Origin of the sequence: Nocardioides sp. NPDC127503, from assembly GCF_040302165.1 — a bacterium.
GTDB lineage: Bacteria > Actinomycetota > Actinomycetes > Propionibacteriales > Nocardioidaceae > Nocardioides.
Genome location: NZ_JBEORH010000005.1, coordinates 221,818 through 333,087, shown reverse-complemented (window position 1 = coordinate 333,087; position 111,270 = coordinate 221,818). Strand labels below are relative to the sequence as shown.

113 protein-coding genes, 2 tRNA genes and 1 riboswitch (2 of these 116 cut by a window edge) are annotated in these 111,270 nt (G+C 68.8%); of the genes, 59 read left to right on the top strand and 56 right to left on the bottom strand.

All coding sequences use genetic code 11. The features are described 5' to 3' along the window. The 3 genes from ABTW65_RS14265 to ABTW65_RS14255 all read left to right on the top strand — a co-directional run. A protein-coding gene (locus ABTW65_RS14265; protein ID WP_350661055.1) for a serine hydrolase domain-containing protein crosses the window boundary here: on the top strand, positions 1–1,591 show its 3' portion. 233 nt of this gene lie to the left of the window's left edge; only the last 1,591 of its 1,824 coding nucleotides appear in the window; its start codon lies beyond the left edge, outside the window; the stop codon is at positions 1,589–1,591. Positions 1,592–1,616: 25 nt separating this feature from the next. Continuing rightward, positions 1,617–2,936 (top strand): M20 family metallopeptidase, encoded by a 1,320-nt coding sequence (locus ABTW65_RS14260; protein WP_350661053.1) that lies wholly within the window; start codon positions 1,617–1,619, stop codon positions 2,934–2,936. 107 nt (positions 2,937–3,043) lie between these two features. Next, a complete protein-coding gene (locus ABTW65_RS14255; protein ID WP_350661051.1) occupies positions 3,044–4,888 on the top strand; it encodes a bifunctional metallophosphatase/5'-nucleotidase in 1,845 nt (614 codons plus the stop codon). 58 nt (positions 4,889–4,946) lie between these two features. Here ABTW65_RS14255 and ABTW65_RS14250 read toward each other — a convergent pair whose 3' ends face one another. Then, a complete protein-coding gene (locus ABTW65_RS14250) occupies positions 4,947–5,645 on the bottom strand; it encodes a TetR/AcrR family transcriptional regulator (RefSeq protein WP_350661050.1) in 699 nt (232 codons plus the stop codon). 148 nt (positions 5,646–5,793) lie between these two features. Here ABTW65_RS14250 and ABTW65_RS14245 point away from each other — a divergent pair, with 148 nt between their 5' ends. Together ABTW65_RS14245 and ABTW65_RS14240 are read left to right on the top strand one after the other, a co-directional pair. After that, positions 5,794–6,669: a helix-turn-helix domain-containing protein gene (locus ABTW65_RS14245; RefSeq protein ID WP_350661048.1), complete on the top strand. Its 876-nt coding sequence runs from the start codon at positions 5,794–5,796 to the stop codon at positions 6,667–6,669. Positions 6,670–6,700: 31 nt separating this feature from the next. Further along, positions 6,701–6,773 (top strand) — tRNA-Lys (locus tag ABTW65_RS14240). A 61-nt stretch (positions 6,774–6,834) separates the two neighbouring features. Here the strand turns inward: ABTW65_RS14240 and ABTW65_RS14235 are convergent. The 3 genes from ABTW65_RS14235 to ABTW65_RS14225 form a co-directional block, all read right to left on the bottom strand. Next, positions 6,835–7,302 carry a MarR family winged helix-turn-helix transcriptional regulator gene (locus tag ABTW65_RS14235; RefSeq protein ID WP_350661046.1) on the bottom strand — a complete coding sequence of 156 codons (468 nt, stop codon included), beginning with the start codon at positions 7,300–7,302 and terminating at the stop codon, positions 6,835–6,837. 13 nt (positions 7,303–7,315) lie between these two features. Then, positions 7,316–8,377, bottom strand: a complete 1,062-nt coding sequence (locus ABTW65_RS14230; protein ID WP_350661044.1) for an alkene reductase — start codon at positions 8,375–8,377, stop codon at positions 7,316–7,318. A gap of 66 nt (positions 8,378–8,443) precedes the next feature. After that, entirely contained in the window at positions 8,444–9,349 is a 906-nt protein-coding gene (locus tag ABTW65_RS14225; RefSeq protein ID WP_350661043.1) for an NADP-dependent oxidoreductase, read from the bottom strand. 451 nt (positions 9,350–9,800) lie between these two features. Between ABTW65_RS14225 and ABTW65_RS14220 the strand changes: the two genes are divergently transcribed. Then, positions 9,801–10,004, top strand: coding sequence for a cold-shock protein (locus tag ABTW65_RS14220; protein WP_045548871.1), 204 nt, complete (start codon positions 9,801–9,803; stop codon positions 10,002–10,004). Between the two features lie 244 nt (positions 10,005–10,248). Beyond that, positions 10,249–10,395 carry a hypothetical protein gene (locus tag ABTW65_RS14215; RefSeq protein WP_008360628.1) on the top strand — a complete coding sequence of 49 codons (147 nt, stop codon included), beginning with the start codon at positions 10,249–10,251 and terminating at the stop codon, positions 10,393–10,395. Between the two features lie 5 nt (positions 10,396–10,400). Here the strand turns inward: ABTW65_RS14215 and ABTW65_RS14210 are convergent, their stop codons facing one another. Beyond that, positions 10,401–11,534: a cupin domain-containing protein gene (locus tag ABTW65_RS14210; protein ID WP_350661039.1), complete on the bottom strand. Its 1,134-nt coding sequence runs from the start codon at positions 11,532–11,534 to the stop codon at positions 10,401–10,403. A 50-nt stretch (positions 11,535–11,584) separates the two neighbouring features. Between ABTW65_RS14210 and ABTW65_RS14205 the strand changes: the two genes are divergently transcribed. From ABTW65_RS14205 to pstB, 5 genes are all read left to right on the top strand, one after another. Next, positions 11,585–12,451 carry an NUDIX hydrolase gene (locus tag ABTW65_RS14205; RefSeq protein WP_350661037.1) on the top strand — a complete coding sequence of 289 codons (867 nt, stop codon included), beginning with the start codon at positions 11,585–11,587 and terminating at the stop codon, positions 12,449–12,451. A 177-nt stretch (positions 12,452–12,628) separates the two neighbouring features. Then, a complete protein-coding gene (gene pstS / locus ABTW65_RS14200; protein ID WP_350661035.1) occupies positions 12,629–13,726 on the top strand; it encodes a phosphate ABC transporter substrate-binding protein PstS in 1,098 nt (365 codons plus the stop codon). A 100-nt stretch (positions 13,727–13,826) separates the two neighbouring features. Then, positions 13,827–14,786: a phosphate ABC transporter permease subunit PstC gene (gene pstC, locus ABTW65_RS14195; RefSeq protein WP_350661033.1), complete on the top strand. Its 960-nt coding sequence runs from the start codon at positions 13,827–13,829 to the stop codon at positions 14,784–14,786. After that, a complete protein-coding gene (gene pstA / locus ABTW65_RS14190; protein WP_350661031.1) occupies positions 14,783–15,838 on the top strand; it encodes a phosphate ABC transporter permease PstA in 1,056 nt (351 codons plus the stop codon). Before pstC ends, pstA begins: the two co-directional genes overlap by 4 nt. A 9-nt stretch (positions 15,839–15,847) precedes the next feature. After that, the gene (gene pstB / locus ABTW65_RS14185; RefSeq protein ID WP_350661029.1) at positions 15,848–16,621 is read left to right on the top strand and encodes a phosphate ABC transporter ATP-binding protein PstB; all 774 of its coding nucleotides are present in this window, start codon (positions 15,848–15,850) and stop codon (positions 16,619–16,621) included. 71 nt (positions 16,622–16,692) lie between these two features. Here the strand turns inward: pstB and ABTW65_RS14180 are convergent, their stop codons facing one another. From ABTW65_RS14180 to ABTW65_RS14170, 3 genes are all read right to left on the bottom strand, one after another. Next, a complete protein-coding gene (locus ABTW65_RS14180; protein WP_350661026.1) occupies positions 16,693–17,694 on the bottom strand; it encodes an inorganic phosphate transporter in 1,002 nt (333 codons plus the stop codon). Between the two features lie 4 nt (positions 17,695–17,698). Continuing rightward, positions 17,699–18,316 (bottom strand): DUF47 domain-containing protein, encoded by a 618-nt coding sequence (locus tag ABTW65_RS14175; RefSeq protein ID WP_350661024.1) that lies wholly within the window; start codon positions 18,314–18,316, stop codon positions 17,699–17,701. A gap of 81 nt (positions 18,317–18,397) precedes the next feature. After that, positions 18,398–20,593: an RNA degradosome polyphosphate kinase gene (locus ABTW65_RS14170; RefSeq protein WP_350661023.1), complete on the bottom strand. Its 2,196-nt coding sequence runs from the start codon at positions 20,591–20,593 to the stop codon at positions 18,398–18,400. Positions 20,594–20,715: 122 nt separating this feature from the next. On the opposite strand from ABTW65_RS14170, the gene ABTW65_RS14165 reads away from it, so the two are divergent. Next, positions 20,716–21,762: an alpha/beta hydrolase gene (locus tag ABTW65_RS14165; RefSeq protein WP_350661021.1), complete on the top strand. Its 1,047-nt coding sequence runs from the start codon at positions 20,716–20,718 to the stop codon at positions 21,760–21,762. An 89-nt stretch (positions 21,763–21,851) separates the two neighbouring features. On the opposite strand, the gene ABTW65_RS14160 is transcribed toward ABTW65_RS14165, so the two are convergent. Then, positions 21,852–24,464 (bottom strand): coiled-coil domain-containing protein, encoded by a 2,613-nt coding sequence (locus tag ABTW65_RS14160; protein ID WP_350661019.1) that lies wholly within the window; start codon positions 24,462–24,464, stop codon positions 21,852–21,854. A gap of 103 nt (positions 24,465–24,567) precedes the next feature. After that, on the bottom strand, positions 24,568–24,927 hold the full coding sequence (locus tag ABTW65_RS14155) for a DsrE family protein (RefSeq protein ID WP_350661017.1): 360 nt from the start codon (positions 24,925–24,927) through the stop codon (positions 24,568–24,570). A gap of 60 nt (positions 24,928–24,987) precedes the next feature. Here ABTW65_RS14155 and ABTW65_RS14150 point away from each other — a divergent pair, with 60 nt between their 5' ends. The 3 genes from ABTW65_RS14150 to ygfZ are packed head-to-tail and all read left to right on the top strand — an operon-like array spanning position 24,988 to position 26,915. Then, positions 24,988–25,491, top strand: coding sequence for a heme-binding beta-barrel domain-containing protein (locus tag ABTW65_RS14150; protein WP_350661015.1), 504 nt, complete (start codon positions 24,988–24,990; stop codon positions 25,489–25,491). An 18-nt stretch (positions 25,492–25,509) separates the two neighbouring features. After that, entirely contained in the window at positions 25,510–25,941 is a 432-nt protein-coding gene (locus tag ABTW65_RS14145) for a Fur family transcriptional regulator (RefSeq protein WP_160026760.1), read from the top strand. Next, entirely contained in the window at positions 25,938–26,915 is a 978-nt protein-coding gene (gene ygfZ, locus ABTW65_RS14140) for a CAF17-like 4Fe-4S cluster assembly/insertion protein YgfZ (protein WP_350661014.1), read from the top strand. Before ABTW65_RS14145 ends, ygfZ begins: the two co-directional genes overlap by 4 nt. A gap of 23 nt (positions 26,916–26,938) precedes the next feature. Here the strand turns inward: ygfZ and ABTW65_RS14135 are convergent, their stop codons facing one another. The 4 genes from ABTW65_RS14135 to ABTW65_RS14120 form a co-directional block, all read right to left on the bottom strand. Further along, on the bottom strand, positions 26,939–27,595 hold the full coding sequence (locus ABTW65_RS14135; RefSeq protein WP_350661012.1) for a hypothetical protein: 657 nt from the start codon (positions 27,593–27,595) through the stop codon (positions 26,939–26,941). Between the two features lie 138 nt (positions 27,596–27,733). Next, on the bottom strand, positions 27,734–28,705 hold the full coding sequence (locus tag ABTW65_RS14130; protein ID WP_350661011.1) for an ADP-ribosylglycohydrolase family protein: 972 nt from the start codon (positions 28,703–28,705) through the stop codon (positions 27,734–27,736). 11 nt (positions 28,706–28,716) lie between these two features. Then, positions 28,717–29,535 carry a mycothiol synthase gene (mshD, locus tag ABTW65_RS14125; RefSeq protein WP_350661009.1) on the bottom strand — a complete coding sequence of 273 codons (819 nt, stop codon included), beginning with the start codon at positions 29,533–29,535 and terminating at the stop codon, positions 28,717–28,719. Positions 29,536–29,544: 9 nt separating this feature from the next. Continuing rightward, positions 29,545–30,291, bottom strand: a complete 747-nt coding sequence (locus tag ABTW65_RS14120; RefSeq protein WP_350661007.1) for a response regulator transcription factor — start codon at positions 30,289–30,291, stop codon at positions 29,545–29,547. Positions 30,292–30,413: 122 nt separating this feature from the next. Here ABTW65_RS14120 and ABTW65_RS14115 point away from each other — a divergent pair, with 122 nt between their 5' ends. After that, positions 30,414–30,683: a MoaD/ThiS family protein gene (locus tag ABTW65_RS14115; protein WP_350661005.1), complete on the top strand. Its 270-nt coding sequence runs from the start codon at positions 30,414–30,416 to the stop codon at positions 30,681–30,683. A 76-nt stretch (positions 30,684–30,759) separates the two neighbouring features. Here the strand turns inward: ABTW65_RS14115 and ABTW65_RS14110 are convergent, their stop codons facing one another. Then, complete coding sequence (locus ABTW65_RS14110; RefSeq protein WP_350661003.1) at positions 30,760–31,194, bottom strand: Hsp20/alpha crystallin family protein; 435 nt, start codon at positions 31,192–31,194, stop codon at positions 30,760–30,762. Positions 31,195–31,288: 94 nt separating this feature from the next. Between ABTW65_RS14110 and ABTW65_RS14105 the strand changes: the two genes are divergently transcribed. The 6 genes from ABTW65_RS14105 to ABTW65_RS14080 all read left to right on the top strand — a co-directional run bounded on the left by ABTW65_RS14105 (position 31,289) and on the right by ABTW65_RS14080 (position 34,905). Then, on the top strand, positions 31,289–31,579 hold the full coding sequence (locus ABTW65_RS14105; protein WP_350661001.1) for a MerR family transcriptional regulator: 291 nt from the start codon (positions 31,289–31,291) through the stop codon (positions 31,577–31,579). Positions 31,580–31,608: 29 nt separating this feature from the next. Beyond that, complete coding sequence (locus ABTW65_RS14100; protein ID WP_350660998.1) at positions 31,609–32,070, top strand: thioredoxin family protein; 462 nt, start codon at positions 31,609–31,611, stop codon at positions 32,068–32,070. Between the two features lie 242 nt (positions 32,071–32,312). Further along, the gene (locus ABTW65_RS14095; RefSeq protein WP_350660996.1) at positions 32,313–32,774 is read left to right on the top strand and encodes a DUF4395 domain-containing protein; all 462 of its coding nucleotides are present in this window, start codon (positions 32,313–32,315) and stop codon (positions 32,772–32,774) included. Between the two features lie 37 nt (positions 32,775–32,811). Beyond that, positions 32,812–33,660 (top strand): sulfurtransferase, encoded by an 849-nt coding sequence (locus ABTW65_RS14090; RefSeq protein ID WP_350660994.1) that lies wholly within the window; start codon positions 32,812–32,814, stop codon positions 33,658–33,660. A gap of 2 nt (positions 33,661–33,662) precedes the next feature. Continuing rightward, entirely contained in the window at positions 33,663–33,962 is a 300-nt protein-coding gene (locus ABTW65_RS14085; RefSeq protein ID WP_045549621.1) for a DUF1416 domain-containing protein, read from the top strand. A gap of 118 nt (positions 33,963–34,080) precedes the next feature. After that, positions 34,081–34,905, top strand: coding sequence for a beta-keto acid cleavage family enzyme (locus ABTW65_RS14080; RefSeq protein WP_350660992.1), 825 nt, complete (start codon positions 34,081–34,083; stop codon positions 34,903–34,905). Positions 34,906–34,930: 25 nt separating this feature from the next. Here ABTW65_RS14080 and ABTW65_RS14075 read toward each other — a convergent pair whose 3' ends face one another. Next, positions 34,931–35,530: a TetR/AcrR family transcriptional regulator gene (locus ABTW65_RS14075; RefSeq protein WP_350660990.1), complete on the bottom strand. Its 600-nt coding sequence runs from the start codon at positions 35,528–35,530 to the stop codon at positions 34,931–34,933. Positions 35,531–35,642: 112 nt separating this feature from the next. On the opposite strand from ABTW65_RS14075, the gene ABTW65_RS14070 reads away from it, so the two are divergent. After that, on the top strand, positions 35,643–36,806 hold the full coding sequence (locus ABTW65_RS14070) for an FAD-dependent oxidoreductase (protein ID WP_350660988.1): 1,164 nt from the start codon (positions 35,643–35,645) through the stop codon (positions 36,804–36,806). A 9-nt stretch (positions 36,807–36,815) separates the two neighbouring features. On the opposite strand, the gene cysC is transcribed toward ABTW65_RS14070, so the two are convergent. The 5 genes from cysC to ABTW65_RS14045 all read right to left on the bottom strand — a co-directional run bounded on the left by cysC (position 36,816) and on the right by ABTW65_RS14045 (position 41,579). Then, entirely contained in the window at positions 36,816–38,015 is a 1,200-nt protein-coding gene (gene cysC, locus ABTW65_RS14065; protein ID WP_350660986.1) for an adenylyl-sulfate kinase, read from the bottom strand. A 91-nt stretch (positions 38,016–38,106) separates the two neighbouring features. Beyond that, complete coding sequence (locus ABTW65_RS14060; RefSeq protein WP_350660984.1) at positions 38,107–39,357, bottom strand: sulfate adenylyltransferase subunit 1; 1,251 nt, start codon at positions 39,355–39,357, stop codon at positions 38,107–38,109. Continuing rightward, entirely contained in the window at positions 39,357–40,271 is a 915-nt protein-coding gene (cysD, locus tag ABTW65_RS14055; protein ID WP_350660983.1) for a sulfate adenylyltransferase subunit CysD, read from the bottom strand. Before cysD ends, ABTW65_RS14060 begins: the two co-directional genes overlap by 1 nt. Before the next feature lie 169 nt (positions 40,272–40,440). Beyond that, positions 40,441–41,292, bottom strand: coding sequence for a HipA N-terminal domain-containing protein (locus tag ABTW65_RS14050; RefSeq protein ID WP_350660980.1), 852 nt, complete (start codon positions 41,290–41,292; stop codon positions 40,441–40,443). Beyond that, the gene (locus ABTW65_RS14045) at positions 41,292–41,579 is read right to left on the bottom strand and encodes a helix-turn-helix transcriptional regulator (protein WP_350660978.1); all 288 of its coding nucleotides are present in this window, start codon (positions 41,577–41,579) and stop codon (positions 41,292–41,294) included. The genes ABTW65_RS14050 and ABTW65_RS14045 overlap by 1 nt, the downstream gene beginning before the upstream one ends. Positions 41,580–41,668: 89 nt before the next feature. Between ABTW65_RS14045 and ABTW65_RS14040 the strand changes: the two genes are divergently transcribed. Together ABTW65_RS14040 and ABTW65_RS14035 are read left to right on the top strand one after the other, a co-directional pair. Next, positions 41,669–42,835, top strand: coding sequence for a nucleotide sugar dehydrogenase (locus tag ABTW65_RS14040; protein WP_350660976.1), 1,167 nt, complete (start codon positions 41,669–41,671; stop codon positions 42,833–42,835). A 140-nt stretch (positions 42,836–42,975) separates the two neighbouring features. Further along, complete coding sequence (locus tag ABTW65_RS14035; RefSeq protein ID WP_091045897.1) at positions 42,976–43,347, top strand: phosphomannose isomerase type II C-terminal cupin domain; 372 nt, start codon at positions 42,976–42,978, stop codon at positions 43,345–43,347. Between the two features lies 1 nt (position 43,348). On the opposite strand, the gene rfbA is transcribed toward ABTW65_RS14035, so the two are convergent. Continuing rightward, a complete protein-coding gene (rfbA, locus tag ABTW65_RS14030) occupies positions 43,349–44,221 on the bottom strand; it encodes a glucose-1-phosphate thymidylyltransferase RfbA (RefSeq protein ID WP_141801304.1) in 873 nt (290 codons plus the stop codon). 94 nt (positions 44,222–44,315) lie between these two features. Here rfbA and rfbB point away from each other — a divergent pair, with 94 nt between their 5' ends. Then, positions 44,316–45,314 carry a dTDP-glucose 4,6-dehydratase gene (gene rfbB, locus ABTW65_RS14025; RefSeq protein WP_350660973.1) on the top strand — a complete coding sequence of 333 codons (999 nt, stop codon included), beginning with the start codon at positions 44,316–44,318 and terminating at the stop codon, positions 45,312–45,314. 4 nt (positions 45,315–45,318) lie between these two features. After that, complete coding sequence (locus ABTW65_RS14020; RefSeq protein WP_350660971.1) at positions 45,319–46,701, top strand: sugar nucleotide-binding protein; 1,383 nt, start codon at positions 45,319–45,321, stop codon at positions 46,699–46,701. Between the two features lie 32 nt (positions 46,702–46,733). Here the strand turns inward: ABTW65_RS14020 and ABTW65_RS14015 are convergent, their stop codons facing one another. Then, the gene (locus ABTW65_RS14015) at positions 46,734–47,669 is read right to left on the bottom strand and encodes a sulfite exporter TauE/SafE family protein (RefSeq protein WP_350660969.1); all 936 of its coding nucleotides are present in this window, start codon (positions 47,667–47,669) and stop codon (positions 46,734–46,736) included. 28 nt (positions 47,670–47,697) lie between these two features. Here ABTW65_RS14015 and ABTW65_RS14010 point away from each other — a divergent pair, with 28 nt between their 5' ends. The 3 genes from ABTW65_RS14010 (at position 47,698) to ABTW65_RS14000 (ending at position 49,765) form a co-directional block, all read left to right on the top strand. Continuing rightward, a complete protein-coding gene (locus ABTW65_RS14010) occupies positions 47,698–48,654 on the top strand; it encodes an asparaginase (protein ID WP_350660967.1) in 957 nt (318 codons plus the stop codon). A 141-nt stretch (positions 48,655–48,795) separates the two neighbouring features. Then, positions 48,796–49,236 carry a helix-turn-helix domain-containing protein gene (locus tag ABTW65_RS14005; RefSeq protein WP_350660964.1) on the top strand — a complete coding sequence of 147 codons (441 nt, stop codon included), beginning with the start codon at positions 48,796–48,798 and terminating at the stop codon, positions 49,234–49,236. Then, a complete protein-coding gene (locus tag ABTW65_RS14000) occupies positions 49,214–49,765 on the top strand; it encodes a hypothetical protein (protein WP_350660962.1) in 552 nt (183 codons plus the stop codon). The genes ABTW65_RS14005 and ABTW65_RS14000 overlap by 23 nt, the downstream gene beginning before the upstream one ends. Positions 49,766–49,829: 64 nt before the next feature. Here the strand turns inward: ABTW65_RS14000 and galE are convergent, their stop codons facing one another. Beyond that, positions 49,830–50,807, bottom strand: a complete 978-nt coding sequence (gene galE, locus ABTW65_RS13995; RefSeq protein ID WP_350660960.1) for a UDP-glucose 4-epimerase GalE — start codon at positions 50,805–50,807, stop codon at positions 49,830–49,832. 43 nt (positions 50,808–50,850) lie between these two features. On the opposite strand from galE, the gene ABTW65_RS13990 reads away from it, so the two are divergent. The 6 genes from ABTW65_RS13990 to ABTW65_RS13965 all read left to right on the top strand — a co-directional run bounded on the left by ABTW65_RS13990 (position 50,851) and on the right by ABTW65_RS13965 (position 55,996). Then, positions 50,851–51,525 (top strand): dihydrofolate reductase family protein, encoded by a 675-nt coding sequence (locus ABTW65_RS13990; protein ID WP_350660958.1) that lies wholly within the window; start codon positions 50,851–50,853, stop codon positions 51,523–51,525. A gap of 22 nt (positions 51,526–51,547) precedes the next feature. Then, complete coding sequence (locus ABTW65_RS13985; protein ID WP_350660956.1) at positions 51,548–52,306, top strand: enoyl-CoA hydratase-related protein; 759 nt, start codon at positions 51,548–51,550, stop codon at positions 52,304–52,306. A gap of 47 nt (positions 52,307–52,353) precedes the next feature. Continuing rightward, positions 52,354–53,112 carry a DinB family protein gene (locus tag ABTW65_RS13980; protein ID WP_350660954.1) on the top strand — a complete coding sequence of 253 codons (759 nt, stop codon included), beginning with the start codon at positions 52,354–52,356 and terminating at the stop codon, positions 53,110–53,112. Between the two features lie 76 nt (positions 53,113–53,188). Further along, positions 53,189–54,574: a cytochrome ubiquinol oxidase subunit I gene (locus tag ABTW65_RS13975; RefSeq protein WP_350660952.1), complete on the top strand. Its 1,386-nt coding sequence runs from the start codon at positions 53,189–53,191 to the stop codon at positions 54,572–54,574. Beyond that, positions 54,571–55,569 carry a cytochrome d ubiquinol oxidase subunit II gene (locus tag ABTW65_RS13970; RefSeq protein ID WP_350660950.1) on the top strand — a complete coding sequence of 333 codons (999 nt, stop codon included), beginning with the start codon at positions 54,571–54,573 and terminating at the stop codon, positions 55,567–55,569. Before ABTW65_RS13975 ends, ABTW65_RS13970 begins: the two co-directional genes overlap by 4 nt. A gap of 55 nt (positions 55,570–55,624) precedes the next feature. Then, positions 55,625–55,996 carry a YrdB family protein gene (locus tag ABTW65_RS13965; RefSeq protein ID WP_350660948.1) on the top strand — a complete coding sequence of 124 codons (372 nt, stop codon included), beginning with the start codon at positions 55,625–55,627 and terminating at the stop codon, positions 55,994–55,996. Here ABTW65_RS13965 and ABTW65_RS13960 read toward each other — a convergent pair. From ABTW65_RS13960 to typA, 15 genes are all read right to left on the bottom strand, one after another. Continuing rightward, the gene (locus ABTW65_RS13960) at positions 55,944–56,708 is read right to left on the bottom strand and encodes a helical backbone metal receptor (RefSeq protein WP_350660946.1); all 765 of its coding nucleotides are present in this window, start codon (positions 56,706–56,708) and stop codon (positions 55,944–55,946) included. The two genes, ABTW65_RS13965 and ABTW65_RS13960, sit on opposite strands and share 53 nt — an antisense overlap. Positions 56,709–56,786: 78 nt before the next feature. Beyond that, a complete protein-coding gene (icmF, locus tag ABTW65_RS13955; protein WP_350660944.1) occupies positions 56,787–59,903 on the bottom strand; it encodes a fused isobutyryl-CoA mutase/GTPase IcmF in 3,117 nt (1,038 codons plus the stop codon). An 89-nt stretch (positions 59,904–59,992) separates the two neighbouring features. Continuing rightward, on the bottom strand, positions 59,993–60,475 hold the full coding sequence (locus tag ABTW65_RS13950) for a MarR family winged helix-turn-helix transcriptional regulator (RefSeq protein ID WP_350660942.1): 483 nt from the start codon (positions 60,473–60,475) through the stop codon (positions 59,993–59,995). A gap of 35 nt (positions 60,476–60,510) precedes the next feature. Next, entirely contained in the window at positions 60,511–61,062 is a 552-nt protein-coding gene (locus tag ABTW65_RS13945) for a hypothetical protein (RefSeq protein WP_350660940.1), read from the bottom strand. 37 nt (positions 61,063–61,099) lie between these two features. Beyond that, a complete protein-coding gene (locus tag ABTW65_RS13940) occupies positions 61,100–61,447 on the bottom strand; it encodes a DUF4333 domain-containing protein (protein ID WP_350660937.1) in 348 nt (115 codons plus the stop codon). 114 nt (positions 61,448–61,561) lie between these two features. Next, complete coding sequence (thpD, locus tag ABTW65_RS13935) at positions 61,562–62,461, bottom strand: ectoine hydroxylase (protein WP_350660935.1); 900 nt, start codon at positions 62,459–62,461, stop codon at positions 61,562–61,564. After that, on the bottom strand, positions 62,458–62,868 hold the full coding sequence (locus ABTW65_RS13930; protein ID WP_350660933.1) for an ectoine synthase: 411 nt from the start codon (positions 62,866–62,868) through the stop codon (positions 62,458–62,460). The genes thpD and ABTW65_RS13930 overlap by 4 nt, the downstream gene beginning before the upstream one ends. 28 nt (positions 62,869–62,896) lie before the next feature. Beyond that, positions 62,897–64,744: a diaminobutyrate--2-oxoglutarate transaminase gene (ectB, locus tag ABTW65_RS13925; RefSeq protein ID WP_350660931.1), complete on the bottom strand. Its 1,848-nt coding sequence runs from the start codon at positions 64,742–64,744 to the stop codon at positions 62,897–62,899. A gap of 117 nt (positions 64,745–64,861) precedes the next feature. Then, positions 64,862–65,866, bottom strand: a complete 1,005-nt coding sequence (locus ABTW65_RS13920) for a LacI family DNA-binding transcriptional regulator (protein ID WP_350660929.1) — start codon at positions 65,864–65,866, stop codon at positions 64,862–64,864. Between the two features lie 13 nt (positions 65,867–65,879). Next, a complete protein-coding gene (locus ABTW65_RS13915) occupies positions 65,880–67,343 on the bottom strand; it encodes a glycoside hydrolase family 1 protein (protein WP_350660927.1) in 1,464 nt (487 codons plus the stop codon). Beyond that, positions 67,340–68,170, bottom strand: a complete 831-nt coding sequence (locus ABTW65_RS13910) for a carbohydrate ABC transporter permease (RefSeq protein ID WP_350660925.1) — start codon at positions 68,168–68,170, stop codon at positions 67,340–67,342. The genes ABTW65_RS13915 and ABTW65_RS13910 overlap by 4 nt, the downstream gene beginning before the upstream one ends. Then, entirely contained in the window at positions 68,167–69,159 is a 993-nt protein-coding gene (locus ABTW65_RS13905; RefSeq protein WP_350660923.1) for a carbohydrate ABC transporter permease, read from the bottom strand. Before ABTW65_RS13905 ends, ABTW65_RS13910 begins: the two co-directional genes overlap by 4 nt. A gap of 3 nt (positions 69,160–69,162) precedes the next feature. Next, positions 69,163–70,455 (bottom strand): ABC transporter substrate-binding protein, encoded by a 1,293-nt coding sequence (locus tag ABTW65_RS13900; RefSeq protein ID WP_350660921.1) that lies wholly within the window; start codon positions 70,453–70,455, stop codon positions 69,163–69,165. 159 nt (positions 70,456–70,614) lie between these two features. Then, complete coding sequence (locus ABTW65_RS13895; protein WP_350660919.1) at positions 70,615–71,448, bottom strand: class II fructose-bisphosphate aldolase; 834 nt, start codon at positions 71,446–71,448, stop codon at positions 70,615–70,617. A gap of 76 nt (positions 71,449–71,524) precedes the next feature. Then, complete coding sequence (gene typA, locus ABTW65_RS13890; RefSeq protein ID WP_350660917.1) at positions 71,525–73,417, bottom strand: translational GTPase TypA; 1,893 nt, start codon at positions 73,415–73,417, stop codon at positions 71,525–71,527. 99 nt (positions 73,418–73,516) lie between these two features. Here typA and ABTW65_RS13885 point away from each other — a divergent pair, with 99 nt between their 5' ends. Next, the gene (locus ABTW65_RS13885) at positions 73,517–74,818 is read left to right on the top strand and encodes a M4 family metallopeptidase (RefSeq protein ID WP_350660915.1); all 1,302 of its coding nucleotides are present in this window, start codon (positions 73,517–73,519) and stop codon (positions 74,816–74,818) included. 10 nt (positions 74,819–74,828) lie between these two features. On the opposite strand, the gene ABTW65_RS13880 is transcribed toward ABTW65_RS13885, so the two are convergent. Both ABTW65_RS13880 and ABTW65_RS13875 read right to left on the bottom strand, forming a co-directional pair. After that, on the bottom strand, positions 74,829–75,518 hold the full coding sequence (locus ABTW65_RS13880) for an aspartate/glutamate racemase family protein (protein ID WP_350660912.1): 690 nt from the start codon (positions 75,516–75,518) through the stop codon (positions 74,829–74,831). A 93-nt stretch (positions 75,519–75,611) separates the two neighbouring features. Beyond that, positions 75,612–76,355, bottom strand: a complete 744-nt coding sequence (locus ABTW65_RS13875; RefSeq protein ID WP_350660910.1) for an SDR family NAD(P)-dependent oxidoreductase — start codon at positions 76,353–76,355, stop codon at positions 75,612–75,614. A gap of 146 nt (positions 76,356–76,501) precedes the next feature. Between ABTW65_RS13875 and mshA the strand changes: the two genes are divergently transcribed. Then, positions 76,502–77,758 carry a D-inositol-3-phosphate glycosyltransferase gene (mshA, locus tag ABTW65_RS13870; RefSeq protein ID WP_350660908.1) on the top strand — a complete coding sequence of 419 codons (1,257 nt, stop codon included), beginning with the start codon at positions 76,502–76,504 and terminating at the stop codon, positions 77,756–77,758. Then, complete coding sequence (locus ABTW65_RS13865) at positions 77,755–78,279, top strand: type III secretion system chaperone family protein (RefSeq protein ID WP_350660906.1); 525 nt, start codon at positions 77,755–77,757, stop codon at positions 78,277–78,279. Before mshA ends, ABTW65_RS13865 begins: the two co-directional genes overlap by 4 nt. Here ABTW65_RS13865 and ABTW65_RS13860 read toward each other — a convergent pair. Beyond that, a complete protein-coding gene (locus tag ABTW65_RS13860) occupies positions 78,276–79,178 on the bottom strand; it encodes a DMT family transporter (RefSeq protein ID WP_350660904.1) in 903 nt (300 codons plus the stop codon). The genes ABTW65_RS13865 and ABTW65_RS13860 overlap by 4 nt on opposite strands. A gap of 199 nt (positions 79,179–79,377) precedes the next feature. Further along, positions 79,378–80,361 (bottom strand): GlxA family transcriptional regulator, encoded by a 984-nt coding sequence (locus tag ABTW65_RS13855; RefSeq protein WP_350660902.1) that lies wholly within the window; start codon positions 80,359–80,361, stop codon positions 79,378–79,380. 71 nt (positions 80,362–80,432) lie between these two features. Between ABTW65_RS13855 and ABTW65_RS13850 the strand changes: the two genes are divergently transcribed. After that, positions 80,433–81,746: an MFS transporter gene (locus ABTW65_RS13850; protein WP_350660900.1), complete on the top strand. Its 1,314-nt coding sequence runs from the start codon at positions 80,433–80,435 to the stop codon at positions 81,744–81,746. Between the two features lie 95 nt (positions 81,747–81,841). Here the strand turns inward: ABTW65_RS13850 and ABTW65_RS13845 are convergent, their stop codons facing one another. Both ABTW65_RS13845 and ABTW65_RS13840 read right to left on the bottom strand, forming a co-directional pair. Further along, on the bottom strand, positions 81,842–82,519 hold the full coding sequence (locus ABTW65_RS13845) for a response regulator (protein WP_008360778.1): 678 nt from the start codon (positions 82,517–82,519) through the stop codon (positions 81,842–81,844). Next, positions 82,516–83,673, bottom strand: coding sequence for a sensor histidine kinase (locus ABTW65_RS13840; protein ID WP_350660898.1), 1,158 nt, complete (start codon positions 83,671–83,673; stop codon positions 82,516–82,518). Before ABTW65_RS13840 ends, ABTW65_RS13845 begins: the two co-directional genes overlap by 4 nt. A gap of 120 nt (positions 83,674–83,793) precedes the next feature. On the opposite strand from ABTW65_RS13840, the gene phoU reads away from it, so the two are divergent. Then, on the top strand, positions 83,794–84,444 hold the full coding sequence (gene phoU, locus ABTW65_RS13835) for a phosphate signaling complex protein PhoU (RefSeq protein WP_350660896.1): 651 nt from the start codon (positions 83,794–83,796) through the stop codon (positions 84,442–84,444). 81 nt (positions 84,445–84,525) lie between these two features. Here the strand turns inward: phoU and ABTW65_RS13830 are convergent, their stop codons facing one another. The 3 genes from ABTW65_RS13830 to ABTW65_RS13820 are packed head-to-tail and all read right to left on the bottom strand — an operon-like array spanning position 84,526 to position 86,958. Beyond that, complete coding sequence (locus ABTW65_RS13830) at positions 84,526–85,266, bottom strand: phosphoglyceromutase (protein ID WP_350660894.1); 741 nt, start codon at positions 85,264–85,266, stop codon at positions 84,526–84,528. After that, on the bottom strand, positions 85,266–86,069 hold the full coding sequence (locus ABTW65_RS13825; protein WP_350660892.1) for a hypothetical protein: 804 nt from the start codon (positions 86,067–86,069) through the stop codon (positions 85,266–85,268). Before ABTW65_RS13825 ends, ABTW65_RS13830 begins: the two co-directional genes overlap by 1 nt. 43 nt (positions 86,070–86,112) lie before the next feature. Beyond that, the gene (locus tag ABTW65_RS13820) at positions 86,113–86,958 is read right to left on the bottom strand and encodes a UbiA family prenyltransferase (protein WP_350660890.1); all 846 of its coding nucleotides are present in this window, start codon (positions 86,956–86,958) and stop codon (positions 86,113–86,115) included. A 235-nt stretch (positions 86,959–87,193) separates the two neighbouring features. Between ABTW65_RS13820 and ABTW65_RS13815 the strand changes: the two genes are divergently transcribed. Then, the gene (locus ABTW65_RS13815; RefSeq protein ID WP_008360791.1) at positions 87,194–87,679 is read left to right on the top strand and encodes a CarD family transcriptional regulator; all 486 of its coding nucleotides are present in this window, start codon (positions 87,194–87,196) and stop codon (positions 87,677–87,679) included. A 103-nt stretch (positions 87,680–87,782) separates the two neighbouring features. Further along, positions 87,783–88,391, top strand: coding sequence for a hypothetical protein (locus ABTW65_RS13810; protein ID WP_350660888.1), 609 nt, complete (start codon positions 87,783–87,785; stop codon positions 88,389–88,391). Here the strand turns inward: ABTW65_RS13810 and ABTW65_RS13805 are convergent. Beyond that, positions 88,384–89,082 (bottom strand): IspD/TarI family cytidylyltransferase, encoded by a 699-nt coding sequence (locus ABTW65_RS13805; protein WP_350660886.1) that lies wholly within the window; start codon positions 89,080–89,082, stop codon positions 88,384–88,386. The genes ABTW65_RS13810 and ABTW65_RS13805 overlap by 8 nt on opposite strands. A 168-nt stretch (positions 89,083–89,250) precedes the next feature. On the opposite strand from ABTW65_RS13805, the gene nirD reads away from it, so the two are divergent. From nirD to ABTW65_RS13780, 5 genes are read left to right on the top strand one after another with little or no spacing between them, the layout of a single operon-like run. Continuing rightward, positions 89,251–89,613: a nitrite reductase small subunit NirD gene (gene nirD, locus ABTW65_RS13800; protein WP_350660884.1), complete on the top strand. Its 363-nt coding sequence runs from the start codon at positions 89,251–89,253 to the stop codon at positions 89,611–89,613. 24 nt (positions 89,614–89,637) lie between these two features. Continuing rightward, on the top strand, positions 89,638–90,120 hold the full coding sequence (ispF, locus tag ABTW65_RS13795) for a 2-C-methyl-D-erythritol 2,4-cyclodiphosphate synthase (RefSeq protein ID WP_350660881.1): 483 nt from the start codon (positions 89,638–89,640) through the stop codon (positions 90,118–90,120). A 30-nt stretch (positions 90,121–90,150) separates the two neighbouring features. Then, positions 90,151–91,560, top strand: coding sequence for a cysteine--tRNA ligase (gene cysS / locus ABTW65_RS13790; RefSeq protein ID WP_350660879.1), 1,410 nt, complete (start codon positions 90,151–90,153; stop codon positions 91,558–91,560). Further along, on the top strand, positions 91,560–92,513 hold the full coding sequence (gene rlmB / locus ABTW65_RS13785; RefSeq protein ID WP_350660877.1) for a 23S rRNA (guanosine(2251)-2'-O)-methyltransferase RlmB: 954 nt from the start codon (positions 91,560–91,562) through the stop codon (positions 92,511–92,513). Before cysS ends, rlmB begins: the two co-directional genes overlap by 1 nt. Positions 92,514–92,563: 50 nt before the next feature. After that, positions 92,564–94,090, top strand: coding sequence for a metallophosphoesterase (locus tag ABTW65_RS13780; RefSeq protein WP_350660875.1), 1,527 nt, complete (start codon positions 92,564–92,566; stop codon positions 94,088–94,090). A gap of 4 nt (positions 94,091–94,094) precedes the next feature. Here ABTW65_RS13780 and ABTW65_RS13775 read toward each other — a convergent pair whose 3' ends face one another. Next, positions 94,095–95,624, bottom strand: a complete 1,530-nt coding sequence (locus ABTW65_RS13775; protein WP_350660873.1) for an alanine/glycine:cation symporter family protein — start codon at positions 95,622–95,624, stop codon at positions 94,095–94,097. Between the two features lie 176 nt (positions 95,625–95,800). Here ABTW65_RS13775 and ABTW65_RS13770 point away from each other — a divergent pair. Then, positions 95,801–95,876: transfer RNA gene (locus ABTW65_RS13770), tRNA-Thr, on the top strand. 9 nt (positions 95,877–95,885) lie between these two features. On the opposite strand, the gene pdxY is transcribed toward ABTW65_RS13770, so the two are convergent. Genes pdxY through ABTW65_RS13750 form a run of 4 tightly spaced genes read right to left on the bottom strand, consistent with a single transcriptional unit; the run spans position 95,886 to position 98,681 of the window. Next, complete coding sequence (gene pdxY, locus ABTW65_RS13765) at positions 95,886–96,734, bottom strand: pyridoxal kinase PdxY (RefSeq protein ID WP_350660871.1); 849 nt, start codon at positions 96,732–96,734, stop codon at positions 95,886–95,888. A gap of 23 nt (positions 96,735–96,757) precedes the next feature. Next, positions 96,758–97,375 (bottom strand): rhomboid family intramembrane serine protease, encoded by a 618-nt coding sequence (locus ABTW65_RS13760; RefSeq protein ID WP_350660869.1) that lies wholly within the window; start codon positions 97,373–97,375, stop codon positions 96,758–96,760. A 14-nt stretch (positions 97,376–97,389) separates the two neighbouring features. After that, positions 97,390–97,950 carry a hypothetical protein gene (locus ABTW65_RS13755; protein WP_350660865.1) on the bottom strand — a complete coding sequence of 187 codons (561 nt, stop codon included), beginning with the start codon at positions 97,948–97,950 and terminating at the stop codon, positions 97,390–97,392. A 41-nt stretch (positions 97,951–97,991) separates the two neighbouring features. Beyond that, positions 97,992–98,681 (bottom strand): uracil-DNA glycosylase, encoded by a 690-nt coding sequence (locus ABTW65_RS13750; protein ID WP_350660863.1) that lies wholly within the window; start codon positions 98,679–98,681, stop codon positions 97,992–97,994. Positions 98,682–98,758: 77 nt separating this feature from the next. Here ABTW65_RS13750 and ABTW65_RS13745 point away from each other — a divergent pair, with 77 nt between their 5' ends. Both ABTW65_RS13745 and ABTW65_RS13740 read left to right on the top strand, forming a co-directional pair. After that, complete coding sequence (locus ABTW65_RS13745; protein WP_350660861.1) at positions 98,759–99,760, top strand: LLM class F420-dependent oxidoreductase; 1,002 nt, start codon at positions 98,759–98,761, stop codon at positions 99,758–99,760. A gap of 64 nt (positions 99,761–99,824) precedes the next feature. After that, positions 99,825–101,375, top strand: a complete 1,551-nt coding sequence (locus tag ABTW65_RS13740; RefSeq protein ID WP_350660859.1) for an FMN-binding glutamate synthase family protein — start codon at positions 99,825–99,827, stop codon at positions 101,373–101,375. Positions 101,376–101,482: 107 nt separating this feature from the next. Here the strand turns inward: ABTW65_RS13740 and ABTW65_RS13735 are convergent, their stop codons facing one another. Then, positions 101,483–102,505: a Gfo/Idh/MocA family protein gene (locus ABTW65_RS13735; protein WP_350660857.1), complete on the bottom strand. Its 1,023-nt coding sequence runs from the start codon at positions 102,503–102,505 to the stop codon at positions 101,483–101,485. A gap of 27 nt (positions 102,506–102,532) precedes the next feature. Continuing rightward, positions 102,533–103,975 (bottom strand): alpha,alpha-trehalose-phosphate synthase (UDP-forming), encoded by a 1,443-nt coding sequence (locus ABTW65_RS13730; RefSeq protein WP_350661253.1) that lies wholly within the window; start codon positions 103,973–103,975, stop codon positions 102,533–102,535. Positions 103,976–104,132: 157 nt separating this feature from the next. Here ABTW65_RS13730 and ABTW65_RS13725 point away from each other — a divergent pair, with 157 nt between their 5' ends. From ABTW65_RS13725 to thrC, 7 genes are all read left to right on the top strand, one after another. Further along, on the top strand, positions 104,133–104,429 hold the full coding sequence (locus ABTW65_RS13725) for a DUF3263 domain-containing protein (protein WP_091046051.1): 297 nt from the start codon (positions 104,133–104,135) through the stop codon (positions 104,427–104,429). Continuing rightward, a complete protein-coding gene (locus ABTW65_RS13720) occupies positions 104,430–104,948 on the top strand; it encodes a LytR C-terminal domain-containing protein (protein ID WP_350660855.1) in 519 nt (172 codons plus the stop codon). 92 nt (positions 104,949–105,040) lie between these two features. Beyond that, positions 105,041–105,892 carry a trehalose-phosphatase gene (gene otsB / locus ABTW65_RS13715; protein WP_350660853.1) on the top strand — a complete coding sequence of 284 codons (852 nt, stop codon included), beginning with the start codon at positions 105,041–105,043 and terminating at the stop codon, positions 105,890–105,892. 84 nt (positions 105,893–105,976) lie between these two features. Next, on the top strand, positions 105,977–108,301 hold the full coding sequence (gene lon, locus ABTW65_RS13710) for an endopeptidase La (RefSeq protein ID WP_350660851.1): 2,325 nt from the start codon (positions 105,977–105,979) through the stop codon (positions 108,299–108,301). Between the two features lie 68 nt (positions 108,302–108,369). Then, the gene (locus ABTW65_RS13705) at positions 108,370–108,921 is read left to right on the top strand and encodes an isochorismatase family protein (RefSeq protein WP_350660849.1); all 552 of its coding nucleotides are present in this window, start codon (positions 108,370–108,372) and stop codon (positions 108,919–108,921) included. After that, entirely contained in the window at positions 108,918–109,829 is a 912-nt protein-coding gene (locus tag ABTW65_RS13700) for a GlxA family transcriptional regulator (protein ID WP_350660847.1), read from the top strand. Before ABTW65_RS13705 ends, ABTW65_RS13700 begins: the two co-directional genes overlap by 4 nt. Before the next feature lie 95 nt (positions 109,830–109,924). Continuing rightward, a riboswitch (SAM riboswitch) is annotated at positions 109,925–110,064 on the top strand. Between the two features lie 11 nt (positions 110,065–110,075). Next, positions 110,076–111,270 carry the 5' portion of a threonine synthase gene (thrC, locus tag ABTW65_RS13695; protein ID WP_350660845.1) on the top strand. 77 nt of this gene lie beyond the right edge of the window, so 1,195 of the gene's 1,272 nt are visible here — the first part of the coding sequence; the start codon lies at positions 110,076–110,078; its stop codon lies off the right edge, out of view.

Genomic DNA, 111,270 nt, shown 5'->3' with positions numbered 1-111,270 from the left:
CGGCCTCGACCCGGCCCAGATCGCGAGGATCCGCACCGAGCTGACCCGGTTCCTCGAGCCGACGACGGAGAACCCCGCCCACCCCCTGTACGCAGGGGCCACCGCGATCGCGGTCAAGGACGGCGTCATCGTGGCCCACGAGAGCGTCGGCAAGGCGCTCCGATACGGCCTCGACGGCACCACCGTCGTCGAGCTCCCGGCCGAGCAGCAGGTCGCGGCCGGGCTGGACACGATGTGGGACATCGCCTCGATGTCGAAGCTCTTCACCACGACCGCGATCCTCCAGCTGATGGAGCAGGGCAGCCTCGACCTCGAGGCCCCGGTGGTCACCTACCTGCCCGAGTTCGCGCCGCACGGCAAGGACGCGATCCTCGTACGCCACCTCCTCACTCACGTCTCCGGTCTGCTGGCCGGCCCGTCACCGTCGCTGTGGGCGGGCTACGACACCTACGATGAGCGGGTCGCGGCGATCATGGACACGACGCCGACGCACGCGCCCGAGCAGATCTACCGCTACTCCGACATCAACCTGATCACCCTCGGGCTGCTGGTCGAACGGCTCTCGGGGAAGAAGCTCGACGCCTACGTCCGCGACCACATCACCGAGCCGCTCGGGATGCGCGACACCATGTACAACCCGCCGGTCGACCGCCTCGACCGCGTCGCCGCCACCGAGTACCAGCCCTGGGCCGGCCGTCCGATGATCCGTGGTGAGGTGCACGACGAGAACGCCTGGGCGCTCGGTGGCGTCGCCGGTCACGCGGGCGTGTTCTCGACCGCGGCCGACATGGCCAGGTTCGGCCAGATGTACCTCAACGGCGGCGTCTACAACGGCACCAGGATCCTGGAGGAAGACACGGTCAGGCTCTCGCTGCGCGACTACACCGGCGCCCGGTTCACCAGCTCCCGCGGCCTCGGCTGGGAGCTCGCCACGACCTGGTACCACGGCCCTATCTGGTCTCCGGTCTCCTTCGGCCACACCGGCTACACCGGCACCAGCTTCGTGATGGACCCGATCGGCCACCAGCTCGTCGTGCTCATGACCAACCGCGTCCACCCCAGCCGCGACTGGGGCAGCAACAACCCCTCCCGTCGTGCCGTCTCCGACGCGCTGGGCATGGCCTCGGCCGTCAGGCCGGCGACGGGACGTACGTCGTGGTTCTCAGGTCGCACGAACGCGAAGAAGGCGACGCTCGACGTGCCGCTGCCGGCCACCGACGATGCACGACTCCGCTTCGACTACTACTTCGACACCGAGCCTCGCTTCGACTTCGGCCGGCTGCAGTACTCCACCGACGGCACCACCTTCAGCCCGCTGCCCTGGACGCTCGAGGGTGGCGACTGGAGCTGGGAGACCAGCGAGGCGGTCAACGGCTACGGCGGCCGCCGATGGCTGTGCGGGAGCGCCGAGCTCCCGGACGGCACGACCACGGTGCGGTGGACCTACGAGACCGACTCGTCCTCCCAGGGTCGCGGGATCTATGTCGACGGCATCGTGGTCGGCCAGGGGCGGCGTACGTTGTTCGACTCCTCCCGACCCGCCGACGAGGCACGCATCATCGCCGACGGCTGGGCCCTCAGCGATCGATGACACATCACCGATAGCCTCTGGCGGCATGAGTCAGCCGCAGCAGCCGAACCCGTTCCTGGTCAACCAGCTCCGCGACGAAACAGACGCCAAGGCGCTCATCACGAAGGCCGCCGAGTCGACCTCGGCGGGTGCGCCGAGAGGGATCCTGGACGCGATCCGCGACAAGCTCATCGACTTGGGTCCCGAGCTCGTCGCGGTCTCCCACGACCTCGCCGAGCACCCGGAGACCGGCTTCGAGGAGCACCGGAGCTCGGCCGGGCTGGCCGAGTTCGTCGAGGCTCACGGCATCGAGGTCGCCCGTGGCGCCTACGGCCTCCCGACCGCGCTCTACGCCTCGGCGGGCGGCACCAAGGACGGTCCGACGATCGCCGTGCTCTCCGAGTACGACGCGCTCCCCGGCATCGGTCACGGCTGCGGGCACAACCTGATCGCCACGGTCGGGGTCGGCGCGTTCCTGGCCATCGCGAGCGTGATCGACCGCCTCGGCGGCCGCGTGATCTGGCTCGGCACCCCCGCCGAGGAGGGCGGTGGCGGCAAGGAGCTGATGGCGCAGAAGGGCGCCTTCGAGGGCGTCGACGCGGCGATCATGGTCCACCCGTTCACCTACGACAGCTCCGAGCCGGTCTTCCTGGGCCGGAGGCAGCTGAAGGTGACGTACGTCGGGGTGCCTGCGCACGCCTCGATCCAGCCGTTCATGGGGCGCAACGCCCTGGACGCGGCCAACCTGCTCTACACCGGCGTCGCGCTCAACCGGCAGCAGATGCCGCCGACCGACCGGGTGCACGCGATCATCACAGACGGTGGCCTGCGCCCCAACGTGATCCCGGAGCACGCCTCGATCGAGTTCTACGTACGCTCCGCCTACCCCGAGACGCTCAAGATCCTCTCTCAGCGGCTGGAGGAGATGGCGATGGGCGCGGCGCTGATGACGGGCTGCGGTGTCGAGTTCAGCTGGGACGGGTCGCCGGTCTACCTGCCGATCCGCAACAACAGCGGGCTGGCGCAGGCCTGGAACCGCCGCTACCAGGAGCGCAACCACACCGTCCTCGCGCCCGGCGTCGTGCCGGACCTGCTCGCCGGTTCCACCGACTTCGGCAACGTCTCCTTCCGCGTCCCCGGCCTGCACGCGATGGTCAAGATCGCCGAGCCCGACGTATCGCTGCACAGCCGCGAGTTCGCCGCTGCCGCGGTCACGCCGTACGCCGACGAGGTGCTCGTCGACGCTGCCTACGGTCTCGCCGGGGTGGCTGCCGACTACCTCTCCGACGCGAAGCTGCGCGAGACGGTCCGCGACGAGTTCGAGGAGGCCGGCGGGGCGGTGGACGTTACCGAATTTTTCGGGTGATTAACGGTTGATGACGATTAGGCAGCGGTAATCCTGTTACCTCTTCACAATGAGAACCCGAAGGGGCATTGTTCCCTTCGTCGATCACTGAGATGGGGAGCCCCGTAATGCCTCGTAACACCCGAAAGCTTCGCCCCGTTGTGGCCGTTGCCGCCGTCGCTCTCGCGGCCGCCGCAGTCGCCACTCCGGTCGCGACATCCGCCTCGGCGCAGCCCAGTTCGGCCGGGAAGAACCTGGTCGATGTCCAGCTGCTGTCGTTCAACGACTTCCACGGCAATCTCGAGGCGCCGTCGGGTTCGAGCGGGCGGCTGGTCACCGGCCACCACATCGACCCGGCCACCGGCAAGCCGGTCGATGACACCGTCAACGTGGGTGGCGTGGAATACCTCGCCTCCCACCTGGCCGAGGCGCGCAAGGGCCACGACCGTTCCCTGACCGTCGCCGCGGGTGACCTGATCGGCGCCTCGCCGCTGCTCTCGGCCGCCTTCCACGACGAGCCGTCCATCGAGGCGCTCAACAAGCTCGGCCTGGACGTGACCGCGGTCGGCAACCACGAGTTCGACGAGGGCTACCAGGAGCTGCAGCGCATCGCCGACGGCGGCTGCATCGACGACGGCGACGGCGAGGACAACCAGAACTCCTGCGCCGCCCACGAGTACGCGGGCGCCGACTTCGACATCCTCGCCTCCAACGTGATCGAGGACGCGAGCGGCGAGACGATCCTGCCGTCCTACGCCATCAAGGAGATCGACGGCGTCAAGATCGGCTTCATCGGCATGACCCTGGAGGGCACTCCCGACATCGTCACCGCCGAGGGGGTCAAGGGCCTCACCTTCAAGGACGAGGTCGAGACCGCCAACGCGCTCGTGCCCAAGCTGAAGAAGAAGGGCGTCAAGGCGATCGTCACCCTGATCCACGAGGGTGCCAACCTGCCGAAGGAGAAGTGGACCGACCCCGCCACCGGCACCGTCTACGACGTCAACGCCAGGTACGACTACACCTGCGAGGGTGGCGGCGAGCTCGTCGCCGGGTCCCCGATCGTGCCGATTGCCCAGAACCTCGACCCCGAGATCGACATGGTGGTCACCGGGCACACCCACAACCCCTACGTCTGCGACGTACCGGACCCCGAGGGCAAGTCCCGCCTGATCACTTCGGCCTCGTCCTTTGGTCGGCTCTACACCGAGACCAACCTGAAGTACAACCTCAAGTCGCGCGACATCGTCCGCTCGTCGGTCAAGGGCTCGAACCTGCTCGTCACCCGTGACGTGGCCAAGGCCCCCGAGCAGACCACGCTGATCAACACCTACAAGCAGCTGGTCACCCCGATCGCCTCCCGTGTGCTCGGCTCGATCTCGTCCGACATCAAGCGTGACCAGAGCGCCGCCGGTGAGTCCGCGCTCGGTGACCTCATCGCCGACGCCCAGCTCGCGGACCAGTCGACGGTCATCAACGGGCAGACGCCGGTGATCGCGTTCATGAACCCGGGCGGCATCCGTGCCGACCTGACCGCGACCAGCTCGCCCTACGGGGAGGCCGTCGGTGAGGTCACCTACGACGAGGCGTTCACGGTCCAGCCGTTCAACAACTACCTCGTCTCGCTGACCATGACCGGCCAGGACATCTACGACCTGCTCACCCAGCAGGTCACCGGTGCCAACGCCGCGTCCCACAAGATCCTGCAGGTCTCCGAGGGCTTCTCGTACCAGATCAGCCCCTCTGGTCCCGTCGACGGCTCGGTCATGCTCAACGGCCAGCCGATCGACAAGGCCGCGTCCTACCGGGTCGTGACCAACAACTTCCTGCAGGGCGGCGGCGACGCCTTCGCGGCCTTCACCAAGGGCACCGACCCCTACTACGGCGGCCTCGACATCGACGCCTTCGCCGCCTACCTGGAGGCCAACTCGCCCTACACCCCGGGCCCGCTCGACCGCATCACCGGGACCCACTGAGCGAAAGTTCGTTCGTACGCAGCAGGCCCGACCAGCTCTGAGCTGGTCGGGCCCGCTGTCATGTCGGCGCGCTCATCGTCAGTTCGCCCACGAGGGTCGTCGCGGATGCGGCTGCAGGGGCGATGCGGCTGTCGGGAATCCCGCAGGCGCGAAGGCAGGTGGAGGCGATGACGGCGGCGGTCGCGTCGTCGATGGGCACGCCGCTGCTGCGGAGGGTGGTGGTGACCTCGACCAGATGCATGAGCATCTCGCCGAGGTGGCCCGGCTCGGCCGCCGTGGCGGTGCCGGGCGCTGCGGCCCGGATGGCGATCCGCCCGTAGGCGTCGGCGAGCTCGGCGCGAATGCTGCGAAAGGCGTCGAACGCCTCGCTGCTGGTCACGTCGGGATGGGTGGCCAGCATGCCGATGTTGTCCGGCGCCTCGGCGAGCGTGTGGATGTCGACGAGGGCCAGCAGGTAGAGCGCGGTCTCGGGGCCCGCGGACGCGGTCAGCTGCTCGATCTGGTCGATTCGATCGACGGTGGGTCGGACGGACCGCTCCAGGAGCTCGGCGAGGATCTCGTCCTTGCCGGTGAAGTGGTAGTAGAGCGACGCCTGTCTGATCCCGACCTTGTCGGCGATCTCCCGGGTCGAGGTGGCTGCGAAGCCCTTGGTCACGAACAGCTGCGCCGCGGCGTGGAGCACTTGCTCGCGCGGTGGAGCTGCCGTGTTCGAGGGGACGAGGCGCGGTCGTCCGGGGTGGGTTCGTCGGATGCTCATCGAGTCACTGCCTTCCTGTCGGCGTCGACCCCGGACTTCAGTAGAGCATAATATTTCGATCTTGCCAATCATGATGTGCATCTGGACGTACGGTATGCCCATCGGGCACGATGGTGGTTCGCCGAATCCGTCGAAGGAGGCTCTCGCCGTGCCCCGCCCCAACCGTCGAGCCCGTGAAGCACTGACCGAGGCACTCCGAGACGCCCGTCGCGCCGCCGGCCTGACCGGAGCCGGCCTGGCGGACGCCCTCGGCTCGGGCTGGTCCCAACCGAAGGTGTCGAAGATCGAGTCGGGCCGGCAGTCCGTCTCCGAGGCCGAGGTCCGTGCCTGGGCGGCCGCGGTGGATGCCGATCGGGAGATGCTGCTCGCGCTGCGTGCCCGCGCCGACCAGGAGCATGCGGCGTTCCGCGACGCTCATCCGACAGGCGGCGGTGCGGAGCAGCACCAGGACGCGTACGCAGCGACCGAGGTGGCCACCAAGGTCCTGACCAGCTATCAGCCCCACAGTGTCCCCGAGCTGCTGCAGACCCCCGACTACGCGCGTGCCCTGCTGGCGCTGGCGGGCGGCTCGCGTGACCAGGACGCCGCTGCCGGGGAGGTCTCCCATGTCATCGCGGCGAGGCTGCGTCGCTCGGCGATTCTCTACGAGGCCGGCCGGTCGATCACCATCCTGGTCGGCGAGGCGGCCCTCCATCACCTGGTCGGCTCGCCCGACATCATGCGTGCCCAGATCGATCACATCGCCAACCTGGCGACCACCACCCAGGCGACCATCGGGATCGTCCCCTTCGAGAGCTTCCCCGTTCTGGTCCAGCACGGCTGGGACCAGCGCGACCGCATCGTCACCCTCAAGACCAGCGCCGGTGACCTCGAGATCGCCGATCCGGTCGAAGTCGCCCGCTACGAGCGCTGGACGCAGCTCCTGCTCGAGCACGCGCTGACGGGCGATGCGGCCGCCGAGCGATGCGCCCGGATCATCAGCGAGCGCGGAAGGTCCTCGACGCGGCCGGGCGACCACGAATAGGACACGGCAGCTGCTCCGGTAGACTCCCGGCGGGCCGTTAGCTCAGTTGGTAGAGCAGTGGACTTTTAATCCATGGGTCGTCGGTTCGAGACCGACACGGCCTACGACGGAATCGAGCCCCGGGTCGCAACATGCGACTCGGGGCTCGACCCGTCTAGTGACGGGTCAGTCGGATTCATCTTGCAGCAGCGGACGGCTGCTGATCGAGTCGGTGATCGCGCCGGCAGTCTCGACGAACGCCGCTGCCTGCTCCTCGGTCAGAGTGCCCGCCGAGGCTCCCTCCAGGCTCTGCCACAGGGCGGCGATGGGTTCGCGCATGGCACGGCCCTTGTCCGTGAGGTGGACGACCATCACTCGCCGGTCGTGCTCAGCCGGTTCGCGGACCAGCAGGCCCGCTTCCTGCATGCGTCGCAGGGACTTGGAGACGGTGGAGTGGTCGAGGCCGACGCTCTCGAGAAGCTCGGACTGGGTCTGGCCCTCGCGGTCCAGCAGCTGCATCAGGAGCAGCTCCTGGCCGGGGTGCAGGTCCATCTTGCGCAGCAGGGCGCCGGCGTAGGCACGGTGGGCGCGGGCGAGCTGGAAGATCGCGTAGCTCATCGGCCCGCCTGCGGCAGTGGTGGGAATCTCGGGCATGGGCTCCGCTTCTTCAGCCGGTGTGAGTGGGGTAGTCGGTGTATCCGACCGCTCCACCACCGTAGAAGGTCGCCGGGTCGGGAGTGTTCAACTCTGCCCCGACGCGCAGCCGCTCGACCAGGTCGGGGTTGGCAAGCGCCAGCGCGCCGACGGAGACCAGATCGGCTGTGCCGTTGTCGACGTCCTTGGCGCGGGTGGGGATGTCGGCGCCGGGTCGGTTGAGGATCAGGGTGCCCGGCCACTGCGCGCGGAGCGTGTCGAGCAGCGCCTCGTCGCCGACGTGCATCAGGTGCAGGTAGGCCAGACCCAGCGGACGCAGCTCCTCGACCAGCGCCGGGTACACCTCGTGGGTGTCGGACTCGGCGATGTCGTTGTACGGATTTCCGGGCGAGATACGGATGCCGGTGCGCTCGGGTCCGATCTCGTCGGCCACCGCGGCGACAACCTCCACGGCGAAGCGGATGCGGGCCGCGATCGAGCCGCCGTAGCGGTCTGTGCGCTGGTTGGCGTTGCCGGAGAGGAACTGATGGACCAGGTAGCCGTTGGCGCCGTGGATCTCCACCCCGTCCGCGCCCGCCGCAACAGCCGCAGCAGCCGCCCGCCGGAAGTCCTCGACGGTCTCGGCGACCTCCTGCGTCGAGAGTGCACGGGGCTCGGGCATCTCCTGAGGGCCGGACGCGGTGAACATCACCCCGGCCGGACGGACCGCCGAGGGGGCGACCGGCTGGCGGTGGTGCGGAGTGTTGTCGGGATGGGAGATCCGGCCGACGTGCATCAGCTGGATGTAGACACGGCTGCCTGCTGCATGCACCGCGTCGGTGACCTTGCGCCATCCGGCGATCTGCGCCTCGTTGTAGATACCGGGGGTGAGCAGGTAGCCCTGGCCGTCGGCGGAGGGCTGGGTGCCCTCGGTGATGATCAGCGCCTTGGAGGCGCGCTGTGCGTAGTACTCGGCGTTCAGCTCCGTCGGCACGCCCTCCGGGGTGGAGCGGTCACGGGTCATGGGTGCCATGACCAGACGGTGTGGCAGGGAGGTGCCGCCGAGGGTGATCGGGGCCCACAGGGATTCCAACATGAACATCTCTTTCGGTGAACGCGGTGGCCCGAATGGTCACCGCACAGGTGGGTTGGGGACGGGTGCTCAGTCGACGGCGAGGACGAGCTTGCCGCGTACGTGTCCGGCATCGCTGGCCTGCTGGGCGTCGGCCGCCTTGGCCAGCGGGTATGACGTGACGGTGACGGTCAGCTCTCCGGCCGCGGCGTCCTGAGCCACGGCGGCCAGGCGCTCGGTGGGGTGGTCGCCGCCGCCGGGGGAGAAGGAGACGCCCAGCTGGCCCGCACTGAAGTCGGCGATGGTGACGATGCGCTCGGTGCCGCCGCGCAAGGTGATGGAGTCGGGCAGGGCGCCCTTGCCGGCCAGGTCGAAGACCGCGTCCACACCGTTGGGAGCCAGGGCCCGCACCCGCTCGACCAGGCCCTCGCCGTAGGTGGTCGGGGTCGCGCCGAGCGAGGTGAGGTAGTCCTGGTTCGAGGGACCGGCGGTGGCGATCACGCGGGCGCCGCGCGCGGTGGCGAGCTGAACGGCCACGGTGCCGACCGCTCCGGAAGCGCCGTGCATCAGCACGGTCTCCCCGGCGGTCACCCCGAGCTCGTCCAGGACCCGTTCGGCGGTCTCGCTGGCGACCGGCAGCGCGGCCGCGTCCGGCCAGGAGAGGTCTGCGGGCTTGAGGGCCACGGCGGTGGCCAGGGCGTACTCGGCGTACGAGCCGGTGTCCGCCCAGCCGAGCACCTCGTCGCCGACCTGTACGTCGCTCACGCCCTCACCGAGGGCGTCGACCACGCCCGCCAGCTCGCCGCCGGGGATGGCGGGAAACGTGGTCGGGAAGACGGCCTCGAGCATCCCGCTGCGCTTCTTGCCGTCCAGCGCGTTCAGGCCGGCGGCCTTGACGCGCACTCGGACCTGGCCGGGGCCGGGCTGCGGGACTTCGACGTCCGCCTCGTGCAGCACGTCCGGTCCGCCGAACTCATCGAAAATGATCGCTTTCATGAACACTCCACTTCGGGTCGCGTGGCTCTGGCGAATAATGTGGCCAGCCACGTAATCACCATAACAGCAATAATGTGGCTAGCCAAGTATTTCGTCGGTGAGCAGAGTTGGCCGGCGTCTCGCTGCCCGGAAACTGCCTCGGAACCGGTGGCCGTACGTCCCGCTGAGCGGTCGTTTCAGGGCTCTGTTGCGCAACCTTCACCGCTTCGCGCGTAAAACGATCGGTCAAGGGGGGTTCGCACAGGCGCGTGAGTTGCTAGTGTCACTCCCGCAACAGGTGCAAGTTCCAGAAGGTCTGACGCCTGCGGAGTTTGTGATCCAACGGCGTTTCTGCTCTGTGCCCGCCCGGACCCCGGTTCGGGAACACAGGTCGGAGCGACGTGTCACCCGCCCCTGATGCGGGGCTACCGAACCTGGTGGCCTCTCGCCCCGACTAAGGAGTAACGAGCAGATGGCTCAGGGCACCGTTAAGTGGTTCAACGCCGAGAAGGGTTTCGGCTTCATTGCGCAGGAGGACGGCGGCGACGACGTCTTCGTTCACTACTCTGCGATCCAGACCAACGGCTACAAGTCGCTGGACGAGAACCAGAAGGTCGAGTTCGACGTCACGCAGGGTCCGAAGGGCCCGCAGGCGGAGAACGTTCGCCCTCTCTGAAATAAGGCTCTATGAGTAGCTAAGGCGATCTCGGGTTCGGCATCTGCCGACAATGATCATCTGCAACGAGGCCCCAGCCGTTCGGCTGGGGCCTCGTGGTCTGATTGGAGCCCTCTCAGGCTTCTGTGTCACGCTTGATGTGACAACTTTTGATGGTTCTTGGTGGATCAGCGCGCAGATCCCCCGAGACTGGGCGATGATGTGAAGACGAGCTTTTTGAGCGTGACGTGAGGAGGCGGCGGGCGTGGCTGATCAGTTCGATGTGACGCTGGAAGATCCCGAGCTGCTCCTCGAGGTCGAGCTCACGACCAATCTCATCGTCGCAGCCAGCGAGTCCGAGGATCACCTCTCCCAGGATGAGATCGACCGCATCCTCGGGATCATCCCCTAAGGACGTCAGCAGGTCGCGAAGAGCAGCGGCCCGTTCGCCAGGTCGGAGAGCACGGCCGTGCCGTCCTTCGGCTGCAGCTGCATGGTGGTGACCTCGTCCTCGGCTGCGACCTTCCCGAGTTCGAACCGCTCGTCGAACGTGCCGCCCTGGCCGGGAGCCGGGCCGACGGCGAGCTTGGCCCGGGTGTCGGCGTTCGTACGCGCCTGGTCGTCGTTCTCGAACGACATCGCGACACGTACGTCCCCGTTCGACTCGGCCGCCATGGCGAAGCCCTCGATCGGGTTGATGTCGCCGGCGGCGTCGACGAGGCCGTCGGCCTGGTCCTGGTCGGCGGCCGAGGCGCCGCCCAGCCCGATCTCGGTGCAGGTGAAGTCGCCGTCGTAGACGAACGCCGAGAGAGGGTCGCCGAGCCGGTCGGCGGCGTCCGTCATCGGCTCGTGCAGGTCGCCGTCGCCGAGGCTCGCGACCTGGTCGCCCAGGTAGCGCCGGCCGTCCGAGGCCAGGATGAGGTCCTGCTCGGGCAGGAAGGCGATGTAGGTGAGCTGCGGGCTGATCGTCGAGTCGATCCCGGAGTCGGTGAAGCTGGAGAAGGGGACCAGGGTGCCGTCCCAGACGCCGCCGTCCGCGGGGTCGTCCTTGGGGGCGGTGAACCCCATCGAGGTGAGCTGCTCGACGAGGTGGTCGGCGTCCATGTCCTCGAGGTGCCCGACCATGAGCGCTCCCTCGGTCGACTGGGTGTAGAGCTCCCAGTCGAGGGTCGCTGGTGACCAGCCGAAGTGCTGCTGCAGCAGCCCGGAGGCATCGGGCAGCACCGAGGTCGAGGTGAGGTCCTTCGTGTAGGCCTCGTCGATCATCTCGTGGACCTCCTCCGGCGTGGAGTCGGCATCGAGGTCGGCACCGACGCTCTCGCGGATACCCGTCCAGTCGGTGAAGGAGACCCGCGTCGCCTCGGCGGGAGCCAGCCGCAGCGCCTCGTCGAGATCTCCGCCTCGGGCAGCCCATGCCCGGGCCAGGAAGATGACGAGCGCAAGGACGACGACGCCCACCGCGATGGTCAACAAGGGGTGGGCGCGTACGACTCGGGATGATCGGCCGGCCCACGTTCTGGGGCGGTCGAGAAGCTGGGGGGTGCGGAGCATTGCGAGGAACCTTAGACGAATCAGCCGCCTTCACGACATACCCTGTGCGCATGCCCGAGATCCCGGCCGCCGGCGTAGTGGTTTTTCGCGAGCACGACGACCGGTCGGAGGTGGCGCTGGTCCACAGACCCAAGTACGACGACTGGTCCTTTCCCAAGGGAAAGGTCGACCCCGGTGAGACGGTGCCGGTGACGGCGATCCGGGAGGTGCGGGAGGAGACCGGCCTGAGGGTCGCGCTCGGTCGCCCGCTCCAGCAGCAGCGCTATCCCGTTGAGGCGGGACAGAAGGTGGTCCACTATTGGGTCGGCCGCACTGCTGCCGGCGCCGATGACGATGTCGACAGCTACCTGATCAACGACGAGATCGACGACGTCGAGTGGCTGTCGGTGGAGAAGGCGCGCACGCGGCTCACCTACCCGCACGATCGGGCGACGTTGCAGCAGGCCGAGGACGTACGCCACCCCACCACGCCTCTCGTGGTCCTCCGTCACGCCTCGGCCGTCGGCCGTTCGGCCTGGTCCGGTGCAGACCAGGAGCGGCCGCTCGACGACACAGGACGGGCCCAGGCGGTCACCCTGGCCGGCCTGCTGATGGCCTACGACATCCGCCGGGTGGTCACCTCGCCGAGCGTTCGCTGTACGCAGTCCGTCGCGCCGTACGCCGGGCTCGCCGGCATCGCGTCTGAGCAGATGAGACTGCTGAGCGAGGAGGGCGCGGAGGAAGGTAGCGTGTCGGCCCTGGCCGCGGGCACCCTGCGTGACCTGGCCGTTCCGACGGTGATCTGCACGCACCGACCGGTGCTGCCGTGGGTCTTCGAAGGGCTGAGGATGCGTGACCCGAAGCTGGCGAAGGGCGAGCTGATGGTGCTGCACGTGCGCGCAGGTGAAGTGCGTGCTGTTGAGGCATTTCAGGTCTAACAGAGGCTTGAGGCCTGCCTGTTCATCTCCTGTGCCCGGAACTGACACTGATTTGCCACCGACTTTGAATTCCTCGTTCAGCCTGTGTTCACCTTCACCGAGTTTCCCGTCCACCTCGGCTCCTTACGGTCATCGCGACAACTCCGAATCGACTGCATCATCAATCAGGAGACTTGCGTGAACACCACCTCGCTGCGCCGGGCACTCGTCCCGAGCATCACTGCTGCGACCCTTGCCCTTGCGATCAGCGCCTGCGGCGCCGCCAACGAGCAGAACAGCGGTAGCGACGGGGAAGGCACCCTCTCGGGCACCATCAAGGGTGGCGGAGCCTCCTCACAGGAGAAGGGCCAGGCGGCATGGGTCGCCGGCATCCAGGACGCGAACCCCGACCTCAGCGTCGTCTACGAGCCCGTTGGCTCCGGCTCGGGTCGTGAGGGCTTCATCACCGGCGGCTACCTCTTCGCCGGCACCGACTCCGCTCTCAACGACGACGAGGGCGAGCTGACCAAGGCCAAGGAGCAGTGCGGCGCGGACCCGATCCAGGTCCCGGGCTACGTCTCGCCGATCGCGGTCGTCTTCAACGTCGAGGGCGTCGACGAGCTCAACCTCGACGCCAAGACGATCGCCGACATCTTCGCGGGCAAGATCACCAAGTGGAACGACCCGGCGATCGCCGCGACCAACCCGGACGCCAAGCTTCCGGACACCGCGATCACCCCGGTCCACCGCTCTGACGACTCCGGCACCCAGGAGAACTTCACCGAGTACCTCGCGGCTGCCGGTGGCTGGGCCGAGGAGCCCTCCGGTGAGTGGCCCGCCTCCATCAAGGGCGGCGAGGGCGGCGACGGCACCTCCGGTGTCGTGACCGCCATGCAGGGTGCCGGCTACATCGGCTTCATGGACGAGTCGGCGGCGCGCGAGAACGACCTCGCCACCGTCAAGGTCAAGGTCGGCGAGGACTTCGTCGAGCCGACCGCCGAGGCCGCTGCGAAGATCCTGGCCGCCTCGAAGCCGGTCGGCACCAGCGACAACGACATGGCCGTCGAGGTCGCCCGGACCACCACCGAGGCCGGCGTCTACCCGGTCGTGCTGGTGTCCTACCTGCTGGCCTGCCCGACCTACGAGAACGCCGAGGACGCGGCCAACGTGAAGGGCTACCTGGAGTACATCCTCTCCGAGGAGGGCCAGAAGGTCGCCGCCGAGGAGGCCGGCTCCGCGCCGCTCGACCGTGAGACTGCCGACAAGGCTCTCGACCTGGTCGGCGGCATCAAGTAAGTGCCGGTACGTCTGATCTGATCGCCGTTCGGGCGGTGGCTGCGGCCGCCGCCCGTACGGCTGTCTTAAGAACCCAAACAAGAAAGTCGAGGAATGCCTTGTGACTGTCGCCGCTGACCCCGGCGCCGACCCTGGCGTTGACCCGAAGTCGGAGCTCTCCTCCGGCCGTGGCTCGGTGGGTGATGTCGTCTTCCGAGGACTCGCCGTCACTGCCGCCACTCTCATTCTGGTGGCGCTGGCAGCCGTCTTCATCTTCCTGGGCATCGAGGGCATCCCGGGCTTCAACGTGGACGAGCAGCACTACGCCGGCCAGGGCTCGTTCCTGGGCCTGGTCGTGCCGCTGCTGTACGCCACCATGTACGTCGCCGTACTGGCACTGATCGTCGCGGTCCCCTTCAGCGTGGCGATCGCGCTCTTCATCAGCCACTACGCCCCGCGCCGGATCGCCACCCCGGTGGCGTACGTCATCGACCTGCTCGCCGCGGTCCCGTCGGTCGTCTTCGGCCTGTGGGGTGCGGTGGTGCTCGGTCCGTACCTGGTGCCGGCCCATGCCTGGCTCTCCGAGAACATGGCCTGGCTGCCGTTCTTCGACGGCCAGCCCTCCGGCAACGGCCGTACGCTGTTCACCGCCGCGATCGTGCTGGCCGTGATGATCCTGCCGATCATCACCTCGATCTGCCGCGAGGTCTTCGCGCAGACGCCGCGACTGCACGAGGAGGCGGCGCTGGCGCTCGGCGCGACGCGCTGGGAGATGATCCGCTACGCGGTCTTCCCCTACGCCCGCTCCGGCATGGTCTCCGCAGTCATGCTCGGCCTCGGCCGGGCGCTCGGTGAGACCATGGCGATCGCGATGATCGTCTCGCCGAAGGTCCTCATCTCGTTGTTCATCATCGGCACCAACAACCCGCAGACCATCGCGGCGCACATCGCCCAGGGCTACAAGGAGAGCACGCCCGACCGACTCTCCGTGCTGATCGCGACCGGCCTCGTGCTGTTCGCCTTCACCTTCCTGGTCAACGCACTCGCCCGCTGGATCGTCGCCCGAGGGAGGGCCAAGTGAGCAATACCGACCTCTCCAACGAGGAGACGAAGCTCTCCCACGCCACGCTCCCGCGAGGCGCCCAGTGGCTGGTCGGCGTCGCAGCCGTCGCTCTCGGCGGCCTGGCGCTCGTCCTCGGCGTGAGCATTGTCGGGGCTGCCGTCATCGGCCTGCTCGGGTTCCTGATCGGCTACCCGCTGTGGGCGCTCCTGGTGGAGAACCGGCGCTCGGCGACCGACAAGCTCGTCACTGGGCTGGTGTGGACGGCCTTCGCCGTCGCGGTCATCCCGTTGATCTGGCTGGTCTACACGGTGGTCTCCAAGGGCGCCGCGACCCTCAGCCCGGAGTTCCTCACCTACTCGATGCGTTCGGTCACCGGCGACGAGCAGGGCGGTCTCTACCACGCACTGATGGGCACCCTGATCGTGACCGGCATCGCCGCGGTGATCTCGATCCCGATCGGCATCATGACCGCGATCTACCTGATCGAGTACGGCAAGGGCAACCGCCTCGCCAAGACGATCACCTTCCTGGTCGACGTCATGACCGGCATCCCGTCCATCGTCGCGGGCCTGTTCGCGTTCGCGCTCTTCACCCTGCTCATGGGGCCGGGCACGCGCTTCGGCTTCGGCGGCGGTGTCGCGCTCTCGCTGCTGATGATCCCGACCGTCGTCCGATCGACCGAGGAGATGCTCAAGCTCGTCCCCGACGACCTGCGCGAGGCTGCGTACGCTCTCGGGGTGCCGAAGTGGCGCACCATCACCAAGATGGTGCTCCCGACCGCGATCGGCGGCATCATCACCGGTGTCGTGCTCTCGATCTCGCGCGTGATCGGCGAGACCGCGCCGCTGCTGGTCGCCTCCGGGTTCAACCCGAACCTGAACACCAACGCCTTCGAGGACAGCCCGATGATGACCGTGCCGGTCTTCATCTACACCCAGCTGTCCGAGGCCACGGCGAAGGGCGTCGAGTACGCCTGGGGTGGAGCACTGGTGCTCTTCATCCTCGTCATGGTCCTCAACCTCATCGCCCGTATCGTCGGCACGATCTTCGCCCCCAAGACCGGGCGCTAGGAGTAACTCATGTCCATTCAAGTCAAGGACGCCAGCATCTTCTACGGCGACTTCAAGGCCGTCGAGGACGTCACCATGTCCATCAAGCCGAAGTCGGTGACCGCCTTCATCGGGCCCTCCGGCTGCGGCAAGTCGACCTTCCTTCGCACCCTCAACCGGATGCACGAGGTCATCCCCGGCGCCTACGTCGAGGGGAAGATCTCGATCCACGGCCAGGACATCTACGGGGCGAACGTCGACCCGGTGGCAGTACGCCGCAAGGTCGGCATGGTCTTCCAGCGGCCCAACCCGTTCCCGACGATGTCGATCTACGACAACGTGCTCGCCGGCAACAGGCTCAACGCCAAGCGGATCAAGAAGTCCGAGGCGGACTCGATCGTGGAGAGCGCGCTGCGCGGAGCCAACCTGTGGACCGAGGTCAAGGACCGTCTCGGCAAGCCGGGCATGGGCCTCTCTGGCGGTCAGCAGCAGCGGCTCTGCATCGCCCGCGCGATCGCGGTCCAGCCGGAGGTGCTGCTCATGGACGAGCCGTGCTCGGCTCTCGACCCGATCTCGACCGCCGCGATCGAGGACCTCATCCACGAGCTGAAGTCCGACTACACGATCGTGATCGTCACCCACAACATGCAGCAGGCCGCCCGCGTCTCCGACGACACCGGCTTCTTCAACCTGAAGGCCGCCGGCCAGCCGGGCCGCCTGGTGGAGTTCAACCCCACCAAGCAGATGTTCACCAAGCCGGACAACCCGGACACCGAGGCGTACATCTCGGGTCGGTTCGGCTGAGCCGGCGCACGCGCCACATGCGAAACCGCCCTGCACCGACACGGTGCAGGGCGGTTTCTCGTCGGCCAGGATCAGGGGAGCTGGAAGACGAAGTGGCAGAGCAGGTAGGTCAGGGCCGCGACGCCACCGGCAGCGGGGAAGGTGAAGATCCACGCCATGACGATGGACTTCGCGATACCCCAGCGGACCGCGGAGAACCGCTTGGTCGCGCCGACACCCATGATCGCCGAGGTGATCGTGTGGGTCGTCGAGATCGGGGCCTCCCAGATGTACGCCGTGGAGTAGAGCACCGAGGCGGCGACCGACTCGGCGGCGAAGCCGCGGGACGGGTCCAGGTGGATGATCCGACGGCCGAGGGTGCGCATGATGCGCCAGCCGCCGGACATGGTGCCGAGGGAGATGGCGGTCGCGGCCGCGGCGATCACCCAGAACGGGAGGTCGTCGTCGGCCGTGAGGAATCCACCGGTGACCAGGGCGAGGAAGATGACGCCCATCGTCTTCTGGGCGTCCTGCAGGCCGTGACCGAGGGCCATCGCGGCAGCCGAGATCGTCTGTGCGATCCGGAACCCCTTCTGCGTCTTGTGCGGGTTGGCGCGCCGGAAGATCCACATGATCGCGAGCATCACGCCGAAGCCGAGGCTGAAGGCCACGAACGGCGACACGAACATCGGGATGACGACCTTCTCCAGCACTGTCATCCAGTTGACGAACGCGCCGGCGGCGATCGCCGAACCGGCCAGACCGCCGATGAGCGCATGTGACGAGGACGAGGGAAGACCGAAGTACCAGGTGATCATGTTCCAGGCGATCGCGCCGAGGAGGCCGGCCATCACGACGGTCAGACCATGTGCCCCGGATGGTGGCGTAATGGTGTCGGAGACGGTGTGGGCGACCTTCTGGCCCAGGAATGCGCCGACGAAGTTCATCACCGCCGCGAGCAGGAGGGCGATGCGCGGCGTGAGCGCGCGCGTGGACACGGAGGTCGCGATGGCGTTGGCGGCGTCGTGGAAGCCGTTGGTGTAGTCGAAGACCAGGGCGACGACGACCACCGCGATGACGATGGCAAGTTCCACGGTGTCAGGATTCCTTGACGGCGATCTGCTCGACGATGTTGGCGACCTTCTCGAAGCCGTCGATCGCGTCCTCGAGGGACTCGACGACGTCCTTCAGCTTGAGGACCTCCATCGCGTCGTACTCACCGGAGAAGAGCTTGGCGAGGATGCGACGGTGGTTCTTGTCGCCCTGGTTCTCGAGACGGTTGATCTCGATCCAGTACTCGGAGAGCTCCTTCATCGACCGCAGCCTGGGCATCGCTGCCGCGGTCAGCTCGGCGCAGCGCTGGAGCACGGTGACCTGGTCGGAGAGCTCAGGGGGGAGGACGTTGATGCCGTAGACGAAGATCTGGTCGACGACCTCGTCCATCGAGTCCATCACGTCGTCTAGACCGGAGCCGAGGGCGTAGATGTCCTCGCGGTCGAACGGTGTGACGAAGGTCGAGTTGACCTTCTTGACGATCTCATGGGTGGACTCGTCAGCAGCGTGCTCCGCGTCGCGCATCCGTCGCGCGACATCTTCGCGATCGGCTGTGTCGCTGAGCATCTCGGCGAGCAGTGAGACACCGCCGACGAGGTGGTTGGCGGACTCGGTGAACAGGTCGTAGAACGACGTGTCGACCGGGCGGATTCGGAAACGCACGGGGGGCTCCTGGCTGGATGAGGCAGACCTGCGGGCTCATGTTAGGCGAGTCCGCTTGACACGACGAAAGCCAGGGCGTGTTCAGCCCGCCGCGGCGCGCCTGCGCTGGCGCTGTCGAGTGATCAACATCGCGTGGAGATGGTTGGGAGCGTGGTTGCGGGTCCAGGTGCCGTCGGGCCCGAGGAGCCAGGCATCAGTGGTCGGTTCGAATGCCAGGTCGAACAGTGCGCCGACCTCGGCCACGAGCTCCGGAGTGGGGAGACGTACGAGGGCCTCGACCCGGCGGTCGAGGTTGCGGTGCATCATGTCGGCCGAGCCGATCCAGGCGCTCGGTCCGTCCCCGTCGTCGGGAGTGCCGTTCTCGAACCAGAAGATCCGCGAGTGCTCCAGGAACCGGCCCAGGATCGAGCGCACCTCGATGGTCTCGCTCAGCCCCTCCACGCCCGGACGGAGCGCGCAGATGCCGCGTACCAGCAGCTGCACGGGCACGCCCGCCTGGGAGGCCAGGTAGAGGGCGTCGATGATGGCCTCGTCGACCACCGAGTTGGCCTTGAGCCGGATCCTCGCCGGCCGCCCCGCCAGGTGGTGGGCGATCTCGGCGTGGATCTGCTCGATCAGGCCGTTGCGCACGTTGCCCGGGGCCACCAGAAGCTGCTCGTACGTCGCCTCCCGGCTCCAGCCGGAGAGGTTGTTGAACAGGTGGGCGACGTCTTCGCCGATCCCCTCGTCGGTGGTGATCAGCCCCATGTCCTCGTAGAGCCTGGAGGTCTTTGGGTTGTAGTTGCCGGTGCCGATGTGGGTGTAGCGACGGATGGTGCCGTCGGGCTCCTCGCGGACCACCATCGCCAGCTTGCAGTGGGTCTTCAAGCCGACCAGGCCGTAGACCACGTGGCAGCCGGCCTGCTCGAGCTTGCGCGCCCACCGGATGTTGGCCACCTCGTCGAAGCGCGCCTTGATCTCGACCAGCACCAGCACCTGCTTGCCCGCCTCGGCGGCGTCGATCAGGGCGTCGATGATGGGGGAGTCGCCGGAGGTGCGGTAGAGGGTCTGCTTGATCGCCAGCACCCGCGGGTCGGCCGCGGCCTGCTCGATGAAGCGCTGCACGCTGGTCGCGAACGAGTCGTAGGGATGCTGGAGGAGTACGTCACCCCGGCGGGCCGCCTTGAAGACGTCGACCGGCGCGGCGCTCTCGACCGGCGCGAGCGCCGGGTGGGTGCTCGGCACGAAGGCCGGATACTTCAGCTGCTCGCGGTCGATGTCGGCGATGCCGTGCAGCCCGCGCAGGTCGAGCGGGCCGGGGAGCCGGAAGACCTCCTTGTCGGAGATGCCGAGCTCGGAGACCAGCAGGTCGAGCGTCGAGTCGGTCATCGACTCCTGCACCTCAAGGCGTACGGGAGGGCCGAAGCGCCGCCTGAGCAGCTCCTTCTCCAGGGCGGTGAGGAGGTTCTCGGTGTCGTCCTCCTCGACCTCGAGGTCCTCGTTGCGGGTGACCCGGAAGGTGTGCACCTCGAGGATCTCCATGCCCGGGAAGAGCTTGTGCAGCCGCTCCCGCATGACCTCCTCGAGGGGCACGAAGCGGTCGTTGCCCAGCGGCACGAAGCGGCTGAAGATCGGCGGGACCTTCACCCGGGCGAAGTGCTTCTTCTTGGTCTTCGGGTCTCTCAGCCGGACGGCGAGGTTGAGCGAGAGGCCGGAGATGTAGGGGAACGGGTGGGCCGGGTCGACCGCGAGCGGCGTCAGGACCGGGTAGACCCGCTCCTTGAACAGCTTCTTGCAGGCCTTCACCTCCTCCGGGGTGAGGTCCTCCCAGTGCAGCAGCTGGATGCCCTGCTCGAGCAGCGCCGGCTTGATCTTGCCGCGGAACACCGCGGCATGCCGCTCGGAGAGCTCCCGGGTCGTACGCCAGATCACCTCGAGGACCTCACGCGGCATCAGGCCGGAAGCGGCCTTGACCGCCACCCCCGCCGCGATCCGCCGCTTCAAACCGGCCACCCGGACCATGAAGAACTCGTCCAGGTTGGAGGTGAAGATCGCCAGAAAACGTACGCGCTCCAAGAGCGGCAGCGTCTCGTCCTCCGCCATCTCCAGCACCCGCTCGTTGAACCGTAGCCAGGACAGCTCCCGGTCGAGGAACCGGTCCTCGTACTTCTCGACCTCGGCCAGCGCCTCGTGGTCCGGGATGTATTCGGGTTCGACGTCGAAGGGCTGGTCGGGAACCGCGGTCAGGCTCACGGTGTCCTCGGCCGAGCGGGTGGGGGCCTGCGGGTCGAGACTCATGAGGCCAGTGTGACTCACCTGCGTGTCTTTGGGGGAGACGTGATCCGAACTCTGACCTTTGGCCCGGTCGCCAGGTGAACTACCTGTTACACGATGTCCCTGGTAACGGGTAGTTTGAGCGCATGTCGATTCTCGCGCGCGTCTCGTCCCTGATCGATCCGTTGCTGGTGCCGGTGAAGCGGCCCGCGTTCACGGCGGCGTTGAACCTTCCGGCTCCGGTGCAGCGGCGGCTGGTCGGGAAGCCGGTGACGTACGACGGGCAGACGCTCGCCGTGGACACGCAGATCATGCTGGCGCTGATGAAGGTGTCGGGTGAGCCGGACCCGTCGACGCTGCCGATCCCGAAGGGGCGGGTGGCGCTGCTGCGGCAGTCGCAGCTCGGGGGTGGTCGGCAGGAGATCGGGTCGGTGCGCGAGCTCTGGGCCGCGGGGCTCAAGGCGCGGCTCTACGTCCCGGAGGGCGCTTCGGGCAACGCGCCGCTGCTGGTCTTCCTGCACGGCGGCGGCTTCATCTTCGGTGACCTCGACAGCCACGACGCTCCCTGCCGGCTGCTGGCCAGCGAGTCGGGCGTCAAGGTGCTCTCGGTCGACTACCGGCTGGCGCCGGAGTCCCCGTTCCCCGCGGCGTACGACGACTCAGTCGCGGCGTTCCGCTGGGCGGTCGAGCACGCGGCCGAGCTCGGTGCGGACCCGGCCCGGATCGGGGTCGGCGGCGACTCCGCCGGCGGCAACCTTGCCGCCGGGGTCGCGCTCGCGGTCGGTGAGGACTGTGCGTTCCAGCTGCTCATCTACCCGGTGACGCAGTCGGAGGCGAACACCCGCAGCCGCGAGGATCTCAGCGAGGGCTTCTACCTGACCGCCGACTTCATCGGCGCCGCCACCAGCAACTACCTGCCCGAGGACATCGACCGCCGCGACCCCCGCCACGCGCCGCTGTACGCGGAGATCCCGGCGACCGGGGTCGCCCCGGCGTACGTCGCGACCGCAGGCTTCGACCCGCTACGCGATGAGGGCGAGGCGTACGCCGCCAAGCTCGACGAGGCCGGGGTCAAGGTCGTGCACCGGCGCTTCGACGACCAGATCCACGGGTTCCTGAACGTGGTCGGCGCCGGGCGTACGTCACGCGCCGCTGTGCTCGAGATCGCGCAGGTCCTGCGCGACAACCTCTGACTTCTCAGGTGTTTCCGGCACTTCTCAGGTGTTGCAACGCCTGAGAAGTGCTGGGATACCCGGTTAACCGGGTATCCCTGCAAGCCCGCTCAGCCAGCCATGTCGGGGCGCCAGCGGAGTACCTCCCGCTGGAACGCCTCGGGGTCGACCATCGACTTGTCGACCTTGACCGCACCCGCTTCGTCGGTGTTGAACTCGACGACCCACTCGTCAGCGGCCGGCTCACCCTTGATGGTGATGTCGGTGTGGGTGTCGTAGAGGTCGTAGGTGTGGGTCTGCTCGTCCTTGCGTACGTCGAGCACACCCTCCTCGGTGACCGTGACGGTGCTCTCGGTCATGAGCGAGCCGTCCTCGGGCCGGAAGGTGCGGACGGTGAGCCTCTTGGTGCCGACCGGGTCGCTCCCCGACTCGTCGGCAGCCGTGGCCGCCTCGGGGGCGGCAGTGCCGGCGCCGGGGATCTTGGCGCCGGGGAACTTGCCGGACTCGGCGAGCTTGACCGCCGCCAGCCAGCCGCTCGAGCGCTGGGGGAGGGAGTCGCTCGGGGTGTCAGGCAGGTCTGCCGGCTCCGCGGGCGAGTCCTCGGACTGCTTCTTGCCGGGCTGCTTCTTGCCGGTCGGCCGCTCGGGCAGCGTCACAGGCGCGGTCGGAGGACCGGCCGGCGGCGCAGCCGGTGAGTCGACCGGTGCCGGAGCGGTGGCCTTCGGGGCCTCGACGGGTGCGAGGGGCTCGACCACGAGCGGCTCTTCAGGAGCGTCCGGGATGGGGAACTGTGCCTCGGGCGGCGACGGGGTCGCCGCGAGGGTGAGCTCGAGGGCCTGCATCGCACGCTTGTTGGTGCTGCCGCCCTTGACCGCGAGCATGACGGCCTCGCGCAGGTCGGCGAGCTGCTTGGCGAGCTGGGCGCTGCGGCGCTCGGCGATCTGCCGGTCCACGATGGCCTGCTCGACCAGCTGGGTGTTGTGCAGGATCGAGGCCTCGACGGCCTGGCGGTCGATCGCCTTCTGACCGGCGACCTCCTCGGCCTCGGCCCGAAGGCGTACGGCGTCGGCGGCCTGCTGCTGGACGTCGGCGAGACGGTTCATCATCTCCGTCATCCGGCGCTCGGCCTCTTCACGCTCGCGCGCCTGCGCGGTGATGACCTCGGTCATCGACTCGTGGGCGGTACGCAGCGCGGACTCCGCCGCGCGACGACCCTCGTTGGCCTCGGTCGCGGCACGCTCGGCAGCGCGGCGGCCCTCCAGGGCCTGGACCGCGAGATCGGCGTGCTCGGAGGCGCGCTGGTCGGCCGCCATCCGGGCGAGGTTGGCGGACTCGGCCGCCTGCTCGGCCTGGGAGGCGAGCTCGGTGAGCTGCCGGTAGCGCTCCTCGTTCTCGTTGGCCTCGTGCGCAGCGGCAGCGGCGAACTCGGCGTATTGCTTCGCGCTCTTCTCGGCCTCGAGACGGGCGTCGTTGGCGGCGTCGGCGGCCTTGAAGGCCCGCAGCGCGGCCTCCTCCGCCTCGGTGCGCGCGGCGAGCGCTTCGGCTGCCACGGCGTACTGGTCGGCAGCCGTGGCCTCGGCCGCGGCCCGGGTCATCGCGTGGTCCTCGGCGTTGGCGTCGGCGGCCTTGCGCTCCTCGAAGGCCTCCTTCGCCGCTTCCTCGGCCTCGGCGCGGGCGGTCGCGGCGGCCTCGGCAGCGGCGTAGGCAGCCTCGGCCGCAGCCTCGGCCTCCTTGCGCGCCTGCTCGGCCTGCTCGGCCTGCGTCGCCATCGCGACCGCGGACTCCTCGGCCGTGATGCGGGCAGCGGCTGCCTTCTCGGCCTCGGTCGCCCGGTCGTTGGCGGCCTGCTCGGCGGCCTGACGCGCGGTGAACGCGGCCAGTGCCTCGTCGGCCCGGCCGGCTGCGGCCGCGTCGGCCTCCTCGCGCATCCGCGCGAGCTCCTCGGAACGGGTGTCGGCTGCGGCGCGTGCGGTGTAGGCGGCCTCGGCGGCTGCCTCCGCCTCGCTGCGTGCGTCGTAGGCGGCGCGGGCCTCGTCGGCGGCCTTGCGGGCGGCCTTCTCGGCTGCCGCCAGCGCGTCGCGGAGCTCGTCCATCTCCTCGAGGCGGTCCTCGGCGGCTGCCTCCGCGACGCTGCGCGCGGCGTAGGCGGCCTGGGCCAGCTCGGCGTGCTCGGCTGCCTTGGTGTGAGCCTCAGCGGCGGAAGCGGCCGCGGCGGCGGCCTCCTCGGCCCTGGCGCGGGCGGACTCCTCGGCCTCGGTGCGTGCGCTGGCCTGCTCCTCGGCGACACGGGCCGCCTCGAGCAGGCGGCGCTCGGCCGCCTCCAGCTCCTTGCCTCTCGCGACCGCGGCCTCCTCGGCCTCGGCGCGCTCCTTGGCCCGGGTGTCGGCGACCTTCTCGGCCTCGACCCTGGCGAGGGCATACTTCTCGGCTGCCTTCTCCGCGACCTCACGCGCCTGGTGGGCGTCGGCGGCCAGCTGGGCGTGGAGCTTGGCGGTCTCGTCGGCCTTCCCGCGGGCGGTGGCGTGCTCGGCGGCAGCCTCCTCGGCAACCAGCCGCTCGGCCGCCTGCTCGGCTGCCGCCTGCTCGGCTGCGATGCGAAGTGACTCGGCTGCGGCAGCGGCGCGGGCCAACTCCGCAGCACGCGCCGTCAGGTCCTCGTCGTCACCCGGCTGGGCGGCCGAATCACGGCTCCACCACTTGCCACTGGGGGTCTGCGTGCTCACGAGGGTGAATGCTAACGGCGAAGTAGGCGGTGTGTGGAGTCTCCGAGAGGATTAACACGCCTGCTACCTGGAACTACATTCGTGTAGTTCTGGTAATGGGGTCTCAGTAGACGAGCGCCTGCACGCCGTCGCGCAGGATCTCCTCGGCGAACACGACCGCGCCCTTGATGGTGACGCCGTCGATGAGGTCGTCCTCGGAGAGGTCGCGGCGCGAGGCGCACTGGCTGCACACGGTCACCTGACCGGCCTCGATGACCAGCCCGATCAGCTCCTGCAGCGGTGCCGCGTTCTCCAGCGTGAACTCCTCCGCGCGCCCGGGCACTGCGAACCACGTCGCCTCACCGGTGAGCCAGAGGGACACCTTCGCGCCGGCGGTCGCGGCCGCAGAGGCGACCGTGAAGGCCTGGTTCGTACGCTCGGGCGCCTCGGCACCCACGGTCACCTTCACCACGAGTTCTTGCATGCCGAGCACACTAGCGCTTGCGTTTCGGGTCGTAGCCGACGTACGGCCTAAACTCGGCGTGTGGCTTTCGAACTTCCGGAGAACCTTCACCCCGATGCCGGTCCCTGTGCGTGGATGCTCGGCACCTGGCAGGGCAACGGACACGGTGACTATCCGACGATCGACAAGTTCGAGTTCGGGCAGGAGCTGATCTTCACCCACGACGGGCGGCCGTTCTTCCACTACTTCGCGCGTTCGTGGATCATCGACCCGGAGACGGGGGAGAAGGTGCGCGACGCGGCGCTGGAGACCGGCTTCGTACGCTTCCGCCCCGAGGGCGAGGTCGAGTGGGTGATGACGCACAACACCGGCATCGTCGAGGTCTGGTACGGCAAGGCCGAGGGCGGCAAGCTCGATCTCACCACCGACGCGGTCGCCCGTACCGAGACCGCGAAGGAATACACCGCCGGCAAGCGCCTCTACGGCAACGTCGAGGGCGATCTTCTGTACGCCTTCGACATGGCCGCGATGGGTCAGGCGCTGCAGCCGCACCTGTGGGCGCGGCTCAAGCGGGCCAAGAAATAGGCTGAGGAAGTAGTCGCGATGACCGAGGCGGCTGAGGACTGGCGCGAGGCCCTTCGGGCGAAGGGCTATCGACTCACGCCCCAGCGCGAGCTGGTCCTCGGCGCCATCGAGCGACTGCGGCACGCCACCCCCGAGGAGGTGCTCGCGGTCGTACGCGAGTCGTCCTCGGCGATCAACCTCTCCACCGTCTACCGCAACCTCGAGGTGCTCGAGGAGCTGGGACTGGTGCGCCACGCCCACCTGGGCGAGCGGGCCTCGACCTACCACTCGGTCTCCGGGCGGCCACATTTTCATGCGGTTTGCAGGAAGTGTCAGAAGGTCACCAGTGTTGACCCCTCAGTGGCCGACGGAATCAGCGAACGGCTGCGTGAGGAGTACGCCTTCGAGGTAGATGTCGCTCATCTGACCGTCTTCGGGGCGTGCGTCGACTGTTCTTCCGAGGAGCCATGATGACTGCCAGCCCGCTTCTGTCCCTGCCCGGTGCCGTCGCCGGCGATGGTGCCGACGCACCCGTCGCCGCGCACTACGGATCGTTCAACCTGGAGCAGCGGACGTTGGCCTCCGGCGAGGGATTCGTCGATCTCTCCCACCGTGACGTCCTACGGATCGCCGGTCCCGACCGGCTGACCTGGCTGCACTCGTTGACCTCGCAGGCCTTCGAGGGACTGGCCCCCGGGGTCTGGACCTCGTCCCTGATCCTGTCGCCGCAGGGACATGTCGAGCACTTCTTCTCCGGCGTCGATGACGGCTCCTCCTTCTTGGCCTGGACCGAGCCCGGGGCCGGCGAGGCTCTGGTGGCCTACCTGGAGCGGATGAAGTTCTGGTCCGACGTGACGGTCACGTTGGACCCGTCGCAGGTTTCCGTCTGGCGGGTCTCGACAAGCTCGACCACCGGTGGCGGGTACTCGTTCGTCCCGCGCGAGTCCTTGGAGACGTACGCCGCTGCCGCGGGCCCCGCCTGCGGGTTCTGGGCGTTCGAGGCTCTGCGGATCGAGCGCGGTGAGCCGCGTTTCGGCGTGGACACCGACGCGCGCACGATCCCCAACGAGGTCGGCTGGGTGCCGGGTTCGGAAGAGACCGTCGGCCCGGAGTACGCGGTCCATCTCGACAAGGGCTGCTACCGCGGCCAGGAGACGGTCGCCCGCGTCCACACTCTCGGCCGTCCACCGCGTCGCCTGGTGCTGCTTCACCTCGACGGCTCCGAGAACCGGCTGCCCGCCGCTGGGTCGGAGCTGGTCTTCGGTGAGAAGACGGTCGGTTTCGTCGGCTCGTCGGCCCGTCACCACGAGCTCGGCCCGATCGCGTTGGGGCTGGTCAAGCGCAACGTACCTGTGGACGCGCAGCTCGTCGTGGACGGGATGCCGGTCGCTCAGGAGGTCCTCGTCGACCCCGAGATCGGCCTCCACATCCGTCCTTTGCGCTGAGCGGGTTCAACCACCCGGTCCGGTCAGAGCCGTCCGTTCGAGCGGACGGGTGCGTCGTCGCTCAGCCAATCTCGCGAGGTTCTGAAGGCGGCCTGAGACGCCGTGCGTTCGGGCCGCCCCGCGGTCTGGATCTGGCTCGCCGGTGCACCCCAAAGGATCGAGCTCCGCCGCTGTGGGAGGGGCAGCCAAGTGTCCTGGAAGGACTCGAACCAGGGCCCCGGCGGTTCGAGGCGGAAGCGACCCTCGTCGTATCCGGTGATCTCGGCGCCAACTGCGACCCAGTCGGCAACGACACCGATCAAGGGGTGTCGCATGCCGGCCGGTGCCCCGCTGATCGACGAACGTAGGCTGCTGAGGCGGGCGAGGTAGATCGACGTCGGTAGGGGAAGCCGCCAAGGCCCGGCGACGCCACGAGCACGCTCGCTCCACGAGGCGCCGACGTCGAAGGCCTGCTTGCGGCCGACTCGGACGACCAACGGCCGCCACCTGTCGAGCTCTGAGACCGGGCATTCAGGGCGGTCGAGGAGCCTGTCGAGCCCCTGCTCGTCATAGAGGAGCGCGCTCCCTTGCTTGATCGCTGGTCCCGCGAGCCCGGCGGTCAGCACTCGGGCCGCATCTCGCAGTCCGATGTTGTGAGCAGCCGAGATCGTCTCGGCGGCAGCTCGTGCGGTGAGCTTCATACGACGACGGTAGGTGCGAGCACCGACATCTCTGACTGCCTGTCGCCGCCTACATCAGTGGGCGGCACCTTGTGAATCGTTCACAAAGTGCCGCCCACTGGCGTAGGCGAGCCGACAGCTGTTTGTCAGCGTCACCGATCAGCGCAGACCGGCAGCCACGGTGTCGAGGGTGAGAGTGGCGAGGAAGTCGCCCGGGATGCCGGGGTAACCGTGGCTGAGCTTGCGCCACTCGGCGGGGATGGCGGTGGCGCCCCAGCGGGCGCCGAGGAGGCCGCCGGCGATGGCGGCGATGGTGTCGGTGTCGTTGCCGATCCGGATGGTGGTGTTGAGCGCTTCGACGTAGTGGCTCGACGGGTCGGCCTCGGGCACGGGGGTCTGGGCGATCGAGGACCAGGCGGCCTGCAGCGCGGTGACCACCCAGCCGTTGGGGTTGAACTTCGCCGGCGGCTCAGACTCGGCCTCGTCGAGCTTCTCGGCCCAGAAGGCTGCCTCGGCGGGGGAGAGGAGGGACAGGCCGGAGCGTACGTCGAGCTCGCCGTGCATCACCGCGTGCTCGATCGCGAGGGACCACAGCACGCAGCCGGACCGGGCATGCTCGTCCCAGTGGGTCAGGGCGCTCACCGCGGCGGCCGCTTCGGCGACGGCCGGACGGTCGCCGAGATAGCGGAGCGGGACCGCAGCGGTACGCATCAGGGAGCCATTGCCTCCCGTGCGGCCGGTCATCTCGTGCAGCTTCTCCGAGACGTGCCGCAGCTGCGCATCGGTCGGCGCGGGACCAGCGGTGTTGAGGACCCGGGCGGTCTGGTTGCCGATGTCCTTCGGCTCCGACTCCGCCCACGTCCGGAAGTTGCGTGCGACCGCGGTCAGCCCCTCCTCGGTACGCAGGTCGAGACCGCTCGCGGCGACGTCGAGGATGCACCACGTCATCGTCGTGTCGTCGGTCCACTCCCCGGGCGCGAACGGGCCGAGCCCGCCGCCGAGCATCTGCGCCTTCTCGTCCGCGCCTAGCCGAGGCCGGTCGAACTCGTAATGAGCTCCGAGCGCATCCGCCACCGCGGTTCCGACGATGGCCCCGATGGCCCGGTCACTCTGAGAGTCGGTCAGCTTCACGCGACCAGAGACTAGCCGCGGGTGTACTGGACGTGCGTGTCCGCCGCGGCCCGCGTGAAACCGAGGCCTTCGTAGAGACGTACGGCCGGGGTGTTGTCGCCCTCGACATAGAGATGGATCCGCTCGACGCCGACAGCAGCCAGGTGGTTCAACCCGAGGAGGGTGACCAGCTTGCCGAGGCCGCGGCCCTGGGCGGCGGGATCGACACCGACGACGTAGACCTCACCCTCGGCCTCGCTGTGGCGCTTGGTCCAGTGGAACGCCAGGAGCTTCTCGTCCTCCCACGCGGTGACCAGCCCCGACGGGTCGAACCACGACTCAGCCATGCGCTCCCGCAGACCGGCCTCGTCCAGCGATCCCTGCTCGGGGTGGTGCGCGAAGGCGGCGGCGTTGACCCGGAGCAGCTCGGCCTCGTCGCCGGGCTCGAAGCTGCGTACGACGATGCCGTCCGGAGTCTCGGGAGCCGGCGGCAGACCGGCGACAGGGCGACGCATCACCCACAGCTCGCGGGTGCGGTCCCAGCCCTGTGTGGCGGCCAGCCGGGCAGCCGCCGGGTTGTCACCATGCGACCACGCCGTCGTCCCGGCCGGGAGCGACGGCGCCCGGAGCAGCAGCTGACGACCCAGGCCAACACCGCGGTGCTGGGTCAGCACCACGAGCGAAAGCTCGGTGCCGACCAACAGCCCGAAGCCGCGTACGTCACCCCAGATCGTCGCGTCCTCCGGACGGTTGCGCAGCGTCAGGAGGGTCGCCTCGTCGAGCGGCGCCACGCCGTCGTACGCCTCGGTCGCTTTCGCGATGGCCAGGACCTGATCGACGGTGAGTGCCATAGGTGCAGCCTAGGCGCCGGCCCCCAGGCGAGGAGACGGGGTCAGCCGGGCGCCGTCGGCGGCGGCTTCGTTGTTCTTCGACGGCAGCACGAAGCGGTAGCCGACGTTGCGGACGGTGCCGATGAGGGTCTCGTTCTCGGGGCCGAGCTTGGCGCGCAGGCGACGTACGTGGACGTCGACGGTGCGGGTGCCGCCGAAGTAGTCGTAGCCCCACACCTCCTGCAGCAGCTGCTGACGGGAGAAGACGCGGCCGGGGTGCTGGGCGAGGAACTTCAGGAGCTCGAACTCCTTGAAGGTCAGGTCGAGCGGGCGGCCACCGATCTTGGCGGTGTAGGTGGCGTCGTCGACGACGACCTCGCCGGAGCGGATGACGTGGGCCTCGGGGTCGGAGGCCTCGCGGGCCGCCGAGATGCGGCCGATCGCCAGCTTGATCCGGGCCTCGAGCTCGGCCGGACCGCAGGTGTGCAGCACGACGTCGTCCATGCCCCAGTCGTGGGCGACGACGGCGAGGCCACCCTCGGTGGCGATCAGCAGAACGGGGATGTCGGTGCCGGTCGTGCGGATCAGACGACACAGGTCACGGGCCTGGGCGAGGTCCTGACGGCCATCCACCAGCAGCAGGTCGGAGTCGGGCGCCTCGAGAAGCGCGCTACCTTCAGCAGGAAGGATCTTCACCTGATGGCCGAGGAGCGAGAGCCCGGGAAGGACATCTGCCGAAGGCTGGAGCGAACTGGTCAACAACAGAAGCGAGCTCATTGGGGGTGCCTCTCGGTCAGAGAAAGAGGAGCACCGAAACGCAACATTGAGCCTCGGTGAGGTGATCGTTGCACCATATTAACGAAACCTGACGGTGACATAGGAAGGATGTCCACGAGAAAGTGACGAATGTTATAGAGGTCCGCTACTGGGCCGCGGCCAAGTCGGCGGCCGGGACTCCGTCCGACAAGTTCGAGGTCGACGGCCCGTTGACGCTGGCAGAAGTCGTACGCCGCGCCGCGGAGCTGCATGCCGACACCCGCCTCCCCGAGGTCCTGAAGGTCTGCTCCGCGCTCATCGGTGACCGCCCGGCGGGTACGGCCGACCCCGGAGGGATCGAGGTCCCACCGGGGTCGACGGTTGAGTTCCTTCCGCCCTTCGCCGGCGGCTAGTTCCACAGGGGCTGGGGAAGCCCGCGCCCGGTGACTCACCTGCGTAAGGGCCTGCCGGGGCGGGCAGGTCCTTCCCTCAGCTCTCGATCGCGGCGGGCTCCGGCTTGGCGCTCGTGGCGATCTCGATCTTGCGCGGCTTGGCCTTCTCGGCGACCGGCACGACCAGGCGCAGCACGCCGGCGTCGTACGCGGCCTCGATGTGGTCGAGGTCGAGGTTGTCGCCGAGCACGAGCTGACGGCTGAAGCTGCCGCGTACGCGCTCGTTGGCGAGCATCTGCCAGTCGCCGTTCTTCGCGACCCGCTCGGCCTTGACGGTGAGTACGTTGCGCTCGACATCCAGGTCGATCGTGTCCGGGCTGACGCCAGGAAGGTCGAACTCGATGACGAACCGGTCGCCCTCGCGCCAGGCATCCATGGGCATCACGGCCGGTCGGTTGGTGGTGCCGCCGCCCAGGAGTTGCTGGGTGATGCGATCGAACTCGCGGAACGGATCGGTGCTTCGGATGAGCATGGTTTCCCTCCTCACGGGATCTATATCAGCGGATACACCTTTCATATATCCCATGCGCTAGATGATTTCAAGTCCTCGTGTCAGAATTGAACGTGTGACGGAGCGAACCAGGGCTGTGTACGCCATCTCGGTGGCAGCGGAGATGGCCGAGATGCAGATCCAGAACCTCCGCGTCTACGAGCGACGCGGGCTGGTCGACCCTGCGCGGACCTCGGGCGGCACCCGGCTCTACTCCCGCGCCGACGTCGACCGTCTAGTCCGCATCCGTGACCTCCTCGCCGACGGCCTCAACCTCGCCGGCATCGCCCGAGTGCTGGCTCTGGAGGAGGACGTACGCCGCCTGGAAGCGGCCAACGAGAGGCTTCGGCGCGCCTCGAGGGAATGAGTGGGGCGGATTACCGGTTCAATAGTCCTATGAGCACCGGAGCCTGGATCGCCGTCATCGCGATAGCCGCCGCCGTCGCCTTCGGCCTGTTCCGGATGCTCAGCGACGGCCGCTTCCGAGGCACGAAGGAGCTCCATGTGACTCACGAGGATCACGCGCCCGAGCCGCACGCGTGGGACGCGGTCACCGATGCGCTGGGCGAGACCGAGCTCGGTGCGCGCGCGACCCTCGTGCAGTTCTCCAGTGCCTTCTGCGCTCCCTGCCGAGCGACCCGGCGGATCCTGGGCGAGGTCGCCGAGATCGTCCCGGGCGTGGTGCACGTCGAGATCGACGCCGAGCACCACCTCGACCTGGTGCGCCGCCTCGACATCATGCGTACGCCGACGACCCTGGTGATCGACGGCTCCGGCAACGAGATCGCACGCGCCTCCGGGGCTCCGCGCAAGGAGCAGGTCCTGAGTGCGATTCCTGCCGTGAATCTCGAATCCTGACACGCTCGTCCATATGACGAGACATTCGTTTCGTGGCCGTCGAGCATCGCGCTACTGTCATCGCATGTTCTCGACCATGCTGACCAAGCGCCGCGCAGTGGATCACTGCCGCGTGCGCTCGGCGCTGTGTCGTTCCTGCCGCTGATTCCCTGAGATTGTCGACCGAGTCGACCCTGGGGATCGCTTTCGCCTGTCAGGCTCGTTCCTGACGACCTCCCCTCCACTCTCGCAGGAGCACACCTATGTCCGAGACCTCAGGCCAGACGGCGACACAGACCGGAATCGACCCTCGTGGCCCGCAGTTCGCTGCGGCGCTGACCGTTGTCGTACTCATCCTGGCTCTGCTGCTCCCGCAGCCATGGGCTCTGGTGGTGACGGCCATTCAGACCGTGCTCTTCGCGATCGGGGCTGGTCTCGGCGTTCAGCGGACCCCGCACTCCTGGCTCTTCAAGAAGTTCGTACGTCCCCGGCTCGGGGCTCCGGACGAGCTCGAGGACCCGGCACCGCCCAGGTTCGCCCAGGGCGTCGGCCTCGCCTTCGTGCTGGTCGCGCTCGTGGGCTTCATCCTCGGCGCCACGCTCGTGGCGCAGATCGCGCTCGGCTTCGCACTTGTCGCGGCCGTGCTCAATGCCGCCTTCAAGTTCTGCCTCGGCTGCGAGCTCTACCTGCTGATCAGGCGAGTGGGTCTCATCCCCTCGGCCTGACCCCTGAACGCAAGAAACACCAACGAAAGGTACCTAGATGACCCGCGAGAACTCCCTCGTCTCCGCCCAGTGGGTGGAGGAGCACCTCGATGACCCGAAGGTGGTGCTGATCGAGGTCGACGAAGACACCACTGCCTACGACAAGGGCCACATCAAGGGCGCGATCAAGCTCGACTGGACCACCGACCTGCAGGACCAGGTGCGCCGCGACTTCGTCAACAAGGACCAGTTCTCCGCACTGCTCTCCGAGCGTGGCGTCTCCAACGACGACACTGTGGTGCTCTATGGCGGCAACAACAACTGGTTCGCCGCGTACGCCTTCTGGTACTTCAAGCTCTACGGCCACCAGGACGTCAAGCTCCTCGACGGTGGCCGCAAGAAGTGGGAGCTCGACTCCCGCGAGCTGACCGACGAGACCGTCTCCCGCGAGGCGGCCAGCTACACCGCCAAGGACCAGGACCTCTCGATCCGCGCATTCCGCGACGAGACGGTCGAGGCCATCGGCGTCAAGAACCTGGTCGACGTGCGGTCGCCCGACGAGTTCGCCGGCCGCCTCCTCGCCCCGGCCCACCTCCCGCAGGAGCAGGCCCAGCGCGCCGGTCACATCCCGACCGCGGCCAACGTCCCGTGGTCCAAGGCGGCCAACGACGACGGCACCTTCCGCTCCGACGAGGAGCTCAAGGAGATCTACTCCGAGGCCGGCGTCGACTGGAGCAAGGACACCATCGCCTACTGCCGCATCGGCGAGCGCTCCTCGCACACCTGGTTCGTGCTCAAGGAGCTCCTCGGCCAGGAGAACGTGAAGAACTACGACGGCTCGTGGACCGAGTACGGCTCCCTCGTCGGCGTCCCGGTCGTCACCGGCGACGAGCCCGGGGAGGCCTGAGCATGTGCGGAGCAACTGAGGGCGGGCTCTCGCTCGCCGGCGTCGATGTCGCCAAGGAAGCAGTCATCCAGGGTCAGGTGACCCGTGGCGGCGAGCCGGTCCACGGCGCGTACGTCCGGCTGCTCGACCGCACCGGCGAGTTCACCGCCGAGGTGCCCACCTCGGCCACCGGCCACTTCCGGTTCTTCGCCGGCGACGGCGAGTGGACCCTGCGTACCCTCGCGCCGAAGGCGGAGCCCGTGGACAAGAAGGTCCACGCCGCGGTCGGCAATGTCGCCGAGGTGACCATCCCGATCGGCTGACGATCCCTGATGCGGGAGCCCCGGTGTCGCTGGTTGACACCGGGGCTCCCGCGTCGTTTTGCCATCATTTGGGCGGAGATATTGCGGTGGATCGCTTGAATGGCGCTAGATTGTCCGGGTGACTGGACTGCTTGTGACCGTGGCGCCTACCGGGGCGGAAACCGCGAAGGAAGACTGCCCGCAGCTGCCGACGACGCTCGAGGAGCTGGTGGCGACGGCCGTCGAGTGCGAGGAGGCGGGGGCGCGGATGATCCACGTCCACATCCGCGACGACGACCATGCGCCGACGCTCGACCTCGGACGGCTCACCGAGACGGTCGATGCGCTCCACGAGAAGACCGAGCTGATCGTGCAGCTCTCCACCGGCGGCTCGGTCCACGACCCGCTGGACAAGCGGCTCAAGGTGCTCGACGCCGGGCCGGACTCGTGCTCGCTGACGATGGGCACGACGAACTTCGGCGACGACGTCTTCTCCAACCCGTGGCCGTTCATCGCCGAGCTCTACCAGCTCACCCAGGAGCGCGGCGTGGTGCCGGAGTTCGAGCTCTTCGACCTGGGCCACGTCGCCGCGCTGCAGCGGCTGCTGGGGAAGTACGGCCTGCCCGCCGGCGGCAAGGTCCACGTCGACTTCGTCATGGGCGTGCCTGGTGGCATGCCCGGCACCTCTGCCGCGCTGGTCGCCGGCGTCGCCGCGCTGCCGGACGAGGTGACCTCGTGGTCGGCGACCGGCATCGGCCGCTCGACCCTCCCGGTCATGCTCACCTCGCTGGCCATGGGCGGTCACCTGCGGGTCGGGATGGAGGACGTACTCACTCTCGCCAAGGGCGTCCCGGTCGACGCCAACCGCCAGCTCGTCGAGCGAGCCGTCGAAGCGGCCGCGGTCGCTCAGCGTGAGCCGATGAGCACAGAGGAGGCCTGGGCGCTCCTCGGCCTCAAGCGATAGGCGCAAGATCCGCCGAGTCGGCTCGTTATGACGAGCCGACTCGGCCTTCGTTTTGGTCAGTTTGAGCCGACTCGGCGGTGAGGTAGCGGTCGATCGTCGGGGCGACCCAGGTGACGATCTCCTCGGGGCCCATCTCGACGATGGGCGGGAGATGGAGTACGTAGCGGCCCAGCGCGATGCCGAGGAGCTGGGTGGCGACGAGGGCTGCCCGGCGCGCGGCTTGGGCCGGGTCGGGGCACAGGGGAGCGACGGCGGCGGCGACCTGGGTGGCGAAGATGCTCCGCATCTGCTCCGCGGCCTGGGGGTCAGAGGCTGCCCGGCGGAGCAGGGCCATCAGGGTGCCTTCGGAGTCCCAGGTGCGTACGAAATGGGCGGTCATCACGCGGCCGACCTCGCCCTCCGGGGTCGTGGAGAGGTCGGGGAGGGCCAGGTCGATCGAGGCGGCGACCTTGAAGAGCTCCTCCTTGTTGCCGAAGTAGCGCATCACCATCGACGGGTCGATCTGTGCCTCTGAGGCGATGGCGCGGATGGTCGTGCGGTCGTATCCCTGCCGCGCGAAGTGTTCGCGCGCGACGGCGAGGATGCGCTCGCGGGTCTCGGCTCCGGATCGGCGCGTATCGGTCATGCCAACAAGTGTAGGCCAACGCCCGTTGACGTCAATGGCGGCAGCGCGCTAACTTGGTCAACACCAGTTGGCCAACAAGCGTTGACCTCCGAATCAGAGCAAGGAGCGCATCATGTCCACCATCACCACTGATGTCCTCGTCGCCGGCGCCGGCCCCACCGGGCTGGCGGTGGCGGCCAAGCTGGCCGCGGCCGGCATCGACGTCACCGTCATCGACAACCAGGCCTCCGGGAACAACACCTCCCGGGCTGCGGTCGTCCACGCCCGCACCCTGGAGGTCCTGGCAGACCTCGGCGTCTCAGCTCGCCTGGTCGAGGAAGGCATCGAGGCGCCGCGCTTCACCATCCGCGACCGCGACAAGGTCCTGGTGCCGATCCGCTTCGACGACCTCCCCAGCGAGTTCCCCTACGCCCTGATGGTCTCCCAGGCGGTCACCGAGCGGGTCCTCCTCGAGCGCCTCACCGAGCTCGGCGGTCACGTACGCCGACCGCTCACCCTCGTCGACCTCGTCCAGGACGACACCGGTGTCACCGCGACCACCGAGGACGGCACCGAGATCCGGGCGCGCTACCTCGTCGGGGCCGACGGCATGCACTCCACCGTGCGCGACAAGAGCGGGATCGGCTTCCCGGGAGGAAAGTACGCCGAGTCGTTCAGCCTCGCCGACGTACGCATCGAGGGCGACCTGCCGCACGACGAGGTCATCCTCTACTTCTCACCCGAGGGCACCCTGGTCTCCGCGCCCCTGCCTGACGGCTCGTTCCGGTTCGTCGCGCCGGTCCCTGAGGCGCCGGCGGAGCCCGACGTCGACTACATCCAGGGCCTCCTCGACCGCCGCGGTCCCGCACTGAACGCGGGCGCGAGCCCGGTCAAGGTCACCGAGGTCCTGTGGGGGTCGCGGTTCCGGGTCCACCACCGCGTCGCCGACGCCTACTGCGCGGGCCGGGTGCTGATCGCCGGCGACGCCGCCCACGTGCACAGCCCCGCGGGCGGTCAGGGCATGAACACCGGTCTCCAGGACGCGGTCGTGCTCGGCGATGCCCTCGTCGCGACCATTGCCCGCGGCGACGAGGCCGCGCTCGACGACTACGCCGCCCGCCGCCGGCCCGTCGCCGAGGAGGTCATCGCGCTCTCCGACCGGCTGACCCGGTTCGGCATCGCGCAGGGGGGCCGGCGCAGCGTACGGAACCTTGTGCTGTCGACGCTCGCGAGGCTGCCGCGCTTTCGCCGGATGCTCGCCTGGCGCCTGTCCGGGCTGGTCTACCGCGACCGTTGAGCCGCAGGGTCAGGCGAGGTCGAGGTAACCCGCCGAGCGCAGGCCCTCGATGACGTCGTCCAGGGCGTCCTCGATCGAGCGGCCGGTCGTGTCGACGCGTACGTCGGCATCGGCCGGCTCCTCGTAGGGGGAGGAAATCCCGGTGAACTCGGGGATCTCACCGGCTCGGGCCTTGGCGTAGAGGCCCTTGCGGTCGCGCCGCTCGCACTCCTCCAGCGGCGTGGCCACGTGCACCAGGAACAAGGCGCCGCCGGCATCGTCGACGTAGCCGCGTACGTCTTGGCGGGTCGAGTCGAAGGGTGCGATGGGGGAGCAGACGGCGAGGCCGCCGTGGCGGGAGATCTCGGCGGCCACCCATCCGATCCGGCGGATGTTGGTCTCCCGGTCCTCCTTGGAGAAGGTCAGCCCGGCCGACAGGTTGCGGCGTACGACATCGCCGTCGAGCGAGGTGACCGTGCGCGCGCCCTGCTCGAGGATCCTGTCCATCAGCGCGCGGGCGAGGGTGGACTTGCCGGAGCCGGACAGGCCGGTGAAGAAGATGACCAGGCCCTGGACCTCGGGGGCCGGCTGGTCGGAGGCGACGACCGCGGCGATCGCCTCGGTGTAGTCGGCCGACTCGGTCGAGGTGCTGGACGCGAGCGCGTGGATCGGGTCTCCCCCGGCGTACGCCTCCACCACGGCCACGCCGAGGGCATGGTCTGCCTCGGGGTCGTCGTGCGAAGCCAGCGGCACCGCGACGACGACCGCGTCGGGGAGGTCCTCCGCGGCCAGCAACGACGCGCGCAGCAGTGCGACGGGGGAGAGCGACGGCGTGCCGTGCCCGACCAGAGCGAGCAGCAGCACCGGCCCGAGGGCCGCGATCTCAGCGATCTCGGCGGTGGTGAGGGCGTCGGTGACCGGGACGACGGTCCGTCCGGCGTACGCCTTCCGGGTCTGCTCCGGGGTGAGGTGGAGCCGTCGGAAGGGACCGTAGGCGGGGGAGGAGAGGCCGGTGACCTCGCCCGCGGGCCAGGTGACCCGGGCCAGCGGGAGTCCCTCGGGGTCGACGATCTCCACCGCGCCGTCCGCGGCAGCGCTCTCGGCAACCGAGGCCGGAAGGGCGAGCGTCAACGCCGACCCGGGAGCGTTCAGCGGCCCCGGGAGGGCACCGGAGACGATCAGCTCGATGTCGTCGAGCTCGCGCGGCGTGGGAGAGAACTGCTGAGGCACAAGATCACCTGGTCAAGTCGGTATGAGATGGAGAACGGGCGGCGCATCCCGTTGCCGGAATGCGCCGCCCAGTCCTGAATGGCTCGGCTGATCAGTCGTTGATCATGCCCGCGCCGACGGTGACGCCGGTCGCCTCGTCGATGAGGATGAAGGAGCCGGTGGTGCGGTTCTTCGAGTAGGGGTCGCACAGCAGCGGCTTGGTGGTGCGCAGCTGGACGCGGCCGATCTCGTTGAGGCCGAGCTCCTTGGTCTCCAGGTCGCGGTGGAGGCTGTTGACGTCCAGGCGGTACTGGATGTCCTTGACCAGCGCTCGCGCCGAGTTGGAGGTGTGCTTGATGGCCAGCTTCTGCCGCGGACGCAGCGGAGCGTTGGTCATCCAGCAGATCATCGCGTCGATGTCCTGGCTCGGCTCGGGGGCGTTCTTGACCCGCGAGATCATGTCGCCGCGGCTCACGTCGACGTCGTCCTCGAGCCGGACGGTCACCGACATCGGCGGGAACGCCTCGGGGATCTCCTTGTCGAACAGGTCGATCCCGGCGATCTTGCTGGTCATCCCGGAGGGAAGCACCATGACCTCGTCGCCCGGCTTGAGCACTCCACCGGCGACCTGGCCCGCGTAGCCGCGGTAGTCGTGGTGGTCGTCGGACTTCGGCCGGATGACGTACTGCACCGGAAGGCGCACGTCGACCAGGTCGCGGTCGGAGGCGACGTGGACGTGCTCGAGGTGGTGGATCAGCGTCGGGCCGGAGTACCAGTCCATGCTGGTGGAGCGGGTCACCACGTTGTCGCCCTGGAGCGCCGAGATCGGGATGACCTCGAGGTCCGGGATGTTGAGCTTGGTCGCGAACGCGGTGAACTCGGCCGAGATCTTGCTGTAGACCTCCTGGGAGTAGTCCACGAGGTCCATCTTGTTGATGCACAGGACCAGGTGGGGCACTCGCAGCAGCGAGAGCAGCACCGCGTGACGGCGCGACTGCTCGGTCAGCCCGTGACGAGCGTCGACGAGCACCAGGCCGAGGTCGGCGGTGGAGGCACCGGTGACCATGTTGCGCGTGTACTGCACGTGGCCCGGGGTGTCGGCGATGATGAACTTGCGGTTGGGCGTCGCGAAGTAGCGGTAGGCCACATCGATGGTGATGCCCTGCTCGCGCTCGGACCGCAGTCCGTCCGTCAGCAGCGACAGGTCGACGTAGCCGTGGCCCTTGTCCTGCGAGGTCTTCTCGACCGACTCGAGCTGGTCGGTGAAGATCGACTTCGAGTCGAACAGCAGCCGCCCGATGAGGGTGGACTTGCCATCGTCGACCGAGCCGGCGGTGGCGAACCTCAGGAGGTCCATGGCCATCAGAAGTAGCCTTCCTTCTTGCGGTCCTCCATGGCGGCCTCGGAGAACCGATCGTCACCGCGGGTCGCGCCACGCTCGGTGACCCGGGCGGCGGCGACCTCCTCGATGATCTCGGGGATGGTGGATGCGGTCGACTCGACGCAACCGGTCAGGGTCATGTCGCCGCAGGTGCGGTAGCGGACCGTACGCTCGGTGACGACCTCGCCCTCGCGCAGCGGGTTGAGCGGGGTCTCGGTCAGCAGCATGCCGTCGCGCTCGAAGACGCGACGCTGGTGAGCGAAGTAGACCTGCGGGATCTCGATGCCCTCGCGGCCGATGTAGTCCCAGATGTCCAGCTCGGTCCAGTTGGAGATCGGGAAGATCCGCATGTGCTCGCCCTCGTGCAGGCGGCCGTTGTAGAGCGACCAGAGCTCGGGGCGCTGCATCTTGGGGTCCCACTGGCCGAACTCGTCGCGGTGGGAGTAGACGCGCTCCTTGGCGCGGGCCTTCTCCTCGTCGCGGCGACCGCCACCGAAGGCGGCGGTGAAGCCGTTCTCCTCGATCGCGTTGAGCAGCGTGGGGGTCTGGAGGCGGTTGCGCGAGGTCTTGCCGTCGTCGACGACGATGCCGCGCGCGATGGCGTCATCGATGCTCGCGATCACCAGGCGTACGCCCAGTCGGCTGACCCAGCGGTCACGCGTCTCGGCGACCTCGGGGAAGTCGAGGCCGTTGTCGATCTGGAGGACAGGGAACGGGATCTTGGCAGGGAAGAAAGCCTTCTCCGCAAGTCGCAGCATCACGATGCTGTCCTTGCCTCCCGAGAACATCAGGACAGGCTTCTCGAACTCGGCCGCGGCCTCGCGGAAGATGTGGATCGACTCGGCTTCCAGCTGGTCGAGCTGGCTGAGCCGGTAGTCGGCGTGTGTTGCAGTCATTACGGAACCAGAGGACCTCTCCGTCAGGTTGAGGCGCCCATGCTAGTGGCGGCTTCCACGGCACGGCGAAATGTCCCATCCCCGCGTGGGCAGGAATCCGAGTGTACGCACGAGCCGGCCCTGGTCCGGAAGTGCCACTCGCACGGTGAGATGCGGGCCGCGGGAGGCGTCAGCGCCGCGGTGCCACGGCGACCCGGTCGCCTGCCAGCAGGAAGGCGATCTGGTCGACCTCATCGTCCGGTGGCTGCGTCAGATCCAGCCGCAGGAACAGGTCGCGTACGCCGTCGGGGTCGATGTCCTCGCCCGGCCGAAGACCCAGTGCCTGCCGGATCGTCTCGGCGTGGATGCGCCGGCCGCCGAGACGGTCCCAGCGCTCCGCGACGAGCGCCGCCTGCGCACCGAAGGTGACCAGCTCGGTGCGGGTGGCGGCGATCCCGCCGGAGCGGGCCCGGCCCAGCTCCGCGATCGTCGCGGCGGCCTCCTCGGGGGTCGTCGGCCGCAGGATGTGCGTCGAGGGATGCTCGTACGTCGGCCAGAACCACTTCCCCGAGGCCCGCCGCAGCGCGAACTTCCCCTGGTGGCCACCGAGGGAGAACCGGGGCCGGGCCCGCTGGTCGAGCCACGAGGTGGGCTGGTTGCGCAGCGCCGCGAGCCGGGTCGTGATCTCGGGCAGCGGCGCCTCGACGGGATGCGGCGCGCGGCGCCACGGCAGGTCGGGGTCCGCCGAGAGCGAGACCGCGCCGGGGAGGTCGTCGCCGTAGGAGGCGAGCAGCGTCATCGGCTCGGTGTCGGGCAGGCCTCGCTCGCGCGCCCATCTGCGGCGTACGTCCTCGCGGGCCGGGAGCAGGTTGTCCAGCCAGGCGCGGGCGGCTCCCGGGATCAGGGCGGGGCCGGTGCGGGGGAGGGAGAGCGAGATCGGTGTCGGGCCGGCGGTCTCGGCGTAGGTGAAGTCGATCCGGTCGCCGGCCTGGCGGAAGGTGCCCATCCAGCGACGGCCGGCGAAGGCGTACAGCTCTCGCATCAGGGGCCGCTCAGGCAGCGGGCCAGGACGGCGTCGAGGTCGACGTCCTCCAGGGGCGGGGCGATCGGGGAGAGCTGCGTGGGGGCGAGATAGACGTCGAGGACCTCCAGCAGCGCGAGGGCCTTGCCCAGCTCGGCGCGCGGGTGGCCGGACTCGACGTCGACCACGAACCGCCTGCCCACGCCGGCCCGGTGTGCCAGCTCGCCCTGGGTGAGGCCGGCACGGCGCCGGGCCGAGCGCACGGCCGACCCGAAGGCGGCCGGTGAGGTCAGGTAGGGCGACGACACGATGAACACTCTACGCGATGTTCCCGTACGGGAACATCGCTGGTTTATACGCTGTGACCGGTCTCGAACCGCTGCTTACAGTGCCGAACATGAAGATCACCGTTGTCGGCGTGGGCTACGTCGGGATGTCGCTCGCCGTCCTGCTCGCCCAGAAGCACGAGGTCGTCGTGCTGGACATCTCCCAGGAGCGGGTCGACCTGGTCAACGCGGCCAGGACCCCGATCGAGGACGCCGAGATCACCAGCTTCCTGGCCACCAAGGAGCTCAACCTGCGCGCGACCCTCGACAAGGAGGACGCCTACGCAGACGCCGCGTACGTCATCGTCGCCACCCCGACGAACTACGACGAGGCCTCGAACTACTTCGACACCTCCAGCGTCGACGGCGTGATCGCAGACGCGGTCAGCTACGCGCCCGAGGCGGCGATCGTGGTGAAGTCGACCATCCCGGTCGGCTACATCGCGGCCAAGCGTGAGCAGCACCCGGAGACGACGCTCTTCTTCAGCCCCGAGTTCCTCCGCGAGGGCAAGGCGCTCCACGACAACCTGCACCCCTCCCGCATCGTCGTCGGCGACGACTCCCCGGCCGCGAAGGGCTTCGCCGAGCTGCTGCTCGAGGGCTCGCTCGAGCCGGACGTACCGGTGCTGATGACCGGTGCCACCGAGGCCGAGGCGATCAAGCTGTTCGCCAACACCTACCTGGCGCTGCGGGTCGCCTACTTCAACGAGCTGGACACGTACGCCGCCACCCACGGCCTCAACACGACCCAGATCATCGAGGGCGTCGGCCTGGACCCCCGGATCGGGTCGCACTACAACAACCCGAGCTTCGGCTACGGCGGCTACTGCCTGCCCAAGGACACCAGGCAGCTGCAGGCCAACTACCAGGACGTCCCGCAGAACCTCATCTCGGCGATCGTCGAGGCCAACACCACCCGCAAGGACTTCGTCGCCACCGACATCCTGCGGCGCGAGCCGAAGGTGGTCGGCGTCTACCGGCTGATCATGAAGTCCGGCTCGGACAACTTCCGCGAGTCCTCGATCCAGGGCGTGATGAAGCGGATCAAGGCCAAGGGTGTCGAGGTGGTCATCTACGAGCCCGAGCTCGACGAGCCGGAGTTCTTCCACTCCGAGATCATCAAGGACCTCGACGAGTTCAAGCAGCGGGCCGACGTGATCATCGCCAACCGGCGCACCGACGTGCTCGCCGATGTCGCCGACAAGGTCTACACGCGCGACATCTACGGGCGCGACTGAGGCCCTCCGGCGGAGAAATCTGCTCCCGTGGGCGACCTGCGGGTAACGGACCGGTGAATATCGGTTCGCAATGAACCGTGCGCGGATGCGTACAGTTATGGTCGCGTCTTCTGTTCAGTGTCTAGGAATGAGGCAACATCATGGCTGGTGACTCCGAGACCCGCCCCTGGGGTTCGTGGCACGTCATCGACATCGGTCCGGGCTACAAGGTCAAGCGGATCGAGGTGCTGCCCAACAGCCGCCTCTCCTACCAGACCCACACCCACCGCTCCGAGCACTGGGTGGTCATCTACGGCAAGGCGACCTGCATCATCGACGGCGTGACCACCATCGCCGGTCCGGGTGAGTCCGTCGACGTCGCCGTCGGCCAGGCCCACCGGATCTGCAACGAGACCGACGAGCCGCTCTCGATCATCGAGGTCCAGCGCGGTGGCTACACCGGCGAGGACGACATCGTCCGCCTGGAAGACGACTTCGGCCGCGCCGAGCAGAAGATCACGGCCGAGGCCTGATTCAGGCCAGCAGGCCGAGCAGGTACTTCCCGTAGCCGCTCTTCAGCAGCGGCTGGGCGAGCTCGGAGAGCTCCTCGTCGGAGAGCCAGCCCTGGCGCCAGGCGACCTCTTCGGGAGCGCCGATCTTGGTGCCCTGGCGGTGCTCGATGGCGCGGATGAAGTTGGCCGCCTCGTTGAGGTCCTCGAGGGTGCCGGTGTCGAGCCAGGCGGTGCCGCGCGGCAGCACCTCGACCGAGAGGGTGCCGGCCTCGAGGTAGATCCGGTTGAGGTCGGTGATCTCGAGCTCGCCGCGCGCGGACGGCTTCAGGTTGCGGGCGTGCCCGATGACCGAGCTGTCGTAGAAGTAGAGGCCAGGGACGGCGTACGGGCTCTTCGGCTTCTCGGGCTTCTCCTCCAAGGAGATGGCCTTGCGATTCTCGTCGAACTCGACGACGCCGTAGGCGCGCGGGTCGGCGACGCGGTAGCCGAAGACGGCCCCGCCGGTGATCGTCTTGAAGCGGGCGAGCTGGGTGCCCAGGCCGGGGCCGTAGAAGATGTTGTCGCCCAGGACGAGGCCGACACCGTCCTCGGACTCATCGAGGAAGCCGACGTCGGCACCGATCGTGAACGCCTGGGCGAGGCCGTCGGGGGAGGGCTGCTCGGCGTAGCTGATGTTGACGCCGAGATGGCTGCCGTCACCCAGGAGCCGGTGGAAGCCGGAGGCCTCGTGGGGCGTCGTGATCACCAGGATGTCCCGGATCCCGGCCAGCATCAGCGTGGTCAGCGGGTAGTAGATCATCGGCTTGTCGTAGATCGGCATCAGCTGCTTGCTGATCGCGAGGGTGATCGGGTGCAGACGTGAGCCGGTGCCTCCGGCGAGGATGATGCCCTTCATGATCAGTTGATCCTACGGATGTTCACCCCACGTTCTAGGGAACCCACCGGGGCGAGGCGACCACCGGGTGGTTAATTCTGCCTACGATGACCCGGTGAGACGGATTCTTGTGACAGGCGGTGCCGGGTTCATCGGCTCCAACTTCGTGCACCACCTCGTGGCCAACACCGATGCGTACGTGACGGTGCTCGACAAGCTGACCTATGCCTCCTCGGAGGCATCGCTGGCGGGGCTCCCGGAGGACCGGGTGAAGCTCGTGGTCGGCGACATCGCGGACGCCGCGGTGGTCGAGCCGCTGGTGGCCGAGTCGGACGCCGTGGTGCACTACGCGGCCGAGTCGCACAACGACAACTCGCTCTCCGACCCGGCTCCGTTCGTCCAGACCAACATCGTCGGCACCTTCGTGCTCCTCGAGGCGGTCCGCAAGCACGACGTACGTTTCCACCACGTCTCCACCGATGAGGTCTACGGCGATCTGGACCTCGATGACCCGAAGCGGTTCACCGAAGACACCCCCTACCAGCCGTCCTCGCCCTACTCGGCCTCCAAGGCTGGCTCCGACCACCTCGTCCGCGCCTGGGTGCGCTCCTTCGGCGTACGCGCGACGATCTCCAACTGCTCCAACAACTACGGCCCCTGGCAGCACGTCGAGAAGTTCATCCCGCGCCAGATCACCGAGGTGATCGAGGGGCGTCGGCCGCGCGTCTACGGCGACGGGCTCAACGTGCGCGACTGGATCCACACCGACGACCACTCCTCGGCGGTCTGGACGATCCTGGAGGAGGGCCGGATCGGGGAGACCTACCTGATCGGTGCCGACGGCGAGAAGTCCAACGTCGACGTCGTCCGCGCGATCCTGCGTCATTTCGGGCGTCCCGAGGACGACATCGAGTGGGTCACCGACCGCGCCGGCCACGACCGCCGCTACGCCATCGAGTCCGGCAAGCTGCGCAACGAGCTCGGCTGGGAGCCGAAGTACCAGGACTTCGACAAGGGCCTGGCCGCGACGATCTCGTGGTACCAGGAGAACGAGGCCTGGTGGTCGCCGCTGAAGCACGAGACCGAAGCCAAGTACGCCTCGAAGGGGCAGTGATCTCGTGCCGGATCTGACCATCGATCAGACCCCGATCCCGGGTCTGCTGGTTGCCCACCTGCCCGTGCACGGTGACGCCCGCGGCTGGTTCAAGGAGAACTGGCAGCGCCAGAAGATGGTGGAGCTGGGGCTCCCCGACTTCGGGCCGGTGCAGAACAACATGTCCTTCAACGCCTCTCTTGGCGCGACCCGGGGCATCCACACCGAGCCGTGGGACAAGTTCGTCTCGGTCGCGTGCGGGCGGGTCTTCGCCGCGTGGGTCGACATGCGCGAGGGGCCGTCGTTCGGGACGACCTTCTCCATCGAGCTCGGTCCGGAGACCGCGGTCTTCGTGCCGCGCGGGGTGGGCAACTCCTACCAGGCGCTGGAGGACCGCACGGTCTACTCCTACCTGGTCAACGACCACTGGCGTCCCGGGTTCGCCTACCCGGCGCTCAACCTCGCCGACGAGACCGCCGCGATCGCCTGGCCGATCCCGCTGGACTCCGCCGAGATCTCCGAGAAGGACAGGGCCAACCCGCGCCTGGCCGAGATCACCCCGATGAAGCCGAAGAAGACGCTGATCATCGGCGCCAACGGCCAGCTCGGCCGTGCCCTCGTGTCGGTCTTCCCGGATGCGGACGCGGTCGACCTCGACGAGCTGGACATCTCCGACGAGAAGGCGGTCGCGGCCTGGCCGTGGCCCGACTACCAGCTCATCCTCAACGCCGCCGCCTACACCGCCGTCGACGTCGCCGAGACCGCCGACGGCCGCCGCACCGCGTGGGCCGCCAACGCGACCGCCCCGGCGCTCCTCGCCCGGGCCGCGACCGAGCACCGGCTGACCCTGGTCCACTACTCCACCGAGTACGTCTTCGACGGCACCGCCACCGAGCACACCGAGGACGAGCCGGTCTCGCCCCTCGGCGTCTACGCCCAGTCCAAGGCCGCCGGCGACATCGCGGTCGCAGGCACCGCCCGTCACTACATCCTGCGCACCTCCTGGGTCGTCGGAGACGGCAAGAACTTCGTACGCACCATGGCGGCTCTCGCCGAGAAGGGCGTCTCGCCCACCGTGGTCGACGACCAGATCGGCCGGCTCACCTTCACCGACACCCTCGCCGCGGCCACCGCTCACCTGCTGCGGTCCGAGGCTGCGTACGGGGTCTACAACTGCACCAACGCCGGTGACCCCTGCTCGTGGCGGGACGTCGCCGCCGAGGTGTTCTCGCTCTCGGGGCGTGACCGCGCCGATGTGGGCGCCACCTCGACCGAGGCCTACTTCGCGGGCAAGGAGGGCGTCGCACCGCGACCGCTCAACTCGGTGATGTCCCTCGACAAGCTCACTGCCACCGGCTTCGAGCCCGAGGACCACCTCGACGCCCTGCGCCGCTACCTGAAGGCCTGAGGCCGGCAGGTCGAGCCGACTCGGCGTTGAGGCTATTTGTCCGAACGCTCGGGCAGCCGCCAGGCGGCGGCGTTGTTGTCGAAGGCTTCCAGGCCGCGCGACTGGCGGATGAAGCCCCACAGGAGCGGGCCGAGGAGCAGCATCGCGCCGCCGAGGAGCAGCAGGAAGGTGGCGTCGGCGCCGAGCATCTTGGCGCCCGAGAGCGTCAGCATGATGACGATGCCGCGCCGGATGACCGACTGGGACACCCAACGCGCCATCCGGGAGCCGAGGAAGGTGCCGGGGGTGCCGCCGAGGATGAGCGGGATCAGCACCGCCCAGTCGACGCCGTGGTTGATCACCTGGCCGATCGCGGCGGCCATGACGAGCGGCACCGCCTGGAGCAGGTCGGTGCCGACCAGCTTGACCGCGGAGAGCGTCGGGTAGACCAGCAGCAGCGCGATCATGATGACCGAACCGGAGCCGACCGAGGTGATGCCGACCAGGAGGCCGCCGAGCGCGCCGATGACGATGGTGAGCAGCGGCTTCAGGCGGGGGTCTTCCTCGGGGGCCTCGTTGCCGCCGGTGACCAGGCGCAGCTGCAGGTACATCCGGAACATGTAGGACGCCGCCGCGAACAGCAGGGCCCCGCCGAGGATGAGCTTGAGGAAGTGATCGGTGTCGCCCGGCGCCAGCTTGTGGACGAAAGTGCCCAGGAACGCGAACGGCACCGACCCGATGATCAGGTACGTCGCCAGCCGGATGTTGGGCGAACCGTGGCGCCAGTGCACCGCGGCCCCGACCGACTTGTTGACCGAGGCGGCGACGAGATCGTTGGCGACCGCGGTCGTCGGGGGCACCCCGAGGAAGATCAGCGCCGGCGTCATCAGGGCGCCACCGCCCATGCCGGTCAGCCCGACGACGATGCCGATGCCGAAGCTGACCACGAGCACGCTGAGCGCGTCTTGGGTGAGGAGGTCGGCGAACACGGGGCAACTCTCACATAGTCTCGCCCCCATGCCAGCACCTGTGCCGTTCGCCGAGATCATCCGCTCCGACTTCGTCGAGGGACACCACTACGGTTCCGCCGTCTCCCTGGCGGCCGACGGCACCGTGAGCTGGTCGCTCGGTGACGTCGACTCGCCGATCCTGCCTCGCTCCTCGAACAAGCCGGTCCAGGCCCTCGCGATGGTGATCCTCGGCCTCGACCTGCCGCCCGACCTGCTCGCCCTCGCCTGCGCCTCCCACTCCGGCGAGGCGTTCCACCAGGAAGGCGTACGCCGCATCCTCGCCACCGTCGGCCTGGACGAGTCGGCCCTGGGCAACATCGAGGACTACCCGTTCGGTGTCGAGGCGCGGGAGGAGGCGCTCCGTCACGGCGAGCCGAAGACCCGGCTCGCGATGAACTGCTCCGGCAAGCACGCCGCGATGCTCGCCACCTGCGTCGCCGCCGGCTGGCCGCTGGAGGACTACCTGGACCCGAAGCACCCGCTCCAGGAGGGGATCCAGGAGGTACTCGAGGCGTGCACCGGCGAGGCTGCGTACGTCACCGTCGACGGCTGCGGGGCGCCCGCCCTGTCCACGTCGCTGACCGGGCTGGCGCGGGCGTTCTCGACGATCGGCTCTGCGGTCGATGGTCCGGCCGCGCGGGTCGCCGAGGCGATCCGGTCCCACCCCGAGTTCGTCTCGGGCACGACGCGCGACGAGGTCGCGCTGCACCGGGCCGTACCTGGGCTGATCGGCAAGCTGGGCGCCGAGGCGGTCTACGCCGTCGCGCTCCCCGACGGTCGCGCGTGGGCGCTGAAGGCCGACGACGGCGGTGACCGGGCGCGGGCGGCGGTGATGGCCGCCGCGCTGCTGCGGGACGGCGTCGGTGACCTGGACGGGATCGACGCCGACGCCCTGCGCGCGACCGGCGACGCGCCGATCTTCGGCGGCGGGCGCCGGGTGGGGGAGATCCGCGCGCTTCTGTGAACTGCTAGCGGACTGCTAGCGACCCCGGGAAGCCCCGAATCAGCGCGTTTTCGCCGGTTGACGAAGCAACTAGTGGGTGATGTGTGTCACTTCGGTTGCCCAGGACTTGTGTTTGCTAGCAATTGTTAGCACACTGGAGTCATGGTCAAGAGCAAGGTCACGAGTGCGGTTGGCACGCTCGGCGAGTATCTGAAGGAACAGAGGATCTCGGCTGAGATGTCTCTGCGTCAGCTCGCCGACCAAGCAGGTGTGTCCAACCCCTACCTCAGCCAGATCGAGCGCGGTCTGCGCAAGCCATCGGCTGAGGTCCTCCAGCAGATCGCCAAGGCGCTGCGTATCTCGGCGGAGCAGGTCTATGTCCGTGCCGGGATCCTCAGCCCCGACTCCAACGTCGGGGGGTCCGTGGAGCTCGCCGTGCTCGCCGACCCGAGCCTGACCGAGCGGCAGAAGCACTCGCTGCTCGACGTCTATCACTCGTTCCTTGCTCTCAACAGTCGTGTCACCGACGATGCGCCGGCCGCCGATGAAACCGCTGAACCCCATCACGAGGAGAACCCAGATGCCCACTCTGCCCAAGATTGAGACCACCAAGCCCCTCAACGCCGTCGCCGGCGTCGCCGACCTCGCCTACGAGACCGTCAAGGACCTCGCAACCGACCTGCAGAAGCGCGTCGACGGCTACCGTTCCGAGGCGACCACCAAGCTGACCGACGCCCGCTCCAAGGCGACCGAGAAGGCCACCGAGTACCGGACCCAGGCGACCGAGAAGGCGACCGCTGCCAAGTCCACCGTGACCGGCTTCGACCCGAAGTCCCTCCCGGCCCTGGCCAAGGAGCAGTACGCCGTGCTCCCCGAGAAGGTCAAGACCACCGTCAAGGCCAAGCTCGACGAGACCGCCGGCTCCGCCACCGGCACCTACGACAAGCTCGCCACCCGCGGTGAGACCTTCGTCGCGAAGTTCAAGAAGGCCGAGACCGCTGAGGCCCCGGCCGAGGCTCCCAAGGCTGAGGCTCCCAAGGCTGAGGCGCCGAAGGCTGAGGCCGCTCCGGCCGAGAAGCCGGCGCCCGCCAAGAAGGCCCCGGCCAAGAAGACCGCCGCCAAGAAGGCCTGACCCAGGCTCTCAACCGAAGACGGCCCGCTCGAAAGAGCGGGCCGTCTTCAATTTCGCCAAGGCGTCAGCTGGGGTAGTCGGCGCCTGCGGCCTGGCGGGCCTCCCAGGCGGTGGCGACCATGGAGCGCAGGTCGTGGCGCATCTCCCAGTCGAGGTCGCGCCGGGCGAGCTCGCCGGTGGCGACGATGCGGGCGGGGTCGCCGGGACGACGCGGCTTGATGATCGGCTCGAAGTCGATGCCGGTGACCTCGCGGATGGCGTCCATGATCTCGCGTACGGAGGAGCCGTCGCCCGAGCCGAGGTTGTAGACCGGCTCGAGGTCCTTGCCCTCGGCGAGCCGCTTGGCGGCGACTACGTGGGAGTGGGCGAGGTCGGCGACGTGCACGTAGTCGCGTACGCAGGTGCCGTCGGGGGTCGGGTAGTCGTCGCCGTTGATCTGCGGTGTCTTGCCCTTGGCCAGCGCGTCGAAGACGAGCGGGAAGAGGTTGTGGGGGCTGGTGTCGTAGAGATCCTTGCTGCCGGATCCCACGACGTTGAAGTAGCGCAGGCTGGTGTGCGCGAGCCCCTCGGAGCGCGCCACGTCGGCGATCAGCCACTCGCCGATCAGCTTCGACTCGCCGTAGGGGCTCTCCGGGTTGGTCGGCGTGGTCTCGGTGACCAGGTCGACGTCGGGGGTGCCGAAGGTCGCGGCGGAGGAGGAGAAGACCAGCGCGTCGACACCTGTGGCCGTCATCGCCTCGAGGAGGTTGGCGGTGCCGGTGACGTTCTGTGCGTACGTGTGCAGCGGCCGCTGCACCGAGACGCCTGCGTACTTGAAGCCGGCGAGGTGGATGACTCCCTCGACGCCGTGGTTGGAGATCGCCTGCTCGATCGCGGACTTGTCCAGCAGCGTCGCCTCGACGAACGTGACGTTGTCGGGCACGAACTTCGCGAACCCCGAAGACAGGTCGTCGATGACGACCGGCTCCATGCCCGCGTCGAGCAGTGCCTGCACGACGTGCGATCCGATGTAGCCCGCGCCTCCGGTAACCAACCAACTCATGCGATGAAGATAGCGGGGTGCCCTGAGCGGTTAGGTTTGCGGGGTGAGGCTCCTGCACGGTGACGGCGACCCGACGACCCCCGAAGGCCTGCGCGCCATCTACACGCCGCCCCGCCTGCCGTGGCTGCGTGCCAACATGGTCAGCTCCCTGGACGGTGCGGCCACCGGCTCCGACGGACGCTCCGGCACGGTCAACAACGCCGTCGACGTCGACGTCTTCCACGTCCTGCGCGACCTCGCCGACGCCGTTCTGGTCGGCGCCGGGACCGCCATCGCGGAGACCTACAAAGCCAAGGGGGCGCCGATCGTCGTCGTCTCCCGCCGCGGGCGGGTCCCCGACGATCTCCGCGGCTGCGAGCCCGGCGCGGTGCGGCTCGCCACGGTCGCCGACGCGCCCGGCCTGGACGCCGCGCGCGACGAGATCGGCGCGGAGAACGTCTATGTCACCGGCACCTCCGAGGTCGACCTGTCGGCGGTCCTCGACCGGCTGCACGAGGAGGGCATGCGGCACGTGCTCTGCGAGGGAGGCCCGACCCTTCTCGGCTCGCTGCTCGAGGCCGGCTTGGTCGACGAGCTCTGCCACACGATCACGCCCAAGCTCCTCGCCGGCGACGGCCGGCGGATCGTGACCGGGCCGCCCACCGACGTACCGGTGTCGTTGGGGTCCCTCATCGAGCACGACGGGACGCTGCTCGGACGCTGGCTCGTCGAGGGCTAGCGGTGCCCTACGCTCGGTTCTCGTGAGCGAGGACTTGGTAGTGGAGCGGCGCCCGGGCGTCGTACAGGTGACCTTCAACCGGCCGCAGAAGCACAACGCCTTCACTGCGGAGATGTACGGCGCGCTGCACGAGCTGTGCGACGAGCTGGCGAGCGATGAGTCGGTGAAGGTGCTGGTGCTGACCGGCACCGGCGGTCGGGCGTTCGCCGCCGGCAACGAGATCTCCGACTTCCTCTCCCGCGACGCGGTGGACTACGAGGACTGGATCCGCTCGCTGCTCGAGAAGCTGTTCGCGCTCCCGCAGGTCACCATCGCCGCGGTCGACGGCGTCTGTGTCGGTGGCGGGCTCGCGGTCGCGACCCACTGCGACCTGCGCGTCGCGACGCCGCACTCGCGCTTCGGCTACCCGATCGCGAAGACGCTCGGCAACGCGCTCGCGGCCTCCATCGTCTATCGCGCCGCCGCCGTCTTCGGCGAACCGGTCGTACGCGAGATGCTGCTCGCGGCGCGGCTGGTCGGCGCGGACCGCGCCTATGCCACCGGCGCGCTGACCGCCGTCACCGACTCGCTGGCCAACGAGGTCGACGCGCTGGTCGAGGGCATCCTGCCGCTCTCCGGCGTCACGGTCCGGGCCACCAAGAGCCAGCTCGCCGCGTACGCCGCCAGGGCGGAGGCCTCGCCGGAGGGCGATGAGGACCTGCTGCGCGAGGTCTACACGGGTGCGGACTTCAAGGAGGGCGTACGCGCGTTCCTGGCCAAGGAGAAGCCCGCTTTCCGCTGAGCCATAAGTGCGTTGACCGGGTCGCGGCCCGGGACGAGACTGAGGCGATGACCAGCCAGAGCGGGACCGAGTACGCCGAGACCGACCAGTTCCGCGATGCACTGATCCGGCAGAGCGATGTCAGTGGTCTGGAGATTCGTGACTGCTGGTTCGAGAGTCGGCTGAAGATCGTCGACGCCTTCGGCAAGGACGTCTACCTGGGTGGCGACTTCGGCCGGGTCGTGGTCAACGACGTCGACGTGACGGCGTACGTCGAGGCCGAGCTCGATCGCGCGGAGCCCAACCGGGTGTTGGCCCGTGAGGCGCAGACCGCGGATGAGATCCGTGCTGCCTGGGATGCGATCGAGGCGACGTGGGCAGCGACGGTCGAGCGGGCTCGGGACTTGCCGGAGAAGATGCTCCACGAGCGGGTCGATGACGAGTGGTCGTTCGTAGAGACGCTGCGTCATCTGCTCTACGCCAGCGACAAGTGGTTCGGAAACCCCGTGCTGGAGGAGGAGTCGCCCTACCATCCGCTCGGTTACGGGCCGATGGACGCTCCCGCCGAGGTCGGGCTGACCCTGGATGTGGTGGCGAGCCTGGAGGAGGTGCTGGAGCCACGGCTGGCCCGGATGGCCACGATCCGCCGCTATGTCGACGCGCTCACCGCCGACGAGCTCGACCGGCTCTGCGCCCGGGCGCCGGTCGGCAACGACCCCGACGCCGACTACGAGGTACGCCGCTGCCTCAAGGTCGTGCTCGCCGAAGAGGCCGAGCACCACCGCTATGCCGTGCGTGACCTGGCCGTTCTGACCTCGCGCGGCTGAGCGTCCGCCCAGTCATCAGACCTGGCTGCCGCGCTGCGGGTGGCAAGTCGGCCCGCGGTGTGCGTAGGGTCGAACCGTGATCGCCGAAGCGCTTGCGTTCGCCACCGAGGAGCCCGCGGGGCTCCTACCGGCGCGTCAGCAGATGGCCTTCTCGCTCGGATGGCACATCATCCTGGCCTGTTTCGGCGTCGCCTTCCCGAGCATGATCTTCGTCGTCCACCTCCTCGGCCTTCGCGGCAACGAGGTGGCGCTCGTGCTGGCGAAACGGTGGGCGAAGGTCTCCGCGGTGCTCTTCGCGATCGGCGCGGTCTCGGGCACGGTGCTCAGCTTCGAGATGGGGCTGCTCTGGCCAGGACTGATGGGCAAGTTCGGCGACGTCCTCGGGCTGCCTTTCGCGTTCGAGGGGCTCTCGTTCTTCACCGAAGCGATCTTCCTTGGCCTGTATCTGTACGGCTGGGGACGGATGTCGCCCCGCCTGCATCTGCTCTGTCTGGTGCCGATGGCGGCGGCCGGGATCTTCGGCACCTTCTGCGTGATCTCCGTCAACGCCTGGATGAACATGCCCACCGGCTTCCGCATCAACGCCCGCGGAGACGTGGTCGACGTCGAGCCCTGGAAGGCGATGTTCAACGAGGGCGCACTGCTGCAGTTCCTGCACATGTGGCTGGCGGCTTTCATGGTGGCGGGTTTCGTGGTCGCCGCGGTCTACGCCGCCGGCGTCCTCCGCGGCCGGCGCGACCGCCATCACCGGCTCGGCTTCACGGTGCCGTTCGCCTTCGCCTCGGTCGCGGCCGTTCTCCAGCCTGTCGTCGGTCACGTCCTCGGCATCCGGCTCGGCGAGACGCAGCCGGCGAAGCTGGCTGCCTTCGAGCTCGCCGACACCACCGAGCAACCGGCGCCGCTGCGCCTGGGCGGGCTGATGATCGACGGCGAGCCGCGCTACTTCATCGAGATTCCCAACTGGGGGTCCTTCATCGCTCGCGGAAGCTTCGACCTGCCGGTGCGCGGACTCGACACCTTCCCTGCCTCCGACGTCCCGCCGGTCAACATCACCCATCTCGCGTTCCAGACGATGATCGGCATCGGGAGCCTGATGATGCTGGCCGCCGTCGTCTACTGGCTGCTTCGCTGGCGTGGCCGCGACCTGCTGGAGAACCGCTGGTTCTGCTGGTTCGCGGTCGCCGCCGGACCGCTTGCCGTCGTCGCGCTCGAGGCCGGTTGGGTCGCTACCGAGGTCGGCCGCCAGCCGTGGGTCGTCTACGACGTCATGCGCACCGTGGACGCGGCCGGGGACAACCCCGGCCTGTGGTGGGTCTTCGGCACGATGGTGGTCGTCTACACGCTCCTGACGATCGGCGCCGTGCTGGTGCTCCGCTCGATGGCGCGGCGATGGCGCCAGGGCGGCGAAGACCTGCCGAGCCCGTACGGCCCGGCCGCGATCTCTGCGGACAGCCGGCCATGAGCCTGGAGGTGGCGGTCGCGGCGGCGCTCTTCGTCGGGGTCCTGGCGTACGCGCTCTTCGGCGGAGCCGACTTCGGCTCGGGCTTCTTCGACCTCACGGCCGGTGGGGCGCGGCGGGGAGCGGAGCTTCGAACGCTGGTCGACCACAGCATCGGCCCGGTGTGGGAGGTCAACCATGTCTGGCTGATCTACTGCCTGGTGGTGTGGTGGACCGCGTTCCCGGAGTCGTTCGCGGCGGTGATGACGACGCTGATCGTGCCGTTGCTGCTGGCTCTGCTGGGGATCGTGCTCCGTGGTGCTTCGTTCGCGTTCCGGAAGTACTCCGCGACGCTGTCGCAGGCCCGTACCTTCGGTGCCGTCTTCGCGGTCTCTTCGATCATCACGCCGTTCTTCCTGGGGACCGTCGCGGGTGCGATCGCCTCCGGCAGGGTGCCCGCTGAGGGATACGGGGATCGATGGTCGTCCTGGGTGAACCCCACCTCGGTCTTCGGGGGAATCATCGCCGTTGGCACCTGTGCCTTCCTTGCGGGTGTGTTCCTCTGCGCTGATGCCGTACGTGCCGGGAAGCCCGCTCTTGCGTCGACCCTCCGGATCCGGACCCTCGGGGTGGGTCTGGCCACCGGACTGATCGTCTTCATCGCGCTGATCCCGATCCAGATGGATGCGCCGACACTGGCCGAGGGATTGGAGACCCAGGCCGCGCCGCTGATCGTCTGCTCGTTCCTGGCCGGCGTCACCACCTTGTGGCTGCTCTGGAAGAGCCGCTTCGCGATCGCTCGGCTACCCGCCCTGATCGCGGTGGCCACCGTGATCTCCGGCTGGGGTGTCGGCCAGTACCCGTGGCTCTTGGTCGACGAGGTTCTTCTCGCCGATGCGGGCGGCGCCGACGCGACCCTGAGGGCGCTGCTGGTGGCCGTCGCGATCGCGGGGGTCGTGGTCGGACCTCCGCTGGTCCTGCTGTTCCGGCTCACTCAGACCGAGCGATGGAGCAGGTGAGCCTCGCCGACGATATTCAGGCGCCGTACGCGTGGGCCGACCCTACGATGTCGCCGTGACCGTCTTTGGCTGGTTCGTGCTGACTCTGGTGTTCGTCGACGAGCTGTTGGCGATGGCGGCCTTCGGGGTGTGGGGCTGGCAGCACGATCCGCGGTGGCTGCTGGTCTGGCTCCTGCCGGTGGTGGCCGCGGTCGTCTGGGCACTGTTCGCCTCGCCCAAGGCCACTCGCAGCGGACCGGTGATCCGGCCGGTCGTGAAGGTGATCGTCTTCGGCCTCGCCTCGCTGGCGCTCCTGGACGCCGGTCAGCCGGGATGGGCGCTCGCCCTGCTGGTCTTCTCGGTCGTCGTCAACGGCCTGGCTCAGGTGCCGGCGATCAGCCGGCTGCCCACCGATGTGCCTCGACCAGACTCGGCCCGTACCAGGTGATCAACCGGCCGCTGACCAGCTCCGTCGGCGTCCGCGCGAAGGCCTCCGGGCCGTCCTCGGCGGTGAAGACGTACGGCTCGTCGGGCAGCAGCGCGACGTCGGCCCCGGCGCCGTCGATCTCAGCCAGGTCGACGTGCGGATAGCGGTCCGCGTGTTCGCCGAAGACGTTCTCCCAGCCCAGCCGCCGCAGCAGGTCCCCGGTGAACGTCCGTGAGCCGACCACCATCCACGGGTCGCGCCAGATCGGCACGACGACCCGGCGAGTGACCCGGGGGAGCGGCCCGCACCAGAGCCGGCGGGCCTCGACGAGCCAGTCGGGGCGGCCCCAGCCGAGACCGTCGAGGAGGTTCTCCATGGACGCGACCGCCTGGGGGACCGTCTCGATGTCGGTGACCCAGACCCGGATGCCCCGCTTCCGCAGTCGGCGTACGTCCAGTTCCCGGTTCTCCTCCTTGTTGGCCACCACCACGTCCGGCGCCAGCGCGGAGATCGCGGCCAGATCGGGGTTCTTGGTGCCGCGTACGCGGGGCACGTCCAGGTCCGCCGGATGCGTGCACCAGTCCGTCGCCCCGACGACCCGGTCCGCCGCGACCGAGACGAGCGCCTCGGTCAGCGACGGGACCAGCGACACCACCCGCGTCGCCGGCTGCGGCCCGTCGTACTGGGTGCCCAGGTCGTCGTGCGGGGCTGGATGCTCACCGAGGTAACTCACTCAACGCTCGCTTCCTTCGTGGAACTCCACGAGGGATGTGGCTGTTCACCGAGGTACCTCGGTGAACAGCCGGCCCCCTCACACGTTGCGTCGGTACTGGCCCCCGACCTCGAAGAACGCCTCGGTGACCTGGCCCAGCGAGCAGACGCGAGCCGCGTCCATGAGCGCCGCGAAGACGTTCTCGTCGGAGGTGGCGGCCTGCTTGAGGCGTACGATCGCGGCTTCCGCCTCGGCCGAGTGGGAGGCCTGGAAGGCGTGGACGCGGTCGAGCTGGGACTTCTTCTCGGTCTCGGTCGCACGGGCGAGCTCGACGGGGCCGGCGGGGGCGCCATTGGTGTCACGTACGAACGTGTTGACGCCGACGATCGGCAGGGTGCCGTCGTGCTTGCGGTGCTCGTAGAGCATCGACTCGTCCTGGATCTTGCCGCGCTGGTAGCCGGTCTCCATCGCGCCGAGCACGCCGCCGCGCTCGGAGATCCGGTCGAACTCCTTCAGTACGGCCTCCTCGACGAGGTCGGTGAGCTCGTCGATGATGAAGGAGCCCTGGAGCGGGTTCTCGTTGAACGCCAGGCCCCACTCGCGGTTGATGATCAGCTGGATCGCCAGCGCGCGCCGCACCGACTCCTCGGACGGGGTCGTCACGGCCTCGTCGAAGGCGTTGGTGTGCAGCGACTGGGCGTTGTCGTAGATCGCGATCAGCGCCTGCAGCGTGGTGCGGATGTCGTTGAAGTCCATCTCCTGCGCGTGCAGGGACCGGCCCGAGGTCTGGATGTGGTACTTCAGCTTCTGCGCGCGCTCCGAAGCGCCGTAGCGGTCCCGCATCGCGATCGCCCAGATCCGTCGGGCGACGCGGCCGATGACCGAGTACTCCGGGTCCATCCCGTTGGAGAAGAAGAAGGACAGGTTGGGCGCGAAGTCGTCGATGTCCATGCCGCGGGCCAGGTAGGACTCCACGTAGGTGAAGCCGTTGGCGAGCGTGAAGGCGAGCTGGGAGATGGGGTTCGCCCCGGCCTCGGCGATGTGGTAGCCGGAGATCGAGACCGAGTAGAAGTTGCGCACCCCGTTCTCGATGAACCACTCCTGGATGTCGGCCATGCAGCGCAGCGAGAACTCCGTGGAGAACAGGCAGGTGTTCTGGCCCTGATCCTCCTTGAGGATGTCGGCCTGCACCGTGCCGCGCACCGTCTGCAGCGCCTTCGCCGGGTCGATCCCGCGCTCGCGCGCCTGGTCGATCACGGTGTTGAGGAAGAACGCCAGGATCGTCGGCGCCGGCCCGTTGATCGTCATCGACACCGAGGTCGTCGGGGCCAGCAGATCGAAGCCGTCGTAGAGCGCCTTCATGTCGTCCAGCGTGGCCACCGAGACGCCGGAGGTGCCGACCTTGCCGTAGATGTCGGGGCGTACGTCGGGGTCGCGGCCGTAGAGCGTCACCGAGTCGAACGCGGTCGAGAGCCGCGTCGCCGGCTGGCCCTCGGAGAGCAGCTTGAAGCGGCGGTTGGTGCGGAACGGGTCGCCCTCGCCGGCGAACATCCGCGCCGGGTCCTCGTTGGCCCGCTTGTAGGGGAAGACGCCCGCGGTGAACGGGAAGAACCCGGGCAGGTTCTCGTTGCGCAGGAACCGGGTCAGCTCGCCACGGTCGGTGTAGCGAGGGGTCGCCACCCGCGGGATGTAGTTGCCGGCCAGAGACGTGCGGCCGCTCTCGTCGGCAGCGTACGTCTCCCGGGTCTCCTCCCACGAGGAGAGCTGCTTGCGCAGGTCGTCGGGGATCTCGCTGGCAGGGGCCTCGAGCTCGGGGTGATCCTCGGCCACGATCTCGTAGGCCTGCGCCTTCCGCGCCGCGGCGACGAGCTCGACGGTGCGGGCGTGGTAGTCGCGTACGTCGCCCGCGATGTCCGCGAGGTAGCGGACCCGCCGCTCGGGAATGATCGGGTGAAGGCCCGTCGAGTGGCGAGTCGCGATCCGGGGAAGGACGCCCTCGCTGACCGCGAGCCCCGCCTCGGCGAGGAGCCCGCGCAGGTGCTGGTAGAGCGCGGTGACGCCGTCGTCGTCGAAGGCGGCGGCGGAGGTGCCGAAGACGGGCATGTCGTCGGGGGAGGAGGTGAACGCCTCCCGGTTGCGGACGAGCTGGCGGGACACGTCGCGAAGCGCGTCCTCGGCCCCGCGGCGCTCGAACTTGTTGATCGCCACGACGTCGGCGAAGTCGAGCATGTCGATCTTCTCCAGCTGCGACGCGGCGCCGAACTCGGGCGTCATCACGTAGAGCGAGACGTCGACGAAGTCGCTGATCCCGGTGTCGCCCTGGCCGATGCCGGGCGTCTCGACGATGACGAGATCGACGGCGGCCTTCATCACCGAGAGCACGTCGGCGAAGTGCTCGGGCACCTCGTGCCCGCCGCGCGTGGCCAGGGAGCGGTAGTACGTCGTCGAGCCGCCGTCGGTGATGGCGGCCAGCGAGTTCATCCGGATCCGGTCGCCCAGCAGCGCACCGCCGCCGCGTCGCCGGGTCGGGTCGATGGCGAGTACGCCGATGCGGATCTTGTCCTCCTGGTCGACCCGCAACCGCCGGACCAGCTCGTCGGTGAGCGAGGACTTGCCGGAGCCGCCGGTGCCGGTGACACCGAGCACGACGGCCTGGTCGGCCTCGCCCAGTCGCGTCAGGAAGTCCTCGGGGAGCCGGCCCTGCTCGGCGCCCGTGATCGCGCGTCCGATGGAGAGCCCGTAGCCGGCGATCACGCCGTTGGGGGTGATCGGGAAGGTGGGCCACAGGTCGCGGTCGATGTCACGCACGACCGTGTTGATCATCCCCGGGAGTCCCAGCCGCTGGCCGTCCTCGGGGGAGAAGATCTTGACGCCGGAGTTGGCGAGTCGCTCGATCTCGTAGGGAACGATCACGCCGCCGCCGCCGCCCACGACCTTGACGTGGCCGGCGCCGCGTTCCTTGAGGGCGCACACCAGATACTCGAAGAACTCCACGTGCCCACCCTGGTAGGAGGAGACCGCGACGCAGTGGGCGTCCTCCTGGACGGCGGCGTCGGCGATCTCGGTCACCGAGCGGTTGTGGCCGAGGTGGATCACCTCGCATCCCTGTGCCTGGAAGATCCGGCGCATGATGTTGATCGCCGCGTCGTGACCGTCGAAGAGGCTGCTCGCGGTCACGATCCGTACGTGGTTCTGGGGGATGTGGAGGTCAGACATGGGCGGTGCTCCCAGGAAATAGTTGGACGTCCAAGTAATTCCAGCATAGGTCGTCCCTGGCGTACTTGCCAGTACGCGACGTCGGCGTCTCAGCCGACCATGTCCCCCGACGCCGCGCGGAGCTGTGTGAGCAGCGCGGTCAGGTCGTGTACGTCATCGATCCCGGGCTTCTCGAAGACCTCGCTGTTGAGCGAGATCGTGGCGGCCTCAACCGCCTCCCGCCCGGCGTCGGAGATGGCGGCGAGGACCACGCGCCCGTCGTCGGCGGAGCGGCTGCGGCGTACGAAGCCCTGCTTCTCCAGGCGAGCGACGGCGCTGGTCACCGAGGCGGGGTGGACCTGGAGACGGGAGCCGAGCTTGGCCATCGGGAGCTGGCCGTCCTGGGTGAAGGAGAGGAGGCGGAGCACCTCGTAGCGGGCGAAGGAGAGGTCGTGGGGGCGCAGCGCGGCGTCGACGCGCTCCATGACGAGCTGGTGGACGCGCACGAGCGAGGTCACCAGCGCCATCCCGTCAGCGGCATCGGCCCAGCCGTGCGCGATCCACTGCCGTTTCGCCTCGCCGATCGGATCCATGCGGGCCAGCATCACACAAAGTGTTTGCGAGGTGTTTACGAAGGCGCGCCGAACGTCCCCAGCAGGTTGAGAATCACCGCTACGCCGATGAGGGTCGCGATCACCGAGAGCGTCACGACCAGGCCGACCGCGACGGAGAAGCCCGCCCCCTCGTGCCGGGCGCCGCGCTGCTGCAGCGCGTAGAGCCGGGCGACGCTGGTGATCAGCGTGCGCCCCTCCTCGGCGTCGAAACGGTACTGGTCCGTGTCGGGGACCGCCTCGGGGTCGTGCACGGTCCACACGCCCTGGTCGGTCTGCTCGTCATCGGCCTCGATGCGGCGTACGCCGGTCTTCTGCGTGTGCGGCACATCGCCGAACCAGACGAGGCTGCGGGTGTCCTCGATGATCGCGTACGAGCTCCGGGTCGGCATCGAGACGTGGTAGGTGAAGACCCAGTGCAGCTTGGTGGCCAGCAGCGTGGAGTGCCAGCGTTCGTCGGCCAGGTCGAGCTCCACGTCGAAACCGCGCGCCGTCTCGGTCGCCTTGTAGGGAGTTCCGTCGCACACGCGCGCGACATGTTCGAAGAAGGGCCTCGCATGAGGGGACACGACTCAACAGGCTATCTGCTCAGAGGACTCTGTGGGCTCACTCCGTGGCGTTGGGCGGCACGTCGATCTGGAAGTGGACCCGGCCACCGTCGACGTCGTCGACGGTGATGATCGCGTCGTACTTCTCGCCCTCGGAGGTGAGGACGCAGGTCATCTCGGTGCCGACCTTGCCCTCGAGGTCGCCCGGGCAGTCGAGGCCCTCGGGGGTGACGCCGATGGCGTTGGTGAGCTGCTCGGTCGCGATCCGCTCGACCGTCTTCTCCTGCACGTAGTCCTTGCTCGAGCCGCCGCAGGCCGTCAGGGACAGGCCCAGGAACAGGCCCAGCGGCATCACGAGCAGTGCCGCGCCGGTCTTGGCGCCCGAGAAGGCGCGGATGCGTGTCATGCGCACAGACTAGGGGTAGGCAAAGATCAGGCAGACGTACGCCGCACCAGCACGGGCACGACGACGCCAAAGGCCGCCGACCCCGAAGGGGCCGGCGGCCGGGCGGCGGAGCGGTCAGCCCACCGGGGTGAAGTCGCGCGCCCCGATGAACGTGGGCCGCGGCCTCGGGGCCGAGAACGGCTCGACCGCGGTGTTCTCCACGCTGTTGAACACCAGGAAGACGTTCGAGCGCGGGTAGGGCGTGATGTTGCCGTTGGAGCCGTGCATGCAGTTGCAGTCGAACATGACCGCGCTGCCGGCAGCTCCGGCGAGCACGTCGATCCCGTAGGAGTCCGCCATTTTCGTGATGGTCTCCTGGTCCGGGGTGCCCGCACCCTGCATCACCAGCGAGGACTTGTAGTTGTCCTCAGGAGTGGCGCCACCGCACGAGACGTACGTCCGGTGCGTGCCGGGCATGATCATCAGCGGCCCGTTGAACGAGTGGTTGTCGGTCAGCGAGATCGAGATGCTGACGGTCCGCATCCGGGGCAGACCGTCCTCGGCGTGCCAGGTCTCGAAGTCGGAGTGCCAGTAGAAGTCACCGCCACCGAAGCCGGGTTTGAAGTTGATCCGGCTCTGGTGGATGTAGACGTCCGAGCCCAGGACCTGCCGGGCCCGGCCGACCACACGCGGGTCGGCCGCCAGCCGGGCGATGATGTCGCTGGTCCTGTGCACCTCGAAGATCGAGCGCACCTCCTGCGAGGCGGGTTCGATGATGGTGCGCTCGTCGGCCCGGGTCTCGGGGTCGTTGCTGAGCCGGTGCAGCTCGGCACGCAGCTCCGCGACCTCCTCGGGAGTGACGAGATCGGGGACGGTCAGGTAGCCGCGCTCGTCGTAGGAGTCGAGCGTCTGCTGGTCCATCGGCCCGTCGGCGACGGTGCCCCAGACGACCTGGTCCTGGCGGGGGAGCGTGGAGAAGCCCTCTTCGAGACGGGTGGGGTACACGTCCTCGACGTGTTCGATCGCAGTGGTCATGCAGTTACCTCCTCGGTCAGGAGCGGGTAGACGCCGTTCTCGTCGTGCACCTCGCGGCCGGTGACCGGCGGGTTGAAGGTGCAGATCAGACGCAGGTCGGTCTTCGCGGTGACGGTGTGCTTGTCGTGCTTGTCGAGCAGGTAGCACATCCCGTCGCGGATCTCGTACGTCTCTCCGGTCTCGCGGTCGAGGAGCTCGCCCTCGCCGCCGACGCAGTAGACGCACTCGATGTGGTTGGCGTACCAGAACTCGTTCGTCGTCCCGGCGGGGATGTTGGTCTCGTGGAAGGAGAAGCCGACGCCCTCGCGGGCCAGCACGATCCGGCGGCTGCGCCAGTTGCCGTGCTCGGACTCGACGTGTACGTCTCGGTCCGTGCCGTCGAGGTCTTCCAGATAGGTGACGCGCATGTTCTCTCGTTTCAGCTGTCGGGGGAGGTCAGGCCGGGACACCGTCGCCGAGGACGGACGCGGTGGCCTCCTCGACGATGGCGAGACCGCGGGCGAGCTCTTCGGAGGTGATGGTCAGCGGCGGCATCGTCTTGAGCACCTCGTCCTCGGGGCCAGAGGTCTCGACGAGCAGACCCCGCTCGTACGCCGCTGTCGCGATCTTCCCGGCCGCGCTGACGTCCGGGAAGGCGATGCCGGTCAGGAGGCCGCGACCGCGGACCGTCGCACCCTCGTACCGCTCGGCGATCTTCGTCAGCCCCTCACGCAGCTCGCCGGCCTTCGCCTGGACGTCCTTCTGGAAGGAGTCATCGGCCCAGTACGTCTCCAACGCGGCCCGACCGGTGACGAAGGCGATGTTGTGACCGCGGAAGGTGCCGTTGTGCTCGCCGGGCTCGAACTGGTCCAGGTCAGGCCGGATCAGGGTCAGCGCCATCGGCAGGCCGAAGCCGGAGATCGACTTCGACAGGCAGACGATGTCGGGGGAGAACCCGGCCTCCTCGAAGCTGAAGAAGGTGCCGGTACGCCCGCAGCCGGCCTGCACGTCGTCGACGATCAGGATGATGTCGTACTCGCGGCACAGGTCCGAGAGCGCCTTGAGCCACTCCAGCCGGGCGGCGTTGAGGCCGCCCTCGCCCTGGACGGACTCCACGATGATCGCGGCCGGCTTGTCGACGCCGGAGCCGCTGTCCTGGAGCACCCGCTCCAGCCACATGAAGTCGTCGACGGCACCGTTGAAGTAGTCGTCGTACGGGATCTTCGAGCTGTTGGTCAGCGGGATCCCTGCGCCCTTGCGCTTCATCGAGTTGCCGGTCACGGCCAGCGAGCCGAGCGTCATCCCGTGGAACGCGTTGGTGAAGGACAGCACGTGCTGGCGTCCGGTCACCTTGCGGGCCAGCTTGAGAGCGGCCTCGACGGAGTTGGTCCCGGTCGGACCGGGGAACATCACCTTGTAGTCGAGGTTGCGCGGCTCGAGGATCAGGTCCGAGAAGGCCTGCAGGAAGTCCCGCTTCGCGCTGGTGTGCATGTCCAGCGAGTGCAGGATGCGACCCTCGCGCAGGTAGTCGAGCAGCGGATCCAGCAGCGCGGGGTTGTTGTGCCCGTAGTTGAGCGCGCCGGCTCCGGCGAAGAAGTCCAGGTACTCGGTCCCGTCCTCGCTGGTGACCGTGGAGCCCTGGGAGTGGGTCATCACAGCGGGCCAGCTGCGGCAGTAGCTGCGGACCTGCGACTCGAGGGAGTCGAAGATCGCGGTGTCGCCATCGGTCCGGGGAGTCTCGGCAGTGGCGGGTTCGGTGGTCGTAGTCATGGACATGGCACCTCCGTGATCGGGTCGTGCGGGTGGGAACGGGCCGATACGGAACAACAGCTCCGCGTCGTGCCCGTCGGGGAACATCGCGGCTTCGAAGAGCGGGGTGCGCTCGATCGGTGCGCCGCGTGCGTTCGCGAACGAGGTGAACAGGGCGATGGAGGCGCTGTTGTCCGCGGTGATGGTCGTCTCCAGGTGGCGTACGCCCTGGTCGACGGTGAGACGGTCGACGAGCTCGTCGAGCATGCGGCGGGCCAGGCCCTGGCCGCGGTGCTGCTCGTCGACGGCGACCTGCCAGATCATCAGGGTCTCCGGCTCGTCCGGCCGGAGATAGCCGGTGACGAATCCTCCTGGATCGTCATCGACGGTCGCGATGAGCGACGTCTGCGCGAAGTCGCGCGCCCACAGCAGGTAGGCGTAGGAGGCATTGACGTCGAGTACCCGAGATTTCGTAGCCATCCGCCACAGGTGCTGACCGTCCTCGAGGTCCGGTGAGCGGAAGTCGACTCGGGAAGCCGACTTCAGGCGGGGCACGCTGCCAGTCGAATTGCGATGTGGCATCGCCCCAGGACGCTAACAGCCTTGCGGCAGGCGTGCCCGGATCGCGTCCGCACTCCGATATGCGGGCGGACGAATGGTGCGTCGGTCAGCTCACGCAGACGTACGCCGCACCAGCTCGGGCGCGAAGACGACGCGCCGCGGGATGGTGGTGGTGCCGTCGAGCTGGGCGAGGAGGAGCCGGGCGGCCTCCTCGGCCATGTCGCCTATCGGGTTCTTGACCGTGGTGAGCGGGGGAGTGGTGCGCTCGGCGATGCCGAGATCGTCGTAGCCGACGACCGCGATGTCGTCGGGGACACGGCGGCCGGCGCGGTCGATGGCGCGCAGCGCACCGGCGGCCATCAGGTCGGAGGCGACCATGAGGCCGTCGATGTCCGGATGGCTGCCCAGCAGGATCTCGCAGGCGGCCTCGCCGCCGTCCTCGGTGAAGTCGCCCTCGACGACCGCGTCGGCGGCGAGACCGGCGGCGTCCAGAGCGGCCCGCCAGCCGGCGACCCGGTCGGCGCCCGCGCTCATGTCGGCGGGGCCGGTGATGGTGCCGATCCGTCGGCAGCCGCGGTCGATGAGCACCTGGGTGACCTCGCGGGCGCCGGCGAAGTTGTCGGTGTCTGCGTAGGAGACCCGGTGGGCGCCGGTCCACGGGCGGCCGACGAAGGCCGCCGGCAGACCGAGGTCGGCGACGTGGTCGGCGAGCAGGTCGCTGCGGTGCGAGGAGACGACGATGGCGCCGTCGATGTGGCCACCGCGCAGGTAACGCAGCATCCGGTCCTCCTCCTCGCCCGGACGCGCGATCAGCAGGACCACCTGCAGGTCGCGGGACGAGAGGGCCCGGGTGACGATGCGCAGCGTACGGGCGAAGAACGGGTCGGCGAAGACCCGCTCGTCGGCCTCGGGGATGACCATGGCGACCGAGTCGGTACGCCGGGTCACCAGCGAGCGCGCCGCCGGGTTGGGGGTGTAGCCGAGCGTGCGGACCGCCTCGGCGACGGCCTCGGAGGCCTTCGCCGAGACGCGCGATCCGCCGTTGATCGCGCGCGACGCGGTCGCCCGGCTGACACCAGCCAACCGGGCGACATCGTCGAGCGTTGCCGAACTCATGCGAGCAGCGACATCAGCGTGCCGGCACTCGGTTGTGAGCGGCGACATCGGCGAACCAGAGGCCGCTGTCCTTGGGCGTACGAACCTGGGTCTCGAAGTCCACGTGCACGATCCCGAACCGGTGCGCGTAGCCGTAGCTCCACTCGAAGTTGTCGAGCATCGACCAGGCGAAGTAGCCGCGTACGTCCGCACCCTGCTCCATCGCATCGAGGGTCGCGCGCAGGTGCGTGTCGATGTAGTCGAGTCGGGCGGTGTCGTGCACGGCGCCATCCTCCACCACATCATCGTAGTAAGCCCCGTTCTCGGTGATGTAGATGGGCGGGGCGCCGTACTCACCGCTGAGCCGGGTCAGCAGCCGGGTCAGCCAGACCGGGTCGATCTCCCAGTCGCGGGCGGTCGTGGCGCGGCCGGTGCGCGGGGTGACGAACTCGGCACCGGGGTAGGGGTTCCCCCGCGGCAGGTCGGAGTGCACGAGCCGGCTGCCCAGCACCTGGTCGGGGTCGATCTCGAACGGCTCCGCCGCGATGGCGTTGCCGAAGTAGAAGTTGACCCCGAGCACGTCGAGCGGCGCGGAGATGACCTCCAGGTCGCCCTCGAGCACCCAGTCCTGCCACGGACGGCCCTGGAAGGTCAGGCCCTCGGTGTCCGCGGCCAGGTCGTCGGCGTACTTGCCCCGGAACAGCGGGTCGAGGAAGACCCGGTTGTGCAGACCGTCGATCCGCCGGGTCATGTCGACGTCCTCGGGACGGTCGGCGTCGTAGGGGTCGACGACCGTCGGGTTGAGGGTGATGCCGAGCGACTTCCCGTTCTCCGGCGTCGCGCCGCGGGCGCGCAGCTCGTTGATCACGAGGCCGTGCCCGAGCATGAGGTGGTGAGCCGCGACGATGCCGGCCACACCCTCCTGGCGACCCGGCGCATGCTGACCGCCGGAGTAGCCAAGGAACGCCGAGCACCACGGCTCGTTCAGCGTCGTCCAGTTGTCGACGCGGTCGGAGAGAGCGTCGTAGACGGTCGTGGAATACTCCACGAACCGGTAGGCGGTGTCGCGGCTGGTCCAGCCGCCCTGGTCCTCCAGCGCCTGCGGCAGGTCCCAGTGGTAGAGCGTGATCCACGGCGCGATCTCGGCCTCGAGCAGCTCGTCGACGAGACGGCTGTAGAAGTCGAGCCCCGCCTGGTTGACCTTCCCGCCGTCGGGACGGATCCGCGGCCACGCCGTCGAGAACCGGTACGAAGCCAGGTTGAGCCGCTTCATCAGCGCGACGTCCTCGGGCACCCGGTGGTAGTGGTCGCAGGCCACCTCGCCGGTGTCGCCGTTGAGGATCGCCCCAGGAACCTTGGTGAAGGTGTCCCAGTTGCTGGGCGTACGTCCGTCCTCGTCGATGGCTCCCTCGATCTGGTAGGAAGCCGTCGCCGCGCCCCAGAGAAAGTCCTGGGGGAACGTACGTTCGGCGTGGGCTGGGTTTGTCGAGAGATTCATCCCTTGACGGCTCCTTGCATGATGCCGGACACCAGGTGGCGGCCGGTGGCGATGAACAACAGAAGTAGGGGCACGGTCGCGAGGATCGTTCCGGCCTGGACCAGGGCCATGTCGGCATGTCCTTGACCGGGCGCGACCTTCAGTGCGTCGAGCGCGGTCTGCAGGGTCTGGACGTCGGAGCCCTGCAGCACGATCAGCGGCCACATGAAGTCGGTCCACACCTGCATGAAGGTGAACAGGCCGAGGATCGCCATCGCCGGTCTCGCCGCTGGGATGGCGACGGTCCAGAACGTACGGATCATGGACGCGCCGTCGACGCGGGCCGCGTCGATGAGCTCGTCGGGGATCGCGTCGACGAGGTACTGCCTCATGAAGAAGACACCGAACGCGGTCACCACCCACGGCAGGATCACGGCGGCGTGGGTGCCGGTCAGGCCCAGGTTGGAGAACTGCTTGAGCATCGGCACCAGAGCCAGCTGGGTCGGCACCGCCAGGGTGGCGACGACGAAGATCATCCCCGCGTTGGAGCCGCGGAAGCGGAGCTTGGCGAAGGAATAGCCGGCCAGGGTCGAGAAGAGCACGACCGAGGCCGCCGAGATCCCGGAGATGATGATCGAGTTGAGCAGCGCCGACCAGAAGTCGATCCGGTCGAAGACCCGGGCGGCGTTCTCGAAGAAGTGCCCGCCCGGGACCAGCGGCGGAGGCGACTGGATCGCCCGATGCCGGGTGACCGATCCGATCACGAACGACCAGTACAGCGGGAACGCCGAGCCCAGCAGGAAGGCCGTGAGCAGGCCGTAAACGAGGAATCCGGGACGTCTACTCATCTGAGGTTCCTCCGTTGTACGGCCCGGGTGACCAGGAAGTTGACCAGGGCGATCCCCACGATGATCAGGAACAGCACCCAGGCGGCGGCGGCCGCACGTGGATACGGGTTGGTCGTGGTCTGGGCGGTGTTGAAGACGTACATCGTCAAGGTCGTGTACTGGAAGTCGGAGCCACCCTGGAAGCGCAGGTTGGTGTCGAAGATCCGGGGCTCGGTGAAGATCTGCAGGCCACCGATGGTCGAGGTGACGATGACGAAGATCATCGTCGGCCGGATCGAGGGCAGCGTGACGTGGAAGAACTGCTTCACCTTGGAGGCACCGTCGATCTCGGCCGCTTCGTAGAGATCCCGCGGGATCGCCTGCATGGCGGCGAGGATGATCAGCGCGTTGTAGCCCGTCCAGCGCCAGTTGACCATGGTCGCGATCGCGGTCCAGCTCGCGAACCGGTCGGCGTGCCACGGCACCTTGTCGAAGCCGAAGCCGTCGAGCGTCTGGTTGATCAGGCCCGTGCCGTCGGCGAAGATCGCGCCGAAGATCATCGCGGACGCCGCAGGAGCGACCACGAAGGGCAGCAGGATGCTCATCCGCCACAGGGTGCGGCCCCGGAGCCGGGTGTCGAGCAGAGCGGCGAGGATCGTCGCCACCATGATCTGTGGCACGGAGGAGAGCAGGAAGATCCCGAGGGTGTTCCAGAAGGCCTTGCGGAAGACCGAGTCACCGAGGACGTGGGCGTAGTTGTCCCAGCCGACCCACGGGCCGACCTCGGAGCCGTAGGCGGGCCAGGAGAAGAAGGACAGGTAGCCGGTGTAGAGCATCGGGTAGAGCCCGATGAGGAGGAACACGAGGAAGAACGGCGCGACGTACAGGTAGGGCGAGAACTTGAAGTCCCACCGGGAGAGCCGGTTACGCCACGCCTGGCGGCGGGGTGCTGCCCCGGTCGAGGGCGCCGGAGTGGCGTTCTCGACCGGGGCAGAGGTGGTGGTCGGCATGGATCAGGACATTCCTTCGACGCCCTCGACGAAGGTCGCCCACGACTTCTCGGGGTCGGTGCCCTCGTCCACACGTCGGATCGCCTGCTGGAAGAGGCCCAGGATGTCGGAGTACTTGTCACCCTTGAACGGGACACCCGCCGGCACGGCCTCCGCGCGGCTGGCGAGGATCTGCGAGGTGGGGGCGTTGTTGAAGTACGGGTCAGTGGCGTTCTCGTCGGCCAGGACCGTCTGCGCCTCCAGGTTGGCCGGGAAGTTGCCGGCCACCTTCGACGCGGCCACCTGGGACTCAGCGGTGGTCAGGTAGTTGGCGAACTCCTTGGCCTCGTCCTGGTGCTCTGACTGAGCCGGGACGGCGAGGTAGGAGCCACCCCAGTTGCCGCCGCCGCCCGGGAAGGCGTCGACGATGTCCCAGCCCTTCACCTCAGGCGCGGAGTCCTTGATGTTGGCGAACATCCAGCCGGGGCAGGGGATGGTGGCGAAGCCGTCGTTGGTGAAGTTGGCCGTCCAGTCCTCGCCCCACTGCTCGACCTTCGTCGACTGGGTGGGGGCGTACTGCGCGACCGTGTCGTAGACCTCCCGGAGCTCCGGGTTGTCGACGTCGATCTTCTGGTCCTTGGTCTGGAAGGGGTACTCGACCTGGTTGAGCATCGCCTGGGCGATCGCGCCGCTGGAGTCGTACCAGGCCGTCTTCGGCATCTTCTTCTTGAACTGCTCGCCGGTGGCGAAGTAGGTGTCCCAGTCCTTGAAGAGCTCCTTCACGGCCTCGCGGTCGCTCGGGAGGCCGGCCTTCTCGAAGAGGTCGGCGCGGTAGCAGAACGCCTCGGGACCGGCGTCGGTCGGATAGCCGATCTGCTTGCCGTCGGCGGTCTGGCCCTCGAGGTACTTCGACTCCATCCAGCGGCTGTCGAGCTCCTTGTCGGTGAGATCGACGAACTGCTCGGAGGCGCCTTCGGCGACGAGCGCGGGCATCATGTCGCCCTCGATGCCGACGATGTCGGTGAGACCCTCGCCGGACTGCAGACCGGTGGTGAGGCTCTGCTTCCAGGTGTCCCACTCGGCAACGACGGTCTGCTTGACCTTGAAGGGGCGGTCAGGGTCGGCGTTCCACTGCTCGATGAGGTCGCCGTAGCCGAACTCGCTGAAGGTCGTGATGGTCAGGGTGTCGTCCTTGCCGAGCTTGGCCTGCTCGCCGGTGTCGTCGCTGCCGCCGCAGGCCCCGACGAGGCCAGCGACGAGAGTGGCGACCGCGCCAGCGGCTAAGCCGCGGCGCCAGGACTTGGAGATCTTGGACACGGGGTGCTCCTGCACGTCTGTGTGGGGAGTGAGAGCGCTTCCACTCTCGGGACTACGGAGAGTGTGAGTGTGCTCACATGGCTGTGTCAAGAGGCGCGAAGGTAACGATTTCGTGTGGTGTGGGAGCGCTTCCATCAAACTGGGGAAACGGGGCGTCTGTCAGGCCGAGATGACGGTGAGCAGCCGGGCCGTCTCGGCGGCCATCGCGTCGCGGCCAGCGCCGAGGTAGCGGCGCTGGTCGACCAGGTCCGGGTCGGCTGCGAGGCTGTCGCGGACCGCGGCCGTGAAGGCCTTGTTGAGCTGCGTGGCGACGTTGATCTTCGTCATCCCGGCGGCGATGGCGGCCCGCAGACCGTCGTCGCTCACGCCGGAGGAACCGTGCAGGACCAGCGGGACGTCGACGGCACGCCGGATCTCCGCGATCAGCGCCTCGTCCAGGGCCGCGTCGCGGGTGGTCATCTTGTGGCTCGAGCCGACCGCGACGGCGAGGGCGTCGACGCCGGTGTTCGCGACGAACGCGGCCGCCTCGGCCGGGTCGGTGCGTACGCCGGGGGCGTGGACGCCATTCTTGCCGCCGACCTCGCCGAGCTCGGCCTCGACGTGGGCGCCACGGTCGTGGCAGCGGCGGGCGACGGCGGCGGTGCGGGTGAGGTTCTCCTCGTAGGCGAGCTGGGAGGCGTCGTACATCACCGAGGAGAAGCCGAGGTCGACCGCGATCCCGACCAGACGCTCGTCGGTCGCGTGGTCCAGGTGGAGCGAGATCGGCATCGTCGATCCGGACGCCATCGCGATCGCGGCATGGGCCAGCGGCGCCAGGCCGCCGTGGTAGCGCACCGCGTTCTCGCTGATCTGCACGATCACCGGCCGGTTCGCGCTCTCGGCTCCGGTGGCGATCGCCTCGACGGTCTCCAGGTTGATCGCGTTGAAGGCGGCGACGCCGCGGCCCGTCTCATAGGCCGAGCCGATCAGCGAGGCGGTGGTCGTGAGGGTCATGGTCGAAGTGTCGCAGCCGGCCGACGACGAGAACGGCCGCCGACCCAAGAGGGTCGGCGGCCGTCACGAAAGTCGGTCAGGACTTGTTGGCCTTGCGGGCGCGCGAGGCGATCTTGCCCCGGTCGTTCTGGTCGAGGACGACCTTGCGGATGCGGACCATGTCGGGGGTGACCTCGACGCACTCGTCCTCGCGGCAGAACTCCAGGCACTGCTCGAGCGAGAGCTTCTTCGGCGGGATGAGCTTCTCGAAGTTGTCGGAGGTGGCGGAGCGGACGTTGGTCTGCTGCTTCTCCTTGGTGATGTTGACGTCCATGTCGTCGGCGCGGGAGTTCTCGCCGACGATCATGCCCTCGTAGACCTCGGTGGCCGGCTCGACGAACATGACGCCGCGCTCCTGCAGCGAGGTCATCGCGTACGCCGTGGCCGCACCGGACCGGTCGGCGACGAGCGAGCCGTTGTTGCGCGAGCGGATCTCGCCGGCCCAGCGGTCGTAGCCCTCGGAGATGTGGTGGGCGATGCCGGTGCCGCGGGTCTCGGTGAGGAACTCGGTGCGGAAGCCGATCAGGCCACGGGCGGGCACGATGAACTCCATGCGCACCCAGCCGGTGCCGTGGTTGGTCATGCCCTCCATGCGGCCCTTGCGGTTGGCGAGCAGCTCGGTGATGGAGCCGAGGTGCTCCTCCGGAGCGTCGATGGTCAGGCGCTCGTACGGCTCGTGGACCTTGCCGTCGACCTCCTTGGTGACCACCTGCGGCTTGCCGACGGTCAGCTCATAGCCCTCGCGGCGCATCTGCTCGACCAGGATCGCCAGCGCCAGCTCACCGCGGCCCTGGACCTCCCAGGCGTCGGGACGCTCGGTGTTGAGGATCTTCAGCGACACGTTGCCGATGAGCTCCTGGTCAAGGCGGTCCTTGACCAGACGCGCGGTGACCTTCGAGCCCTTCACCTTGCCGACCAGCGGCGAGGTGTTGGTGCCGATGGTCATCGAGATGGCGGGCTCGTCGACGTGGATGAGCGGCAGCGCGACCGGGTTCTCCGGGTCGGCGAGCGTCTCACCGATGGTGATCTCCGGGATGCCGGCGATGGCGACGATGTCGCCGGGGCCGGCGATCTCGCCCGGCTTGCGCTCGAGGCCCTCGGTGATGAGCAGCTCGGTGATGCGTACGTTCTTGACCTCGCCGTCGCGTCGCATCCAGGCGACGTTCTGGCCCTTCTTCAGGGTGCCCTGGTGGATGCGGACCAGCGCGAGGCGGCCGAGGAACGGGCTCGCGTCGAGGTTGGTGACGTGGGCCTGGAGGGGCGCGCCCTCGACGTAGGTCGGAGCCGGGATCGTGTCCATGATCGTCTGGAACAGCGGCTCGAGGTCCTTGGAGTCGGGCAGCTCGCCGTTGCCGGGCTGCTCGAGCGCAGCTACGCCGGCCTTGCCGGAGGCGTAGACCACCGGGAAGTCGAGCGCGTCCTGGCTGTGGGAGTCGTCGAGCAAGTCCATGAAGAGCTCGTACGTCTCGTCGACGACCTCCTCGATGCGGGCGTCGGGGCGGTCGACCTTGTTGACCACCAGCACGACCGGCATGTCGGCGTTGAGCGCCTTGCGCAGCACGAACCGGGTCTGGGGGAGCGGGCCCTCGGAGGCGTCCACCAGCAGCACGATCCCGTCGACCATCGACAGGCCGCGCTCGACCTCACCACCGAAGTCGGCGTGGCCGGGGGTGTCGATGATGTTGATCGTCATCCCCTCGGGCGCGCTCGGCCCGGAGTAGTGGATGGCGGTGTTCTTCGCGAGGATGGTGATGCCCTTCTCGCGCTCGAGCTCACCGGAGTCCATGACTCGGTCGGCGACCGATTCGGCCTCGTGCTCGGTGAAGGTGCCTGCCTGACGCAGCATGGCGTCGACCAGCGTGGTCTTGCCGTGGTCGACGTGCGCAACGATGGCGACGTTGCGGAGATTGGCCTTGAGGATCTCGGACATGTGCGAAGCGGCTCGATTTCTGGGGCGGGACGGGACGTCTGATCTTATCCGCCGCGACCTCCTTGACCCGCATCCGGAGATGACGGTTGGCTGTGGCCCATGACTTCTCGGAAACACGTCTGCCAGATCGTGCCCCCGTATCTCATGCAGCGGCTCAACGCAGGCCGCCTCGACCAGGACAACGCATTTCGCGCCGCTCGGGCGGAGCACCTGACCAGGGTTCTCGCCCAGCGCCCGGCCCCTGAAGCCGGCGAGACCACCGCCGAGGCTGGGGACTGGACGGTCTACACCGCGAACAACGGCACCGACCTGCCAGGGGAGAAGGTCCGCGCCGCGGGTGACCCGGAGTCGGGCGACGAGAGCGTCGACGAGGCCGCGACCGGCATCACCGGCTCGCTGGCGCTCTTCGAGGAGGTCTACGGCCGTGACTCCTACGACGGCCGGGGCATCGAGGTCGTGATGACCGTCCACTACGACCGGGACTACGCCAACGCCTTCTGGGACGGCACCCAGCTGGTCTTCGGTGACGGCGACGGCGAGATCTTCCAGCGATTCACCAAGGCCGTCGACGTGATCGGTCACGAGCTCTCCCACGCGGTCACCGAGCACTCCGCCGGGCTCGTCTACCAGGGCCAGCCCGGCGCGCTCAACGAGTCGATGTCGGACGTGTTCGGCTCGTGCCTCAAGCAGCGTCTCCTCGGCCAGAGCGCCGACGAGGCCGACTGGATCATCGGCGAGGGCCTCTTCACCGAGTCGGTCCAGGGCGTCGGGCTGCGGAACATGCTCGAGCCCGGGACCGCCTACGACGACCCGAATCTGGGCAAGGACCCGCAGCCGGCCCACATGGACGACATCTACGACGGCACCGACGACAACGGCGGCGTCCACATCAACTCCGGCATCCCCAACCGTGCCTTCGCCCTCGCCGCCAAGGCGATCGGCGGCAGCTCGTGGGACGGTGCCGGCAAGATCTGGTACGCGGCGCTGACCAGCGGCGCCGTCACCACCGACACCGACTTCGCCGGGTTCGCCGCGGCCACCATCGCCGAGGCCGGTGACCACGCCGAGGCGGTCACCACAGCCTGGTCCGAGGTCGGGGTCGCCCCGGCGTCCGGGACGCCCGCGCCCGATGGCGAGGAGCCTGCCAAGACCGTGGTGAAGGTACGCCGCAGCGGCGGCTTCCTGGGACGTACCAAGGAGGGGGTCGCGGAGCTCGCTCCGACGGCCGCCCACGTGGCCGCCCTGCGCGACCTGGTCGGAGGCGGCGTCACCCCGTCGAAGCCGAAGGGTGCCGACCGCTACATCTACGAGTTCGAGGTCGACGGCCGGAGCGTCGTCGTGCACGAGGGCGACATGAGCCCCGAGCTGCGCGCCGTCGCCAACGAGCTGCTCGAGAGCTAGCCGACCGGCCTCAGGGGAGGGCGCGGTCGAGCGCGGCCTCGACGTGCACGGTGATGGCGTCGAGGATGGGTACGTCGACGTCGCTGGGCCGCACCAGGAGGCTGAGCTCGGAGGCGCCGAGGATCACACCGTCGGAGCCCGCGTCCCACAGCTCGTGGACGACCTCGAGGACGCGCTTGCGCGAGCCCGAGACGACGTTCCGGTGGACGAGCTCCTCGTAGATGATCGAGTCGAGCATCTCCACGTGGAGGGTGTCGGGCAGGTTCACGTCGACGCCGTGGTCGGAGATGCGCTGGGCGAAGAAGTCGTTCTCCACGGTGTAGCGGGAGGCGAGGAACCCGGCCTTGGTGATGCCGAGCTCCTTGGCCTTCGCGGCCAGCTCGTCGGCCAGGTGCAGCACGGGTACGTCGACCGCGGCCGCGACCTCGTCGTAGACCTTGTGGAAGGTGGTGGTGCACAGCAGGATGAAGTCGGCGCCGCCGGCCACCACGCTGCGCGCCGCGGCGATCAGGATCTCGGCGACCTGATCCCAGGCCTCCTTCTCCTGCAGTTCCGTCAGCTCGGCCAGGTCGACGGAGGCCAGCACGATCTTGGCGGAGTGGAGACCGCCCAGCCGCTCCTGGACACCCTTGTTGAGTCCCTCGTAGTACGCGGCGGTGCTTTCCCAGCTCATGCCGCCGATGAGTCCGATCGTCTGCACGTCATCGAGTGTGACACCGTCGGCTGTCGCGTACTGAATCCTCGGCGTCGCTCTGACCTGGACTAGACCAGGTCAGAGGCCGGATCGTGGCGGTCAGCCCTCGCGGTGCACCTTGTGAGGCGCGGCCTGGGCGCGCGGCTTGATGACCAGCTCGTCGATGTTGACGTGAGCCGGACGGGTCGCCATCCACACGATCGCGTCGGCGACGTCCTCGGCCACCAGCGGCGCCGCGACGCCCTGGTAGACGGCGTCGGCCGCAGCCTGGTCGCCGCCGAGACGTACGAGCGAGAACTCCTCGGTCTGGACCATCCCCGGGGCGATCTCCATGATCCGCACCGGCTTGTCGACGATCTCCAGGCGCAGCGCCTCGGTGACCGCGCGGGTGCCGAACTTGGCCGCGTTGTAGCCCGCGCCGCCCTCGTAGGCGCGCCGGCCGGCGATCGAGCCGACGTTGACGACCGCGCCTGCCCCCGAGGCGATCAGCGCGGGGAGCAGCGCCTTGGTCACGCGGGTCAGGCCGATCACGTTGACCTCGAACATCGCCTGCCATTTGGTCAGGTCGGCCTCGGCCACCTTGTCCACGCCGAAGGCACCGCCGGCGTTGTTGACCAGCAGGTCGAGACGGTCACCGACCGCCTCGACGAGCGCGGCGACGGAGTCGTCGGAGGTGACGTCGGTCGCGATCGCGGTGCCACCGATCTCCTCGGCCAGGGCCTCGATCCGATCGGCCCGGCGAGCGGCGAGGAAGACGTGATAGCCCTCCTTGGCGAGCTGGCGGGCGGTGGCGGCACCGATCCCGCTCGAGGCGCCGGTGACGACAGCATTCTTGGACGACATGGAGCCATTCTCTCGTCGCTCGCTCGACTTTGCCCACCGGGTCCCACGATCGAAGACGGTTCAAACGGGTTCATGCGGCCGGGAATGATGAGCGGGATCCGAGTGTTGAGAGACGGGACCACAGGCGTATACACAAAGGGGCAGGAATGATCCACCGCGTAGCGATGGTCAGTCTGCACACCTCTCCGCTCGACCAGCCCGGCACCGGCGACGCCGGCGGCATGAACGTCTACGTGCTCGAGCTCTCCCGGCGGCTGGCCACCCAGGGCATCGCGGTCGACATCTTCACGCGCGCGACCTCGTCGCGCCTGCCGCAGGTCGTGGAGGCGTACGACGGTGTCGCTGTCCACCACGTCCACGCCGGCCCGTTCGAGGGGCTGGCCAAGGGCGACCTTCCCGGCCAGCTGTGCACGTTCGCGCGTGAGGTGCTCCGCGCGGAGGCGTCCAACCCGCCGGGCTACTTCGACGCCGTGCACTCCCACTACTGGCTCTCGGGCCAGGTCGGGGCGCTCTCCCGCGATCGCTGGGGCGTGCCGCTGGTCCACTCGATGCACACGATGGCCAAGGTCAAGAACGAGGCGCTCGCCGAGGGCGACTGTCCCGAGCCCGAGGCTCGGGTGATCGGCGAGGAGCAGGTCGTCGACGCCGCCGACATGCTGATCGCCAACACCGACCTCGAGGCCAAGCAGCTGATCAACATGTACGACGCGGAGCCAGGTCGCGTCGCCGTCGTGCATCCCGGGGTCGACCTGCGGGTCTTCCGTCCGCGCGGGCGGGCCGCGGCGCGTGCCGCTCTCGGGCTTCCGGCCCGCGCTCACGTGCTCCTCTTCGCCGGTCGCATCCAGCCGCTCAAGGCTCCCGACGTACTCCTGCGGGCGGCCGCGGTCATGCTCGCGCGTGACCCGTCGCTGCGCCGCAACCTCGTCGTCCCGATCGTCGGCGGTCCCTCCGGCTCCGGTCTGGAGCACCCGACCGTGCTGGTCGATCTCGCCGCTGAGCTGGGGATATCCGACGTGGTCCGGTTCATCCCGCCGGTGCGCCAGGACCAGCTCGCGCTCTGGTACTCCGCCGCCTCCGTCGTCGCCGTTCCCTCCTACAACGAGTCGTTCGGCCTGGTCGCCGTCGAGGCCCAGGCCTGCGGCACGCCCGTCGTCGCGGCCGCGGTCGGCGGCCTGACCACCGCCGTGCACCACGGCCGCAGCGGGCTGCTGGTCGACGGGCACGGCCCGGCGCAGTGGGCCGACGCGCTCACCAACGCCATCGCCTCCCACTCGCGCTGGTCGGCACTGGCCGACGGCGCCCGCGAACACGCCCAGGACTTCTCCTGGGATCTCACCGCACGCAATACGCTCGAGGTCTATGAAGAGGCCAAGATGCTGATGCGTGAGGAGCTGACGGCATGACTGATCCGCGGACCGAGCAGGAAGAGGTCGTACGCGGCTGGCTCAAGTCCAACGACCTGACCTGGGACGAGACGTCCCAGCCTGGTGGCGAGGTGGTCTTCTCGTTCTCGCTCCCGGGCGAGCGCAAGCTGCAGACGCCGATCCGGCTCGACCTGGGGCAGCACGCCCTCGGCGTCCATGCCTTCGTCTGCCGCCGTCCCGACGAGAACTTCGAGACCGTCTACCGCTGGCTGCTCGAGCGCAACCTGCGGCTCTACGGGGTCTCCTTCGGGCTCGACCGGCTCGGCGACATCTACCTCGACGGCCGGCTGCCGCTGGCGATGGTCACCCCCGACGAGCTCGATCGGCTGCTCGGCTCGGTCCTGACGTACGCGGACGAGTCCTTCAACACGATCCTCGAGCTCGGCTTCGCCTCCTCGATCCGCAAGGAGTGGGAGTGGCGCAAGCTGCGCGGTGAGTCGACCGCCAACCTCGAGGCGTTCCGAGGCTGGCTCGAGCGGGACGAAGACCCGAAGGACTAACGCGGCTGGCGGCGGGTGATCAGCACACCCGCGATGCACATCGCGCCACCGATGAAGGCGAGCGCGGGCGGCACCTCGTCGAGCACCAGCCACGCCATCAGCGCGGTGATGAACGGCACCAGGAACGTCGACTGCGCGAACTTGCCGGCATCGGAGTGGGACAGGGCATAAGCCCAGGTCACGAAGGCCAGCGCGCTCGGGAAGAGGCCGAGGTAGACGATCCAGCCGATGTTGCCCACGCTGATGTCGGGGAGCGTCGTGGCCAGCTCGAACGACCAGGGCAGGCAGATGACGAGGCCGGCGATGGCGTACCAGAACGTCAGCAGCAGAGCGCTCATCGTCGGCAGCAGCTTCTTCTGGGTCAGGACGCCGACCGCGAAGGTGAGCGCGGCGACGACCGAGAGGGCGACGCCGATCCAGTCGCCGGTGTCACCGTTGGCCGAGGCGCGGCCGATGACGACGACCCCTGCGAAGCCGACACCGGTGCCGATCAGGATCCACCGGTGGATCGTCTCCTTGAGCACCAGGCCCGCCAGCAGCGCCACCACGATCGGACCGACCTGCACGATCAACGCCGCCGTAGCTGCGTCGATCCGGCGCTCGGACTCGTTGAGCGCGAGGTTGTAGACACCCAGCCACGACGCACCGCCCAGTGCGATCAGCGGCCATTCCTTCCGGGTCGGCAGCCGGAACCCGCCCTTCAGCGCGAGGTAGGCGCCGAGCGCCGCCACCATCACCACGAGCCGGCCCAGCGACAGGCTGCCCGGCGGGACGGTGTCGCCCAGGTGACGGATCCCGACGAACGCCGATGCCCACAGGACCAGCGTGATCCCGCAAGCGACGAGTGGCTTCCAGATCGGCGTGGTTTCTGAGGGGGCGGGGCTAATCGTCGTCGTCACGATAAAAGAGTAAAGATGCGCGTCCCGGAGCGCGAGCGGATATCAGCCATCGATGTTCGACATCCCGCCAACGAGCCCCAGCCGAGGCGTCACCCCCGTCGGCCGAGGCGTCACTGGCGTCGGCCGAGAGGTCACAGCGCTGCCCATTCGGCCGACCGGAGTGACGCCTCGGCCGGTCGGGGTGACGCTTCGGCTGGGGTCAGCCGCGGAAAGTGCGGCGGTACGCGGTGGGGGTGATGCCGAGGGCGGCGTGGAAGTGGAGGCGGAGGGACTGGGCGGTGTTGAGGCCGCAGCGGGCGGCGACCTGCTCCATCGAGAGGTCGGTCGTCTCCAGGAGAGTGCGGGCGAGCTCGATGCGCTGGCGCTGCAACCAGCGGCCGGGGGAGTCGCCGGTCTCGTCGCGGAATCGCCTGGTGAAGGTACGTACGGACATCGAGACCTGGGCCGCCATCGCCTCCAGGGTGAGGGGCTGGTCGAGATGGGCGAGGGCCCAGGCGGTCGCGGCGGAGATGCCGGTGTCGCCGGGGGCAGGTGCGTGGTGCCGGATGAACTGCGCCTGCCCGCCGTCGCGGTGGGGAGGTACGACCGTCACGCGGGCGACGCGGTTGGCGACCGCGGCGCCGTGGTCGCTGCGTACGACATGCAGGCAGAGGTCCAGGCCGGAGGCAACGCCGGCGGAGGTGAGGATGTCGCCGTCGTCGACGAAGAGTACGTCAGGGTCCAGCTTGACCTGCGGAAACAAGGCACGGAAGTCGTCGGTGTGTGACCAGTGGGTGGTCGCCGGACGACCGTCGAGGAGACCCGCGGCGGCGAGCGCGAACGCTCCGGTGCAGATCGACATGATCCGGGTGCCGGGGCGGATCATGTCGAGCGCCTCCTTCAGCGGCGCCGACAGCACCCCGTCCGAGACGGTCGGGTAGTCGAGGCCGAACTTCGGGATCACCACGGTGTCCGCGTCGGCGAGCGCCTCGGGTCCGTGCGGCGCGAGGAGGACGACGTCCGAGTCGGACTGCACCGGTCCGGGGCCGCCGGTGGTGCAGGTGACGACCTCGTAGAGCAGGCGGTCCTCGCTGTCGCGGGCCCTGCCGAAGATCCGGTGCGGGATGCCGATCTCGAACGGGATGAACCCGTCCTGGATCAGCACCGCGACCCGATGCGGAGAAGCCACCCATACGTCACTCATGGCTGGATCTTACCGATAGATGTCAATCAGGCCACTGTCCGGAGCGGCGCGAACCCGAAAGGATCATTCCCATGACCCAGACGACGACCCCGCCGCCTGCCGGCAGCGCAGCTGCGCGCCGCCCCCGCATCCACCCGGCCTGGTGGGTGGCCGCCATCGCCTTCGTGACCATCGTCGGCGCCGCCGCCTTCACCGCGGCGCCGGGCCTCCTGGTCGGTCCGCTGCACGAGGAGTTCGGCTGGTCGCGCGGCACGATCGGCGTCGGGATCACGCTGCAGCTCGCGCTCTACGGCCTGACCGCGCCGTTCGCGGCCGCCCTGATGGACCGCTTCGGGATCCGTCCGGTGGTCGCCGTCGCGCTCACCATGATCACCCTCGGCTCGCTCGGCACCGTCTGGATGAGCCAGTCGTGGCAGTTCGTCCTCGGCTGGGGCGTCCTCGTCGGCGGTGGCAGCGGCTGCATGGCGCTCGCCTTCGGGGCGACGATCACCACGCGCTGGTTCGACAAGCGGCAGGGCCTGGTCAGCGGTCTGCTGACCGCCGGCGGCGCCTCGGGGCAGCTGATCTTCCTGCCGGTGCTGGCGGTGCTGATCGGGGAGCTCGGCTGGCGGGCCGCCTCGGTCACTATCGCCCTGGTCGCCGCCGCGGTGATCCCGTTCGTGTTGCTGCTGCTCCGCGACTACCCGGCGGATATCGGCCTGGCGCCCTACGGCGCCTCGAAGATCGTGCCGCGCCCTGCGCCCGCGACCGGCGCCGCGCTGCGGACCGTGCGCGTGCTCGGGATGGCGATGCGCACGAAAGCTTTCTGGCTCCTCGCCGGTGCCTTCGCGATCTGCGGGATCACCACGAACGGCCTGATCAGGACCCACTTCGTGCCCGCTGCGCACGACCACGGGATGGCCACGGTCGCGGCCGCCTCGCTGCTCGCCGTGATCGGGATCTTCGACGTCGCCGGGACGATCTTCTCCGGCTGGCTCACCGACCGCTTCAACCCGGTCGTGCTGCTCGGCGTCTACTACTCGCTGCGCGGGATCTCGCTGATCTTCCTGCCGATGCTGCTCTCGTCCGAGGTGCACCTGCCGATGGTGTTCTTCATCGTCTTCTACGGCCTCGACTGGGTCGCCACCGTGCCGCCCACGCTCGCGCTGTGCCGCGAGATCTGGCCCGAGGATGCCCCGATCGTCTTCGGCTGGGTCCTCGCCTCCCACCAGGTCGGGGCCGGCCTGGTCGCCTGGGTCGGCGGCGTCGTACGCGACGTCACCGGCTCCTACGACCTGGTCTGGTACGCAGCCGGCGCCCTGTGCGCCGCAGCCGCGCTGATGTCACTGGTGATGCCGCGCGGCACGTTGGATGCTCACCGAGGTGACTCGGTCGAGGCTCACTGACTTCGCGGAGTTCCACGAAGGAAGCGACCGCTCACCGAGTCACCCTTCGACAGGCTCAGGACATCGCCTCGGTGAGCGGTCGCGCATGCCGCACCTCAGAGGTCGAGCTTGTAACCCAGACCGCGCACGGTGACCAGGAACTTCGGCTCCGACGGGTCCGGCTCGAGCTTGGCGCGCAGGCGCTTGACGTGGACGTCGAGGGTCTTGGTGTCGCCGACGTAGTCGGAGCCCCAGACGCGGTCGATGAGCTGGCCGCGGGTGAGCACCCGGCCGGGGTTGCGCAGGAACATCTCCAGGAGCTCGAACTCCTTGAGCGGGAGGCGCTGCTCGTTGCCGTCCACGGTCACGACGTGGCGCTCCACGTCCATCCGGACGGGTCCGGCCTCGAGCGTCGCCGGGGCGGCGTCGGGCTCGGTGCCTCGCCGGAGGACGGCGCGGATCCGGGCGACGAGCTCGCGCGGGGAGTAGGGCTTGGTGACGTAGTCGTCGGCGCCGAGCTCGAGGCCGACGACCTTGTCGACCTCGTCGTCCTTGGCGGTCACCATGATGACCGGGACCGACGAGGTGGCCCGGATCTGCCGGCACACCTCGGTGCCGGAGAGGCCGGGGAGCATCAGATCGAGCAGCACGATGTCTGCGCCGTTGCGGTCGAACTCCTTCAGAGCGTCGGTGCCGTCCTCGGCGACGGCGACCTCGAAGCCCTCCTTGCGGAGCATGTAGGACAGTGCCTCGCTGTAGCTGGCTTCATCTTCGACGACGAGTACCCGGGTCACGGGCGTTCCTCCTTGCTTGTGCCGGACTGCCCGGCAGTTGGTAGGTGCTGGGGCAGAGTGAGGGTGAAGGTGGAACCCTGACCCTCCTGCGACCAGACCTTGACCTCGCCACCATGCGTAGCGGCGACGTGCTTGACGATCGACAGGCCGAGCCCGGTGCCGCCGGTGGAGCGGTGGCGGGCCGGGTCGACGCGATAGAAGCGCTCGAAGATCCGGTCGATCTCCGTGGACGGGATCCCGATGCCCTGGTCGACCACGGAGATCTCGACGGAGCCGTCAGTCGCGCGGGTCGAGACGGTCACGGTCGAGCCGGGGTCGGAGTAGGCGACCGCGTTGGAGACCAGGTTGGTGACCGCGGTCGAGACCTGCTCGTCGTTGCCGAAGACGTGCAGCCCGGCGGTGCCGGCGCTGACCACGTTGATGCCCTTGGCGTCGGCATCGACCGTCGAGGCGTCGACGGCGGCCGCGATGACCTTGTCGACGTCGACCGCGATCGGTGCTTCCAGGGGCTCGTCGCCCTGGAGCCGGGAGAGCTCGATGATCTGCTGGACGAGCGCGGTCAGGCGCTCGGACTCGGTGATCATCCGGTTGGAGAAGCGGCGTACGGCCTCGGGGTCGTCGGAGGCCTCGGTGACCGCGTCGGCGAGCACTCTTATCGCGCCGACCGGCGTCTTGAGCTCGTGGCTGACGTTGGCGACGAAGTCGCGGCGTACGGCCTCCACGCGGCGCTCGCGGGTGCGGTCCTCGACCAGGGCGAGGGCCAGGCGGGTGCCGAGCGGAGCAACGCGGGCGGTGACGTGCCGGGTCGCGCCGTTGGCGCGCGAGATCACCAGCTCGGTCTCCCGGATCTGGCCGTCACGGCGCACACCGTGGACGAGCTCGGAGAGCTCCGGCGAGACCAACGAGGTGCCGCGCACCAGGCCCAGGGCGTACGCCGGGGCGCTGGCCTTGAGCACCGTGTCGTGCTCGTCGACGACGACCGCGCTGCTGCGCAGGACCGAGAGGACCGCGGCCACCTCGGAGGGAACCTTCGGGGGCTCGACCTCGGGGATCCGATTGCGGGAACGCTCGCTCATCGCCCACGCAAGCACCGCCGCTCCGGCGACGACAGCGCCGAGGAGCGCAGCAAGAAAGGCCTGCGTCGTCGAGTCCACACGATCAGGGTAAGCCCATCAAACACCCTTTCTTCACCACTGGACGTCTCCGCGCCGAACGTTCACCATCGGTTCACTCGGGATGGAGATCAGTACATGTCGTGTGTCTAGGATCGGGCCATGCGCGCTGCTTTCCATGAGGACCTCGATGCCATCTTCACCGATCTCACCAGTGTTTGTGAGCTGGTGTCGGTGGCCGTACGCGACGCCACCACCGCTCTGCTCGAGGCCCGCAACGACCTCGCCGAGCAGGTGATCGACAAGGACGTCGAGATCGACGACGCCCGCGAGCGCATCGAGGAGAACGCCCTCGAGCTGCTCGGCCTCCAGTCGCCGGTCGCCGGCGACCTCCGCGTCGTGGTCGCCGCTCTGCGGATGATCTCGGACCTCGAGCGGATGGGCGATCTGTCGGTCCACGTCGCCAAGATCGCCAGGCTGCGTACGCCGAACAAGGCCGTCCCCGAGCTGGCCCAGCCGACCATCGCCAAGATGGCCGAGATCGCCCAGCAGATGGTCGAGCGGACCTGCGAGATCCTCCGCACCCGCGACGTCTCCGCCGCTCAGGACCTGGTCGCCGACGACGACGAGATGGACCAGCTGCGACGCAAGTCGTTCGCCGAGCTGCTGGGCCAGGACTGGACCCACGGTGTCGAGCCCGCCGTAGACGTGGCGCTCCTGGGTCGCTACTACGAGCGCATCGCCGACCACGCCGTCACGGTCGCCAACCGGGTCGTCTTCGTCGTGACCGGCGAGACTCCCGCGGACTCCTGACCCGCCGAGTCGGCCCATCCTGACCGAAAATCCCGCTGAGCCGGCTCGTCAAGACGAGCCGACTCAGCGGGATTGTTGTTGCTACTGCTTGCCTTGGTTGGCGACAGCCTCAGCGGCGGCGGCCGCGGCCTCGGGGTCGAGGTAGGTGCCGCCGGCGACGACCGGCTTCAGCGACTCGTCGAGCTCGTAGACCAGCGGCTGGCCCGTGGGGATGTTGAGCTTCGCGATCTCGGCCTCGGAGACGTTGTCGAGGTGCTTGACCAGCGCGCGCAGGCTGTTGCCGTGGGCGGTGACCAGGACCGTCTTGCCGGTCTTCAGGTCGGGCACGATCGCCGAGTCCCAGTAGGGGAGCATCCGGGCGACGACGTCCTTGAGGCACTCGGTCGCGGGCACATCGATGTCGGCGTAGCGCGGGTCACCGGCCTGGGAGAACTCCGAGTCGGCCTCGATCGGCGGCGGCGGTACGTCGTAGGAACGACGCCACAGCTGGAACTGCTCCTCGCCGAACTTCTTCAGCGTCTCGGACTTGTTCTTGCCCTGCAGCGCGCCGTAGTGGCGCTCGTTGAGGCGCCAGTCGCGCCGCACCGGGATCCAGTGGCGCTCGGCGACGTCGAGGGCGATGTTGGCGGTGTTGATCGCGCGGCGCAACAGGCTCGTGTGGACCAGGTCGGGAAGGATCCCGGCCTTGCTGAGCAGCTTCCCGCCGTTGACCGCCTCGGCCCGGCCCTTGTCGGTGAGGTCGACGTCGACCCAGCCGGTGGAGAGGTTGAGCGCGTTCCACTCGCTCTCGCCGTGACGCAGAAGGACGAGCTTGTAGGTCATCAGTGAGCTTCCTCGGCACCCGGCAGGGCGGCCGGGGGGAACTCGCAGGAGTAGGGGTCCTCGGAGATGGTGCCCGCGGACTCGTCGTGCGCCTCACCCTCGCCCTCGGTGGCGTGCTCGGTCTCGGTGCCCGCCTCGGTCTCGGTCGCGTGCTCGCCTTCGGCGGGCTCGTCGGCCGGCAGGGTCGAAGCCTCGTCGTGGCCCTCGGTGCCCTCGGCGGCAGCGCTCTCGGACGCCTCGGCCTCGGCGTTCTTGCCCTTCTTCGCGGGCTTCGTGGTCTCGTCGACAGCGGCGACGACCTCGGCGTACGGACCACACTGGGTGACGACTGGGACGGAGATGGTCCGCTCCTCGCCCTCGGAGAAGGTGAAGGTCATCGGGATGCTGTCGCCCGGCTTGAAGTCGCCGGTGACCGCGATGCCACCGTTGGCCGGGTCGGCCAGGTTGATGATGCCGGACTTCGGCAGCTCGATCGGGGTGAACGACTCGGGCGTGACCGTCTCCTCGGCGTCGGTCGCCGTGGCGATCGAGGTGACCGACGGCAGCGCCTTGCCGGCGACCGCCGGGTTGATCGCCGGGTCGAGCGAGAAGGTGCCGACCAGGACGCCGGAGCCTTCCTGCGCGGTCACGATGCGAGCGGCGTTGATCCGGATGGCACCGTCGAGCGTCGACCCGCCGTGGGTGATCTCGTTGGGCCGGTCGGTCGCGTAGTCGAAGCTGCTGCAGGCGGTGAGCGCCGGGAGGGCGAGAGCCACGAGTGCGCCCGTCACTGCGAGCCGCTTCTGCATAACCTTGGTCGTCACGCGCGACACTCTATCCGCCCGATCTGGCGATATCCGAAAAGGGTCAGGCACGTAGCCCGACGACGCTCGCGGCGTACAGCATCCCGCCGATCACAGCGGCGATGTAGACCAGCGTGACGAGGAGGAGCTTGCCGGCGCCGAGCTTCAGTCCGGCCTTGAGCGGCAGGTACGTCCACTTGTCCTCGTTGTCGGCGACCAGGCCCCACAGCGCGGTCAGGAAGTGCACGCCGACCCCGAGCGCCGCGGCGAGCACGACCATCACCCAGTGGGGCGGTCCGCCCGAGGACTCACCGGCCCAGCCGGCGTACGAGAGGTATCCGGGGTAGCAGGCGAAGGCAGCCGCCCACAGGACCCAGGAGAAGAGGCCCTTGCGCAGCAGTACGTTGGCGAGCATCCCGATCACCAGCGAGCCCAGGTAGAACAGCCCCGCGACGGTGCCCGAGGTGACCGAGAGCGGAATGACGAGCAGTACGCCGCAGCACAGCGCGAACCAGACGCCGCCCGGCTCGAGACGGCCGTCCGAGATCGGCTTGCCCTGGCGCTCGTGACGACGGTCGACGACCTGGTCGACGAGATCGTTGTGCCAGCCGAGGACGGCCTGGCCGACGAGCACGGTGACCGCGATCAGCGCGACCTCGCGTGTCGTCAGCCCGGCGAGGACGGCAGCCACCGAGAGGCCGATGGCGGTCAGCACCGCCTGACGGGGGTGGGCGGAGCGGATGAGGAGGAACGGGGCCCAGTTGCCCACCTTGTCCATGACGCTAGCTCTGCCCGCCGGGGCATCAGGAACGGCCGACGCGCTGGCCTGCGTCTCTTCCGGGTCCTGATCCTGGGCGTGCGACGACACGGTGAAGATGGTCTTGGGGGCGCTCTGCGATGCATTCGCCATGGCGGCAGTATCGGGCACACGGCCGAGACGCGCAGGACAACAGGCTGGCTACGACGAGATTTCGGCGTCGTTTCGAAATCAGCCATGCTGCCACGTTCGATGGGCCTGCGCGCGCGGAACCACACAACTTATCAATCTGTCAACCCCAGATTGAGCCCCTGACCTGCGCAAACGTGGAATCCGAATTCTAAGATCCGTGGTAGACTTATAGCCCTAGGAAGGGGTACCTAAAAATATGACTTTCACCGTCGGCGAGACCGTCGTATACCCGAACCATGGCGCGGCCGTCATCGAAGACATCGAGATGCGCACCATCAAGGGCGAGGAGCGGCAGTATCTGGTCCTCCGCATCATCGCTCAGCAGGACCTCGTGGTGCGTGTTCCGGCCAACAATCTCGAGCTCGTCGGAGTTCGGGACGTCGTAGACAAGGACGGGCTTGATCGAGTCTTCGAGGTGCTTCGTGCGGAGCACGTCGAAGAGCCGACCAACTGGTCGCGTCGTTACAAGGCAAACCTGGAGAAGCTGCACAGCGGCGACGTCATGAAGGTCGCCGAGGTCGTGCGCGACCTGTGGCGTCGTGAGCGTGACCGTGGCCTCTCTGCCGGGGAGAAGCGCATGCTCGCCAAGGCACGCCAGATCCTCGTCTCGGAGCTCGCGCTGTGCGAGCACACCAACGAAGACAAGGCTGAAGTCCTCCTCGACGAGGTGCTGGCCAGCTGACGCTGGTTTCGGTCTGCGTTACAGGCTCCGGGGAAACCCGGGGCCTGTTTCGCGCTTTTAGGGGGCTCAGCAGGGGGCTCGGCGCGGCCGATACGGTGGCCCCATGGAGGACCCCTACGCCGACTACGACGAGATCGACGAGACCGCCGAGGTTCCACCGGCCCTCGGGTTCGTCGCCGACGACGATCGAGGCTCGCTTCCGTTCACGTTGATCCACGGTGAGGCGCTGGTCGCCGCGGCGACCTGGTCCCTCGGGGAGTCCGGGGTGACGCCCGTCGACTTCACCACCTCGTGGGAGGGGATGGTCGCGGCCGAGGAGCCGCTGGTCCTGCACGACTCGCTGTGCCCGATGACCCCGCCGGCCTTCATCGCTCACTGTGTCTCGACCGCGCTCGCGCGCGAGGCGGTCGTGGTCGGCGTACGCCCGGTCACGGACACGGTCAAGAACCTCGCGATCGAGGACGGAGTGCCGGTGCTCGGTGCGACCATCGACCGCACCTCGCTGATCTCGGTCGCCTCGCCGATCGTGCTGCCCCCGGCCGTCGTCGCCGCCCTGGACGACTGGCCCTCCGGCGACTTCGCCGAGATCGCGGGCGCGCTGGCCCGCCGGTTCCCGGTCGTCTCGGTCGAGGCGCCGCCGGTCGGTCGCCGCGTCGCCTCCGAGGATGACGTACGCCTGCTCGAAGCGCTGTCGGCCAGCGCAGTCAGCTGAGCAGTGTCGTGACCGCGCCCAGGTCGTCGGCGAAGGTCACCTTGAGGTTCAGCGGCGTGCTGGGCACCGCGACGATGCGTACGCCGGAGGCGTAGCGCTCCAGGGTCGCGCCGGTGTCGGTGCCGTCGAAGCCGTCGGCCGCGGCCTGGGCATAGGCGGCCAGCAGGTCGGCCGCCCGGAACGCCTGCGGTGTCTGTACGCCGACGAGAGCACCCGCCACTGGCTGCAGGTCACGCGTCGAGAGGTGGCTGAGCGGGGCCGCCGGGATGGCGCCACCGTGCTTGCGGGCGACGCCGATGACCACGGAGAAGAGCTCGGGCGAGACCAGCGGCCGGGCGGTGTCGTGGATCGCGACCACGTCGATGCCGTCCTCGTCGGCCTCGATGTCGGGCCGGAGCACTGCGAGCGCCGCCTGCTCGGAGGCGTGGCGGGTGTCGCCGCCGGCGACCATCACGACCTCACGATCGCCGAGCAGGGGCTGGGCGACGGCCGCGACCGCCTCCTCGTCGCCCCTGCGTACGACCAGGACGAGACGGCGCACGTCGGGCACCGCCAGGGCGGTCCGTAGCGATAGGCCGAGGGCTGAAGAGGCCGGATCGTCGGACCCGTCGAGCGGGAGCAGCACCTTGTTGGTGGCGGCTCCGACGCGGGTGCCGGATCCGGCGGCCAGGAGGACGAGAGCGGCGGGCACCCCTGGAGGTTATCCGTTCGGCGACGAAGACGGCCGGTGGGCTGGGCGCTGGTGTTTACGTACGCGTAACAGAGCGAAACAGGAGGTGTCCCTCACGCGTCCTACGGTTCAAATCCACCGAAGGGAGGACCCGAGAATGTCGACGAAGCGGCTCGGGCCGGCGACGTCATGAGCGCTCATGCCCAGCGGGACGACCAGGGTGACTGGCAGTCCGTCTGCCCGGTCGAGGCGCTCGAGGTGAAGCGCGGCGCCACGGCACTGGTCCACGGGCAGGCCATCGCGATCTTCCGGATGCCCGACGACGTCGTCTACGCCCTGGGAAACCACGATCCGTTCGCCAAGGCGTCGGTGATCGCCAAGGGCATCGTCGGGGTGCGCGACGGAGTGCCGTTCGTGGCCTCGCCCGCTCATCGACACGGGTTCGACCTGCGTACGGGACAGTGTCTGGACGACCCGCACGTGACCATCCCCGCCTACGAGGTCCGGGTCGTCGACGGGCTCATCCACGTCGGCCACCGGAAGGTTGCTTGAGCCTTATCTGGGAGACTGCGGAACGTGCAGCTTCCTCTGGTCGGCATCGGGACCGACGTACACAGCCTTGCCGACGGTGTCCCGATGCATGTGGCGGGCCTCGCCTTCCCCGACGAGAAGCAGGGTCTCGCCGGGCACTCCGACGGGGACGTGGCGGCCCACGCCTGCTGCGACGCGCTCTTCTCCGCCGCGGGGCTCGGCGACCTCGGGTCCAACTTCGGCACCTCCGAGCCCGAGTGGGCCGGGGCGGCAGGAGTCGTCCTGCTCGCGGAGGCCGCGCGCCGGGTCCGTGAGGCCGGTTTCGAGATCGGGAACGTCGCCGTGCAGGTGATCGGCAACCGGCCCAAGATCGGTCCGCGACGAGACGACGCCAACCGGGCACTGACTGCGGCGGCCGGGGCAAGCGTCACGGTGACCGCCACGACCTCCGACGGTCTCGGCCTCACCGGCCGCGGTGAGGGTGTCGCCGCGATCGCCACCGCGCTCATCGTGCGTCGCGATAGGTAGGGAACACGCGTACGTCCCTAGACTTGGGGTATGGCACTCAGGCTCTACGACTCGGCGACCCGTGAAGTACGTGACTTCACCCCCTTGCAGCCCGGCAAGGCGTCGCTCTATGTCTGTGGTCTGACCGTGCAGAGCGAGCCGCATGTCGGGCATGTGCGGAGCGGGGTGAACTTCGACGTGCTGCAGCGGTGGCTGCGGGCGTCGGGGTACGAGACCACGTTCATCCGCAACGTGACCGACATCGACGACAAGATCCTGGCGAAGTCGGCCGAGCAGGGACGCCCCTGGTACAACCTCGGCTACACCATGCACCGCGAGCTCGACGCCGCCTACGCCTCGCTCAACGTCGCCCGGCCGACCTACGAGCCTCTGGCCACCGGTCACATCCCTGAGATCGTCGCCTTGATCGAGGAGCTGATCGCGAAGGGGCACGCCTACGCTGCCGAGGACGGCTCGGCCGACGTCTACTTCGACGTGCGCTCCTGGCCCACCTACGGCGAGCTGTCTGGGCAGAAGGTCGACGACATGGAGGCCGCTGCCGACGCAGACCCGCGGGGCAAGCGTGACCCACGTGACTTCGCGCTGTGGAAGGGACGGAAGGTCTCCGAGCCGGAGACCGCCTCCTGGCCTTCGCCCTGGGGTCTGGGACGGCCCGGGTGGCACATCGAGTGCTCGGCGATGGCCGGGAAGTACCTCGGTCCCGCCTTCGACTTCCACGGCGGTGGCATCGACCTGCGCTTCCCGCACCACGAGAACGAGCAGGCGCAGTCGCGTGCTGCCGGCCGGCCCTTCGCGAGCTACTGGCTCCACAACGCCTGGATCACGACGGCCGGCGAGAAGATGTCGAAGTCTCTGGGCAACTCGCTGGTCATCCCAGAGGTCCTGAAGAAGGTACGCGGCATCGAGCTGCGCTACTACCTGGTCGCGGCCCACTACCGGTCCCACGTCGAGTTCTCCTTCGAGGCGCTCGAGGAGGCCGCCGCCGGGTTCCAGCGGATCGAAGGATTCCTGGACCGCGCGGCGTCGGTGGTCGGCGAGATCCCCGGCGACGGCGTGCCCTGCGCCGACTTCGTCAACGCGATGGACGACGACCTCGGCACCCCGGCGGCCGTGGCCGCCCTGCACGAGGTCGTACGCGAGGGCAACAAGCTGCTCGCCGACGGCGACACCCCCGCGCTGCGCGGGGTCGCCGCGAGCGTCCGCGCGATGCTGGACATCCTCGGTCTGGACCCCGCCGACCCGGCGTGGGGTCCGGCGAGCGGTGATGACGAGAAGCTGACCGGCGCGATCGACGTACTTGTTCGCGGGGTCCTGGACGAGCGCGCCGAGGCGCGCGCCGCCAAGGACTGGGCCCGCGCGGATGCCATGCGAGACCGGCTCAAGGACGCCGGGATCGAGATCGAGGACACCCCTGAGGGTCCGAAATGGAGCGTTAACTGATGGCAGGCAACTCCCAGCGTCGCGGAGCGATCGCGAAGGGACGCAAGAAGGGTGCCCAGGTCGGCACCGGCGGCAACCGCCGCAAGGGCCTCGAGGGCAAGGGCCCGACGCCGAAGGCGAAGGACCGGCCCTACCACAAGGCCCACAAGGCGGCCCAGGCTTCGGAGCAGCGCAACAAGGGTCCGCGCAAGCGGGCCGCAGGCGACGCCGAGTGGATCATCGGACGCAACTCCGTGGTCGAGGCACTGCGCGAGGACGTACCGGTCAACGGGCTCTACGTCGCCGAGGGCGCCGAGCGGGACGGGCGGCTCCGCGAGGCGTTCATGCTCGCCTCCGAGAAGGGCATCTCGCTGCTCGAGGTGACCAAGGTCGAGCTCGACCGGCTGACCGGCTTCAACGGCCACCAGGGGCTCGCGGCGCGGATCCCCGCCTACGAGTACGCCCACGCCGACGACCTGCTCGACCGCGCGGCCGAGGCCAAGGAGCAGGCGCTCATCGTCGCGCTCGACCAGGTCACCGACCCGCGCAACCTGGGCGCCATCGTGCGCTCGGCCGCGGCCTTCGGCGCCCATGGCGTGGTGATCCCGGAGCGGCGTGCGGCCGGGATGACCGCCGCCGCCTGGAAGACGAGCGCCGGCGCCGCATCGCGGATCCCGGTCGCGCAGACCGTCAACCTGACCCGGCAGCTGAAGGCCTACCAGGACGCCGGCTGCATGGTCGTCGGGCTCGACATGGAGGGTGACATCACCCTGCCCGAGCTGGGTGCCCCCGACGGCCTCGCCGACGGTCCGCTGGTGATCGTCGTCGGTGCCGAGGGCGGCGGGCTCTCCCGCCTGGTCCAGGAGACCTGCGACCAGATAGTGTCGATCCCGATGGTCAACTCCGTAGAGTCCCTCAATGCCGGCGTCGCCGCGTCGGTCGTGCTCTACGCGGTCGCGGAGGCGCGCAGCTGATCTCTCGCCGCACTCTGTTTCGGGGCCTCGCCTTCTGGGCGGGGCTAGGAGTGCTGTGGCTCGTGCTCGCCGTGGCGCTGAGCGCGTGGCTCTTCCTGTCCAGCGAACGCCAGGTGGTCCTGGCCGGCCACGACTCGGTCCTGCGCCCGACGCTGTCGGGGAAGGCGGTCATCCACACCGGGCCGGTGCTGCCCGACGTACGTCTCCACGTCGGTGGCCCGATCGGCGTCGACGTCACCCTCGGCAAGACCGAGCTGCGGTCGATGGACGAGCTCTTCGAGCGCTACGCGGTCCTCGGCTCGGCCCCCGACGGCCAGCGCGCGGTCGTGGTGGAGCAGGTCGAGTCGATGCTCGTCGCGGCCGTGCTCCGCGGCGCCGCGATCTCCTTGGCGATCGTCGCCGGGGGAGTCGTGCTGTGGTGGCTGCCCGGCTCCCAACGCCGCGCTGACCTGCGCAGACGCATCAAGGACTCGGCCCGCACCCGGCACGGCCTCACCACCGCTGGCATCGGCGTGGTCACGGTGGCGGTGCTCGCGGCCGCGGTCTGGCAGCCGTGGGGCGAGGCCGGAGCGCCCGCCGCGGACAAGGAGGCCGGACCGGTCGCCGGCGACTGGACCCCGCTGGCCGACTTCCTCGGCACGGCGATCCCCGTGCCGGAGGAGTTGGACGACGTGGAGGTCCGTGGCGACGCGTACGCCAACCAGACCCGCCGGCTCGTGGCCAGCGCCGTCGACACCTACAACTCCAGCCGGACCTTCTACGAGAAGGTCGTGGCGAAGGTGCCGGACCTGGCGCTGCGCGAGCCGGACGAGGACGAGACGGTGTCGGTCCTCGTCTCCGACCGCCACGACAACGTCGGCATGGACTCCGTGGTGCGCGCGATCGCCGACGAGGGCGGTGCGACCGGCATCCTCGACGCCGGCGACGACACCTCGACCGGGTCCGAATGGGAGACCTTCTCCCTCGACTCGCTCACCGACGCCAGCGACGGCCTGGACAAGTGGGCGGTCACCGGCAACCACGACCACGGCCCGACGGTGGGTGACTACCTCGCCGACCAGGGCTGGACCATGCTCGACGGCGAGGTCGTCGACGGTCCCGGCGGATCGACGCTCCTGGGCGTCCCCGACCCGCGCACCAGCGGCCTCGGCAACTGGATCGACACTCAGGGCGTCACCCTCGAGGAGGCCGGCGAGAAGCTGGCCGACATCGCCTGCGCCTCGATGGAGGACGGCAAGCCCGTCGCGACCCTCCTCGTCCACGACCCCTCGCTCGGACGCGAGACCCTGCGTCGCGGCTGCGCGACCCTCGTCATCGGCGGCCACCGCCACGTGCACCTGGGGCCGGGCGAGGTGATCGGCGAGAACGGTGAGATCGGCTGGACCTACACCAACGGCACCACCGGTGGCGCCGCGTACGCCTTCGCGATGGGGAAGATCCGCCGCACCGCCGAGGTCACCCTGATCACCTACGCCGACGGGCTCCCCGTCGGCCTCCAGTCGGTCGAGCTGGAGACCAACGGTGCCCTCACCGCCCACGAGTACGTCCCACTGGAAAGCCCAGCCGGGAGCGAGTGAGCGGCTAGACCCGCTCGGACTGCCTCTCGTAGGTCTCCCAGTACGTCGCCCCGGTGATGCCGAGGGCCTGTGGGTCGAAGACCGGGTCGAGGCCTTGCTTCTTCTGCCGCTCGTAGTCCCGGAGCGCCGCGAAGGCCGGCTGCTGGAGGATGAGGATCCCAAGGATGTTGAGCCACGCCATCAGGCCGACGCCGATGTCGCCGAGCGTCCAGGCGTCGCTGGCCGTGGACACGCAGCCGTACGCGGACGCGACCAGGATGACGGCCTGCAGCGCCAGGGTGGTGACCCGCCCGAGCGAGACTCCGCGCTGTCCGCCGAGCCGAACGGTCGCGAACCGGCCGACGATGAAGCGCAGGTTGGTCTCGGCCATGTAGTAGTAGGCGACCATCGTCGTGAAGCAGAAGAACGCGAGCGAGATGGCGATGAAGGACGCGCCGACCCCGGGGAACACGGTGTCGAAGGCCGACTGGGTATAGGCCGGGCCGACCTCCGTACCTGTGGCGAGCACGCCGCCGTCCGCGATCACATCGCCGCTCTCGCTGCCGCCCTCGAAGACGCGATAGGCGCCGGTGGACAGGATCAGGAACCCCGTCGCCGTACAGACGAACAGGGTGTCGACGTACACGGCGAACGCCTGCACCAGGCCCTGCTTCGCCGGGTGCGAGACCTCGGCCGCGGCCGCGGCATGAGGACCGGTGCCCTGCCCCGCCTCGTTGGAGTAGACGCCGCGCTTGACGCCCCACATCACGGCCAGCCCGAGCACTGCGCCGAAGGTCGAGTGGAGACCGAAGGCGCTCGACACCACGTCGCTGATGACCCCCGGGATCTGCTCGGAGTTGACCACCACGACGACCATGGCGACGGCGACGTACGCCACCGCCATGAAGGGAACCACGAGCGTCGCGAAGGACGCGATGCGCTTGACGCCGCCGACCACGACGAACGCGAACACGATGACCGTCGCGATCGCGACGCCCCAGGTCGGAACACCCCACGCGTTCGCCATGCCGGCGGTCATGGAGTTCGCCTGGACACCGGGAAGGAGTACGCCGCACGCGAGCACGGTCACCGCTGCGAAGACGAACCCGTAGACCGTGAAGAGGCGGCGGGCGCGGGTGTGTGCGAAGGCTCGGCTGAAGTAGTAGGCCGGACCGCCGCGATACTCACCGGTGATCGGGTCACGGGTCTTGTAGACCTGACCGAGGGTGCTCTCCACGAACGATGTCGAGGCGCCGAGGAACGCGACCGCCCACATCCAGAACATCGCGCCCGGGCCACCGAAGGCGATCGCCGTAGCGACACCGGCGATGTTTCCCGTGCCCACGCGCCCGGCCAGCGACATCGCGAGCGCCTGGAACGAGGAGACCCCGGCGGACGACTTCTCTCCGCGGACCAGGAGCCGCACCATCTCGGGGAAGTGCCGCACCTGGAGGAAGCGAGACCGTATGGAGAAGAACACCCCCACCGCGAGACACAGATACACGAGCCAGTTGCTCCACACGACCGTACTGATGGCGCCCAAGATGTCCGTCATCCGTCTTCCCTTCATCTGTCCGTCATTCGGATGAGGGGAAACCCTCTCAGACGCAGGTCACGCGCGTGTTTTCGAGGGGTTGCCTCGGGGCGCTTCACAGGCGGACGACACGCCGGATGCGCGCTGGGGGCCGTCACTGGCTACGATTGTCCCGCCGTCACGGAGACGTACGGCATGCCGGTGTAGCTCAGTTGGTAGAGCGTTCGCCTTGTAAGCGAAATGTCGCGGGTTCGACTCCTGTCACCGGCTCCAACAGATACCTCAGCGGAGCTGAGTGACCTCGTACGTCGTCGGCGGGTTGGCGATGTCGTCCTGGGAGGCGACGAGCTCGAGCTCGCGGCGGCCGGACTTGAGGGTGCGCTCGAGGATGGCGAAGAGGGTGTTCGCGGTGCGACCGAGGGCAGCTGGCGTCGAACCGGTCGAGAGCAGGTGGGAGAGGTAGACCGCCGCGGTGACGTCGCCGCCGCCGTTGGGAGAGATCGGGAGCAGGGGAGTGGTGACCGACCAGGCGCCCTCGTCGGAGACGGCGACCAGGTCCAGATGGGTTGGGTCCTTGGTGATCACCGAGGTCACCAGCACGTTGGACGGGCCGGACTCGCGAACGATGTCGACCGCAGCGAGCACCTCCTGCAGCGTGTCGGTCGACTCGAGGCCGGCGAGGAAGTTGAGCTCGAAGTGGTTGGGCGTGATCACGTCGGCGGCCGGGACGACCTCGTCGCGCATGAACTCCGGGATGCCCTCGCGGACGAACATGCCGCGCCCGACGTCGCCCATCACCGGGTCGCAGCAGTAGAGGGCGCGCGGGTTGAGCGCCTTCACGCGGCGTACGGAATCCAGGATGATCGCGCCGACGGCAGGGTCGCCCTGGTAGCCGGACAGGACCGCGGAGACGGTGGAGAGACCGTCGCGCTCGGAGATCCCCTCGATGACCTCGGCGACCTGGTCGGCGGCCACGACCGGTCCACGCCACTCGCCGTAGCCGGTGTGGTTGGAGAAGTTGACCGTGAGCACCGGCCAGACCTCGTGACCGAGGCGCTGGATCGGGAAGACTGCCGCCGAGTTGCCGACGTAGCCGAAGGCCACGTGCGACTGGATGGAGAGGATCTGCATGGAGCCAGTCTCCATCAATTGGTTCAGGCGGCCTTCTTCTGGGGCTTGGTCTGCGCCTGCTTCTTGGGCGGGTCATTGAGCAGCCAAGCAGCCAGCGCGCCACCGATCGCGCCGAAGAGGTGGCCCTGCCAGGAGACGCCGGTCTGCCCGGGGAGTACGCCGAGGAGCAGGCTGCCGTAGGCCAGGAAGATGAGTACGCCGATGACGATCTGGCTGACGCGGTGGCTGAACAGGCCGCGCATGATCAGGTAGACGAGCCAGCCGAAGATCAGCATCGAGGTGCCGGCGGTGATGCTGCCCGGAGGCGACATCAGCCAGACGCCGACGCCTCCGACCACCCAGATGATCAGCGTCGCCACGATCCCGCGACCGACGCCCGAGACGAGCACCAGGAAGCCGAGGATGAGCGCGGGCACGGTGTTGCCGTAGAGGTGGGCCCAACCGAAGTGGAGCACCGGCGCGAAGACGATGCCGAGCAGACCGGCGTCGGTGCGCGGCTGGATGCCGAGCGTGTCGAGCTGGTGCCCGCTGACGTAGTCGGTGGCCTCGAGCACCCACAGCAGGGCGACGAAGCCGAGCGACCAAATGCCGGCCCGAAGCCAGTTGGCGCGTTGGGGCCGCGTGGGGGAGTCCTGGCTCACGCTTGAAATCTTACCTACCGCTCCACAGCGGCGAGCCTTTGCTCGAGACTCTCATACAGGTAGGGGACGGCGGCCGGGTGCGGACCGGTCTCGTAGAGCTCGGTGGCGAGGCCCCGTGGCGACTCTCCGGCGTGGTCGGCTGCCCAGGTCCCGCCGCCCTCGGTGATCCGCCCGCCGTCGAGGGAGAGCACCGCCTCGGTGGCCAGCGCAACCCAGCGTCCGTCGCCGTCCTCGAGCCAGGCCACCGGCACGGCGTACGCCTCTCCCTCGGTCATGTCGGCGTCGAGGCTGATCCCGCGGCCGATCGGGTGGGCTCCCTGCCGGCTCCACAGGACGGTCGTGACCTCGAGCCGGTCTGTGTCGGCAGGGCCGGCGGTGCCGAGGACGAGGTGGTCGGCGAAGGTCGCCCAGTCGCGTACGTCGGTCGCGGGGAACTCCGGAGGACCGGCCCGGTCCAGGAGGGCTCGTCCGCCGAGCACGGCGGCCCAGGCCGCCATCAGGACGACGACGATGGTGCCGGCGATCTTGAGCCGCCGTGACACCGACAGCGTCGGTCCGGTCGCTTTCTCGCCCACGTGACCCCCGTTCACCGCGCCGATGGGCTGATAAGGCGATCCTATTCCGGAAGCGACCAGTCGACCGGGGAACCGCCCTGCTCGACCAGGAGGGCGTTGGCGCGGGAGAACGGCTTGGACCCGAAGAACCCCCGGCGCGCGGAGAGCGGCGAGGGGTGGACGGACTTGATCGCGGGCACCCCGTTGAGCCGTGGCTCGAGATTCTGCGCGTGCCGGCCCCACAGGATCGCCACCAGCGGTCCGCCGCGACGGCCGAGGACGTCGATCGCCCGCCCGGTGACGTCCTCCCAGCCCTTCTTCGAGTGGGAGGCGGGAGCGCCGGGGCGCACCGTCAGTGAGGTGTTGAGCAGCATCACCCCGCGATCGGCCCAGGTCGACAGGTCGCCGTGCTCGGGCATCTTCAGGTCGAGGTCGGTGGCCAGCTCGGCATAGATGTTCCGCAGCGACGCCGGCAGGGGACGTACGTCCTTCTCGACCGCAAAGCTGAGCCCGATCGGGTGCCCGATGGTCGGGTAGGGGTCCTGGCCGACGATCAGGACGCGTACGTCCCGCAGCGGGCGCCGGAAGGCGTTGAAGATCCGGTCGCCGTCGGGAAGGTAGGGACGCCTGGCCGCCAGCTCGTCGCGCAGGAAGCGGCCCATCTGCTCGATCTGCGGCTCGGCCGGCCCCAGCGCCTCGGCCCAGTCGGCAGCCATCAAGCCCTTGTCCACGAGTCCGGCGAGTGCGCTCATAAATCATGAGGGTATCGGCTGGCACCGACGGATAAGTTGTCCGTGGCACCCCAGGTTGGACTCATCAAGGAGTAGACATGAAGTTCGGTTTCTTCGTCCCGCAGGGATGGCGCTTCGACCTCGTCGGGATCGACCCGGCGGACCAGTGGACGACGATGAAGGACCTGGCGACGTACGCAGACTCCGGCTCTGCTTTCGAAAGCATCTGGGTCTACGACCATTTCCACACCACCCCGGAGCCCTCCGACCAGGCGACCCACGAGGCCTGGTCGCTGATGGCGGGCCTGGGCGCGGTGACGTCGCGGGTGCGCCTCGGGCAGATGTGCTCGTGCATGTCCTACCGCAACCCGGCCTACCTGGCGAAGGTCGCCGCGACCGCCGATCACATCAGCGGCGGCCGGGTCGAGATGGGCATCGGCGCGGGCTGGTACGAGCACGAGTGGCGTGCCTACGGCTACGGCTTCCCCGAGGCGCGTGACCGTCTCGGGATGCTCCGCGAGGGCGTCCAGATCTTCCAGCAGGCCTGGACCAAGGGCATCTCATCGCTGGACGGGAAGTACTACCAGGTCGACGGCGCCATCTGTCAGCCGCTGCCTCTTCAGCAGGGCCGTTCCGGCATCCCGCTGTGGATCGCCGGCGGCGGTGAGAAGGTGACCCTCAAGATCGCGGCGCAGTACGCCGACTACACCAACTTCCTCGGCGACCCGGAGACCTTCACGGCGAAGTCCGACATCCTGCGCGGCCACTGCGAGAACCTCGGGCGCGACTTCGCGGAGATCACCCGCTCGTCGAACTACAACGTGCTGCTCGGCGAGAACGAGGCCGAGGTCGCCGAGAAGGTGAAGGCCTGGGAGGCCCGGCTGGTGCCGCACCTGGGCGCGGCCAAGGCGGCCGAGGTCGTCAACGGCGCCGTCGACGGCCCGACCTCGCTGGTCGGCACCCCCGACCAGGCGGTGGAGAAGCTCAAGGCCGTGGAGGAGCTGGGGATGACGTACGCCATCGGCTACTTCGCCGACGCCGCCTACGACCGCTCCTCCCTCGAGCTCTTCGAGTCGAAGGTCATTCCCGAGTTCGCCTGAGCGACGCCCGGCGACACCGTCGCGGACGTTTACAACGAGATGACCGCCCGGTAGGAAGACGTACATGAAGATGACGACCCTCCTCGGGGGAGTGGCGGTTGCCGCTGGCGTGGTCGCCGCGCGCGACCTGACCCAGCGCAAGCACGCGATCCTGCGGAACTTCCCGGTGATCGGGCACGCGCGGTATCTGATGGAGAAGATCGGGCCGGAGCTGCGGCAGTACATCGTCGCTGACAACGACGAGGAGCGGCCCTTCAGCCGTGACCAGCGGCGCTGGGTCTACGCCTCGGCCAAGGAGCAGAACAACTACTTCGGCTTCGGCACCGACAACGACATCGAGCACGTCCAGGGCCACATCCACATCAAGCACCGTACGTTCGCCGACTCGCTGCCCGACGACCACGACCGGGCCGCCAAGCTCCCGTCGGCGAAGGTGCTCGGGGGTCCGCGCGGGCGCGCGAAGGCGTTCCGGCCGGAGTCGGTCGTCAACATCTCGGCGATGTCGTTCGGGTCGCTGTCCGGGCCGGCGATCAAGGCGCTCAACCTGGGCGCACGCCGGGCCGGGGCCATGCACAACACCGGCGAGGGCGGCATCTCGCCCTACCACCTGGAAGGTGGTGCGGATCTGGTGATGCAGATCGGCACCGCCTACTTCGGCTGCCGGAACGCGGTCGGCACCTTCTCGATCGACCGGCTCAAGGAGCGGGTCGCCACAGCGCCGGTCAAGGCGATCGAGATCAAGCTTTCCCAGGGCGCCAAGCCCGGCCTCGGTGGACTGCTGCCGGCCGCCAAGGTGACCCCGGAGATCGCCGAGATCCGCGGTATCGAGCTCGGCAAGGACTGCGTGTCACCGTCTCGCCACTCCGCCTTCCACGACGTCGACTCGATGCTCGACTTCGTCGAGATGATCGCCGCCGAGACCGGGCTGCCGGTCGGCATCAAGTCGGCGGTCGGTGAGATGGAGTTCTGGCAGGAGCTCGCCGGCAAGATGCGGTCGGGCGAGCGGGGCGTCGACTTCATCACCGTCGACGGCGGCGAGGGTGGCACCGGCGCCGCGCCGTTGATCTTTTCCGACGCGGTCGCGATGCCCTACCGGATCGGCTTCTCGCGGGTCTACGGCACCTTCGCCGAGCTCGGCCTGACCGACTCGGTCACCTTCATCGGGTCGGCCAAGGTCGGCCTGCCGGAGAACGCCGCCGTCGCCTTCGCGCTCGGTGCCGACATGGTCAACGTCGGCCGCGAGGCGATGATGTCGATCGGCTGCATCCAGGCCCAGAAGTGCCACGACGACACCTGTCCGACCGGGGTCGCGACGCAGAGCAAGTGGCTCTCCGGCGGCCTCGACCCGCAGGACAAGGGCGATCGCTGCGCCAGCTATCTCAGGACCCTGCGCAGGGAGCTGACGAAGGTCTCCGCCGCCGTCGGCGTCGCCCACCCCGGCCTGATCACGCCCCACGACATCGAGGTCATGAACGGCGACTACGAGTCACGCACCCTCGCCGGTGTCTACGGCTACAAGGACCACTGGGGCGCCCTCGGGCCCGAGGTGGCCGGCGAGCTCCTCGCTGTCGTACAGCCGCACCGCACCTTCAACGAGAAGCCGAACACCGCCTGAGAGCCGAGACGTCAGGTACGTCGGCCGAGACGTCACTCGCGTCGGTCGAGTCGGCACCTGGGTGCCAACTCGACCGACGCAGCTGACGTCTCGGCCTGCGGGGGGCGTCAGGACTCGGTGGCGTAGCGGGCGCCGATGGACTCGCGGATCATGTCCATCTGGCGCATCAGGCTGAGCGTCTGGCTGTGGGGCACGAGGGGGGACTCCAGGAGGCCCTCGCGCAGGCAGCGCTGCACCTCGGCGATCTCGTTGCCGTACGCAGCGCCGATGACGGGCTCGTCACCGACGATCTCGACGGGCTCGTCGCCGTTGGCGGGCGAGAAGACCGCCGAGGACGGGTGGTGGAAGTCGGTCAGCTCGATGCGGCCCTGGTCGGTGGCGATGGCCGCCGAGCGCGAGGAGTAGGAGGTGACCGAGGAGACCATGGTGGAGAGCTCGTTGCCGGCGTACTTCCCGGTCATCACCAGGTCGAGGTCGAAGGTGCCGCCGTCGGCGCCCTCCCCCAGGTTGGCCTGGGCGGTCAGCGCGCGTGCCTCGCCGAAGAGCAGGTGGGCGAAGGTGAGCGGGTAGATGCCCATGTCGAGCAGCGCGCTGGCGCCGAGCGCGGGGTCGAGGAGGCGCTGGTGCTGCTCGGGGTCAGCGACGAAGCCGAGCTCGGCGTGTACGTGACGGGGGACCCCGAAGCGGCCCGACTTCACGTCGGTGACGAGGCGCCGGATGATCGGGTTGGTCGCCATCCACATGGCTTCCATAAGGAAGAGCTTCTTGGAGGTGGCCAGGTCGACCATCTTCTGCGAGTCGGCGGCGTTGAGCGTCAGCGCCTTCTCGCACAGCACGTGCTTGCCGGCCTCGAGCATGAGGGTGGCGTGCTCGAGGTGGTGGGAGTGGGGGGAGGCGACATAGACGACGTCGACGTCCTCGTCGGCGGCCAGCTCCTCATAGGAGCCGTGCGCGCGGACCGGGCCGCTGGCGGCGTACTCCTTCGCGAACGTCTCCGCGGACTCCTTGCTCCGCGAGCCGACGGCCACGAGTCGGCCGTCGGGGACGAGCATCAGATCGGTGGCTAGGGAGTGGGCGATCCGGCCGGTGCCGAGAATTCCCCACCTGATCGGGGCTGCGTTGGTGGTCACGCGTCGACTCTAGCCACCTGGCCGGCCCTAGTGGGCGTTGGGCGGAAGCACGTTCTTGGTGTGGCTGCCCTGCACCGCGGCGAGCTCCTCGAGGAACGAGTCGGCCCAGTAACGCACGTCCTTGGAGGCGACCTGCTTGCGCATCGCCCGCATCCGGCGGGTGAGCTCCTTCGGCTCGGCCTTGTACGCCTCGAGCAGCGCGGCCTTCATCCCGTTGATGTCGTAGGGGTTCACGAGCCAGGCCTGGCGCAGCTCCTCGGCCGCGCCGGCGAACTCGGAGAGGACGAGGGCGCCGTCGTTGTCGTAGCGGCAGGCGACGTACTCCTTCGCGACCAGGTTCATGCCGTCGCGGTAGGGGGTGACGACCATGATGTCGGCGGCGCGGTAGAGCGCGGCCATCTCCGCCCGGGGGAGCGAGGTGTGCAGGTAGGAGATCGCGGGACGCCCGATGCGGCCGAGGTCGCCGTTGAGGCGGCCGACGAGGCGGTCGATGTCGTCGCGCAGCTTGCGGTACTGCTCGACGCGCTCGCGCGACGGCACCGCCACCTGGACGAAGATCGCGTCCTCGACGTCGAGCTCGGTGTCGCGGAGCATCTCGCCGTAGGCGCGCAGCCTGGCGTAGATGCCCTTGGTGTAGTCGAGCCGGTCGACGCCGAGCAGGATCTTCTTCGGGTCGCCGAGCTGCTGGCGGATCTCCTTGGCGCGCTGGTTGACGCCCTCGTCGTGGGCCATCTCGTCGAAGCCGAGGAAGTCGATCGAGATCGGGAAGGCGGCCGCGTGCACGGTGCGCCCGTCGGGGAGATAGACCAGGTCGCGGTGGGTCTTGTGGCCGACGCGCTGGCGCACCAGGCGGACGAAGTTCTGGGCCGCCTGGGGGAGCTGGAAGCCGACCAGGTCGGCACCGAGGAGGCCCTCGAGGAGTTGGCGGCGCCAGGGGACCTGCTGGAAGAGCTCGGCCGGCGGGAACGGGATGTGCAGGTAGAAGCCGATGCGCAGGTCGGGGCGGAGCTCGCGCAGCATCTGCGGGACCAGCTGGAGCTGGTAGTCCTGCACCCAGACGGTCGCGCCCTTCGCGGCGACCTCGGCGCACTTCTCGGCGAACCTCTGGTTGACGCGCTGGTAGCCGTCCCACCACTCGCGGTGGAACTCCGGCTTGGCCACGACGTCGTGGTAGAGCGGCCAGAGGGTGCCGTTGGAGAAGCCCTCGTAGTGCTCCTCGATGTCCTCGGCGGTCATCGTCATCGGCAGCAGGTGGAGCCCGTCGTCCTCGAACGGCTCGAGGTCCTCGTCGATGCCCCCGGGCCAGCCGATCCAGACGCCGTCGTTGGCCCGCAGGACCGGCTCGAGGGCGCTGACCAGGCCTCCTGGGGAGCGTCGCCACGCCTTCGTTCCGTCCGGCATCTCCACACGATCTACGGGGAGCCGATTGGCCACGATTACCAGGTCAGCCTGCACATCTCCGACTGTAATGGACCGGAGCCAGGTTCGGCGCCGAGTCGTTCCACCCGTGACTTCCGGCCCCCTGATGCGAATACCTGTCGAGTAACACGCCGAGAGGGTGAACCACAGCCGTGTAGTTCGGCGCGTTAGGGTGTGGTCAGATGCAGACGACACCGGGGGACGAGGAATGAGCGCTGTCAACGTGCAGGTCACAGGCCCAGGCGAGGACCCCGCGAGCCTCAGCGAGCGAGACAAGCAGATCCTCGACTTCGAGCGGCAGTGGTGGAAGTACGCCGGGGCCAAGGAAGCCGCCGTCCGTGAGGCGTTCAACATGTCCGCCACCCGTTACTACCAGGTGCTCAACGCCCTCATCGACAAGCCGGAGGCCCTCGAGGCCGACCCCCTGCTGGTACGCCGCCTGCGGCGGCTCCGCGCGGCCCGGCAGCGTCAGCGTTCGGCGAGACGGCTCGGCTTCGAGGTCTGAATGACCGGCTGCGTACGTCCTTCGAAGGGTGAGCGTGGCGTCGCGCTCCCCACACCCGTCATCGCGCTGAGCGTGGTGGCCGTGGTCGCCGCGGTGATCATCTTCTGGATCACCGGTGGCGACGGAGACGGGGGCAAGGAGATCGCCCAGGCCGGCGGCAGCCCTTCGGCCTCGCCGTCTGCCTCACCGAAGGCGGCCAAGGCCGAGGAGAAGAAGCCGCCGAAGGCCGAGCCTTCGCCCGTCGACCGCGCCAAGGTCAGCGTCGAGGTCTACAACCAGTCGAACATCGCCGGCCTGGCCGGCGACGTCGCGGCGAAGGCGACCACGGTCGGCTGGAACGTCGTCGGCGAGGACAACTGGATGGGTTCCGTCCCGGAGAGCACCGTCTACTACCCGTCCGAGATGAAGCGGGAGGGTCAGCAGCTCGCCGATGACCTCGGTATCAAACGCACCCATCTGCTGGTCGAGGGCTCGATGAAGGGCGACCGGCTGACGGTGGTTCTGACCGGGGCTCTCTGAGCCTTTCCGGCCGTTCTCGACGGTGTGTGATCTGCCACACGGCGACACCCTCCCGGTCGGCTCCGAGGTGGTTGCCGTGTCACAGTTGAGGCATGGCCGAACCCCAGCCTGATGGCACCGCAGGAGAGCAGAAGTACGCCGCGATCGCGGCTGCTGCCGCCGAGACCCTCGTCGGTCTCGACTTCGACGGCACGCTCTCCCCGATCGTCGAGGACCCGGCTGCGGCTCGGATCCACCCGGACGCGGCTTCGGTCCTGATCGCGCTCGCGTCGCACGTCAAGGCGCTGGCCATCGTCACCGGCCGACCGGCCGGACAGGTCGTCGAGCTCGGCGGGCTGGCCGCGATCGCCGACGCACTCGGGGAGCTGGGCAAGGAGCTGTACGTCTTCGGGCAGTACGGCAACGAGCGCTGGAGCGGCGCCGACCGGGTCGTCGTCGGCCCGCCGCCGCCCGAGGGGCTGGCCGCCTTCGAGGCCGCGCTGCCGGAGGTGCTCGCCGCTCACGGGGCGCAGGACGCCTACATCGAGGAGAAGGGGCTCGCCGTCGGTGTGCACACCCGCCGGTTCCCCGACCCCGACGGTCTCGCCGCGCGCCTGCTCCCGCCGCTGACCGAGCTGGCCGGCGAGCACGGGCTCGTGATCGAGCCGGGCAAGCAGGTCATCGAGGTGCGTGCGCCCGGCATGCACAAGGGACACGCGATCGACACGCTGATCGCGGAGGTCTCGCCCGGCGCGATCCTGTTCGGCGGTGACGACCTGGGTGACATCGAGGCGTTCGAGGCGGTGAGGGCCTGGGGAAAGACCACCGGGTCGGCGACGCTGCTCGTCTACTCCCACGCCGGGCCCGACCGGGGTCCGCTCGCGGACCTCGCCGATCTCGAGGTGCAGGGGCCGGACGGCGTGCTGGAGCTGCTGCGGCAGCTCACCGACGACGGCGTCCGCTGACAGCGAACAGACTAACCGGAGGGAACATCCGGTTGCTCCCAGAAGTTGAGCCAGTATCACTCAACTCTTCTAGGAGGGTCCGCAATGGACAAGCTTCCTGTGCTGTTCGTCTCGGATGCCGTGGTCCTGCCGGGAATGGTCGTGCCGATCGAGCTCGACGAGGCCGCGCAGGCTGCGATCGACGCCGCCCGAGCAGGCTCGGAGAGCCGGCTGCTGGTCGCGCCGCGGCTAGGGGACCGGTATGCGACGTACGGCGCTGTCGCCACGATCGAGCGCGTCGGCCGGTTCCGGGGCGGTGAGCCCGCGGCGGTGCTGAGGGCCGTCGGCCGCGCCAAGATCGGCTCCGGCGTGACCGGACCCGGCGCTGCGCTGTGGGTCGAGGTCGAGACCGCCACCGAGACCACGACGGAGCACGCGAAGGAGCTGGCCGAGGAGTACAAGCGGCTGGTCGTCGCCGTGCTCCAGCGTCGCGAGGCGTGGCCGGTCATCGACCAGGTCAACCGGCTCACCGAGCCGTCCGAGATCGCCGACACCGCCGGCTACGCGCCCTATCTCGACGACGACGCCAAGCGCGAGCTGCTGGAGACGCCGGACGTCACCGAGCGTCTCGAGAAGGTGATCGCCTGGGCGAAGGAGTACATCGCGGAGTCCGAGGTCAGCGACAAGATCGCCGAGGACGTACGCGAGGGCATGGAGAAGACGCAACGGGAGTTCCTGCTGCGCCAGCAGCTCGCCGCGATCCGCAAGGAGCTCGGCGAGGGCGAGCCCGAGGGCTCCGACGACTACCGGGCCCGTGTCGAGGCCGCCGACCTTCCCGAGGCCGTACGCGAGGCCGCGCTGCGCGAGGTCGACAAGCTCGAGCGGGGTTCCGAGCAGAATCCCGAGACCGCCTGGATCCGCACCTGGCTGGACACGGTGCTGGAGCTGCCGTGGTCGGTCCGGACCGAGGACTCAACGGACGTGGTCGCGGCTCGTGAGGTGCTCGACGCCGACCACCACGGCCTCGACGAGGTCAAGGACCGGATCGTGGAGTACCTGGCGGTGCGGACTCGACGTGCCGAACGTGGCCTGCAGGTCATCGGCGGCCGTGGATCCGGTGCTGTGGTGCTGCTCGCCGGCCCGCCAGGAGTCGGCAAGACCTCGCTCGGTGAGTCGGTCGCGCGCTCGCTCGGACGGAAGTTCGTCCGTGTCGCGCTGGGCGGCGTCCGCGACGAGGCCGAGATCCGCGGTCACCGGCGCACCTATGTCGGCGCGCTGCCGGGCCGGATCGTGCGGGCCGTCAAGGAGGCCGGCTCGATGAACCCGGTCGTGCTCCTCGACGAGGTCGACAAGGTCGGCTCGGACTATCGGGGTGACCCTGCGGCCGCGCTGCTGGAGGTGCTCGACCCGGCGCAGAACCACACCTTCCGCGACCACTACCTCGAGCTCGACCTGGACCTCTCCGACGTCCTGTTCATCGCCACCGCCAACGTGGTCGAGCAGATCCCGTCGGCGCTGCTGGACCGGATGGAGCTGGTCACGATCGACGGCTACACCGAGGACGACAAGGTTGCCATCGCTCGCGACTTCCTGCTGCCCCGGCAGCTCGAGCGGGCAGCGGTGACCTCGGATGAGGCCACGGTCACCGACGACGCCCTGCGTGAGCTGGCCGCGAACTACACCCGCGAGGCGGGCGTACGCCAGCTCGAGCGGCTCCTCGCCAAGGCGCTGCGCAAGGCGGCGACGCGACTGGCCACCGGAGCGGAGCACGTCGAGATCGGCCTGGACAACCTCAAGGACCTGGTCGGACGGCCGCGATTCACGCCGGAGTCCGCGGAGCGTACGTCTGTCCCGGGGGTCGCCACCGGACTGGCCGTCACCGGACTCGGCGGGGACGTGCTCTTCATCGAGGCCTCGGCGGCCGACGGGCAGGCCGGACTCAACATCACCGGCCAGCTCGGCGAGGTGATGAAGGAGTCCGCGCAGATCGCGCTCTCCTTCGTCCGCTCGCACGCGGCCGAGCTGGGCGTGGACCCCGCGGTGCTCGACCGCTCGCTCCACGTCCACGTGCCCGCGGGCGCGGTCCCGAAGGACGGCCCGAGCGCCGGCATCACGATGGTCACCGCGCTCACCTCTCTCGCGACCGGTCGCCCGGTGCGCAGCGAGGTCGGCATGACCGGTGAGGTCTCGCTCTCCGGCCGGGTGCTGCCCATCGGCGGCCTCAAGCAGAAGCTGCTCGCCGCCCAGCGAGCCGGTCTGACCGAGGTCTTCGTGCCCCAGCGCAACGAGCCCGACCTGGACGAGGTGCCGGACGACGTGAAGCAGGCCCTGAAGATCAACCTGGTGAGCGACGTCAGGGATGTCGTACGCGGCGCCCTCGCCCCCGCCGAGGGAGAGGCCACCACGCAGAGCACGGTTGCCGCTGCGTGACCGGATCGTTCCGGGTACTGCCCGCTTGATGCCTCGTGCGTCGAGCGGGCAGCTCGCACACTGGACACATGAGCAACCGAGCCCTTCTCGTCATCGACATCCAGGAGTCCTTCCGGCAGCGGGAGTCCTGGCAGCAGACCCTCCACCCCGACATCGCCGAGCGCGCCGACCGGCTGGTGAGCCTCGCTCGCGCCGCGGGCGACCTGGTGGTCTGGGTGCTCCACACCGAACCCGGCAGCGGCGGCGTCTTCGACCCGGAGTCGGGTCACGTGCGCTATCTCGACGGGCTCAGCGGCCCGAAGCCGGGCGACGTCGAGGTGCGCAAGACCGCCCACAACGCCTTCACCACGACCAACCTGCAGCAGGTGCTGACCGAGCGCGGGATCACCGAGCTCGTGGTGTGCGGGATCCGCGCCGAGCAGTGCGTCGAGACCACCGCGCGGGTCGGCTCCGACCTCGGCTACCGGGTCACCTATGTCGCCGACGCGGTCACCACCGAGCCGCTGGGCGGGCTGTCGGCCGAGGAGGTCGTGGAGCGTACGAAGCTCGTGCTCAGCGGCCGATTCGCCGAGATCGCGACGATCGCCGATCTGGAGGCTGTGGCAGCATCTGCGGTATGAGCGCCGTCGTGTTCGTGCTGCTGCCCGGCGTACATCTGCTCGACCTCGCCGGGCCGGCACAGGCGTTCCACACGGCGCGCAGCCTGGGACACCCCTACGACCTCGTGTACGTCGCGGGCGCCGAGCCGGGGGAGGTGCTCTCCGCGCAGGGACTGCCTCTGGCAGTCACCGGCGAATGGCCCGATCTCGACCCCGGTGACCTGCTCGTCGTGCCGGGCTGGCGAGCGGCGTACGACCTCGTCGCCGGCCCCCGGCTCACCCGGGAGACCGCCGAGCGGCTGCGCGCCCATCATGCCGCCGGTGGCGAGGTGGCCAGCGTCTGCGCCGGCGCCGACGCCCTCGGCCAGGCGGGCCTCCTCGACGGGCGTCTCTGCACCACCCATCACGATCTCCAGGACGCGCTGTCCAGGCGCTACCCGAAAGCCCGGGTGGTGCGCGACGTGCTCTTCACCAGCGATGACCGGATCGTGACGTCGGCAGGCATCGCCAGCGGCATCGACCTGAGTCTGCACCTTCTCGCGGTGCGCCACGGACCGGCGTTGGCGGCTCGAGTCGCCCGCGACATGGTCGTCTACGCGCGGCGCAACGGCGACCAGCCGCAGGAGAGCGTCCTGCTGCGCCACCGGAACCATCTCGACGACACCGTCCACCACGTGCAGGACGTCATCGACGCCCGGTTCGCCGAGCCGCTTCCGCTCTCCGCTCTGGCGGACGGTGCGGGGGTGAGCGAGCGCACCCTGACTCGCGCCTTCGTGGGTGCGACTGGCCTCACCCCGCTCCGCTACCAACAGGCTCTTCGCCGCGAGCGGGCCGACCATCTGCTGGCCGCGGGCACCACCATGGAGTCGGCTGCTCGAGCGGTCGGTTTCGACGACGCCCGGATGCTGCGTCGCCTCCGCGCTCGCTGACTCGAGACACCCTCGGCGTCCAGATGGCGGACAGATGGTCCGAGGAGTGGAACCCGGGTGTGTTTCAGGCAAGTTGCCTGCCGTACGATCGGTATCGCTCATCGAGAGGGACTGAGGGAACGGCCCAGTGAAGTCCCGGCAACCGACCACGAGCCTCCTCCCGACCATCGGGTAGGGCGTGGAGCAGGTGCTAATTCCGGCCCGGCGCGAGAGACGTGATCGGGGAAGATGAGGAGGAGGTTTCTCATGAGCGCTGCGACCACGGAGACGAAGGGCCTGCGCGAGGGTGCGTTCGGCAATGCCTCGGCGCTGTCGTGCCGGGAGTGTGGGCACCAGATCGAGCTCGGACCGCATTACGCCTGTCCGGAGTGTTTCGGGCCACTCGAGGTGGCCTATGACTTCCCGGCCGTGACCCGCGAGGAGATCGAGGCCGGACCCCGCAACATCTGGCGCTACAAGGCGCTGCTGCCGGTGCCTGACGACATCGAGCAGAGCCCGAACACCGAGCCCGGCTTCACCCGGCTCCTGGAGGCGAAGAACCTCGCCAAGGAGCTCGGCATCGAGAAGATCTGGGTGAAGGACGACTCGACCAACCCGACCAACTCCTTCAAGGATCGCGTGGTCGCCTGTGCTCTGAGCGCCGCCCGCGAGCTCGACGCCAAGGTCTTCGCCTGCCCGAGCACCGGCAACCTGGCCAACGCTGTGGCGGCGGCCGGAGCCCGCGCCGGCATCCCCACTGCCGTCTTCATCCCCAGCAACCTCGAGCACCCCAAGCAGGTCAACTCCGCCGTCTTCACCGACAACCTGATCGCCGTCGACGGCAACTACGACGACGTCAACAAGCTGGCCCAGGAGATCGCCGCGGAGGAGGAGGGCTGGGCGTTCGTGAACGTCAACGTACGTCCCTTCTACGCCGAGGGCTCCAAGACGCTCGGCTTCGAGATCGCCGAGCAGCTCGGTTGGCGCCTGCCCGACCAGATCGTCATCCCGGTGGCCTCCGGATCCCAGCTGACCAAGGTCGACAAGGCCTTCAAGGAGCTGATCAAGCTCGGTCTCGTCGAGGAGAAGCCCTACCGGATCTTCGGCGCTCAGGCCACCGGCTGCAACCCGGTCGCGACCGCGTTCAAGGCCGGCGTCGACGCCATCCGCCCGGTCAAGCCGGACACGATCGCCAAGTCGCTGGCCATCGGCAACCCGGCCGACGGCATCTACGTCCTCGATGCCACCCGATCCTCCGGCGGCGCCGTCGAAGAGGTCACCGACGACGAGATCCGTGCGGCGATCGTGCTCTTGGCCCGCACCGAGGGCATCTTCACCGAGACCGCCGGCGGCACCACGCTCGCGGTCACCAAGAAGCTCGTCGACAACGGTCTGCTCGACCCGAGCCTGGAGACGGTGATCATCAACACCGGCCACGGCCTCAAGACGCTCGACGCGGTCA

What these genes read in the sequence shown, in the direction of transcription:
- ABTW65_RS14260 (WP_350661053.1), top strand. Translation starts at nt 1,617, where the DNA reads ATGAGTCAGCCGCAGCAGCCGAACCCGTTCCTGGTCAACCAGCTCCGC.
- ABTW65_RS14255 (WP_350661051.1), top strand. Translation starts at nt 3,044, where the DNA reads ATGCCTCGTAACACCCGAAAGCTTCGCCCCGTTGTGGCCGTTGCCGCC.
- ABTW65_RS14250 (WP_350661050.1), bottom strand. Translation starts at nt 5,645, where the DNA reads ATGAGCATCCGACGAACCCACCCCGGACGACCGCGCCTCGTCCCCTCG.
- ABTW65_RS14235 (WP_350661046.1), bottom strand. Translation starts at nt 7,302, where the DNA reads ATGCCCGAGATTCCCACCACTGCCGCAGGCGGGCCGATGAGCTACGCG.
- ABTW65_RS14230 (WP_350661044.1), bottom strand. Translation starts at nt 8,377, where the DNA reads ATGTTGGAATCCCTGTGGGCCCCGATCACCCTCGGCGGCACCTCCCTG.
- ABTW65_RS14225 (WP_350661043.1), bottom strand. Translation starts at nt 9,349, where the DNA reads ATGAAAGCGATCATTTTCGATGAGTTCGGCGGACCGGACGTGCTGCAC.
- ABTW65_RS14220 (WP_045548871.1), top strand. Translation starts at nt 9,801, where the DNA reads ATGGCTCAGGGCACCGTTAAGTGGTTCAACGCCGAGAAGGGTTTCGGC.
- ABTW65_RS14210 (WP_350661039.1), bottom strand. Translation starts at nt 11,534, where the DNA reads ATGCTCCGCACCCCCCAGCTTCTCGACCGCCCCAGAACGTGGGCCGGC.
- ABTW65_RS14205 (WP_350661037.1), top strand. Translation starts at nt 11,585, where the DNA reads ATGCCCGAGATCCCGGCCGCCGGCGTAGTGGTTTTTCGCGAGCACGAC.
- pstB (WP_350661029.1), top strand. Translation starts at nt 15,848, where the DNA reads ATGTCCATTCAAGTCAAGGACGCCAGCATCTTCTACGGCGACTTCAAG.
- ABTW65_RS14170 (WP_350661023.1), bottom strand. Translation starts at nt 20,593, where the DNA reads ATGAGTCTCGACCCGCAGGCCCCCACCCGCTCGGCCGAGGACACCGTG.
- ABTW65_RS14165 (WP_350661021.1), top strand. Translation starts at nt 20,716, where the DNA reads ATGTCGATTCTCGCGCGCGTCTCGTCCCTGATCGATCCGTTGCTGGTG.
- ABTW65_RS14155 (WP_350661017.1), bottom strand. Translation starts at nt 24,927, where the DNA reads ATGCAAGAACTCGTGGTGAAGGTGACCGTGGGTGCCGAGGCGCCCGAG.
- ABTW65_RS14145 (WP_160026760.1), top strand. Translation starts at nt 25,510, where the DNA reads ATGACCGAGGCGGCTGAGGACTGGCGCGAGGCCCTTCGGGCGAAGGGC.
- ygfZ (WP_350661014.1), top strand. Translation starts at nt 25,938, where the DNA reads ATGATGACTGCCAGCCCGCTTCTGTCCCTGCCCGGTGCCGTCGCCGGC.
- ABTW65_RS14135 (WP_350661012.1), bottom strand. Translation starts at nt 27,595, where the DNA reads ATGAAGCTCACCGCACGAGCTGCCGCCGAGACGATCTCGGCTGCTCAC.
- mshD (WP_350661009.1), bottom strand. Translation starts at nt 29,535, where the DNA reads ATGGCACTCACCGTCGATCAGGTCCTGGCCATCGCGAAAGCGACCGAG.
- ABTW65_RS14120 (WP_350661007.1), bottom strand. Translation starts at nt 30,291, where the DNA reads ATGAGCTCGCTTCTGTTGTTGACCAGTTCGCTCCAGCCTTCGGCAGAT.
- ABTW65_RS14110 (WP_350661003.1), bottom strand. Translation starts at nt 31,194, where the DNA reads ATGCTCATCCGAAGCACCGATCCGTTCCGCGAGTTCGATCGCATCACC.
- ABTW65_RS14100 (WP_350660998.1), top strand. Translation starts at nt 31,609, where the DNA reads ATGAGCACCGGAGCCTGGATCGCCGTCATCGCGATAGCCGCCGCCGTC.
- ABTW65_RS14095 (WP_350660996.1), top strand. Translation starts at nt 32,313, where the DNA reads ATGTCCGAGACCTCAGGCCAGACGGCGACACAGACCGGAATCGACCCT.
- ABTW65_RS14090 (WP_350660994.1), top strand. Translation starts at nt 32,812, where the DNA reads ATGACCCGCGAGAACTCCCTCGTCTCCGCCCAGTGGGTGGAGGAGCAC.
- ABTW65_RS14085 (WP_045549621.1), top strand. Translation starts at nt 33,663, where the DNA reads ATGTGCGGAGCAACTGAGGGCGGGCTCTCGCTCGCCGGCGTCGATGTC.
- ABTW65_RS14075 (WP_350660990.1), bottom strand. Translation starts at nt 35,530, where the DNA reads ATGACCGATACGCGCCGATCCGGAGCCGAGACCCGCGAGCGCATCCTC.
- ABTW65_RS14070 (WP_350660988.1), top strand. Translation starts at nt 35,643, where the DNA reads ATGTCCACCATCACCACTGATGTCCTCGTCGCCGGCGCCGGCCCCACC.
- ABTW65_RS14060 (WP_350660984.1), bottom strand. Translation starts at nt 39,357, where the DNA reads ATGGCCATGGACCTCCTGAGGTTCGCCACCGCCGGCTCGGTCGACGAT.
- cysD (WP_350660983.1), bottom strand. Translation starts at nt 40,271, where the DNA reads ATGACTGCAACACACGCCGACTACCGGCTCAGCCAGCTCGACCAGCTG.
- ABTW65_RS14050 (WP_350660980.1), bottom strand. Translation starts at nt 41,292, where the DNA reads ATGCGAGAGCTGTACGCCTTCGCCGGCCGTCGCTGGATGGGCACCTTC.
- ABTW65_RS14040 (WP_350660976.1), top strand. Translation starts at nt 41,669, where the DNA reads ATGAAGATCACCGTTGTCGGCGTGGGCTACGTCGGGATGTCGCTCGCC.
- ABTW65_RS14035 (WP_091045897.1), top strand. Translation starts at nt 42,976, where the DNA reads ATGGCTGGTGACTCCGAGACCCGCCCCTGGGGTTCGTGGCACGTCATC.
- rfbA (WP_141801304.1), bottom strand. Translation starts at nt 44,221, where the DNA reads ATGAAGGGCATCATCCTCGCCGGAGGCACCGGCTCACGTCTGCACCCG.
- ABTW65_RS14010 (WP_350660967.1), top strand. Translation starts at nt 47,698, where the DNA reads ATGCCAGCACCTGTGCCGTTCGCCGAGATCATCCGCTCCGACTTCGTC.
- ABTW65_RS14005 (WP_350660964.1), top strand. Translation starts at nt 48,796, where the DNA reads ATGGTCAAGAGCAAGGTCACGAGTGCGGTTGGCACGCTCGGCGAGTAT.
- ABTW65_RS14000 (WP_350660962.1), top strand. Translation starts at nt 49,214, where the DNA reads ATGCCCACTCTGCCCAAGATTGAGACCACCAAGCCCCTCAACGCCGTC.
- galE (WP_350660960.1), bottom strand. Translation starts at nt 50,807, where the DNA reads ATGAGTTGGTTGGTTACCGGAGGCGCGGGCTACATCGGATCGCACGTC.
- ABTW65_RS13980 (WP_350660954.1), top strand. Translation starts at nt 52,354, where the DNA reads ATGACCAGCCAGAGCGGGACCGAGTACGCCGAGACCGACCAGTTCCGC.
- ABTW65_RS13970 (WP_350660950.1), top strand. Translation starts at nt 54,571, where the DNA reads ATGAGCCTGGAGGTGGCGGTCGCGGCGGCGCTCTTCGTCGGGGTCCTG.
- icmF (WP_350660944.1), bottom strand. Translation starts at nt 59,903, where the DNA reads ATGTCTGACCTCCACATCCCCCAGAACCACGTACGGATCGTGACCGCG.
- ABTW65_RS13950 (WP_350660942.1), bottom strand. Translation starts at nt 60,475, where the DNA reads ATGGATCCGATCGGCGAGGCGAAACGGCAGTGGATCGCGCACGGCTGG.
- ABTW65_RS13940 (WP_350660937.1), bottom strand. Translation starts at nt 61,447, where the DNA reads ATGACACGCATCCGCGCCTTCTCGGGCGCCAAGACCGGCGCGGCACTG.
- thpD (WP_350660935.1), bottom strand. Translation starts at nt 62,461, where the DNA reads ATGACCACTGCGATCGAACACGTCGAGGACGTGTACCCCACCCGTCTC.
- ABTW65_RS13930 (WP_350660933.1), bottom strand. Translation starts at nt 62,868, where the DNA reads ATGCGCGTCACCTATCTGGAAGACCTCGACGGCACGGACCGAGACGTA.
- ABTW65_RS13920 (WP_350660929.1), bottom strand. Translation starts at nt 65,866, where the DNA reads ATGAGTTCGGCAACGCTCGACGATGTCGCCCGGTTGGCTGGTGTCAGC.
- ABTW65_RS13915 (WP_350660927.1), bottom strand. Translation starts at nt 67,343, where the DNA reads ATGAATCTCTCGACAAACCCAGCCCACGCCGAACGTACGTTCCCCCAG.
- ABTW65_RS13910 (WP_350660925.1), bottom strand. Translation starts at nt 68,170, where the DNA reads ATGAGTAGACGTCCCGGATTCCTCGTTTACGGCCTGCTCACGGCCTTC.
- ABTW65_RS13905 (WP_350660923.1), bottom strand. Translation starts at nt 69,159, where the DNA reads ATGCCGACCACCACCTCTGCCCCGGTCGAGAACGCCACTCCGGCGCCC.
- ABTW65_RS13895 (WP_350660919.1), bottom strand. Translation starts at nt 71,448, where the DNA reads ATGACCCTCACGACCACCGCCTCGCTGATCGGCTCGGCCTATGAGACG.
- typA (WP_350660917.1), bottom strand. Translation starts at nt 73,417, where the DNA reads ATGTCCGAGATCCTCAAGGCCAATCTCCGCAACGTCGCCATCGTTGCG.
- ABTW65_RS13885 (WP_350660915.1), top strand. Translation starts at nt 73,517, where the DNA reads ATGACTTCTCGGAAACACGTCTGCCAGATCGTGCCCCCGTATCTCATG.
- ABTW65_RS13875 (WP_350660910.1), bottom strand. Translation starts at nt 76,355, where the DNA reads ATGTCGTCCAAGAATGCTGTCGTCACCGGCGCCTCGAGCGGGATCGGT.
- mshA (WP_350660908.1), top strand. Translation starts at nt 76,502, where the DNA reads ATGATCCACCGCGTAGCGATGGTCAGTCTGCACACCTCTCCGCTCGAC.
- ABTW65_RS13865 (WP_350660906.1), top strand. Translation starts at nt 77,755, where the DNA reads ATGACTGATCCGCGGACCGAGCAGGAAGAGGTCGTACGCGGCTGGCTC.
- ABTW65_RS13855 (WP_350660902.1), bottom strand. Translation starts at nt 80,361, where the DNA reads ATGAGTGACGTATGGGTGGCTTCTCCGCATCGGGTCGCGGTGCTGATC.
- ABTW65_RS13850 (WP_350660900.1), top strand. Translation starts at nt 80,433, where the DNA reads ATGACCCAGACGACGACCCCGCCGCCTGCCGGCAGCGCAGCTGCGCGC.
- phoU (WP_350660896.1), top strand. Translation starts at nt 83,794, where the DNA reads ATGCGCGCTGCTTTCCATGAGGACCTCGATGCCATCTTCACCGATCTC.
- ABTW65_RS13830 (WP_350660894.1), bottom strand. Translation starts at nt 85,266, where the DNA reads ATGACCTACAAGCTCGTCCTTCTGCGTCACGGCGAGAGCGAGTGGAAC.
- ABTW65_RS13820 (WP_350660890.1), bottom strand. Translation starts at nt 86,958, where the DNA reads ATGGCGAATGCATCGCAGAGCGCCCCCAAGACCATCTTCACCGTGTCG.
- ABTW65_RS13815 (WP_008360791.1), top strand. Translation starts at nt 87,194, where the DNA reads ATGACTTTCACCGTCGGCGAGACCGTCGTATACCCGAACCATGGCGCG.
- ABTW65_RS13810 (WP_350660888.1), top strand. Translation starts at nt 87,783, where the DNA reads ATGGAGGACCCCTACGCCGACTACGACGAGATCGACGAGACCGCCGAG.
- nirD (WP_350660884.1), top strand. Translation starts at nt 89,251, where the DNA reads ATGAGCGCTCATGCCCAGCGGGACGACCAGGGTGACTGGCAGTCCGTC.
- cysS (WP_350660879.1), top strand. Translation starts at nt 90,151, where the DNA reads ATGGCACTCAGGCTCTACGACTCGGCGACCCGTGAAGTACGTGACTTC.
- rlmB (WP_350660877.1), top strand. Translation starts at nt 91,560, where the DNA reads ATGGCAGGCAACTCCCAGCGTCGCGGAGCGATCGCGAAGGGACGCAAG.
- ABTW65_RS13775 (WP_350660873.1), bottom strand. Translation starts at nt 95,624, where the DNA reads ATGACGGACATCTTGGGCGCCATCAGTACGGTCGTGTGGAGCAACTGG.
- pdxY (WP_350660871.1), bottom strand. Translation starts at nt 96,734, where the DNA reads ATGCAGATCCTCTCCATCCAGTCGCACGTGGCCTTCGGCTACGTCGGC.
- ABTW65_RS13750 (WP_350660863.1), bottom strand. Translation starts at nt 98,681, where the DNA reads ATGAGCGCACTCGCCGGACTCGTGGACAAGGGCTTGATGGCTGCCGAC.
- ABTW65_RS13745 (WP_350660861.1), top strand. Translation starts at nt 98,759, where the DNA reads ATGAAGTTCGGTTTCTTCGTCCCGCAGGGATGGCGCTTCGACCTCGTC.
- ABTW65_RS13740 (WP_350660859.1), top strand. Translation starts at nt 99,825, where the DNA reads ATGAAGATGACGACCCTCCTCGGGGGAGTGGCGGTTGCCGCTGGCGTG.
- ABTW65_RS13725 (WP_091046051.1), top strand. Translation starts at nt 104,133, where the DNA reads ATGAGCGCTGTCAACGTGCAGGTCACAGGCCCAGGCGAGGACCCCGCG.
- ABTW65_RS13720 (WP_350660855.1), top strand. Translation starts at nt 104,430, where the DNA reads ATGACCGGCTGCGTACGTCCTTCGAAGGGTGAGCGTGGCGTCGCGCTC.
- otsB (WP_350660853.1), top strand. Translation starts at nt 105,041, where the DNA reads ATGGCCGAACCCCAGCCTGATGGCACCGCAGGAGAGCAGAAGTACGCC.
- lon (WP_350660851.1), top strand. Translation starts at nt 105,977, where the DNA reads ATGGACAAGCTTCCTGTGCTGTTCGTCTCGGATGCCGTGGTCCTGCCG.
- ABTW65_RS13705 (WP_350660849.1), top strand. Translation starts at nt 108,370, where the DNA reads ATGAGCAACCGAGCCCTTCTCGTCATCGACATCCAGGAGTCCTTCCGG.
- ABTW65_RS13700 (WP_350660847.1), top strand. Translation starts at nt 108,918, where the DNA reads ATGAGCGCCGTCGTGTTCGTGCTGCTGCCCGGCGTACATCTGCTCGAC.